97 protein-coding genes (2 of these 97 running past the window's edge) are annotated in these 115,343 nt (G+C 68.1%); 39 read left to right on the plus strand and 58 right to left on the minus strand.

The features are described 5' to 3' along the window. The 5 genes from cysT to RG19_RS00490 all read left to right on the plus strand — a co-directional run. Positions 1-876: the 3' portion of a sulfate ABC transporter permease subunit CysT gene (cysT, locus tag RG19_RS00470; protein ID WP_082672383.1), read on the plus strand. 12 nt of this gene lie to the left of the window's left edge; the window shows 876 of its 888 coding nt (coding positions 13-888); the start codon falls outside the window, past its left edge; the stop codon is at positions 874-876. Next, entirely contained in the window at positions 876-1,724 is an 849-nt protein-coding gene (gene cysW, locus RG19_RS00475) for a sulfate ABC transporter permease subunit CysW (protein ID WP_058833547.1), read from the plus strand. The genes cysT and cysW overlap by 1 nt, the downstream gene beginning before the upstream one ends. Further along, a complete protein-coding gene (locus tag RG19_RS00480) occupies positions 1,724-3,781 on the plus strand; it encodes a sensor histidine kinase (RefSeq protein ID WP_058833548.1) in 2,058 nt (685 codons plus the stop codon). Before cysW ends, RG19_RS00480 begins: the two co-directional genes overlap by 1 nt. 81 nt (positions 3,782-3,862) lie before the next feature. After that, positions 3,863-4,606 (plus strand): response regulator transcription factor, encoded by a 744-nt coding sequence (locus RG19_RS00485; protein ID WP_058833549.1) that lies wholly within the window; start codon positions 3,863-3,865, stop codon positions 4,604-4,606. 77 nt (positions 4,607-4,683) lie between these two features. Next, positions 4,684-5,655, plus strand: coding sequence for a transaldolase (locus RG19_RS00490; RefSeq protein WP_058833550.1), 972 nt, complete (start codon positions 4,684-4,686; stop codon positions 5,653-5,655). Between the two features lie 260 nt (positions 5,656-5,915). Here the strand turns inward: RG19_RS00490 and RG19_RS00495 are convergent, their stop codons facing one another. The 3 genes from RG19_RS00495 to RG19_RS00505 all read right to left on the minus strand — a co-directional run bounded on the left by RG19_RS00495 (position 5,916) and on the right by RG19_RS00505 (position 8,724). Beyond that, on the minus strand, positions 5,916-6,662 hold the full coding sequence (locus RG19_RS00495; RefSeq protein WP_082672384.1) for a methyltransferase domain-containing protein: 747 nt from the start codon (positions 6,660-6,662) through the stop codon (positions 5,916-5,918). Beyond that, entirely contained in the window at positions 6,659-7,375 is a 717-nt protein-coding gene (locus tag RG19_RS00500; RefSeq protein ID WP_058833551.1) for an SGNH/GDSL hydrolase family protein, read from the minus strand. The genes RG19_RS00495 and RG19_RS00500 overlap by 4 nt, the downstream gene beginning before the upstream one ends. Before the next feature lie 92 nt (positions 7,376-7,467). Further along, positions 7,468-8,724 carry an aminotransferase class I/II-fold pyridoxal phosphate-dependent enzyme gene (locus RG19_RS00505; RefSeq protein ID WP_058836321.1) on the minus strand — a complete coding sequence of 419 codons (1,257 nt, stop codon included), beginning with the start codon at positions 8,722-8,724 and terminating at the stop codon, positions 7,468-7,470. A gap of 288 nt (positions 8,725-9,012) precedes the next feature. On the opposite strand from RG19_RS00505, the gene rsgA reads away from it, so the two are divergent. Continuing rightward, positions 9,013-10,083: a ribosome small subunit-dependent GTPase A gene (rsgA, locus tag RG19_RS00510; RefSeq protein WP_058833552.1), complete on the plus strand. Its 1,071-nt coding sequence runs from the start codon at positions 9,013-9,015 to the stop codon at positions 10,081-10,083. Between the two features lie 41 nt (positions 10,084-10,124). Here the strand turns inward: rsgA and RG19_RS00515 are convergent, their stop codons facing one another. Both RG19_RS00515 and RG19_RS00520 read right to left on the minus strand, forming a co-directional pair. Then, a complete protein-coding gene (locus tag RG19_RS00515) occupies positions 10,125-11,441 on the minus strand; it encodes a CitMHS family transporter (RefSeq protein WP_058833553.1) in 1,317 nt (438 codons plus the stop codon). Between the two features lie 41 nt (positions 11,442-11,482). Further along, positions 11,483-12,649: an OprO/OprP family phosphate-selective porin gene (locus RG19_RS00520; protein WP_238376561.1), complete on the minus strand. Its 1,167-nt coding sequence runs from the start codon at positions 12,647-12,649 to the stop codon at positions 11,483-11,485. Positions 12,650-12,786: 137 nt separating this feature from the next. Here RG19_RS00520 and RG19_RS00525 point away from each other — a divergent pair, with 137 nt between their 5' ends. The 4 genes from RG19_RS00525 to RG19_RS00540 are packed head-to-tail and all read left to right on the plus strand — an operon-like array spanning position 12,787 to position 17,180. Continuing rightward, positions 12,787-13,488, plus strand: a complete 702-nt coding sequence (locus tag RG19_RS00525) for a response regulator transcription factor (RefSeq protein ID WP_058833554.1) — start codon at positions 12,787-12,789, stop codon at positions 13,486-13,488. After that, positions 13,481-14,857, plus strand: a complete 1,377-nt coding sequence (locus RG19_RS00530) for a sensor histidine kinase (RefSeq protein ID WP_058836323.1) — start codon at positions 13,481-13,483, stop codon at positions 14,855-14,857. The genes RG19_RS00525 and RG19_RS00530 overlap by 8 nt, the downstream gene beginning before the upstream one ends. After that, on the plus strand, positions 14,854-15,939 hold the full coding sequence (locus RG19_RS00535; RefSeq protein ID WP_058833555.1) for an ABC transporter substrate-binding protein: 1,086 nt from the start codon (positions 14,854-14,856) through the stop codon (positions 15,937-15,939). Before RG19_RS00530 ends, RG19_RS00535 begins: the two co-directional genes overlap by 4 nt. After that, on the plus strand, positions 15,936-17,180 hold the full coding sequence (locus RG19_RS00540) for a peptidase MATCAP family protein (protein ID WP_058833556.1): 1,245 nt from the start codon (positions 15,936-15,938) through the stop codon (positions 17,178-17,180). The genes RG19_RS00535 and RG19_RS00540 overlap by 4 nt, the downstream gene beginning before the upstream one ends. A 164-nt stretch (positions 17,181-17,344) precedes the next feature. Here RG19_RS00540 and RG19_RS00545 read toward each other — a convergent pair whose 3' ends face one another. Further along, positions 17,345-20,353, minus strand: coding sequence for a ligand-binding sensor domain-containing diguanylate cyclase (locus RG19_RS00545; RefSeq protein ID WP_162267035.1), 3,009 nt, complete (start codon positions 20,351-20,353; stop codon positions 17,345-17,347). Positions 20,354-20,612: 259 nt separating this feature from the next. On the opposite strand from RG19_RS00545, the gene RG19_RS00550 reads away from it, so the two are divergent. Further along, complete coding sequence (locus RG19_RS00550; protein WP_058833557.1) at positions 20,613-21,251, plus strand: response regulator; 639 nt, start codon at positions 20,613-20,615, stop codon at positions 21,249-21,251. Positions 21,252-21,281: 30 nt separating this feature from the next. Here RG19_RS00550 and RG19_RS00555 read toward each other — a convergent pair whose 3' ends face one another. The 3 genes from RG19_RS00555 to RG19_RS00565 form a co-directional block, all read right to left on the minus strand. Then, entirely contained in the window at positions 21,282-23,933 is a 2,652-nt protein-coding gene (locus RG19_RS00555) for a hybrid sensor histidine kinase/response regulator (RefSeq protein ID WP_058833558.1), read from the minus strand. 34 nt (positions 23,934-23,967) lie between these two features. Then, positions 23,968-26,106: a methyl-accepting chemotaxis protein gene (locus RG19_RS00560; RefSeq protein ID WP_058833559.1), complete on the minus strand. Its 2,139-nt coding sequence runs from the start codon at positions 26,104-26,106 to the stop codon at positions 23,968-23,970. A gap of 110 nt (positions 26,107-26,216) precedes the next feature. Further along, entirely contained in the window at positions 26,217-27,401 is a 1,185-nt protein-coding gene (locus RG19_RS00565; protein ID WP_058833560.1) for an OprO/OprP family phosphate-selective porin, read from the minus strand. A gap of 523 nt (positions 27,402-27,924) precedes the next feature. Here RG19_RS00565 and RG19_RS00570 point away from each other — a divergent pair. The 4 genes from RG19_RS00570 to RG19_RS18355 all read left to right on the plus strand — a co-directional run bounded on the left by RG19_RS00570 (position 27,925) and on the right by RG19_RS18355 (position 33,690). Beyond that, complete coding sequence (locus RG19_RS00570; protein WP_157515103.1) at positions 27,925-28,968, plus strand: alpha/beta hydrolase; 1,044 nt, start codon at positions 27,925-27,927, stop codon at positions 28,966-28,968. 34 nt (positions 28,969-29,002) lie between these two features. Next, positions 29,003-30,517 (plus strand): OprO/OprP family phosphate-selective porin, encoded by a 1,515-nt coding sequence (locus tag RG19_RS00575; RefSeq protein ID WP_058833561.1) that lies wholly within the window; start codon positions 29,003-29,005, stop codon positions 30,515-30,517. A gap of 118 nt (positions 30,518-30,635) precedes the next feature. Then, positions 30,636-32,924 (plus strand): NADP-dependent malic enzyme, encoded by a 2,289-nt coding sequence (locus tag RG19_RS00580; RefSeq protein WP_058833562.1) that lies wholly within the window; start codon positions 30,636-30,638, stop codon positions 32,922-32,924. Positions 32,925-33,561: 637 nt separating this feature from the next. Beyond that, a complete protein-coding gene (locus RG19_RS18355; RefSeq protein WP_274377889.1) occupies positions 33,562-33,690 on the plus strand; it encodes a hypothetical protein in 129 nt (42 codons plus the stop codon). 27 nt (positions 33,691-33,717) lie between these two features. Here the strand turns inward: RG19_RS18355 and RG19_RS00585 are convergent, their stop codons facing one another. From RG19_RS00585 to RG19_RS00600, 4 genes are all read right to left on the minus strand, one after another. After that, entirely contained in the window at positions 33,718-34,977 is a 1,260-nt protein-coding gene (locus RG19_RS00585) for a cation:proton antiporter (RefSeq protein ID WP_058833563.1), read from the minus strand. 196 nt (positions 34,978-35,173) lie between these two features. Beyond that, positions 35,174-35,551, minus strand: a complete 378-nt coding sequence (locus tag RG19_RS00590) for a response regulator (RefSeq protein ID WP_058833564.1) — start codon at positions 35,549-35,551, stop codon at positions 35,174-35,176. A gap of 4 nt (positions 35,552-35,555) precedes the next feature. Continuing rightward, positions 35,556-35,996, minus strand: a complete 441-nt coding sequence (locus tag RG19_RS00595; RefSeq protein ID WP_058833565.1) for a response regulator — start codon at positions 35,994-35,996, stop codon at positions 35,556-35,558. Further along, a complete protein-coding gene (locus tag RG19_RS00600; RefSeq protein ID WP_058833566.1) occupies positions 35,993-37,807 on the minus strand; it encodes a sensor histidine kinase in 1,815 nt (604 codons plus the stop codon). Before RG19_RS00600 ends, RG19_RS00595 begins: the two co-directional genes overlap by 4 nt. A gap of 387 nt (positions 37,808-38,194) precedes the next feature. Between RG19_RS00600 and aceE the strand changes: the two genes are divergently transcribed. Together aceE and RG19_RS17045 are read left to right on the plus strand one after the other, a co-directional pair. Beyond that, positions 38,195-40,885: a pyruvate dehydrogenase (acetyl-transferring), homodimeric type gene (aceE, locus tag RG19_RS00605; protein WP_058833567.1), complete on the plus strand. Its 2,691-nt coding sequence runs from the start codon at positions 38,195-38,197 to the stop codon at positions 40,883-40,885. Positions 40,886-41,089: 204 nt separating this feature from the next. Continuing rightward, positions 41,090-41,533, plus strand: coding sequence for a very short patch repair endonuclease (locus RG19_RS17045; protein WP_082672386.1), 444 nt, complete (start codon positions 41,090-41,092; stop codon positions 41,531-41,533). Positions 41,534-41,546: 13 nt separating this feature from the next. Here RG19_RS17045 and RG19_RS17050 read toward each other — a convergent pair whose 3' ends face one another. The 7 genes from RG19_RS17050 to RG19_RS00635 form a co-directional block, all read right to left on the minus strand. Then, on the minus strand, positions 41,547-43,067 hold the full coding sequence (locus RG19_RS17050; protein WP_157515104.1) for a DNA cytosine methyltransferase: 1,521 nt from the start codon (positions 43,065-43,067) through the stop codon (positions 41,547-41,549). A 309-nt stretch (positions 43,068-43,376) separates the two neighbouring features. Then, positions 43,377-44,492 (minus strand): response regulator, encoded by a 1,116-nt coding sequence (locus RG19_RS17455; protein ID WP_157515105.1) that lies wholly within the window; start codon positions 44,490-44,492, stop codon positions 43,377-43,379. 8 nt (positions 44,493-44,500) lie between these two features. Further along, positions 44,501-47,320, minus strand: a complete 2,820-nt coding sequence (locus tag RG19_RS17055; RefSeq protein WP_157515106.1) for a sensor histidine kinase — start codon at positions 47,318-47,320, stop codon at positions 44,501-44,503. A gap of 491 nt (positions 47,321-47,811) precedes the next feature. Next, on the minus strand, positions 47,812-48,306 hold the full coding sequence (locus RG19_RS00620; protein WP_058833570.1) for a hypothetical protein: 495 nt from the start codon (positions 48,304-48,306) through the stop codon (positions 47,812-47,814). 1 nt (position 48,307) lies between these two features. Beyond that, the gene (locus tag RG19_RS17060) at positions 48,308-49,312 is read right to left on the minus strand and encodes a PAAR domain-containing protein (protein WP_082672389.1); all 1,005 of its coding nucleotides are present in this window, start codon (positions 49,310-49,312) and stop codon (positions 48,308-48,310) included. A gap of 112 nt (positions 49,313-49,424) precedes the next feature. Then, entirely contained in the window at positions 49,425-49,661 is a 237-nt protein-coding gene (locus RG19_RS00630) for a helix-turn-helix domain-containing protein (protein ID WP_058833572.1), read from the minus strand. A 197-nt stretch (positions 49,662-49,858) separates the two neighbouring features. Then, on the minus strand, positions 49,859-50,188 hold the full coding sequence (locus RG19_RS00635; protein ID WP_082672390.1) for a helix-turn-helix domain-containing protein: 330 nt from the start codon (positions 50,186-50,188) through the stop codon (positions 49,859-49,861). 346 nt (positions 50,189-50,534) lie between these two features. Between RG19_RS00635 and RG19_RS00640 the strand changes: the two genes are divergently transcribed. Together RG19_RS00640 and RG19_RS00645 are read left to right on the plus strand one after the other, a co-directional pair. After that, a complete protein-coding gene (locus RG19_RS00640; RefSeq protein ID WP_238376562.1) occupies positions 50,535-52,928 on the plus strand; it encodes a TonB-dependent receptor plug domain-containing protein in 2,394 nt (797 codons plus the stop codon). Between the two features lie 84 nt (positions 52,929-53,012). Further along, positions 53,013-55,088 (plus strand): Atxe2 family lasso peptide isopeptidase, encoded by a 2,076-nt coding sequence (locus tag RG19_RS00645; RefSeq protein ID WP_157515107.1) that lies wholly within the window; start codon positions 53,013-53,015, stop codon positions 55,086-55,088. A 17-nt stretch (positions 55,089-55,105) separates the two neighbouring features. On the opposite strand, the gene RG19_RS00650 is transcribed toward RG19_RS00645, so the two are convergent. From RG19_RS00650 to RG19_RS17460, 3 genes are all read right to left on the minus strand, one after another. Further along, positions 55,106-56,860, minus strand: a complete 1,755-nt coding sequence (locus RG19_RS00650; protein ID WP_058833573.1) for an asparagine synthase-related protein — start codon at positions 56,858-56,860, stop codon at positions 55,106-55,108. Then, complete coding sequence (locus RG19_RS00655) at positions 56,860-57,516, minus strand: lasso peptide biosynthesis B2 protein (protein ID WP_058833574.1); 657 nt, start codon at positions 57,514-57,516, stop codon at positions 56,860-56,862. The genes RG19_RS00650 and RG19_RS00655 overlap by 1 nt, the downstream gene beginning before the upstream one ends. Before the next feature lie 67 nt (positions 57,517-57,583). Next, on the minus strand, positions 57,584-57,727 hold the full coding sequence (locus tag RG19_RS17460) for a hypothetical protein (protein ID WP_157515108.1): 144 nt from the start codon (positions 57,725-57,727) through the stop codon (positions 57,584-57,586). Between the two features lie 918 nt (positions 57,728-58,645). Here RG19_RS17460 and RG19_RS17465 point away from each other — a divergent pair. The 3 genes from RG19_RS17465 to RG19_RS17470 all read left to right on the plus strand — a co-directional run bounded on the left by RG19_RS17465 (position 58,646) and on the right by RG19_RS17470 (position 65,528). Beyond that, positions 58,646-59,113 carry a hypothetical protein gene (locus RG19_RS17465; protein ID WP_157515109.1) on the plus strand — a complete coding sequence of 156 codons (468 nt, stop codon included), beginning with the start codon at positions 58,646-58,648 and terminating at the stop codon, positions 59,111-59,113. A 4,889-nt stretch (positions 59,114-64,002) separates the two neighbouring features. Continuing rightward, positions 64,003-65,028: an RHS repeat-associated core domain-containing protein gene (locus RG19_RS17070; protein WP_157515111.1), complete on the plus strand. Its 1,026-nt coding sequence runs from the start codon at positions 64,003-64,005 to the stop codon at positions 65,026-65,028. 29 nt (positions 65,029-65,057) lie between these two features. After that, positions 65,058-65,528, plus strand: a complete 471-nt coding sequence (locus RG19_RS17470; protein ID WP_157515112.1) for a hypothetical protein — start codon at positions 65,058-65,060, stop codon at positions 65,526-65,528. Positions 65,529-65,832: 304 nt separating this feature from the next. Here RG19_RS17470 and RG19_RS00665 read toward each other — a convergent pair whose 3' ends face one another. After that, on the minus strand, positions 65,833-66,456 hold the full coding sequence (locus RG19_RS00665; protein ID WP_058833576.1) for a GntR family transcriptional regulator: 624 nt from the start codon (positions 66,454-66,456) through the stop codon (positions 65,833-65,835). Positions 66,457-66,731: 275 nt separating this feature from the next. Beyond that, positions 66,732-66,956: a transposase gene (locus tag RG19_RS17075; protein ID WP_082672391.1), complete on the minus strand. Its 225-nt coding sequence runs from the start codon at positions 66,954-66,956 to the stop codon at positions 66,732-66,734. 47 nt (positions 66,957-67,003) lie between these two features. On the opposite strand from RG19_RS17075, the gene RG19_RS00670 reads away from it, so the two are divergent. Both RG19_RS00670 and RG19_RS00675 read left to right on the plus strand, forming a co-directional pair. Continuing rightward, positions 67,004-67,282: a DUF1153 domain-containing protein gene (locus RG19_RS00670; protein ID WP_058833577.1), complete on the plus strand. Its 279-nt coding sequence runs from the start codon at positions 67,004-67,006 to the stop codon at positions 67,280-67,282. A gap of 35 nt (positions 67,283-67,317) precedes the next feature. Beyond that, on the plus strand, positions 67,318-68,136 hold the full coding sequence (locus RG19_RS00675) for an IS3 family transposase (RefSeq protein WP_157515113.1): 819 nt from the start codon (positions 67,318-67,320) through the stop codon (positions 68,134-68,136). A 297-nt stretch (positions 68,137-68,433) separates the two neighbouring features. On the opposite strand, the gene arsB is transcribed toward RG19_RS00675, so the two are convergent. From arsB to RG19_RS00690, 3 genes are read right to left on the minus strand one after another with little or no spacing between them, the layout of a single operon-like run. Beyond that, the gene (gene arsB, locus RG19_RS00680; RefSeq protein WP_058833579.1) at positions 68,434-69,492 is read right to left on the minus strand and encodes an ACR3 family arsenite efflux transporter; all 1,059 of its coding nucleotides are present in this window, start codon (positions 69,490-69,492) and stop codon (positions 68,434-68,436) included. Next, entirely contained in the window at positions 69,489-69,980 is a 492-nt protein-coding gene (locus RG19_RS00685; protein ID WP_058833580.1) for an arsenate reductase ArsC, read from the minus strand. The genes arsB and RG19_RS00685 overlap by 4 nt, the downstream gene beginning before the upstream one ends. A 55-nt stretch (positions 69,981-70,035) precedes the next feature. Beyond that, complete coding sequence (locus RG19_RS00690; RefSeq protein WP_058833581.1) at positions 70,036-70,359, minus strand: ArsR/SmtB family transcription factor; 324 nt, start codon at positions 70,357-70,359, stop codon at positions 70,036-70,038. A 40-nt stretch (positions 70,360-70,399) separates the two neighbouring features. On the opposite strand from RG19_RS00690, the gene arsH reads away from it, so the two are divergent. Continuing rightward, positions 70,400-71,104, plus strand: coding sequence for an arsenical resistance protein ArsH (arsH, locus tag RG19_RS00695; RefSeq protein ID WP_058833582.1), 705 nt, complete (start codon positions 70,400-70,402; stop codon positions 71,102-71,104). A 189-nt stretch (positions 71,105-71,293) separates the two neighbouring features. On the opposite strand, the gene RG19_RS00700 is transcribed toward arsH, so the two are convergent. The 6 genes from RG19_RS00700 to RG19_RS00725 form a co-directional block, all read right to left on the minus strand. After that, positions 71,294-72,193 carry an META domain-containing protein gene (locus RG19_RS00700; RefSeq protein ID WP_157515114.1) on the minus strand — a complete coding sequence of 300 codons (900 nt, stop codon included), beginning with the start codon at positions 72,191-72,193 and terminating at the stop codon, positions 71,294-71,296. A 66-nt stretch (positions 72,194-72,259) separates the two neighbouring features. Continuing rightward, positions 72,260-73,522 (minus strand): alpha/beta fold hydrolase, encoded by a 1,263-nt coding sequence (locus RG19_RS00705; protein WP_238376563.1) that lies wholly within the window; start codon positions 73,520-73,522, stop codon positions 72,260-72,262. A gap of 779 nt (positions 73,523-74,301) precedes the next feature. Then, positions 74,302-74,691 (minus strand): VOC family protein, encoded by a 390-nt coding sequence (locus RG19_RS00710; RefSeq protein ID WP_058833585.1) that lies wholly within the window; start codon positions 74,689-74,691, stop codon positions 74,302-74,304. Further along, entirely contained in the window at positions 74,688-75,725 is a 1,038-nt protein-coding gene (locus tag RG19_RS00715) for a saccharopine dehydrogenase NADP-binding domain-containing protein (RefSeq protein WP_202905298.1), read from the minus strand. The genes RG19_RS00710 and RG19_RS00715 overlap by 4 nt, the downstream gene beginning before the upstream one ends. Then, positions 75,722-76,123, minus strand: coding sequence for a VOC family protein (locus RG19_RS00720; RefSeq protein ID WP_058833586.1), 402 nt, complete (start codon positions 76,121-76,123; stop codon positions 75,722-75,724). The genes RG19_RS00715 and RG19_RS00720 overlap by 4 nt, the downstream gene beginning before the upstream one ends. Positions 76,124-76,133: 10 nt before the next feature. After that, positions 76,134-76,877: an SDR family NAD(P)-dependent oxidoreductase gene (locus RG19_RS00725; protein WP_058833587.1), complete on the minus strand. Its 744-nt coding sequence runs from the start codon at positions 76,875-76,877 to the stop codon at positions 76,134-76,136. Positions 76,878-77,013: 136 nt separating this feature from the next. On the opposite strand from RG19_RS00725, the gene RG19_RS00730 reads away from it, so the two are divergent. Continuing rightward, positions 77,014-77,919, plus strand: coding sequence for an AraC family transcriptional regulator (locus RG19_RS00730; protein WP_274377890.1), 906 nt, complete (start codon positions 77,014-77,016; stop codon positions 77,917-77,919). A gap of 85 nt (positions 77,920-78,004) precedes the next feature. Here RG19_RS00730 and RG19_RS00735 read toward each other — a convergent pair whose 3' ends face one another. Continuing rightward, on the minus strand, positions 78,005-78,259 hold the full coding sequence (locus RG19_RS00735) for a hypothetical protein (protein ID WP_157515115.1): 255 nt from the start codon (positions 78,257-78,259) through the stop codon (positions 78,005-78,007). Positions 78,260-78,449: 190 nt separating this feature from the next. On the opposite strand from RG19_RS00735, the gene RG19_RS00740 reads away from it, so the two are divergent. Further along, positions 78,450-79,544, plus strand: a complete 1,095-nt coding sequence (locus RG19_RS00740) for an LBF_2804 family protein (protein WP_058833589.1) — start codon at positions 78,450-78,452, stop codon at positions 79,542-79,544. Positions 79,545-79,582: 38 nt separating this feature from the next. Here RG19_RS00740 and RG19_RS00745 read toward each other — a convergent pair whose 3' ends face one another. From RG19_RS00745 to RG19_RS00780, 8 genes are read right to left on the minus strand one after another with little or no spacing between them, the layout of a single operon-like run. Beyond that, positions 79,583-80,137 (minus strand): hypothetical protein, encoded by a 555-nt coding sequence (locus tag RG19_RS00745; protein WP_157515116.1) that lies wholly within the window; start codon positions 80,135-80,137, stop codon positions 79,583-79,585. Then, on the minus strand, positions 80,134-81,627 hold the full coding sequence (locus tag RG19_RS00750) for an ATP-binding protein (protein ID WP_082672768.1): 1,494 nt from the start codon (positions 81,625-81,627) through the stop codon (positions 80,134-80,136). Before RG19_RS00750 ends, RG19_RS00745 begins: the two co-directional genes overlap by 4 nt. A 17-nt stretch (positions 81,628-81,644) precedes the next feature. Continuing rightward, complete coding sequence (locus RG19_RS00755) at positions 81,645-82,316, minus strand: response regulator transcription factor (protein ID WP_058833591.1); 672 nt, start codon at positions 82,314-82,316, stop codon at positions 81,645-81,647. A 21-nt stretch (positions 82,317-82,337) separates the two neighbouring features. Beyond that, positions 82,338-83,009: a hypothetical protein gene (locus RG19_RS18090; protein WP_058833592.1), complete on the minus strand. Its 672-nt coding sequence runs from the start codon at positions 83,007-83,009 to the stop codon at positions 82,338-82,340. Then, positions 82,990-83,823 carry an SDR family oxidoreductase gene (locus RG19_RS00765; protein ID WP_058833593.1) on the minus strand — a complete coding sequence of 278 codons (834 nt, stop codon included), beginning with the start codon at positions 83,821-83,823 and terminating at the stop codon, positions 82,990-82,992. Before RG19_RS00765 ends, RG19_RS18090 begins: the two co-directional genes overlap by 20 nt. Next, positions 83,823-84,503 carry an iron-containing redox enzyme family protein gene (locus RG19_RS00770; protein WP_058833594.1) on the minus strand — a complete coding sequence of 227 codons (681 nt, stop codon included), beginning with the start codon at positions 84,501-84,503 and terminating at the stop codon, positions 83,823-83,825. Before RG19_RS00770 ends, RG19_RS00765 begins: the two co-directional genes overlap by 1 nt. Continuing rightward, positions 84,500-85,984 carry an AMP-binding protein gene (locus tag RG19_RS00775; protein WP_058833595.1) on the minus strand — a complete coding sequence of 495 codons (1,485 nt, stop codon included), beginning with the start codon at positions 85,982-85,984 and terminating at the stop codon, positions 84,500-84,502. Before RG19_RS00775 ends, RG19_RS00770 begins: the two co-directional genes overlap by 4 nt. Next, a complete protein-coding gene (locus tag RG19_RS00780; RefSeq protein ID WP_058833596.1) occupies positions 85,981-86,622 on the minus strand; it encodes a thermostable hemolysin in 642 nt (213 codons plus the stop codon). Before RG19_RS00780 ends, RG19_RS00775 begins: the two co-directional genes overlap by 4 nt. Positions 86,623-86,813: 191 nt before the next feature. Between RG19_RS00780 and RG19_RS00785 the strand changes: the two genes are divergently transcribed. Then, entirely contained in the window at positions 86,814-87,515 is a 702-nt protein-coding gene (locus RG19_RS00785) for a DUF3592 domain-containing protein (protein ID WP_058833597.1), read from the plus strand. 17 nt (positions 87,516-87,532) lie between these two features. On the opposite strand, the gene RG19_RS00790 is transcribed toward RG19_RS00785, so the two are convergent. The 4 genes from RG19_RS00790 to RG19_RS00805 form a co-directional block, all read right to left on the minus strand. Continuing rightward, positions 87,533-88,864 (minus strand): DUF7256 domain-containing protein, encoded by a 1,332-nt coding sequence (locus tag RG19_RS00790; protein WP_058833598.1) that lies wholly within the window; start codon positions 88,862-88,864, stop codon positions 87,533-87,535. Between the two features lie 132 nt (positions 88,865-88,996). After that, positions 88,997-89,536: a pyridoxamine 5'-phosphate oxidase family protein gene (locus tag RG19_RS00795; protein ID WP_058833599.1), complete on the minus strand. Its 540-nt coding sequence runs from the start codon at positions 89,534-89,536 to the stop codon at positions 88,997-88,999. A gap of 92 nt (positions 89,537-89,628) precedes the next feature. Next, positions 89,629-89,964, minus strand: coding sequence for a hypothetical protein (locus RG19_RS00800; protein ID WP_058833600.1), 336 nt, complete (start codon positions 89,962-89,964; stop codon positions 89,629-89,631). A gap of 106 nt (positions 89,965-90,070) precedes the next feature. Beyond that, positions 90,071-90,652, minus strand: coding sequence for an Lrp/AsnC family transcriptional regulator (locus RG19_RS00805; RefSeq protein WP_202905300.1), 582 nt, complete (start codon positions 90,650-90,652; stop codon positions 90,071-90,073). Between RG19_RS00805 and RG19_RS00810 the strand changes: the two genes are divergently transcribed. The 3 genes from RG19_RS00810 to RG19_RS00820 all read left to right on the plus strand — a co-directional run bounded on the left by RG19_RS00810 (position 90,651) and on the right by RG19_RS00820 (position 94,750). Continuing rightward, positions 90,651-92,123, plus strand: a complete 1,473-nt coding sequence (locus tag RG19_RS00810; RefSeq protein WP_162267036.1) for a pyridoxal phosphate-dependent decarboxylase family protein — start codon at positions 90,651-90,653, stop codon at positions 92,121-92,123. The two genes, RG19_RS00805 and RG19_RS00810, sit on opposite strands and share 2 nt — an antisense overlap. Positions 92,124-92,280: 157 nt before the next feature. Next, complete coding sequence (locus tag RG19_RS00815) at positions 92,281-93,321, plus strand: SDR family oxidoreductase (RefSeq protein WP_058833603.1); 1,041 nt, start codon at positions 92,281-92,283, stop codon at positions 93,319-93,321. A 40-nt stretch (positions 93,322-93,361) separates the two neighbouring features. Then, positions 93,362-94,750: an NTP/NDP exchange transporter gene (locus RG19_RS00820; RefSeq protein ID WP_202905301.1), complete on the plus strand. Its 1,389-nt coding sequence runs from the start codon at positions 93,362-93,364 to the stop codon at positions 94,748-94,750. Here RG19_RS00820 and RG19_RS00825 read toward each other — a convergent pair. Together RG19_RS00825 and RG19_RS00830 are read right to left on the minus strand one after the other, a co-directional pair. Then, positions 94,740-95,933 (minus strand): S1 family peptidase, encoded by a 1,194-nt coding sequence (locus tag RG19_RS00825; protein ID WP_058833604.1) that lies wholly within the window; start codon positions 95,931-95,933, stop codon positions 94,740-94,742. The two genes, RG19_RS00820 and RG19_RS00825, sit on opposite strands and share 11 nt — an antisense overlap. Before the next feature lie 478 nt (positions 95,934-96,411). Continuing rightward, positions 96,412-97,290, minus strand: coding sequence for an AraC family transcriptional regulator (locus tag RG19_RS00830; RefSeq protein ID WP_202905302.1), 879 nt, complete (start codon positions 97,288-97,290; stop codon positions 96,412-96,414). Between the two features lie 246 nt (positions 97,291-97,536). Between RG19_RS00830 and RG19_RS17475 the strand changes: the two genes are divergently transcribed. Together RG19_RS17475 and RG19_RS00835 are read left to right on the plus strand one after the other, a co-directional pair. Then, positions 97,537-97,695: a hypothetical protein gene (locus tag RG19_RS17475; RefSeq protein ID WP_157515118.1), complete on the plus strand. Its 159-nt coding sequence runs from the start codon at positions 97,537-97,539 to the stop codon at positions 97,693-97,695. Further along, a complete protein-coding gene (locus tag RG19_RS00835) occupies positions 97,692-98,279 on the plus strand; it encodes a class I SAM-dependent methyltransferase (RefSeq protein ID WP_058833606.1) in 588 nt (195 codons plus the stop codon). Before RG19_RS17475 ends, RG19_RS00835 begins: the two co-directional genes overlap by 4 nt. 118 nt (positions 98,280-98,397) lie before the next feature. Here RG19_RS00835 and RG19_RS00840 read toward each other — a convergent pair whose 3' ends face one another. After that, positions 98,398-101,367: a TonB-dependent receptor domain-containing protein gene (locus tag RG19_RS00840; RefSeq protein ID WP_058833607.1), complete on the minus strand. Its 2,970-nt coding sequence runs from the start codon at positions 101,365-101,367 to the stop codon at positions 98,398-98,400. Between the two features lie 257 nt (positions 101,368-101,624). Next, entirely contained in the window at positions 101,625-102,629 is a 1,005-nt protein-coding gene (locus tag RG19_RS00845; RefSeq protein WP_082672395.1) for a lytic polysaccharide monooxygenase, read from the minus strand. A 342-nt stretch (positions 102,630-102,971) separates the two neighbouring features. Between RG19_RS00845 and RG19_RS00850 the strand changes: the two genes are divergently transcribed. Both RG19_RS00850 and RG19_RS00855 read left to right on the plus strand, forming a co-directional pair. Continuing rightward, complete coding sequence (locus tag RG19_RS00850; protein ID WP_162267037.1) at positions 102,972-103,805, plus strand: glycoside hydrolase family 16 protein; 834 nt, start codon at positions 102,972-102,974, stop codon at positions 103,803-103,805. Between the two features lie 181 nt (positions 103,806-103,986). Continuing rightward, complete coding sequence (locus tag RG19_RS00855; RefSeq protein ID WP_058833610.1) at positions 103,987-104,367, plus strand: DUF6968 family protein; 381 nt, start codon at positions 103,987-103,989, stop codon at positions 104,365-104,367. Between the two features lie 108 nt (positions 104,368-104,475). Here RG19_RS00855 and RG19_RS00860 read toward each other — a convergent pair whose 3' ends face one another. Together RG19_RS00860 and RG19_RS00865 are read right to left on the minus strand one after the other, a co-directional pair. Then, on the minus strand, positions 104,476-105,327 hold the full coding sequence (locus RG19_RS00860) for an alpha/beta fold hydrolase (protein ID WP_058833611.1): 852 nt from the start codon (positions 105,325-105,327) through the stop codon (positions 104,476-104,478). Between the two features lie 148 nt (positions 105,328-105,475). Beyond that, complete coding sequence (locus RG19_RS00865; protein ID WP_058833612.1) at positions 105,476-106,384, minus strand: AraC family transcriptional regulator; 909 nt, start codon at positions 106,382-106,384, stop codon at positions 105,476-105,478. Between the two features lie 99 nt (positions 106,385-106,483). Here RG19_RS00865 and RG19_RS00870 point away from each other — a divergent pair, with 99 nt between their 5' ends. Then, the gene (locus RG19_RS00870; RefSeq protein ID WP_058833613.1) at positions 106,484-107,254 is read left to right on the plus strand and encodes an SDR family oxidoreductase; all 771 of its coding nucleotides are present in this window, start codon (positions 106,484-106,486) and stop codon (positions 107,252-107,254) included. 79 nt (positions 107,255-107,333) lie between these two features. Here the strand turns inward: RG19_RS00870 and RG19_RS00875 are convergent, their stop codons facing one another. From RG19_RS00875 to RG19_RS00885, 3 genes are all read right to left on the minus strand, one after another. Next, positions 107,334-108,569 carry a glycoside hydrolase family 64 protein gene (locus RG19_RS00875; protein ID WP_058833614.1) on the minus strand — a complete coding sequence of 412 codons (1,236 nt, stop codon included), beginning with the start codon at positions 108,567-108,569 and terminating at the stop codon, positions 107,334-107,336. Positions 108,570-108,807: 238 nt separating this feature from the next. After that, the gene (locus tag RG19_RS00880) at positions 108,808-109,752 is read right to left on the minus strand and encodes a GAF domain-containing protein (RefSeq protein WP_157515119.1); all 945 of its coding nucleotides are present in this window, start codon (positions 109,750-109,752) and stop codon (positions 108,808-108,810) included. A gap of 71 nt (positions 109,753-109,823) precedes the next feature. Beyond that, complete coding sequence (locus tag RG19_RS00885; RefSeq protein WP_058833615.1) at positions 109,824-110,450, minus strand: TetR/AcrR family transcriptional regulator; 627 nt, start codon at positions 110,448-110,450, stop codon at positions 109,824-109,826. A gap of 117 nt (positions 110,451-110,567) precedes the next feature. Between RG19_RS00885 and RG19_RS00890 the strand changes: the two genes are divergently transcribed. After that, the gene (locus tag RG19_RS00890; protein WP_058833616.1) at positions 110,568-111,668 is read left to right on the plus strand and encodes an MBL fold metallo-hydrolase; all 1,101 of its coding nucleotides are present in this window, start codon (positions 110,568-110,570) and stop codon (positions 111,666-111,668) included. Positions 111,669-111,859: 191 nt separating this feature from the next. Continuing rightward, positions 111,860-112,957, plus strand: a complete 1,098-nt coding sequence (locus tag RG19_RS00895; protein ID WP_058833617.1) for a serine hydrolase domain-containing protein — start codon at positions 111,860-111,862, stop codon at positions 112,955-112,957. A 7-nt stretch (positions 112,958-112,964) separates the two neighbouring features. On the opposite strand, the gene RG19_RS00900 is transcribed toward RG19_RS00895, so the two are convergent. Further along, positions 112,965-113,807, minus strand: a complete 843-nt coding sequence (locus tag RG19_RS00900) for a class I SAM-dependent methyltransferase (protein WP_058833618.1) — start codon at positions 113,805-113,807, stop codon at positions 112,965-112,967. Between the two features lie 300 nt (positions 113,808-114,107). Here RG19_RS00900 and RG19_RS00905 point away from each other — a divergent pair, with 300 nt between their 5' ends. Then, positions 114,108-114,953, plus strand: coding sequence for an outer membrane protein (locus RG19_RS00905; protein WP_058833619.1), 846 nt, complete (start codon positions 114,108-114,110; stop codon positions 114,951-114,953). 255 nt (positions 114,954-115,208) lie between these two features. On the opposite strand, the gene RG19_RS00910 is transcribed toward RG19_RS00905, so the two are convergent. Further along, on the minus strand, positions 115,209-115,343 hold the 3' portion of the coding sequence (locus RG19_RS00910; protein ID WP_058833620.1) for a zinc-binding metallopeptidase family protein. Its footprint extends 930 nt past the window's final position; 135 of the gene's 1,065 nt are visible here — the last part of the coding sequence; its start codon lies beyond the right edge, outside the window; it ends in the stop codon at positions 115,209-115,211.

Here is a 115,343-nt window from a genome sequence, read left to right on the forward strand (position 1 = left end):
CCCGTCCACGTGACGCCACCGCCCGCCCGCGCCGTACCGGCGCGGGTGCGTGCACGTCCGGTGCATCCCGGCTTCCGGTTGACGCTGGGCATCACCCTGGCCTGGCTGGGGTTGATCGTATTGCTGCCCATCGCGGCCGCCTTCCTGAAGCTCACCGACCTGAGCCCGGCGCAGATCTGGAGCATCGCCACCAGCGACCGCGCCCTGGCGGCCTACCGGCTCAGCTTCGGCCTGTCGCTGGCGGCGGCGCTGATCAACCTGGTCTTCGGCGTGCTGACCGCGTGGGTGCTGGTGCGCTACCGCTTTCCGGGGCGGCGCATCCTCGATGCGATGGTCGATCTGCCGTTCGCACTGCCGACCGCAGTGGCCGGCATCGCGCTGGCGTCGCTGTACGCCAGCCACGGCTGGCTGGGCCGGCCGCTGGCGATGCTGGGCATCGACATCGCCTTCCAGCCCGCCGGCATCCTGGTCGCACTGGTGTTCGTGGGCCTGCCGTTCGTGGTGCGCACGGTGCAGCCGGCGCTGCAGGAGCTCGATGCATCGCTGGAGGAGGCCGCCGCCTCGCTCGGTGCCAGCCGCGCGCAGAGCCTGCTGTTCGTGGTCGCCCGGCAGGTGGCGCCGGCGGCGCTGACCGGGCTGGCGCTGGCGTTCTCGCGCGCGGTCGGCGAGTACGGTTCGGTGATCTTCATCGCCGGCAATATTCCCTACGTGTCGGAGATCGCGCCGTTGCTGATCGTGGTGCAGCTCGAGCAATACGACTACGCCGCCGCCGCGGTGCTGGCGGTGGCGATGTTGTTGATCTCGTTCGCGATGCTGCTGGTGATCAACCTGCTGCAGCGCTGGAGCCACAGCCGGCCCGGCGCGGGGGCGCCCTGATGGCCGCCGTCGACGTCTATCCGCCCGCGCAGCGCGATCCGCCGTGGCTGCGGCGGTTGCTGATCGGCGCGGTGCTGCTGTTCCTGGCGATCTTTCTCGGCCTGCCGCTGGCGGTGGTCTTCAGCCAGGCCTTCGCCGGCGGCTGGCAGACCTTCGTCGCCGCGCTGAGCGACCCCGACGCGCAGGCCGCGATCCGCCTGACGCTGCTGGTGGCGGCGATCGCGGTGCCGCTCAACGTGGCGTTCGGCCTGGCCGCTGCGTGGGCGCTCACCCGGTTCCGGTTCCGGGGCAAGAGCATCCTGGTGAGCCTGATCGACCTGCCGTTCTCGGTGTCGCCGGTGGTCGCCGGTCTGGTGCTGGTGCTGCTGTTCGGCAGCCAGGGCCTGTTCGCGCCGGTGTTGGGCGTGCTGGGCTGGCAGATCGTGTTCGCGGTGCCGGGCATCGTGCTGGCGACGCTGTTCGTCACCTTCCCGTTCGTCGCGCGCGAGCTGATCGCCTACATGCAGGAACAGTCCACCGATCCGGAGCTCGCGGCCTACACCTTGGGCGCCGGCGGCTGGCGCACGTTCTGGCACGTGACCCTGCCGGCGGTGCGTTGGAGCCTGCTGTACGGCATCCTGCTGTGCAATGCGCGCGCGATGGGCGAGTTCGGTGCGGTCTCGGTGGTGTCCGGCCACATCCGCGGCGTGACCAATACGGTGCCGCTGCACGTGGAGATCCTCTACAACGAATATCAGTTCACCGCCGCGTTCGCGGTCGCCTCGCTGCTGGCCGCGCTCGGCCTGGTGACGCTGCTGGCCAAGACCTGGATCGAGCACGCCGCACAGCGGCAGCGGAGCACGGGCTGATGGCCGGGCCGCGTCGCCTGTCGCGGTTGCTGGTGTTGAGCCATCTCGGGCTGGCGCTGACGCTGGTGGTGCTGCTGCTGGCGACCGGTGCCGAGATCCTGCGTGCCTCGCTGCAGGATCGCGCCAACGCCCAGGCCACGCGTGCGGCCACCGACGGCCTGTCGCGCCTGGATGCCCAGCGTCGCGACCTGTACAGCCTCGCCGGCCTGCTCGGTGAGCGGCCGACGCTGCACGGCTACCTGCGACGCGGCCAGGCGCGCGATGCGGCGGGCTTCGTGGAGACCTTCCGCGCGACCGCACGGGTCGATGCCATCGCGGTGTATCGCCGCGGCGAGCTGTTCGTCGCGGTGGGCCCGCAACCGCCCGACAGCACCCGCACCGGGATCCAGCAGGATGCCGACGGCGTCCTGTGGCTGGTGGCGTCGGTCGATGCCGCCGATGCGCCCATGGTCGCCCGGGTGCTGATCGCGCGCCGGATCGACGACCAGATGTTGCCGGCGGACCACGATGCGCGTCTGCACCTGCTCAGCGCCGCCGACATCGCGGCCCTGCCCGCCGCCACCGAAGCCGAAACGACGGTCCGCAACGCGTACCGGCATGCCTGGCTGAGCGGACGTGCCGAGACGCTCGGTCCGTTCGGCGGCGATGCGGTGGTGCGGATCGAGCCGGTGCGGCTGGAAGGCCGTGCCGACATCGATGCCCTCCTGGTGGCCGCGGTGCCGCGCGACCTGCTGCGCCAGGATGCGCTGCGCTGGCTGCTGGCGTTCGCGCTGGGCAGCCTGATCGTGGCCGTGGTCGCCGCCGGCATCGCCATCTGGCTGGCGCGACGGTTCGCGCGGCCGTTCGACCGCATCGCCGAAAGCGCCCGGCGCCTGGGCGTCGGCGACCTGGAAACGCCGGTGGAACTGCCGGACACCGAACTCGCCGAACCGCTCGCGCTCGCCCACAGCATGGAAAGCATGCGCCGCCAGCTGCGCGCGGCCGCCACCCAGGAGCGGCGCCAGCGCCGCGAACTCGATGCCGTGCTCGAAGGCGTGGGCGATGCGGTGGTGGCGGTGGATGCCGACGAGGTGATCCGTTACGCCAACCGCCAGTTCCTGGCGCTGCTGGGCACCCGCGAGGGCGAGGTGATCGGCCAGCGGTTCGATGCGGTGCTCAAGCCCGTGGACGAGGCCGATGCGCCTTCGCCGTTGCGCGCCGCGCGCAGCGGCGGGCTGGCGCAGGCGGCCGGTCGCTACCGCGTGCGCGGCGGGGCGCGGGATCTGGTGGTGCGTGCCGCGGCGCCGATCGGCGAGCGTCAGGTCGCGATCCTGCGCGAGGAAACCCCGGAGGAAGCCGCACGGGCGATGCGCGATGCGATCCTCGCCAACCTCTCGCACGAGTTCCAGACGCCGCTGTCGGCGCAGATCGCCGCCATCGAGCTGCTGCGAGATCATCTGCGCGACGGTGCCGATCCGGTGGCCGCGCAACTGGTCGCCGCGCAGTATCGGGGCGCATTGCGGTTGTCGCAGCTGGTCGACAACCTGCTCGACAGCCTGCGCCTGGAAGCCGGCGAGATGCGCCTGCGCGACGAGGAGGTGGACCTGGTCGCCGTGGTCGAGGACGCGCAGGCGCTCATGCGTCCGTTGCTGGAGCAGCGCGGGCAGCGGGTCAACGCGCGCCTGCCGCGCAGCGAACAGCGCCTGCGCGGCGACGGGCAGCGCCTGTCGCAGGTGGCGGTCAACCTGCTCGCCAACGCCAACAAGTTCGCACCCGACGACAGCACGATCTGGATCGAACTGATCTGGGGCGACGCGACGGTGTCGTTGTGGATCGAGGACGAGGGCCCGGGCCTGCCCGGACCGGAGGCGCACGCCGACCTGTTCGCGCCGTTCCGGCGTTCGCCCGATGCCGAGCCCGGCCAGCGCGGCAGCGGCCTGGGCCTGGCGATCGTGCGCGCGCTGGTGGAACGGCACGGGGGCGAGGTGGTGGTGGCTGCGCCGCGGCACCGCCGGGGCGCGCGGTTCGGCGTGGTCCTGCCGCTCGACGGCGGCGGCGATGCCGGACGTGGAGAATAGGCGGTCCCGGCGGGTGGATGCGACGATGTTCTCTGCCACGTCGCCGCCTTCGCGTCCCTTTTCCGCTGCCGAGCCATCGCCATGCGCATCCTGATCGTCGACGACGACGTCGAGCTCTCCGGCCTGCTGCGGTTCGCGCTGGCGAACGCGGGCTACGAGGCGATCGCCGCCTTCGACGGGCACCAGGCGCTGCGGATGATCGAGGCGCAGGCGCCGGACCTCGTGGTGCTCGACGTCAACCTGCCGGGCCTGGACGGCTTCGCGGTGCTGGAGACGTTGCGTCGCACCCGCGACCTGCCGGTGATGATGCTCACGGTGCGGGCCGACGAGGAGGACGAAGTGCGTGGCCTGGACCTCGGCGCCGACGATTACCTGCGCAAGCCGTTCAGTCCGCGCGCCTTGCTGGCCCGGGTGCGCGCGCTGCTGCGCCGCGGCGGCGAGGGCGAGGAACCGGTGCTGGCCGCAGGCCCGCTGCGCATCGACGCCGAGCGCAGCCAGGCCCAGGTGGGTGACGGCGCGCCGGTCCGCCTGTCGACGCTGGAGTTGCGCCTGCTCCGGCTGTTGCTGGGCCACCAGGGCCGGCCGGTGGATGCGCAACGGGTGATCGGCTTCGTCTGGTCCGACCGCGACGCCGCCGACCGCGACGCGCTCAAGCAGCTGGTGCACCGGCTGCGGCACAAGCTGGAGCAGATCGGTGGACAGGGGGCATGGATCGAGCACGTCCACAACGTCGGCTACGCGTTCGTACGCGATCCGGACGTCGGGGGCGCGGACGTGCCCGCTGTCGATACGCCCCCGGCCGCAGAGCGGCCGGACCGGTCCTGAGCGGGTTCCCCCCGCAGGTCGCGCCCGCTAATGTGGGAGGTTTCCGGTCCGCACCGGTGTCCCTGCCAGGAGCTCCTATGTCCGCCTCCCCCTCCTCCAAGCTCGCGCAGCTGCGCGACATGACCGTCGTGGTCGCCGATACCGGCGATGCCGAGGCGATCGCACGCCTGAAGCCGGTCGATTGCACCACCAACCCGACCCTGGTGCGCAAGGCGCTGGACCTGCCGGTCTACGCCGATCTGGTGGAGCGCGAGCTCGCCGCGGCGCGCGACGGCGCCGGCGATGTGGAGACGCGCGCCCGCGAGGTGGTGGACCGCCTGACCGTCGGTGTCGGCGCCAAGCTCAGCGGCCTGGTGCCGGGACGGGTGTCGACCGAGGTCGATGCCGACCTCTCCTACGACACCGAGGCCACCGTCGCCAAGGCCAGGCAGTTCATCGCCATGTACGCCGATGCCGGGATCGACCGTGCGCGCATCCTGATCAAGATCGCCGCGACCTGGGAAGGCATCCGCGCCGCGGAGCAGCTTCAGCGTGAGGGCATCGACTGCAATCTCACCCTGATCTTCAACCGCAGCCAGGCCATCGCCTGCGCGGAGGCGGGCGTGTTCCTGATTTCGCCCTTCGTCGGCCGGATTCTCGATTGGTACAAGGCCCACGGGCAGGCGCCGGCGACGATCGACGACGATCCGGGCGTGCGCTTCGTGCGCGACGTCTACGCCGAGTTCAAGCGTCGCGGCTCGGATACCGTGGTGATGGGCGCGTCCTTCCGGTCCGCCGCGCAGATCGAAGCGCTGGCCGGCTGCGACCGTCTGACCATTTCGCCGGACCTGCTCGAGGCGCTCGACGCCGCGCACGGCGACCTGCCGCGCCTGCTGGTGCCGGAGGCCGCCGACGGCCAGCCGCGCACCCCGGTGGACGCCGCGGGTTTCGCCGCCGACCTCAAGGCCGACGCGATGGCCGACGAGAAGCTGCGCGACGGCATCAAGGCGTTCGCCGCGGATCTGGACGCGTTGCGCGCGTCGGTAGCCGAGCGTCTGCGAGCGGGCTGAGGCAGAGCGCCCTCATCCGCCCCTTCGGGGCACCTTCTCCCGCAGGCGGGAGAAGGGAACCGGCCGCGGCATGCTTGAGCCCTCTCCCGCTTGCGGGAGAGGGGCAGGGGGGAGGGCGGTGGGGTGCGGCGGGACAGCCCCTCATCCGCCCCTTCGGGGCGCCTTCTCCCGCAAACGGGAGAAGGGAATCGGCGCGACCTGCTTGAACCCCTCTCCCGCTTGCGGGAGAGGGGCAGGGGTGAGGGCCGCTCGAGATCGGATCAGCGCGCGTCGGAGGTGGACCGGGCTGACCGCCGCGGCTCCGCCACCACCAGCCAGTTGTTGAACGGCGTGTTGCCGTACAGCGGCGCGAACGTGGCCTGCAGGCCGGCGTCTTCCAGGGTGGCCTGCAGCCCTTCGCGGGTCGGATAGCAGCGTGCGCGTTCCTGCATCCAGCCGATCAGGTTGGCGAGGCGATCGGTGACGCGGGTGGTGCGGCTGCGGCCGCTGGTGTCGGCCAGGCCGGTGCGGATCACCAGCCGCGCGTCGGGCGTGAGCATCCCGGCCACGGTGCGCAACAGTGCGGCCTGTGCATCGGCCTGCAGATACTGGAGGACGTCGAGGATCGCCACGCTGCCGCGATGGTCCGGCGTGGTGCGGGCCAGATCGACGACGTCGAAATCGACGCCGGACAGTCCGGACGCGGCGGCCACACGACGACCGCGGTGGATCTTGTCGGCGTCGATGTCGACGCCGCGCCATGGCAGCGTCTGTCCGTCCTGGCGCAACGCGTGCGCGAGCAGGCCCAGGCCGCATCCGAGATCGAGCACCGGTGCCGTCGTCCCGCGCAGTGCGGCCAGCACGCCCGGGTACAGCGGGTCGCTGCGCAGCTTGATCAGCGTGTAGAAGTAATCGTGGCGATTGCCCAGCACATGCCGCGGCGCGAATGCGCGCGCGATGCGGCGTGCGGCGTCGGGAGCGAGCGGGCGGCCGTGGGTGGCCGCGATGGCGGCGGCGAGATCGGTCATGGTGCGCCACCGGTGTCGGCATCGCCCGCGGACGGGCCCGAAGGCGACGCATCCCCCGATGCTCCCAGACAGTGCCTGGCGTCGGGCAGCGCCAGCGCGGCCCATTCGGCATACATCGCCGCCGACGGGTGCAAACCGTCGTCGACCAGCATGGCGGGCTCGGCGCCGTGTGCGCGGCTGACCGGGGTCACGTTCGTCCAGCTGCAGCCGAGGGCCTTGCAGCGCTCGCCGGCGATCGCATTGAACGCATCGATGTCGCGGGCGATGGCGGCGGTGTCGCGGCCGGAGGCCTGCCCGAACGGGGTGACGCCCCAGTCGGGAATCGACAGCACCAGCACCCGTCCGGGGTGGTCGCCGGCGAACCCGATCGCGCGCCGGAGCAGCGCCTCGAACTGTTCGCGGTACTCGTCCGCTTCGCGCCCGCGGTACTGGTTGTTGACGCCGATGAGCAGACTGACGAAGTCGTACGGGTCGGACAGGTCCGCCGTGTCGATGGCGGCATCGAGTTCGTCGGTGGTCCAGCCGGTGGTGGCGACGATGTCGGGATCGGCCAGCGCGATGCCTTCCGCACGCAGGGCGCGGGCGAGCTGCAGCGGCCAGCGGCCTTCGGGTGCCACGCCTTCGCCGATGGTGTAGCTGTCGCCAAGTGCGAGATAGCGCAGCGACGTGGCTGCGGCGGTGGTCGTCGTGTCGGGACCGGAGGGGACGGGCATCGGTCGGTGCAACTCCTGGCGGACGCCCGCGCCGGTCGGCCGGGCGCGGGATGGGGCGGGGAAAACGGAGGAGGGCGGACGCGGCGGGGGGCTCAGCCCCGCGCGCTGCGCACCAGCGGCACGACCTTGCCGTTGGCTTCGGCGCGCCGGGTGAGCGCGCGGTCGATGCGGCTGAAGACTTCGCGCAACTGGTCCGGCTCGGGCAGCAGGGTGACCCGGAAATGGTTGCGGTAGGGCACGTTGAAGCTGGAGCCCGGCACCACCAGCAGGTCCTCGGTCTCCAACAGTTCCAGCGCGAAGGCGTGGTCGTCGAAGCCTTCGGCCGCGGCCCCGGTCACGCCGGGGAAGGCGTACAACGCGCCCTGCGGAACCTGCAGGTGCAGGTGCTCGCTGTCGGCGCAGCTCTCGATCACCGCGCGCCGCGCCTCGTACAGGCGGCCGCCGGGACGGCACAGGGCGCCGATGGTGTCGATGCCCTGCAGCGCCGCCGGGATCGCGAACTGACCGGGCACGTTCGCGCACAGGCGCAGCGCACCGAGCAGATCCATGGCGTGGTGGAACTCGCCGCTGGCGACCGGGTCGCCCGACAGCACCGCCCAGCCCACGCGCCAGCCGCAGGCGCGATGCACCTTGGACAGGCCGCCGAACGAAATGCAGGGCAGGTCGCCGGCCAGCGGCGCCAGCGGCTCGAACGCGGCTTCGTCGTACAGCACGCCGTCGTAGATCTCGTCGACCATCAGCAGCAGGCGATGCTTCTCGGCGACGGCGACGATGCGCTCCAGCAGCGCGCGCGGGTATACCGCACCGGTCGGGTTGTTGGGGTTGATCAGCACGATGGCGCGCGTGCGCGGCGACACCAGCGCCTCGATCTCGTCCGGATCGGGCAGGAAGCCCTGCTCGGCATGGCCGCGGTAGAACACCGGGCGGCCGTCGTTGAGGATGGTCGCGGCCGACCACAGCGGATAGTCGGGCGACGGCACCAGCACCTCGTCGCCGGGATTGAGCAGGGCGCGCAGCGAGATGTCGATCAGTTCGCTCACGCCGTTGCCGACGAACACGCGCTCCGGCGTCACGCCGGGCGCGCCGCGGTCGCGATGGAAGGCGGCGATGGCGTCGCGCGCGGCGGGCAGTCCCTGCTGGTGGGTGTAGGGATCGGTGTCGTGGATGTGGTCGGCGATGGCGCGCTGGAGGTGCTCGGGCGCGCGGAAACCGAATGCGCCGGGATTGCCGATGTTGAGCTTGATCAGCGTGCGCCCCTGGGCCTCGAGCTCGCGGGCGCGTCGGGCCAGTTCGCCACGGATCTCGTAACGGACTTCGGACAGGCGTTCGCGGGTCTTGAGGCTGGGCATGGCGGCGGCGTCGGGGCAGGGAAGGGTGGCGAAAAGACCGGCAAAACAGCGGCCGGATGCGGATCGCCACAGCCTAGCGGAAATCGCATCCCACTGCCGCGGCGTCGGCGCGCGTCGCGCGTCGGCGCAGGCGTCGCGGGTGGGGTAGATGTCCGGCTGGCCGGCTGCACGGCCGGCCGGCTCCCGGCGGCCTCCGACGACGGCGCGCAACCGGCCCGCCGCGAGGATGCGCCGCCCCGACACCGGCAGCGCATAGAATTCCGCCATGCCCTCGTTCCTGCAGATCTCTTGAGCCCCCCCGCCGCCGGCCCGGCGTTCGATGCGTTGCGTGCCATCGGCTGGCCGTTCGCCGACGCCGAGGCCGTCGAGCCCGCCTGGCGCGATGCCTTCGACGCGCATCCGGGCACGTTCCCGGCGCGGGTGGTCGAACAGCACCGCACCGGATACCTGGTGGCCCGCGCGCCCGGCGACGCGATGGCGGTGGAATCCCCGCCGGAGTGGCAGTTGCCGCGTTTCGCGCCGGAGCAGCGTGCCGCGGTGGGCGACTGGGTGCTGGTCGGCGACGGACGCATCGTCGCGCTGCTGGCGCGGCGCACGGTGATCAAGCGTGGGGCGGCCGGCGAGCACTATCGGCAGCAATTGATCGCGGCCAATGTCGACCGGGTGCTGATCGTGTCCGGCCTCGACGGCGACTTCAATCCACGCCGGATCGAGCGCTACCTGCTGTTGGTGCGCGGCGGCGCCGAACCGCTGGTGGTGCTGACCAAGGCCGACCGTGCCGCCACCTCGGTGGCGGATGCGCAGGCCGCGCTCGCGGCGGTGGTCGGCGATGCGGTGCCGGTGGTCGCGGTGAATGCACGCGATCCCGAAAGCGTGGCGGCGCTGGCGCCCTGGCTGGGGCCGGGGACGACCGCGGTGCTGGTCGGCAGTTCGGGAGCCGGCAAATCCACGGTCACCAACACCTTGCTGGGTCACGAACGCATGCGCACCCGTGCGGTACGGGCCGGCGACGACCGTGGGCGCCACACCACCACCCACCGCGCGCTGATTCCCTTGCCGTCGGGCGCGTGCCTGATCGACACGCCCGGCATGCGCGAGCTCAAGCCCACCGGCGAGGAGCATCTGGGCGACAACTTCGCCGACGTCGAGGCGCTCGCCGCGCAATGCCGCTTCCGCGATTGCAGCCACGCCAACGAACCGGGCTGCGCGGTGCGCGCGGCGGTGCAGGCCGGCATACTGGAACCTGCGCGGTTCGCGAACTATCTGAAGCTGCGCGAGGAGCTGGCCGCCGCAGCGCGTCAGCTCGAGGCGCGCCGCCGTGCGCCGAACCCGCCGCCGGGCGGACGCCGCCGCCGCTGATCCGGCCCGCCGCGGTGTCGACCGGCGTCGTGGGCTCCGCCTCAGAACAGGCCGAGTGCCCAGCCGACCCCCAGCATCGCCAGCGAGAACGCCCACATCCACCAGAACGCGTAGCGGATGTGGCGCCCCATCTCGAGCCCGGCCAGGCCGAGGGCGAGCCACAGCGCCGGCGAGAACGGGCTGATGAATGTCCCGATGATGTTGCCGATCACCAGCGCATAGACGGTCGACGCCGGATCAACGCCCAATGGGGTGACGATCTCCAGCGCCACCGGCAGTAGACCGAAGTAGTACGCGTCGGTGCTCAGCAACAGTTCCATCGGCAGCCCGAGCACGCCGAGGATGATGTGCAGCATCGGCAGCATCGCATCGGGCAGCACCGTGGCCAGGCTCTGCGCGATCGCGCGCAGCATGCCGGAACCGTCGACGATGCCCAGGAACGCGCCGGCGGCCAGGATGATCGAGCCCATCTTCAGCGCCGAGGCCGCATGCGCCGAAATGCGCGCCATCTGCGCCTTGCCGTCGGGATAGTTGATCACCAGCGCCAGCGACAGCCCGATCATGAAGGCCAGGGCCGCCGGCAGCACGCCGGCCACCAGCACCGCCAGCACGGTGACGAACAGGATTGCATTGATCCAGATCCGTCCGGGTCGGCGCAGGGCACGTGCTTCGGCGTCGTCGTCGCCGAGGCCGGTGAAGGTATCGGCCATCGAGCCGGGCGCGGGCGTCCAGCCATGGCCGGTGGCGATCCGGCGGCGCTCGCGCAGCCCCAGTCCGGCGGCCAGGGCCACCAGCAACACCGCGCCGGCCGCCTGCACTGGAATCAGCGGGCGCCACAGATCGGTGACGTCGAGCCCGGTGACCGCCGCGGCGCGACCCAGCGGTCCGGCCCACGGCAGCATGTTGAAGATGCCCGCGCCCAGCGCCAGCAACAGGAGCATCAGGTACGGACTCATCTTCAGTTCGCGGTAGAGCGGCAGCAACGCCGGCACGGTGAGCAGGAAGGTGGTCGCGCCGGCGCCATCGAGCTGCGCGACCATGCCCAGCACCGCGGTCATCACCGTGACGGCCACCACGTTGCCGCGGGTGGCTGCGACCAGGCCATTGATGATCGGCCGGAACAGCCCGGTGTCCTGCAGTACGCCGAAGAACAGGATGGCGAAGATGAACATCGCCGCGATCGGCGTCACCCGGGCCAGGCCACTGCCGAAGAATTCCGTGATCTCGGCCGGGCCGAACCCGGCGACGAGCGCACCGGCCACCGGTACCAGCACCAGGGCGACCACGGGCGCGACGCGGCCGCCCAGCAGCAGGGCCACGAGGCAGACGATGGTGAGTAAACCGATCAGGGTCAGCATTCGAACGTCCTCGAAAGAGCGGGCGCGACGTGGCGCCGAGGTCAGAAGTCGTAGTGCAGCCGGGTCGCGACGCTGCGCGTGCGGTCCACGGTGGCATCCAGCGTCCGGTCGTGGGTGCGTGCGTGGATGAGGTTGAGCATCAACCGCAGGTTACGTCGCAGGTACCAGTTGGCGCCGACGGTCCAGACGTCGGCATCGGCGTCGCGCAGGACGGCACCGCGTTGTTCGGCGTTGAGCCGGTCGTAGCGCAGGGCGAACTCGACCGCGCCACCAGGCGGCGGCGCCGCGATCCGGCCGAAGCGGCCGCTGGCGGTGTCGTAGTGGCGCATGCCGCCGCGGGCGAACCACGACAGCATCGCGTAGCCGCCCGCGGTGTCCGCGCGCGAGGCGCCATCGTCGTAGCGCGCGCCGGCCCACTCGGCCTGCCACGACCACGCGCCGACGACACGGGCGAATTCCAGCGACCACTTGTCGACGTCGACGTCGCGTCCGCTGTCGAACGCGATCAGCGTCGGCCGGCTGGCGTCGGCGGTGTAGCCGGCGGTACGCGGGCGCAGGCGCAACGACGGCGCGCCATCGGCGCCGGGGTGGTCGTGGCGCTCGTGCGCCAGTGACAGCCCCCAGTGCATCACGTCGCCCGGCTCGCGCCGCGGTGCAGTCGTCAGGCGCGCCACAACGCCCTCGCCCTTGGTGTCGGTGTCGTTGATGGAGGCCAGCCGGAACACGCTGCCACCGGCGGTCCAGGCGTCGCCCCCGCGCAACCAGCCGATGCCCAGCCGGTAGGTCTGCGGCAAGGTGCTGCCGAGCATGCTGCGCTCCATGAAGCTGCCGACGTTCGAGCTGGTGCGGTCGTCGAGGCTGAAGTGCTGCTTGAACTGTCCGACCGTCAGCCTTCCGCCGGCGAGGTCGTGGGCGATATAGACGTCGCGGGCGAGGATGTCGTCGGGATCGGAGACATCGACTTCGGCCTTGTAGCGCAGACGCCCGGCGTCGCCGGAGACCGCCAGCCACGCACGGCGCACCTCCAGGCCGCCATTGTTGCGATCGCCACGGTGGTCGTCGTCGTAGGCGTAGGCGTCCAGGTGCAGGCGTCCGGACACGCTGGCGGTGAAGCCCGTCTCCTGCGCGTGGACGGTCGCCGGCAACGCCAGCGCAAGACATGACACCAGGGCACACGCATGGCGTGCGCACAGCGTTGTGAACGTCACCGGCTATCCCTCCCAGGGTTCGTCGGACGGGCCGCGTTATATGCTGTCCGGCGACGGTGGCCCGTCCGCGCCGGTGTAGCGACCGAGCCTAGGGGCGGAATCCTGTCGTTGACCTGTCGTCGCCCGGGCCGTCCGTCATGCGCATCCTGTTGATCGAAGACAATCCGGACCTCGCCGATGCCATCGTGCGGCGGATGCGGCGCAGCGGGCATGCGGTGGACTGGCAGGCCGACGGCGCACGTGCGGCCGAGGTGCTGGGGTACGAGCGATTCGACCTGGTGATCCTCGATATCGGCCTGCCGGGACTGGACGGTCGCCGGTTGCTCGCGCAGTTGCGCGCGCGAGGCAACGACGTGCCGGTGCTCATGCTCACCGCGCTCGACGGCATCGAAAACCGGATCGAGGCGCTGGATGCCGGCGCCGACGATTACCTGGCCAAGCCCTTCGACTTCCGCGAACTCGAGGCGCGCTGCCGGGTCCTGCTGCGCCGCTCCGGCGGCAAGGCCAGCGAGGTGGTGCGCATCGACGGGCTGGTGTTCGACAACGCCGCGCACGCGCTGGTGCTCGACGGCGTGCCGATCGAGCTGCCCAACCGCGAATACCGGTTGCTGGAAATCCTGATCGGCCGTCTCGACCAGGTGGTGGGCAAGGACGAGATCGGCGGACAGTTGTTCGGATTCGACGATGACGTCGGGCCGAACGCCATCGAACTCTACATCGCGCGCCTGCGCCGCAAGCTGGCGCAGGCGCCGGTGCGCATCGTCACCGTGCGCGGTGTCGGCTATCGGCTCGAAACCCGGCGGGGCGAGGATGCGGTGTCCGGGCGTGACGATGGTTGAGCCAGCGTCCCGTGTCTCCATCCGCCGCACGCTGCTGGTCTACCTGGGCCTGCTGGTGCTGGTCGGTGGCACGGTGGCGCTGCTGGTCGTGCGCAGTGCGGCGGAGCGTGCGGCCGACCGTGCCTACGACCATCTGCTCGTCGCCTCCGCGTTGTCGATTGCGGGCAGCGTGGCGCGCAGTGAGGGCGCCTGGCTGGTGGATCTGCCGTACGCCTCGCTCGATCTGCTGGCGATGGCCCCCGACGACCGGGTCGCCTACCGGGTGACCGACGGGCACGAGGCCACCATTACCGGCGCACCCGACCTGCCGCCACCGCCATCGCGTCCCGCGGGGCAGGTGCCGCTGCTGTTCGATGCGGTGCACGGCGACGAACCGATGCGCTTCGCCCTGGTCGGTGGCGGCGAGATGGCACCCGGATTCGACACCCGCTACTGGGTGCAGGTGGGCCAGACCCGCCTGGCCCGCGACCTGCTGGCCGCGGACCTGGTCTGGCGCTGGGCGGGGATGATCGTCGGTCTGCTGGTGGCCGCGCTCGCGCTGGCGTGGCTCGCTGTCGGGCGGGCGTTGCGGCCGCTGGTGCGCATCGAGCGCGACCTGGGCCGCCGGGCGCCGTCCGAGCTCGGCCCGCTGCCGTCGGGCGCGCCTCGGGAACTCGCGCGGACGGTCGCTGCCGTTGATGGGTTCATGGCGCGTCTGCAGGTCGCGCAGACCGCCAACCGGGACTTCATGGCCGATGTCGCACATCAGATGCGCACGCCGCTGGCGGCACTGCGCGCACAGGCCGAACTGGGCCTGGACGACGACGATCCCGCCCAGCGCGAGCGCAGCCTGCAGGTGGTCGTCCGCAATGCGGCGGCGATGAGCCGGCTGCTCGGCCAATTGCTCAGCGATGCCGGTGTCGAGCACCGGGCCCGCACGTCGGACGCGGTCACGGTCGAACTGGGCGCACTGGTGACCGGTGCGGTCGAGGATGTGCTGCCCGCGGCCCTGCCCCGGCCGGCCCTGGACATCGACATCGACGCGGCACCGGTGCGTGTGTCCGGCGATCCTGTGTTGCTGCGCGAGGCGGTGAAGAATCTGATCGACAACGCGGTCCGCCATGGCCGCCCGCCGATCCGCATCGCGATCGGCGCGACGGATGCCGAAGCCTGGATCGAGGTCGCCGATCGCGGCCCGGGCATCGTGCCGGAACGGTTCGACGCCGTGTTCGAGCGCTTCGCCCGCCAGGCCAGCGGCGGCGAGGGCGCCGGGCTGGGCCTGGCCATCGTGCGTCGCGTCGCCGAACGCCATCGGGGTACGGTCGTGCTGCGCAACCGGGCACGGGGTGGGCTGGCGGTGCGTCTGCGGATCCCGGCGGTGCTCGCATGACCTCCCCGATCCTCAAGTGCCTGCTGGTGCTGGCCGGAGCATGCCTGTGGCTCGGTAGCGCCGGCGCGGAGATCCGCGATCGCCGCGTCTTTCCGGCATCGACGCAGGCGCCCGCGACCGACGTGCTGCGCATCCACGGCACCAGCCATGCCGATGTCATGGCCGCGCCGGTCCGCGATTTCCAGCAGCGCCATCCGCAGGTCGAGGTGGTCTACACCGAACTCGACGGACAAGGTCTGTACACCCGCTTCCTGCGTGAGCGCGAAGGGGGCGGTCGCCCCGACCTGCTGATCAGCAGCAGCATGGACCTTCAAGTCGCACTGGCCAACGCCGGACATGCGCGGCCGTACCGATCGGCCGCCACCCGCGCGCTGCCGGCCTGGGCGCACTGGCGCCACGAGGTGATCGGCATCACCTACGAGCCCGTGGTGATGGTCCATCACCGCGAGGCGCTGCCGGCTCCCCCGCGCAGCCGCCAGCAATTGCTCGACATGTTGCGTGCGCCGGACGCGCCATTGCGCGGGCGTATCGGCACCTACGATGCCAGCCGCAGCACGCTGGGCTACCTGCTCGCCAGCCAGGATGTGGAGTTCGGCAGCACGGGGGCCGCGTTGCATGCGGCGCTGGGCGCGAACGACGTGCGCCTGGAGACGCGCAGCCTGGCGTTGCTCGACGCGGTGGAGCGCGGTGATCTGCTGCTGGCCTACAACGTGCTCGGTTCCTACGCCCAGGCGCGGATCGACGCAGGCGCGCCGCTGGGCCTGGTGATGCCCGAGGACACCACCCGCATCGTCGTGCGCACCGTGTTGATCCCGAAGACGGCCCGTCAGGCCGGCTGGGCGGGGGCGTTCATCGACCATCTGCTGTCGGCATCGGGCCAGCAGGCCCTGGCACGGGAGTCCCGTCTGTCGCCGATGGCATCCGCCGATGGGCAGCCGTTCGGTGTGTATCGCGGGGTCGAGCCCGGCACCGGCGTGCGGCCGATCCGCCTCGGCCCCGGCCTGCTCGTGTATCTGGATGCGCTCAAACGCCGCCAGTTCCTGGACGCGCTCGGCGGCGAGCGTGGGGCGCCGTCGCCATGACAGGAGCAGTCGGGACATCCGTTGTTGCCCATCACCGGGCGCTGGATCTGCGCATGATCGAGGCCGCACGCGGACTGCGCGTGCTGGCGCTCACCAGCTGGCCCGCCCACGTGCAGCGGACCTTCCTCGATGGGGCGCTGGCCGGCCACGTGCGTCTGCCGCAGGTCACCTATCCGCGGCACGATTTCGCCGAGGTGCGTCGGGAACTCGATGCGATCGCCGGTGCCACCGATGCCTCGCATCCGCTGGGCGCCTATCTGATCGATTCCGCGCGCGACTGGGACACCGCAGCACACCTGCTCGAGACCCTCGGCAGCGCCGAAGCCGGCGCGCACTCGCACGCGCTGTATGGCGGTCCGGACGATCCGCTGCCGGGGAGCGATGCGCTGACCGCACGCGATGCGGCGCGCCACTTCATCGGCATCGCCGACGAACTCGACGCGGGCCTGCTGGCGCCCGAAGAGCACGTGGAGATCTCGGCCACCGCGTTGCAGCTGTGGCTGCAGGGCGAACTGGATGCGTTCTTCGGCGGCCGCACCGTGCAGGTGGATCTCGATCCGGACCTGATCGCCAAGGCCGCTGCCGGCGCCTACCGGATCCGCCTGCGTGCCGGCGCGGCCTATACCGACTACGACCGTCACCAGCTCTTGCAGCACGAGGCGCTGGTGCACTCGCTCACCGCACTCAACGGCCGCGAGCAACCGGTGCTGGGCAGCCTGGCGATGTCGTCGCCGCGCATCACCGCGGTGCAGGAGGGCCTGGCCACGTTCGCCGAGCAGATCACCGGCAACATCGACATCGAGCGGCTCAAACGCATCGGCCTGCGCATCGAAGCGGTCGCACTGGCGCTGGACGGCGCGGACTTCGTCGAGGTCTATCGGTACTTCCTCGATGCCGGGCAGACCGCGGCGGAGAGCTTCGCGTCGGCGCAACGCGTGTTCCGGGGGGTGCCGGTTCACGGCGGCGCCGCGTTCACCAAGGACACCGTCTACCTGCGCGGCCTGATCGACGTGCACACCTTCTTCCGGCGTGCGTTGGCGTCCGGCCGCCTGCGTCTGTGCCGGCTGCTGTTCGCCGGCAAGATGACCCTCGACGACGTGCAGCGCTTCGAGCCGCTGTTCGACGACGGCACGCTGGTGCCGCCGCGCTGGTTGCCGCCCTGGGTCGCGCGCGCCAACGGGCTGGCCGGGATGCTCGCGTTCTCGCTGTTCGCCAACCGGATCCGGCTCGATCAAGGTTGATCGACGCAATACGGTAGGGGGGGCGCCCCCTGGATCGTTATGACGGGTGGCGCCTGCGGCGAGGGGCTGTTCACTCCCCCCGACCAGCCCTTGCCCAGGCGCCATCCTTCCGCTGCCCGGTCATCCGGGAACTGTCCTGTACGCGCCCGCGTCGGGACGCGGCATCAGCGCTCGAACGAGGGCGGCTCACGCGTGGAGTGCAGCACGCGCACCGCGTCGCCGAGCGAGAACGGATTCGCGCCCGCCAGCAGGGTCTGCAGCTGCTGCCGGTCCGCGGTGGTGCCGGGCACCACGCCGATCCAGGCATTCCGCCCCGCGGCCTTGGCCGCGTACAGGCAGCGATCGGCGATCGCGCTGCTCTGCTGCCAGTCGCCCAGCGCCGGCCAGGCCGGCGAGAGCGGCCACGGCGCGAAACCGATCGAGCAGGTCAGCGTCAGCACCGCGCCGTGCGACAGCGGCACCGGTGTGCCGGCGATCGCCGCGCGCATGCGCTCGGCCAGCGCGGCGGCGGCATCGCCACCGGGCAGGCGAGCGACCAGCATGAATTCCTCCCCGCCCCAGCGCACCAGCAGATCCCGTTCGTGGCAGAGCGCGCGCATGCGCCCGGCGAACTGCACCAGGACTTCGTCGCCGGCCTGGTGCCCGTGGCCGTCGTTGATGCGCTTGAACGCATCGATGTCGATCATGAAGAAGTAGAGCGGGGTGGACGTCGCGCTCGCCGGCGTCTGCGCGATCCAGTCCTGCAGCGCGCGACGGTTGGCGAGCTGGGTCAGCGGGTCGATGCGGGTGGCGGCGTCGAGCTGCGCGTTGCTGAGCTGCAACTGCTGGTTGGCGTGCTCCAGCTGGGCGGTGCGCTGGGCGACGGTGCGGTTGAGCAGTTCGACGTGCTCGCGCTCGCGCCGGATGGCCCGCCGCGATCGGGCCATCAGTCCGGCGACCAGCAGGACGGCCAGCAGTGCGTAGGCGGCGTACGCGAGCGGGTGCCGCCACGGCGGCGGCGGAATGTGGATGTCGAGCGTGCGCGATGCGCCGAAGCGTCCGTCGCGGCCGGCCGCCTGGACCTCGAGGCGATAGCGCCCGGCCGGCAGGTGGTTCATGGACAGCTCCGCACGCGCCTGCTGGGGCTCGATCCAGCTCTCGTGCAGCCCGTGGACGCGGTAGCGCAGCCGCGCCGCGGCGGGTGCGAGGAAATCGATCGCGGTCATGCCGATGGAGAACACGCTGTCCTCGCTGTCGAGCGTGATGTCGGTGGCGTAGACGATGTCCGTATCCGACGACCGCCGGGGCTGGGTGTCGTCGTAGCCGAGCAGTTGCATGTCGGTGAGCACCGGCCGCGCCGGCGGGCTGCGCAGCGGCAGCTGCGCGGGTGCGATCACGTCCAGGCCGAGCGTGCCGCCGAAGTAGAGCCGGCCGTCGCGGCCGGCGAAGGCCGCGCCGCTGTTGTACTCCTGGCTGCGCAGGCCATCGCGGCGACCGAGGGTCTGGATGGTGCCGCTGGCGGGGTCGTAGACGCTCAGCCCCAGATTGGTGCTCAGCCACAACCGGCCACCGCCGTCGGGCAGGATCCGGTAGATCACGTTGTTGCCCAGGCCGTCCCGGTCGGTGATGACGGTGGATGCGCCGGTCGCCCGGTCGATCCGGAACAGGCCGGCGGCGAAGCTGCCCACCCACAGGGCGTCGGCGTCGGCGTGCAGCGCCCAGAGCGATGCGTGCAGGCCGGCACCGGCCGGCTCCACCCGTGTCAGCGCGTCCTCGGTCAGCCGCCACAGGCCGCGTGCGTTGGTGGCGATCCACAGCGTGCCGTCGGGATCGCGGTGGAACGTGGTGACCATGTCGCCGTCCAGCGGCGCCAGGCGCGGATCGTCGACGATGCGGCCGTCCTCCAGCCGGACGGGGCCGCCGCGGGTGCCCACCCACAGGCCATCGTCGTCGGGCAGCAGCGCATCCACCCTCGGATCGGGCAAGACATCGATGCGTTCCACGCGATCGTCCTCGTGCAGGCGCCAGAGGCCGGACTGGGTGCCGATCCACCAGCCGCCCTGCCGTGCGGGGACGACGGTACGCACCGACATCCGCGCCAGCGCCGGGACGAACCGCCAGGCCTCGCGTTCGTCGCGCAGGCCCAGGCCGCTGTCGGTGCCGATGAACATGCGCGCGCCGTCGCGCCGGATCGCGCGGATGGACTGGCTCGCCCAGTCGCGCATGTCGCCCAGGTCGACGTCGTCGTGCAGGATCACCGAAGCCAGCGGGCGCACCCGGTACAGCCCGGACGTGTAGGTGCCGATCCACCACGCGCCGGTGCTGCTCTGGTGCAGCTGGGTGATCGCGCTGCCGGGAGGCCGGTCGAAGCGCAGCGCGCGTACGGTGTCGCGGCCGGCTTCGAGTAGGCTCACGCCGCCGTCGGTGAAGCCGATCAGCACATCGCCGTTGTCCAGACGTAGCAGTGCGCTCGGATCGGCGCCGGCACCGAAGGCGTCCGCCGGCCAGTGCTGCAGCACGTGGCCGGTCGGGTCCAGCCGGAACAGGCCGTTGCCGACGGTCATCAGCCAGAGGTCGTCGGCGCCCGCCTGCAGCCCGACGCAGCGGCCGTCGGGCGCCGGCGACGGCAGCCCCTGCAGCGCGTGCTCGTCGACCCGCCACAGGCCGCAGCGCGCATCCAGCGCGACCGGCCCCGACAGGGGGGGCGACCACGCGAGCCCGACGATTTCCGCGGTGGCGCCGAGCGTGCGGGCGCTGCCGATGTCGGCGGCGATACGGTCAACGCCGCGCTCGGTGCCGACCCAGGCGCCGTCCTCGCCAGGATCCAGCAGGATCTGCGTGACCCGAAGATGCGACAGGCCGTCGTCGACGCCGAGTTGCCGGCGTGTCCACGTCGGCAGGTGCACGACGTCCACCCCGGCGTCGTTGGTTCCCAGCCACAGCCGTTGCCGTTGCGCTTCGAACGCGAGGCTGTCGATGCTGCCGCTGGCCAGGCTCGGCCGGCGCGCCCGCGACAGGCCTTCGGCCCGATACGTGCGGAAGCCGTGGCCGTCGAAGCGGTTCAGCCCGTCCTGGGTGGCCACCCAGAGAAAGCCCTGGTCGTCGGCCTGCAGGGCGGTGACCGACAGCTGCGACAGGCCTTCATCGAGCCCGTAGCGCTCCAGGCTCAGCGACGCGGCGGGTGGGTCGGGCATCTGCGCCGCCAGCGGCGGTGCGAGGCAGAGCGCGAGCCATCCGCAGACGGCCCGGCGCCACCAGGGCCGGCGGAAACGAACGGGTGACGACGGAGGCGTCGCGATGGCGACGGCGGGGGGCGGCGACGGCGGATGACCCACAGGCGTGATCTTCTTCTCCAGTTCCCCCGCCCACAGTGTGCCCGCAGCCGTGCGCGGTGCCCAGCGCGCATTCATGAATGGGGCGCCCGTCCTTGGGCGCCCATGCCAGACTGTGCGCATGGACGCTCCCACCATCCTCGTCGTCGACGATCACCCGCTGTTCCGCGCGGCGGTGCTGCACGCCCTGCGCGAAGCCATGCCGGAGGTCCGCGTGGTGGAGGCGGCCAGCGTCTCCGCGCTGGCCGAGGCGATCGGCGCGCACGCCCAGCTCGATCTCGTCCTGCTCGATCTCGCCATGCCGGGTGCGCGCGGCCTGTCGTCGCTCGTGCACCTGCGCGGCGAACGCCCCGAGGTGCCGGTGGTGGTGATCTCCTCCAACGATCATCCGCGCACGGTGCGCCGGGTGCAGCAGTTCGGCGCGGTCGGCTTCATCCCGAAGTCGTCGCCGGCCGACACCATCGGCGAGGCGGTGCGCACCGTGCTCGACGGCGGCGACTGGTTCCCGCCGATGACCGTGGAGCGGTCCGAGGCCGATGCGCAGCTGGCGACGCGGCTGGCGCAACTCACCCCGCAGCAGTTCCGCGTGCTGATGAGCCTGGCCGACGGTCTGCTCAACAAGCAGATCGCCTACGAACTGGGTCTGGCCGAAAACACGGTCAAGGTGCACGTCACCGCGATCCTGAAGAAGCTCGGCTGCCACAGCCGCACCCAGGCGGCGGTGATGGTGAAGGCGCTGGAGCCCGAGGACGACGTCTAGCGGCAGCGGGCGTGCGGCCCGCCGGCCCCGTCAGGCGCCGCGCAGCAGCAACTGGGTCATCAGCGCGCGCAGCGCGGGCGGACGGACCGGTTTGGGCAGGAACTGCCAGCCTTCCTTCTGCGCGATGGCGCGCGCGCGCTCGCCGCTGTCGCCGGTGAGCAGCACGACCTGCGGCGTGTGTCGCCAGATCCGCACCAGCCGCGCGAACACCTCGGGCCCGGTGGTCGCGCCCATGTGCAGATCCAGCAGGATCAGTGCGGGGACCTCGTCGCCGTTCTCGCGTGCGGCGGCCAGGGCCGCGTCCGCACCCGCGGCCACCGGGACGCGGCAGCCCCAGCGTTCGAGCATCGTGCGTGCGGCGATGCAGCTGTGGGCATCGTCGTCGACGTACCAGACCACGTGGCCGCGCAGCGGCGAGGCCGCTTCCGTCGCGGGCGGAGCGGCGACCGGATCGGGCAATGCGGCCGGCGCATGCGCCGCGCGCGGCACGGTGACCGAGAACATGCTGCCGCGGCCGGGCTGGGAGTCCAGCCCGATCCGGTGTCCGAGCAGCCGTGCGATGCGTTCGACGATCGCCAGGCCCAGGCCGGCGCCACGGGTGTTGTCGCTGCCCTCGTCGAGGCGGCGGAACTCCTCGAAGATCTCGCGCTGGCGCGCATGCGGAATGCCGGGGCCGGTGTCCCGGACCTCGATCCGCACCTGGTCGCCCACGCGCCGGCAACCGAGCAGGATGCGCCCGCGCTTGGTGTAGCGCACCGCGTTGGAGATCAGGTTCTGCACCACCCGGCGCAACAGCGCGGCATCGCTGCGCACCGCCAGCCCGGTGCGCACGTAGGTCAGTTCCAGACCGCGGGCGCGGGCGAGGATGCCGAATTCTCGCGCCAACGCGTCCAGCAGCGGATCGAGCGCGAAGTCGCGCACGTCGGTCTGCTGGGATCCCGACTCAAGCCGCGAGATGTCCAGCAGGCTGTTGAGGATCGCGTCCTGCCCGGCCAGGGCGGCATCCACGTGGTCGGCCACCTCGCGCTGTTCCGGCGCCTGCAGGTGCGAGCGCAGCGTGGACAGGAACATGCGCGCGGCGTTGAGCGGCTGCAGCAGGTCGTGGACGGCCGCGGCGACGAAGCGGGTCTTGTAGCGGTTGGCTTCGACCGCCGCGCGCCGGGCCTGTTCCAGGTCCGCGGTGCGGCGGGCGACGCGCCGCTCCAGCGCGTCGGCCAGCGAGCGCAGTTCGCGTGCGGTGGCCTTGTAGCTGGTGATGTCGGCATAGCTGGTGACGAAGCCGCCGTCGGGCAACGGATTGCCGCGGATTTCCAGCACCAGGCCGTCGTCCTTCTCGCTCTCGCGCATGTGCGGCTTGCCGCTGCGCAGATGATCGAGACGGCGCTGGATGGCGTCTTCCACCGGCCCCGGGCCGAGCAGGCCGCGACGCGCGTTGTAACGGAAGACGTCCTCGATCGGGCGCCCGACCTGGACGAGGTCGGGCGGGAAGCGGAACAGTTCGATGTAGCGCGCGTTCCACGCAGTGATGCGCAGGTCGGCGTCGATGATGACCACGCCCTGCGGCAGGTGTTCGAGTTGCCGGCTCAGACCGACGTCGGCGCGCTGCGCGGCTTCCACCAGGCCGTCGCGGGCCGTGCGCAGTTCGCGTGCGTGCTGTTCGACGAGGGCCTCGAGCTCGGCGCGGCTGCGCAGCCGCAGCGCGCCCAGGCGCGCGCGCTGCTGGGCGAACAGCGACACGAAGACGAGGACCAGCCACGAGGCGCCTGCGATCGCGGCCCACTGGTTGGCCGCGGCGGCGACGGGTGCGGCATCGCGCAGCAGGTGCAGCGACCAGCCGGTGTCCGCCACCGAGGTCCGTTCCCACAGCCACTCGCCGGGCATCGACGGCGCATCGATGCGCGCCAGCAGCGGCGCGCCGTCGTCGACCGGCGGTGCCGGGCCCAGGTAGCGCTGCAGGTCGATGTCGCCGTACTGGCGGGTGGCGATGAGGTCGTCGCGGGCACCGGGGTCGAGCGGCGACAGCGTGCGCCAGCGCCAGTCCTCACGGCCGGCGAGGAAGACGATGCCGCGTGCGTCGCCCAGCAGCAGGACATCCTGCTCGCGCGCCCACTCGGCTTCGACGGCGGTCAGCTCGATCTTGATGACGATGACACCCAGGATCCTGCCCGCCTCGTCGCGCAGGGCTTCGGAAAGGAAATAGCCGGGGATGCCGGTGGTCACGCCGATGCCGTAGAAGCGGCCGTGGCCGTAGGCCAGGGCCTGCTGGACATAGGGACGGAAGGCGTAGTCCTCGCCGACGTTGCTGCCGGATTCGCGCCAGTTGCTGGCGGCGATGGCCGTGCCCCCGGTGTCGATCAGGGTCAGGGTGGAGGCGAGGGTGGTGAGGTTGGTCTCCTCGAGGCGCCGATTGAGGCGGTCGCGGGTGGCGGCGTCGATCGGCGCGGCCAGGCTGTCGCGCAGGTCGGGATCGAGTGCGAGCAGCTGCGGCAGGGCGCGGTAGCGCTCGATGCGCAGGTCCAGCGCCTGGGCATGCAGATGGAGTTGCTGGGCGGCCTGTTCGGCGTGGTCGGCGAGGGCGTGACGATGGCCCAGCCGGTGGCCGAGCGCGACCACCAGCGCCAGCCCGCCGATGGCGACGAGCAGGGTCAGGAGCAGGCGGTTGAGGTGTGGGCCGGGACGCATCGCGTGCAGTGTAGGGCCCCGTCCGACCGGTGGCTCAGGCGGTCGCCCCGGCCGTGGCGTTCGTGGGCGTGCCGTCCAGCCGGAACGCGTCCACCGCCCGGGTCAGCGCCCGCGCCTGGTCGGCCAGGCTGCGGGTGGCGGCGCCGGCTTCCTCGACCAGGGCCGCGTTCTGCTGGGTCGAGGTGTCGATCTGGGCGATCGCCTGATTGACCTGCTCGATGCCCTGGGTCTGTTCCTGCGAGGCCGCGCTGATCTCGGCGGTGATCCCGGTGACCTGGCGCACCGCCTCGACGATGCCGGCCATCGTCTCGCCGGCGGCGACGACCTGGTCGGCGCCCTGCCGCACCCGCTGGACCGAATCGTCGATCAGCGTCCGCACCTCGCCGGCCGCCGCGGCCGAGCGTTGTGCCAGTGCGCGCACTTCACCGGCGACCACCGCGAACCCGCGCCCCTGTTCGCCCGCGCGCGCGGCCTCGACCGCGGCGTTGAGCGCCAGCAGGTTGGTCTGGAAGGCGATGCCGTCGATCACGCCGATGATGTCGCCGATGCGCGACGAGGCGGCCTGGATCGCGCCCATCGTCGTCGCCACCTGTTCCATCGCGCGCCCGCCCTCGGCCGCGATGCCGCCGGTCTCGTGCGCGAGCCGGTTGGCCTGGCGCGCGTGCTCGGCGTTCTGGCGCACGGTCGAGGTCAGTTCCTCCATCGACGCCGCGGTCTCCTCCAGGTTGGCCGCCTGGCCCTCGGTGCGCCGCGACAGGTCGGTGTTGCCCGCGGCGATCTCGCCGGCGGCGGTGTCGATCGCGCGCGCTGCGTCCTGGATGCCGCGCACGATGCCGGCCAGCTGGGCGGCGGTGCGGTCGGTGGCGGTGGCCAGTGCCTCGAACGCGCCGCGGTACTGGCCGTCCGTGCGCTGCGACAGGTCGCCGTCGGCGATCGCGCCGACGATCCGGCCGACGTCCGACAGGCCGGTGTCGGCCTGCGCCATCAGGCGGTTGAGCGCGTCCACCATTTCGGCGAAGGCGAACCGGTAGCGGTCGCGATCGCCGCGCGCGGCGAAATCGCCCTGCGCGGCGGCCTCGGCCAGCTGTGCGATCTCGCGCTGGATCGCCGACAGGTTGGCCTTCACCGCATCCAGCGCCTCGTGCAGGCGGGCGCGCTGGCCCGGCAGGCGTCGCATGTCGGCGCGCAGGTCGCCGCGGCCGTAGGCGTCCATCACCGCCATCGCATCGGCGATCGCGTCGAGGTGCTCGAACACCACCGTGTTCACGCCGCGTGCCAGCGTCCCGTAATCGCCGGGGAAATCCTCCGGCATGCGGTGGCCGATGTCCTCGCCCTGCTGCAGCGCGATCATGGTCTGCATCTCGGTGTTGAACCGACGCAGCTGCTCCTGCATCTGCTGCATGCTGGCCATCAGGTGCCCGGTCTCGTCGTCCGCGTCGACCCGGATCGGGGTGTCGAACCGACCGCCGGCGATCGCCTCGGCGGTGCGGGTGGCGGTGCGCAGCGGCCCGACGATCGCGCGGCCGATCCACCAGGCCAGGCCGGCCACCGCGCCCAGCAGCAGCGCACCGAGCGCGACCATCCGCCAGGTGAACCCCATCGCGTCCTCGCGGATGTCGTCGGCGTACACGCCCATGCTCAGGATCCAGTCCCAGTCCGGATACGCACGCGCGTAGCTGATCTTGGGGAACTGCCCTTCCACGCCGGGACGCGGCGCCCGGTAGGTGGAGTAGCCGTCGCCGCGGCGCACCGCGTCCAGGATGTCGCGGTAGACGTACTCGCCGGCAGCGCTGGTGTAGTCGCGCATGTCGTCGCCGGGCGCACGGTTGGGATGCATCACGATGCGCAGCTGCGGATCGGCGATGAAGAAGTAGTCGGTACCGGCATTGGTCCGCACCGCCGCAAGCGCCTCGATCGCGCGCGCCTGCGCCTGCGGTCGGGTGAGCGTGCCGTCGCGCGCCTGCGCGGCGTAGTGCTCGATCAGGCTCATCCCGGCATCGACCTGGGTCCTGACGCTCAGCTTGCGCGCCTCGGTCAGCTCCTGGAACTGCAGGCGCGCGGCCGCGGTCGACAACAGCACGATGCCCAGCGCCATCGTGCCGCACAACACCGCCAGCTTGTGGGCCACGGACAGGTCGGCGAAACGTCGCCGTGCGGGCTGGAACAGGGACATGGCGGCCGCCGGGTCGAAAAAGTCCCGGCGTTATCGGCCGCGGCCCGGCGAACTTGAGGCGACGGCGGCCGCCATGCCCGGCCCGCGTCGCGGGGCCGGACGGGCGTCCCTCAGAAATGCACCTGCGCGCGCATCTGGATCATGCTGGGCGAGGTGGACTCCTCGCCGCGGGTCGCGTTGACGCGCACGTAGTTGGCCTGCAGCTTCACGTTGCGCGACAGGTACCAGTTGGCGCCGAAGGTCCAGTCGTGCTGGCGGCCGCCGGCGATGCCGCCGGAGTCGAGATCCAGCGTGCTGTAGCGGGCCAGCAGTTCGACCGCGCCGGTGGTGGGGCGGTTCGGGACCGGATTGGCGACGTTGCCCTGCGAATACGGGCGCGTCTCGCCGGTGACCAGCCAGCTCGCGGCGATGTAGCCGCCGTCGGCGGTGTAGTCGCCAAGGCCGTCGTCGCGCTCGACCTCGGCACGCAGCAGTTCGCCCTGCAGTGACACCGGACCGCGGATCCACAGGCCTTCCAGGCCGGTGCGCACGATGTTCGACACTGGCGTCAGTTCGCCCGAATCGACCAGGCGCAGATCGGTCAGGTTGGAACCCGGACGCGCGCGCAGGCGGCCGCCGGGGCGGATGTGCTCGCCGTCGTCGCCGGTCGTGCCCTCGGGGTTCTCGCGCGACGCGGTGACGCCCAGGTGCAGCACGTCGCCCTCGGCCTTGCGCGGGGTCCAGGCGCCGCGCAGGGCGACGGTCTGGCCGGGATTGCCGCCTTCCAGGTCCTGGCCGGCGTAGCCGCCGACCTGGAACAGCGCCTGGTCCTGCTCCAGCGTCCATTCCACGCCCGTGCGGCGGCCCTGGTAGATCGCCTGGATCGGCGCCGACAGCTCCAGGAAACTCACCGCGCGCGAGCTGGTCACGCCTTCGAAGCCGACCGGCACCTTCATGTAGCCGATCCGCAACCGGCCCAGGTCGCGGCCGAAGAAGTGCTCGCTTTCGAACCGCACGAAGGCGTCGAGCCAGCTGCCGGCCTCGAAGTCGTAGTAGACCATCGCGTCGTAGACGCCCCGCTTGCGCAGGGTGGCGCCGAATTCGCGGCGGCGCAGGCCGTCGGCGTCCTCGAGCCGGTCGTCGTCGTCGAAACGCACGAAGTCCCAGGCGACGTTGCCGGTGAGGGTGAACTCGGTACCGCCGTCGAACGTGAACTTGGGCGGCCAGGCCTGCGTCTCGGCGGCGTGGGCGGCAGGCACGGACAGGGGCAAGGCGACCGCGCATGCGAGCGCGGACAGCATCAGGATGGGGCGCATGGGACCTCGCGGGGGGAGGCGTCGGAGGGGAGGCGACGCCGACATGGGGGAGCCGAAGTCTACGCCCGGATCCGGCTTCCGTAACCGGTTTCATAGCTCGAAAGTGTTAGTCGCGATATCGCGAAATGTGTCCCGTAACACCAATGTGCTATCGGCGTCGGCCGGGCGACGGCGTACAACGAATCGCCGCTGACTGTCCGCGGGCCTCGTCTTCGCTCGCGACGCCGCGATCGACGGGCCCGGCAGAGGTGCAGACAGGGGCGGTGTCTCCGCCTGCGGGCAGCGGACATGGGAGGCGTCGGGCGGGCACTCCGGGTGCGGCGCGACGCGGTACGGATCGGCGAGGAGGCGCCGGTCCGAGGGGGCGGGGACGCGAAGATTCGTTTGCGGCCGGCCACACCGGATCGTCCAGGGTGCGGACGGCGCCGTCCGGCGTCCGGCTTCGGCCGGTGCCATCGGACGAACACACGACATTTCCGCTCGGGCGGGGGTCGGATCAAACCACCGTGCGGGAGGGCACGTCATGAGACTCATCAACGCGAAAACCTACGCCTGCCTGTGGCTGGCCCTGTTCGGCGCCTGCGTCATGGCGTCGCCGGCATCCGCGCAGACCGGCAGCGTGCAGACGCTGACGCTGTGGCCCGAGGGCCACCTGCCGCGGGTGGTACAGGGGCCGGAACAGGTCGGCAACGAGGGCAGTGCGATGGGCGCGGTCACCCGCGTCTCCGAGCCGCGCCTGGAGATCCATCGGCCCGCGCAGCCCAACGGCACCGCGGTGCTGATCCTGGGCGGCGGCGGCTACTTCCGCATCCAGGTGGGCACCGCGGCCCGGCCGATGGCGCAATGGCTGGCCTCGATCGGCGTGACCAGTGCGGTGCTGTACTACCGCATGCCCGTCGACGGCTGGCCGGCCACGGCGCCGTTCGCCGACGGCCAGCGGGCGATGCGCCTGCTGCGCGCGCATGCGTCCGAGCTGGGGATCGATCCGGAGAAGATCGGCGCCATGGGCTCGTCCGCAGGCGCCAATCTGGCCGGCATCCTGTCCACCCGCTTCGATCACGATTTCTATCCCGCGGTGGATGCTCACGACGCGTTGCCGTCGCGCCCGGACTTCCTGGCGATGCTGTACCCGGTGACCACGCTGCGTGCGCCGTACGACACCACCCGCACCCGCCGCGAGCTGGGCACCCAGTCCGACGCGGTCGAGGCGTACTCGGTGGAATCGCATGCCCGCGCCGAGATGCCGCCGGTCTTCCTGGCCCACGCCGCCGACGACCAGATCGCCGACGTCAGCCACAGCCTGCTGATGTTCCAGGCCGCGAAGGCGCAGAACGTGCCGGTCGAGATGCACATCTTCGACAAGGGCGGGCACAGCTGGGGGCTGGGACGTCCCGGCACCCAGGTCGCCCAGTGGCCGCGCCTGTTCACCACCTGGGCCCGTGCGCACGGCTTTATAGCCGCCGCACCGGTGAGCCTGCAGCCCCTGACCGGGCAGGAACTCACGCCGACCCAGGCCGCACCCGTCGACAACGACGACGATGCCGATTTCGAAGAAGACGGCGACTGAGCCGCCGCACACCGCATTCCGGGAGAGAGACACCATGAACCATTCCAACCTCCGCGCGCAGACCCGCGCGCTGGCCGCCGGCGCCCTGCTGGGCCTGGCGACGCTGCCGGCCATGGCCGCCGACACCGCCACCGAAACCGAGCTGCGCGAGCTGATCCGCCTGCAGGCCGAGCAGCTGCGCCAGCAGTCCGAGCAGCTGCAGGCGCTCAACCAGCGCCTGAGCGCGATCGAGGGCGGTGCGCAGGCCGTGGCCGCCAGTCCGGCGGCGCCCGCCACCACGCCGGGCGCGCCCGCGGCCGATCCGGTCCAGGCCCAGGTCGACGCGGCCGTCGCCGACACCCGCCAGGACGATCTCGCCATCCTGCAGGCGCAGGTCGCGCAACTGGCCGCCGGTGGCGGCAGCGGCGGCGGCAACACCAGCTGGCGCCGCGGCGGCCCCGAGTTCCGCAACAGCGACCGCAGCTTCACCTTCAACCCGCGCGGCCGCGTGCTGATGGACTTCTCGTCCACCCGCGGCTCCTCGTTCGACGACCGCAACATCACCGGCACCAACATGCGCCAGGTGCGCCTGGGCGCGCAGGGCAACATCGGCCAGCTGGGCTACAAGGTCGACGCCGAGTTCGCCAACAACGACGTCAGCATCTCCGACGCCTACCTGCGCTGGAACACCACCCTGGGCGCGATCCCGACCGAGTTCTACTTCGGCAACAAGCTCAAGGACCGCGCCATCGATTCCAGCACCACGCTCACCCGCACGCCGTTCATGGAGCGCAACGCGGTGGCGTCGGTCGGCATGCCGGCCAGCGGTTACTTCGGCCTCGGCGCGCAGATGAAGATGATCGGCCAGAACTGGCACACCACCTTCGGCATCACCGGCGACGACGTGGGCAACAGCGGCGACAACAGCGACTCGCTGACCTACTCGTTCCGCGGCCACGTCAACCCGATCAAGCGTCCGGCCGGCTTCCTGCACGTGGGCGGCTGGTACGTGCACGAGGAGTACGGCGCCGACACCAACCGCATCAACCGCACCCCGCGCATCGCCTCGCGCTTCAACGACAACGTGCGCGTGTCGGCCAGCGCCATCAACGAAGTGACCGGCGAGCGCGTCTGGGGCACCGAACTGGGCGGCACCTGGCGCAATTTCTGGGGTTTCTGGGAGCACTCCGAGACCACGCTCAAGTCCGACGACGTGGGCGACGTCAAGCAGAAGGCCACCTCGGCCTACGCCGGCTGGCTGCTCACCGGCGAGCGTCCCGGCTTCAGCGCCCGCTCCGGCGTGTGGGGCACCACCCGCGTGGCCCGTCCGGTCACCGACGGCGGCATCGGCGCCTGGGAACTGGCCGTACGCTACGACGACTACGACTTCACCGACGCCCGTCGCGGCGGCGAAGGCGATGCGTGGACCCTCGGCGTGAACTGGTACCTCAACAACTGGTCGCGGGTGATGCTCAACTACGTGCACTGGACCACCGACAACCAGGTCGGCGCCTACCAGGGCCGCGACACCGGCAACTCCATCAACCTGCGCACCCAGATCGTGTTCTGAGGTCGTGGCGGTGCCGGCCCACCGGCCGGCACCGCTCCGCACGCCACCGTCGGGGGCGGCGCGCGATGCGGGGTTAGAATCCCCTGTCCCCCACGCCCACGCCACTCGACGGAACCCGATGTCCAACGACGATTTCAAGCAGGCCGCCCTCGACTATCACCGCCTGGCACCGTCCGGCAAGATCAAGGTCTCGGCGACCAAGCCGATGCTCACCCAGCGCGATCTGGCCCTGGCCTATTCGCCGGGCGTGGCCTACGCCTGCGAGGAGATCGCCGCCGACGCCAACACCGCCAGCGACTACACCGCGCGCGGCAACCTAGTGGCCGTGATCAGCAACGGCACCGCGGTGCTGGGCCTGGGCGACATCGGTCCGCTGGCCAGCAAGCCGGTGATGGAAGGCAAGGGCGTGCTGTTCCAGAAGTTCGCCGGCATCGACGTGTTCGACATCGAGATCGACGAGAAGGACCCCGACAAGCTCGTCGACATCATCGCCAGCCTCGAGCCGACCTTCGGCGGCATCAACCTCGAGGACATCAAGGCGCCGGAGTGCTTCATCGTCGAGCGCAAGCTGCGCGAGCGGCTGAAGATCCCGGTGTTCCACGACGACCAGCACGGCACCGCGATCATCGTGGGCGCCGCCGTGCTCAACGCGATGGAGATCACCGGCAAGAAGATCGAAGAGGTCGTCCTGGCCACCACCGGCATGGGCGCGGCCGGCGTCTCCTGCGTGAACATGCTGGTGTCGCTGGGCCTGCGCCCGGAGAACATCCTCGCCTTCGACCGCGACGGCGTGATCCACACCGGCCGCACCGATCTCGGCCCGGAGAAGGCGCAGTACGCGCGCGACACCGACAAGCGCACCCTGGCGGAGATCGTCGCCGGTGCGGACATCTTCCTGGGCCTGTCGGCGCCGGGCATCCTGACCCCCGAGATGGTCGCCACGATGGCGCCCAACCCGGTGATCTTCGCGCTCGCCAACCCGACCCCGGAGATCATGCCGGAGGTCGCACGCGCCGCGCGGCCGGACGCGATCATCGGCACCGGGCGGTCGGACTACCCGAACCAGATCAACAACGTCCTCTGTTTCCCGTACCTGTTCCGCGGCGCGCTGGATGTCGGCGCGACCACCATCAACGAGGAGATGAAGGTCGCCTGCGTGCGCGCGATCGCCTCGCTGGCGCGGCGCGAGGCCTCGGATCTCGGCGCGGCCTACGGCGGCGAAACCCCGAGCTTCGGCCCGGACTACCTGATCCCGCGTCCGCTCGACCCGCGCCTGCACGTGGACCTGACCGTGGCGGTCGCCCAGGCGGCGATGGATTCCGGCGTCGCCACCCGGCCGATCGCCGACATGATCGCCTACCGCGAAAAGCTCAGTCAGTTCCTGCGCCGCACCGGCCTGGTGATGAAGCCGGTCTACGACCGCGCCCGCGACGACCGCCAGCGCGTGGTCTACGCCGAGGGCGAGGAAGAGCAGGTGCTGCGCGCGGTGCAGATCGTCGTCGACGAAGGCCTGGCCACGCCGATCCTGATCGGCCGCCCCGAGGTCATCGACCTGCGCATCCGCAAGCTGGGCCTGCGCCTGCAGGCCGGACGCGATTTCGAACTCACCAACATCAACGACGACCCGCGCTTCAACGAGTACTGGCAGCAGTACCACGCGCTCACCGAGCGCCGCGGCGTCACGCCGGATTCGGCCAAGAACCTGCTGCGCTCGCGCCCGGCGCTGATCGCCGCGCTCATGGTCCAGCGCGGCGAGGCGGATGCGATGCTGTGCGGCATCGTCGGCCGTTTCCACAAGAAGCTCGGCTACATCCGCAGCGTGTTCCCGCTCGATCCCGGGGTGCAGAGCACCTCGGCGATGACCGGCGTGGTCAACGACCGCGGCCTGTGGTTCTTCCTCGACACCCACGTGCAGTACGACCCCACGCCCGAGCAGCTGGCCGAGAGCACGCTGCAGGCGTCCTACCGGCTGAAGCTGTTCGGCATCGAGCCGAAGGTCGCGCTGCTGTCGCATTCCAACTTCGGCAGCCACGACGACGCCAGCGCGCGCAAGATGCGCCGCGTGCGCGAGATCCTGGCCCAGCGCGCACCCAAGCTCGAAGTGGACGGCGAGATGATGGGCGACACCGCGTGGGACGAAGTGCTGCGCAAGCGCATCTTCCCCAACACCACACTGAGCGGCCGGCCGAACCTGTTCGTGTTGCCCAACCTGGACGCGGCCAACATCACCTACAACATGATCCGGGTGATGACCGACGGCGCCGCGCTCGGCCCGATCCTGATGGGCATGAGCGCACCTGCCCACGTGATGACCCCCACCGCGACCCCGCGCCGCGTGGTCAACATGACCGCGATCGCCGCGGTGGACGCGCAGATCCGCAAGGCGCAGCGCGTCGAGCAGGACTGAGGCGGGGCGCCGAACGGCGCTCTCGTCCGCGAAAAAGCCCCTCATCCGCCCCTGCGGGGCACCTTCTCCCGCAGGCGGGAGAAGGGAACCGGCTGCGACCTGCTCGAACCCCTCTCCCGCAGGCGGGAGAGGGGAACCGGTCGCGACCTGCTCGAACCCCTCTCCCGCGTGCGGGAGAGGGGCAGGGGTGAGGGCGGTGGGGGTGCGGCAGAACGGCCCCTCATCCGCCCCTGCGGGGCACCTTCTCCCGCAGGCGGGAGAAGGGAATCTGCCATGGCATGTCTGGGGCACCGTCTTCCGCAGGGGAGAAGGGAACCGGCTGCGACCCGCTCGAATCCCTCTCCCGCGTGCGGGAGAGGGGCAGGGGTGAGGGCGGTGGGGGTGCGGCAGAACAGCCCCTCATCCGCCCCTGCGGGGCACCTTCTCCCGCAGGCGGGAGAAGGGAATCTGCCATGGCATGTCTGGGGCACCGTCTTCCGCAGGGGAGAAGGGAACCGGCTGCGACCCGCTCGAATCCCTCTCCCGCGTGCGGGAGAGGGGCAGGGGTGAGGGCGCGGGTGCCGCGGCGTGTTGGGCTGCCGTCCAGTCGGCGTTCCCGAAGCAGGGGTATGCTGGAGCCACGCCAAGGAGCCGTGCCGTGATCCTGCACTGGATGCTCAGCAACAGCCCGATCTTCCTGTTCCTGCTCTCGGCAGCCGTGCTGGTCGCCTACGGGATTACCCGCGGTGTGCAATTGCTGGTGCGTGGCGGGCGCGATCCGCGCTGATCGCGCGGCGCCTGCCGGAGCCGCCCGTTAGAGCGTTCCGGTAGCCGCCGTTCCCGGCACCGCGTGCCGCCGCATGATCCAGTTGAACAGCGGCGTCGCCATCAACGTGGTCACGATCGCCATCAGCACCAGGATCGAGAACAGTCCCTGGTGGATCACCCCGGCCTGCAGGCCGATGTTGATCAGGATCAGCTCCATCAACCCGCGCGCGTTCATCAGCGCGCCGATCGCCTGCGCATCGCGCGGGCTCTCGCCGGCCGCGCGTGCCGCGGCCCAGCAGGCCAGGCCCTTGCCCGCGAACGAGGCCAGCAGGATCGCCACCGCGGCGAGCATGATCGCCGGCTGCAGCACCACGCCCAGTTGCGTGTTGAGGCCGGAGTAGGTGAAGAACATCGGCAGGAAGAACACCACCACGAACGGCTGCAGCATCGTGCGCAGCTTTTCGGTCAGCGCGCCGCGCGGCATGCACGCGCCGAGCAGGAAACCGCCGAACACCGCGTGGATGCCCACCGCGTCCATCGTCCACGCGCTCAGGCAGAACAGCGCCAGCACCACCGCCAGCATCGTCGACGACAGCGGCTGGTCCGGGCGCACGTGATCGGCGAGGCGACGCAGCAGGCGCCGGCCGATGGTGAGCATGAAGATCGCATAGGCCGCCCCGCCGCCGATCGCCAGCCAGGCGCCGCCCCAACTGCCGCCGAAGCTCGCCAGCACGATCGCCAGGAAGCACCACGCCGCGGCGTCGTCGATCGCACCGGCGGTCAGGGCCAGCGTGCCCATCGGGCTGCCGGCCAGGCCGCGCTCGTGGATGATCCGCGCCAGCATGGGAAATGCGGTGATCGCGATCGCCGCGCCCAGGAACAGCGCCGCCTCCTTGTACTGGATGGTCTCGGCGAACAGCCCGGGCACGCCCATCAGCCACGGCGTGAGCAACATCGCCAGCGCGAACGGCACCGCGATGCCGGCCACCGACACCATCACCGCCCCGCGCATGCGTGCGCGGAAGTGCTCGCTGCTGAACTCGGTGCCGACCAGGAACATGTAGAAGCCCACGCCGAACTGCGCGAACACGTACAGCGTGCCCAGCGTCTCGCGCGGAAACAGGGCGGCCTGCAGGTCGGGCAGCAGCCAGCCCAGCAGCGAGGGCCCCAGGGCGACGCCGGCGATCATCTCGCCCACCACCTGCGGCTGGCCCATGCGACGGGCCAGCATGCCGACCAGCCGGCAGACCAGCAGGATCACCGCGGCCTGGAGGAAGAAGTAGACGGACAGTTGCGCGGTGGGCATGGGCGGATCGGCGGTCTCGGAAGCCGCCGATCATACGGGCAAGTCGTGGTCCCGGCGGCCGTCACCGTCGGAGGCGGCCGGACGGGCGCATCCCGCGCCGGAGGCTTCGAAGGGGCTGCCTGGGGCGCTGTGGGGCAAGCCGGCAGGAGAAGCAGCGCTGCGGGCGACGGCGATGCCCGCAGCATCTCGCGCGCGATCAGGCGATGCCCAGCAGCTCCCGCACCAGGGGTACCAGCGGCCGCAGGTCGTCCTTGAGCAGCAGTCCTTCCGCCGGCCTGGGCGGCGCCTCCGGCGGCGCCAGCGAGCCGGTGAGGTAGACGAACGGCAGCGCCGGGTCGTGCGCGCGCACGATCGCCAGCGCTTCCTCGCCGGAAAACCCCGGCAGGTTGAGGTCGGAGATCACCAGCTGCGGCGCGAACGCCGGCAGCGCCTCCTCCAGCGCCGGGCCGGTGCTCACCCAGCGGCAGGCGAACGGCAGTCCCGATTCGCGCAGCGCGATCTCGGTGAGTTCGGCATCGTCGCGCGAATCGTCGACGATCAGGATCCGCCAATCTGCCTCGGGGTCTGCCGGCATCGGGTTACTCCTTCTCCGGGCCTTCGTTGAGCACCGCCCAGAACTTGCCGAGCGTGCGCACCGCTTCGAAGAACTGGTCCACGTCCACCGGCTTGACCACGTAGGCGTTCACGCCCAGGTCCCAGCTGCGGGCCAGGTCGCTCTCCTCGCGCGAGGACGACAGGATCACCACCGGCATGCGCTTGAGCGCGCCTTCCTCGCGCAGCTGCTTCAGCACTTCCAGGCCATCCATGCGCGGCATCTTGATGTCGAGCAGCAGCACCGCCGGATCGCCGTCGGTGCGGTCGGCGTACTTGCCGCGGCGGAACAGGTAGTCCAGGGCTTCCACGCCGTCCTCGACGTGGACGATCGGGTTGACCAGGTGGGCGTCGCGGAGCGCGTCGATCGCCATCTCCGCATCGTGCGGGCTGTCCTCGGCGAGGAGGATGGTGCGGATATCGGTCATTGCTTGGTCTCGGTGGGTGACGCGGTCTCGCCCGTGGCGGGCAGGGGGAAGTGGAAGGTGGCGCCCTGGCCGGGCTCGGACTCGGCCCAGATGCGGCCGCCGTGGCGGGTCAGCACGCGGCGCACGCTGGCCAGGCCGATGCCGGTGCCGGGAAACTCGCTGGCCGCATGCAGGCGCTGGAACACGCCGAACAGCTTGCCGGCGTACTTCATGTCGAAGCCGGCGCCGTTGTCGCTCACGCAGAAGCGGTGGGTGCCGTCGGCCAGTTGCTCGTAGCCCACCCGGATCCTCGCCGGCTCGCTGCGGGTGCTGTACTTGACCGCGTTGCCCAACAGGTTCAGCCACACCTGGCGCAGCATGTTCTCGTCGGCGATCACCACCGGCAGGGTGTCGACATCCCATTCGATGGTGTGCTCGGGATTGTCCGTGTGCGCGTTGGCGTCGAGCAGCGAGCGGGTGTCGTTGACCATCGATTGCACGTCGATCATCTGCAGCCGCAGCGCGCTGCGGCCCAGGCGCGAGTACACCAGCAGGTCGTCGATCAGCGCCGACATCCGCCGTGCCGAGCCGGAGATCACGTCCAGGTAGTGGCGGCCCTTGTCGTCGGCGGCATCGCCCAGGTGGCGGCCCAGCTTGTCGGCGAAGCCGGCGATGTGCCGCAGCGGCGCGCGCAGGTCGTGCGAGACCGAATAGCTGAAGGCCTCCAGCTCGCGGTTCACGTCGGAGATCTGCTCCACCTTGCCTTCCAGCTGGCGGTTGAGGTCGCGGATCTGGCGCTCGTGGATCTTCTGCGCGCTGATGTCGCTGGCGGTCAGCAGCACCGCCATCTCCTCGCTGTCGGGCAGCGGCATGCGCCGGGCCGACAGCAGCATCACCCGCTCCACGTCGTCGACGGTGTGCTGGGTGACCTCGAAATCCCACAGCTCGCGGCCGCGGGTGAGCACGTCGGTCAGCCGGCGCAGGGTCTGCGGCTCGTTCCAGGCGCCGTTGCCGAAGGTGGCCAGCGGCTGGCCGCGGTTCTCGGTGTCCGTGTCCAGGCCGTACAGCTCGGCGAAGGCGGCGTTGTACATGACCACGCAGTTGTTGCGGTCGAGCAGGGCGATCGGCTCGCGCACGGTGTCGAGCACCGCCGAGGCGCGCACGCTGGCGCTCATCGCGTCGCGCTCGGCGCGCAGCCGGTGCGCGCCCTGGCGCACGGCGGTCCACGTCAGCAGCCCCAGCAGGCCCAGCTGCGCCAGCATCGCCACCCAGCTGATCACCGCCGCCCGCCACGTGGCGGCCTCGGCGGCGGCCTGACGCTCTTCGAGCAACCGGTGCTCCTCGTCCATGATCGCGTTGACCAGCGGCCGGATCGGGAAACGCGTCAGCAGCGTCGCCACGTCCTGCGTGCTCGGCCGCGTGTCCATGGCCAGCAGCCGGTCCACTTCGCCCAGACGCAGTCGCAGCACGCTGCGGAACTCGCCCAGCAGGCCCTGCTGGATGGGGTTGTCGCGGGTCAGTGCTTCCAGTCGGGCCAGCTGCGGGGCGATCTGCTCGCGGCTGGTGTTGATGTGATCAATCAGCGCCTGCGTGTCCACCCCGTAGGCATGGCCAAGCGCGCCGGATTCCACATTGCGCACGTCGGCGGTCAGCGACTGCATGGTCGCCTCCACCTCGAACGAGTGATTGACCCAGCGCCAGGCCTCCTCGCTCGCGGTCGACGCCGCGCGCATCAGCAGGAACGGGGCGACCACGATCAGCACGATCGCCACCGCCAGCGCGGGCAATCTCAGCTTCGACCAGTAGCCGTCGTCGGGCAGGGTGTGCGGCATTGTGGGCAGTGCGGGTCCGGGGCAAACGGAAACGCGGCCCGCGATCCGTGGCCCGGTCCCCTGTCGATGAGCGCCTCGCGCCCAAACCGTCCATGCCGGGAGCGCCTCCGCCGAAGCGGACAGGCCAGCGTGATGATCGTTAAGCCGTGTGAAGATGATGTAAAAGCCCTGTTCACGTCCACGGCCCGACCGGGCTGGTGCGGCGTGCGCGCGCCGTGGCCGCCGCGCGCAACATACTGTCGCGAATGGAAAAACCCGCGCCGCCCCGCCATCCGGCGGCCGCCGCCGCGGCCGGTCTGACCACCGGTGCGCCTGCTAGAATCGGGGGTTACGAATCCCGATGAACCCAACGCGGCCGCGCGGCCGCGCGAGCGGAGCCCCCACGCAATGAACTGGTTGAACGATCTGCTGGAAAACGACCCCGATCCCACCGAGACCCGCGAGTGGGTGGAGTCGCTGAAGGCGGTCATCGACGCCGACGGCCCCGAGCGCGCCCACGGCCTGCTGGAGAACATGGTCGAGCTGACCCGCCGCGCGGGCGCCCACCTGCCGTTCGCCCCGACCACCGAATACGTCAACACCATTCCCACGCATCTCGAACCGAAGATGCCGGGCAATGCCGACCTGGAATGGCGCATCCGCTCCATCATCCGCTGGAACGCCATGGCCATGGTGGTGCGGGCCAACCGCAAGCCCGGCGACCTGGGCGGCCACATCGCCAGCTTCGCGTCGAGCGCCACGCTGTACGACGTCGGCTTCAACCACTTCTTCCGCGCGCCCTCGGCCGACCACCCGGGCGACGTCATCGCCACGCAGGGCCACAGCTCGCCGGGCATCTACGCCCGCTCGTTCCTGGAAGGCCGCTTCACCGAGGACCAGCTGGACCACTTCCGCATGGAAGTCGACGGCCGCGGCATCTCGTCCTACCCGCATCCCTGGCTGATGCCCGACTACTGGCAGGTGCCCACGGTCTCGATGGGCCTGGGCCCGATCGCCGCCATCTACCAGGCGCGCCACTGGAAGTACCTGGAAGCGCGCGGCCTGATGCCCAAGTCCGACCGCAAGGTCTGGTGCTTCATGGGCGACGGCGAGACCGACGAGCCCGAGAGCCTGGGCGCGATCTCGGTGGCCGGCCGCGAGGGCCTGGACAACCTGGTCTTCGTCATCAACTGCAACCTGCAGCGCCTGGACGGCCCGGTGCGCGGCAACGGCAAGATCATCCAGGAACTGGAAGGCGCCTTCCGCGGCGCCGGCTGGAACGTGGTCAAGACCATCTGGGGCAGCTACTGGGATCCGCTTCTTGCCAAGGACAAGGACGGCATGCTCAAGAAGCTGATGATGGAGACCGTCGACGGCGAGTACCAGAACTGCAAGGCCTTCGGCGGCGCCTACACGCGCGAGCATTTCTTCGGCAAGTACGACGAGACCAGGAACCTGGTCGCCAACATGAGCGACGAGGACATCTGGCGCCTCAACCGCGGCGGCCACGATCCGCACAAGGTCTTCGCCGCCTACCAGAACGCCGTCGACACCAAGGGCCAGCCCACGGTGATCCTGGCCAAGACGGTGAAGGGCTACGGCCTGGGCAGCGCCGGCGAGGCGCTCAACCCCACCCACAACACCAAGAAGCTCGACGACGACGCGGTGCGCACCTTCCGCGACCGCTTCAAGATCCCCGTCTCCGACGACCAGCTCAAGGACGGCAAGGTCCCGTTCTACCACCCGGGCAAGGACTCGGAGGAAGTGCAGTACATGCTCGAGCGCCGCGAAAAGCTCGGCGGCTTCCTGCCGCAGCGTCGCCGCAAGAGCACCGAGACCCTCAAGGCGCCCGAGATCAAGGTGTTCGAGCGTCTGATGCAGGACACCGGCGAGCGCGAGATCAGCACCACCATGGCGTTCGTGCAGTCGCTGTCGATCATCCTGCGCGACAAGGGCATGGGCAAACGCGTGGTGCCCATCGTCGCCGACGAGGCGCGCACCTTCGGCATGGAAGGCCTGTTCCGGCAGCTGGGCATCTACGCCCCGCAGGGCCAGAAGTACAAGCCGGTCGACCGCGACCAGCTCATGTACTACCGCGAGGACGCCGCCGGCCAGGTGCTGGAAGAAGGCATCACCGAGGCCGGCGCCTTCGCCAGCTGGATGGCCGCGGCCACCAGCTACAGCACCAACGACGTGCCGATGCTGCCGTTCTACATCTACTACTCCATGTTCGGCTTCCAGCGCATCGGCGACTCCGCCTGGCAGGCCGCCGACATGCGCGCGCGCGGCTTCCTGCTCGGCGCCACCGCCGGCCGCACCACCCTCAATGGTGAGGGCCTGCAGCACGAGGACGGCCACAGCCACCTGCTGGCCGGCGCCATCCCCAACTGCCGCGCCTACGACCCCACCTTCGCCGGCGAGGTCGCGGTGATCCTGCAGGAAGGCATGCGCCGCATGCTCGACGAGCAGCAGGACGAGTTCTTCTACCTCACCCTGATGAACGAGAACTACAGCCACCCGGCCCTGCCCGAGGGCGCGGCCGAGGGCGTCATCAAGGGCATGTACCTGCTCAAGGACGCCGGCAAGCCGAAGAAGGGCGAGCTGCGCGTGCAGCTGCTGGGCAGCGGCACCATCCTGCGCGAGGCCATCGCCGCCGCCGAGCTGCTGGACAAGGACTTCGGCGTGACCGCCGACATCTGGTCCTGCCCCAGCTTCAACGAACTGCGCCGCGACGGCCACGACGTGGAGCGCTGGAACCGCTTCAACCCGGAAGCCAAGAAGCCCCGCAAGGCCTACGTGACCGAACTGCTGGAAGGCCGCCAGGGCCCGGTGATCGCCGCCACGGATTACGTGCGCGCCTTCGCCGAGCAGATCCGCGCATTCGTGCCGGCCACCTACACAGTGCTCGGCACCGACGGCTTCGGCCGCTCGGACACCCGCGCCAACCTGCGCCGCCACTTCGAGGTGGACCGCCACTACATCGCCCAGGCGGCGATCGAGGCGCTGGCGAAGGACGGGAAGATGACGGGGAAGGACGTTGCCAGGGCGATCAAGCTGTACAAGATCGATCCGGAGAAGGTGAATCCGGTTGGGGTTTGATCGCTGGTAAAGCTGGCATTGGAAAAGGCGGCCTTGCGGCCGCCTTTTCCATAGGTGCGGACTGATCTGTTCGGGCGAACTTGACCTTTACACCTTCGATTCAATCGCTTCGATATTGTAGTGGCCAGTTCGTATCCACGCCGGGTAACACATTGACCTTCATCCGTAAGTCTGTCGCCGACTCGTACTGGCTTTGGTGGGGGCATGGCTGAAAAGATCAGCCCAGAGACCCGTTCGCGCATGATGGCGGGCATTCGCGGAAAGAATACGAAGCCCGAGTTGACCCTTCGTCGTTGGCTGCACGCAGAAGGTTTTCGGTTTCGGTTGTTCCGGCGCGATCTGCCTGGCAGTCCCGACATTGTCTTGCCGCGTTGGAACTTGGTCATATTCGCGCACGGATGTTTCTGGCACGGTCATCAGGGCTGCTCCTACTTTCGGCTACCGAAAACGCGACCCGATTTCTGGGAAAACAAGATAGAGCGCAACTCGGAGCGCGACCGGGAAGCAATTGCGAAGCTGCAAGCTGCCGGCTGGCGCGTGGCAGTGATCTGGGAGTGCGCACTGCGCAAGGAGCCGGAGGTGACGCTTCGTCGTCTGTCCTCATTCGTCCGGTCCCCGCAAAGGAAGCTGGAATTAGGACTTGGCTAGCGCTCGCCGCCGTTCACGAAAGTGCCTTATGAACGACGCTTGCGATCTGATAGCCAAGCCACGGAGGCACAGCGTTGCCGACCTGTCTCCGCTGGCTGCCAAGCGGCCCCTCGAAAATGTAATTGTCGGGGAAGGTCTGGAGGCGAGCTGCCTCCCGCACGGTCAGGCTCCGCAGCTGGAGTGCGTCCGGATGGATGTAGTAATGCCCGTCCTTGGCTATGTGGCTGGTCACTGTTGATGACGGTGCGTCGTTGCGCTGCACCTTGAAACGATCTACGAAGCGATTGTTCTCGAACCAGCTGCGATGCATGGGGTGCAACTCGCTCGGAAATTCGTCGCAACCTCGTGGTGAGCGGCCATTTTCTGTGGTGAACGCAGCTGCAAATCCGTAGCGCATCAGGTCGCTGGCCATGTGCGCACGTGCTTGGTGGTTGATTACGCCATTGAGGCGTGGGTCCCTAATGAAATTATCGAGGTGCGCGGGCATCCTGCAATTCGTCTTGCCGTCCAGCCAGCGCGCGCCAGGACCAATGTCATCACCCTCTAGCGCCTCGTCAGCGAGCTGACTCAAACGCTCGGCCGTAGGCTTGTGGAGCGAGCGGGAGTAGTTTGCACAGTTGCGCAGCAGTTTGTGCGAGAACTTTGGCCAAGAAGTAAAAGACGTATCGGTCAGATTGCTTCTCAAGCGCGGCAAGCCGCTGGTCATGTCGGCAACCGTGTAACGCTCCTGCTGCGGCTGAAGTGCCGAAATTGGACGAGCAGCACCTTCAAGGACGCCGATGAGGATGACGCGGTGACGCGCCTGCGGCAGTCCAAGTGCTTCGGCATGAACAACGAAGTCACGAGGCTGCCAGTTGTTGCCGTCGTGAAGCGATTGAACAAGAGGCTCTATGTGATAGCGGGGGCCACGGGGACCGCCTGGCCGCTGCAAGCCTTCAAACATTTCGCTGAAGATGCTCTGGCCTGCCAACTTGGAGGAAAGCATGCCCTTTACATTTTCCAGCACGAACACGGCAGGGCGGAATTTGGCGAGGATAGTCAGGTAGTGCTGGTAGAGGTAGTGCCGCTCATCGTCTTCTGGCACATAGCCTGTCTTCCCGCGGTTGCGCGCACGCCCAATAAGGGAAAAGGCCTGACACGGCGGGCCACCTACGAGCACCCATGGCGTGCCCCGCCGCTTAGCCTCGGCCGAAACAGTTCGAATGCGTCCGCGCAGAATTTTGTCGTGCTCCGGATCGCCCAACCGTAACTGCATGACCTCATGGCAAGCAGCATCCCATTGCGCTTGGGTTGCATGGGTCCACGGCTGGGGCGTTTGTCCAGCTGCGTAGTGATAGTAGCTCTCGGGCACCTCCGCAGGCCGAAATTGGCGGAAGAATGCACGAGTTCGCAATGTCTGCGCTGCTTGGGCATCCATCTCTGCGGACGCCATCAGCTCGAAAGCGCTAGACGAGCGCTCTTGTCCGAAGGCAGCGAAGCCCTCACCGAGGCCGCCGGCACCCGCGAAAATGTCTACCACGGGAATTGCGGGCACGGATCAGATCCAGTATCGGAGCGCTTGGGCGGGGAAGATCGCAGGCGAGTGAGGCTATGTCAAAATTTTCTGCGCGGTCCTACGGACCGCGGTAGCACATAGCTTACGGAAGCCATTTTACGGCAAGGGGGGGCGGCTTGGCTGACACCAAGGTGGGAGCTCGTCCCGCGAAAGATCTCTTCCGCGGCCGCACTTCCCTTGGCTTGCTCCGGGGCGAACACGATGTGCTCTCGGTGAACTTCCCATCTCTATGGTGGCAGACGACCTGTCTCCAGACGGGGTGTCGCTGAACCCCGCTGGTCTTGGTCCTTACGAACTACTGGGCGGAGCAGCGTCCTCCAGTCGACACAGGCTAATGAGCAGCTCAGCGTTGAGATCTGGTTGGCCTATGCGTCCAATGTAGGCGGCATGCCGTTGGACGAGATTGGCGACGAACTGTGGAGCTACTGTTGCTACTCGATCAGGCAACAAATCGGCGACTTTTCTTGCGTCGATGGCTCGGAGCTCACGAAAGTCCACTAACCACGGGCCCTTCTCATCGAGCGGAGGCATGAAGTGTGTTGCGATGCCGTGTCCCTGAGTCGCATGCATTCTCACATCGCGCTCAGCTCTTTCTTTGGCTTTGTTCGCGCCACCTAAACCTGCTCTCCACTCAGTCCAAGCTGCGCAGGGGGCACAGACTGCGAACAGGACCATACTTGGAGGCTTATTGGCCAAGTTGCACCGAGGGGTCAACGCAATAAGTGTTTCGCCCTCGTGCTCCAAGATATCCCCAGTCTCCAGTCGATCTTCATACAGTGATGGAACGATATAAAACTCATCTGGATGGTGGCTCGCGGGCGCCTGCGAGAGTGCCTCTACAACATGCGCTAATGTCTGGCGGCTAATGATGCCCGCGATGATTTCGCGATCTCCAACATTTGCCCACCGCTGTTGCCAACGAGGCCAGATCGAGCGGTTAAAAAGTCGTGATGTCTCTTGAGCCACTTGGCGGCGCATCCGATCCATCGCGTCCATCAAACCCGCCTGCTTTTCGAACTCATGAAGAATGTGCACGGTGGCACCGCCCTCCTTGCGGGCTACTTTAATGCTGGACGCCTTGACTTCATCGCTGACTTCGCCTTCATAAGCGCTATACACATAAGCCGGAATGCCAAGATCACGCAATACACCATGGAGTACTTCATTTCCTATGGGCTCGCCGCTACCCGGCTCATCAGGACTGCTAGGTAAACGCAGGTCAATCACCGCACAGTCGATACGTTGCCGAGAGAGTGCATGCAAGGCGTCGCTCTTATTTGTGGAAAATTGCGCGCTGAACTCGAATTCTTTGTCCGCACGCCGATTGAAATCGCGAATGTCTCGCTTCCACCCGTCTACGGTGCTCTCGTCATCTTCGACGATCAAGATATGGCAGATTTCCATGTGGCCCCTTATCGGTCTGCTCTGGCAATTATCAATTGAAACTTTGCACCCTTGTCAGCAGGCACAAGTGTCAGGTCTCCGTTGCTACGGAACATTGCCTCGCGGGCAATGCTAAGACCAAGCCCAGTCCCATTGGTGCGCGTAGAGAACCCCACATCAAACAATTGATCTTCGAATTCCGGCGAGACTCCAGGGCCGTTGTCCTCGAATACGAACGCGAGTTTACCTGTAACGCTCGGCGCTGGGCTCAGTACTATACGTGGAGCTGCCACTTGGCGATGGCCAAGCCAATGCAGTGAATTGTCGACCAAGTTGGTTAGTGCTGTAGTTAGATCCGCCTCGTATCCGTGGGCGATGCAAGCCTCTACTTCGGGGTCGACCTCAAAGATGAGACCCATGGTGTCCATGCGGGAGCGAAAAAATAGTTTGATATTGCTGACTACGCGGCTAATTGGGAAGTCTTGGGGTTTTCCCCTGTTTGCACCAGACAGTGGGCTGAGTGCGTTGAACAGTGTGCGAAGGCTAGCGGCATTTGCGTTAAGTCCATTGTAAATCTTTGGGAGATCATCACGATCTTCCTGCGACTCTTTACTGTCGTCGAAAAGCGTAGGTAGCTGCCGCCGCAGCCGGGCGCTCTCGTTTTCGATGAAAGTAAGTGGCGTATTACCTTGGTGCATGACTTCGCCAACGATAAGACCAAGTGTCACTTGGGCTTCGAGCTTCGCCTGACGTTCCTCTAGCTCTTTGACATGATCCGATAGCCGATCAGTTTCTCGCGCAATCACCTTTTCAGCTTCTTGACGCTCTGGCGAGGGCATTTTCGACAGCAGAGCGTCTGCCCATGCGTGCTGGGCGGTATCAATCACCTCACGAATATTTGCCTGCGGTCTACGATCAATGCCCGCCGAAATTCTGAACTTTCGGCGTCTCGGCTCGATCTCCTCCGATAGCAGCGTCAGCAACAGGCTCTGCAGGCGTCTAAAACTTCCGTTCTCTTCCAAGCCCTCTCGGCTACTACGCTCGACTAAACTGGAGCTCTCCTCATCATCGACGATGACGGTGCCAGCTACTTGGTTTCGGCCGATTTTCAGAGTGGGGTTCTGGACCCTCTTCGCATCGAGCGTGAGCCAGTCATTCTCCGCATCGCCATAGGGCCTGACGCGAAAGCCAGCACGATAAATGGCAATGCCGGCGATTTTGTCCAAGAGCTTCCTGGCTTCCCGGATACCGAGATGCCCGAATCCTGCCTTCTGGGCCGTGCTTCGAATAGTCTCAGCCTCTCGATCAAAGATGCTTAGGCGAACGACCACAATCCCACATGGTTCTTGTCCTTCGCCTAAAGGTACCCGTAGTGAGATCGGTATCGGGTCTCCGCCAGCGCGCTGTATGGTCATCGTTCCTTCGAAAATGCCGCTTTCGTCGAAGATGCCGTCAACCACGTAGTCGCTCGCATCGAGAACAGGAAACGGCCGTACCTTCCATGGGTCAATCCTCACGCCATCGATCAGGTCTGGCTGGACGCCTAAAATGGTGAACCCATCGAAACCACAGTTCTGGACTGTGCAATTCGAGAGATCGAGGTGGATCTCAAACTGGCCATCTTCCGCGTTCACAGGGCTTACAAGGCGGCGCAGCTCGTCATGAAGCTTGTTGATGGATGCTTCGGTCCACTCATCACGAAGATGTGTGATGTAAAGCCGTGTGCCGGGGGGCTCATCTGTTAGCTCGTTACGATAGGCAAAAGATACCGTATCAAGATACTTCGCTTCCTCGAACTGCTCCCAATCCAGATCGCTGATGGTTGTTCGCTCGAACTCCCGCTGGTTGGCTCCTTCGCTGTTGCTAGCAACGGAGATCAGTCGGAGATGTGAGCCAAGGCGAGCCGCTGCAAATCGGCCAATCCCCTTCGAGCCGAGCAATTTCCTTCCGCCCGGGCTTGTTGATCGAGTGCGCTTGTCGCTTGTCGCAGGTTCCATCCACTTATCGCGGATGTCCGAAAAGGCCATCCCGTGTCCATCGTCCGAAAAGACAATTTCGCCAGCCCCTGCTTTCAGCGGCGGAATAAGCGTGATTCGCACGGAGCGCGCATCGGCGTCGTAGCTATTCTTGACGAGCTCGATGACTGCTGCTTCGGGGCCGCTGATCAGTCGGTCGCCGATGGTCCGGATGATCCGGGCTCGTGGCCTGAAGGTCAGGCGCGGGCTTGGCCACCCATCCGGTCTTCCATTAGGCCACAGGGCGCCCAGATCCGCAGGCACTACTGGAGATTTATCGGACCAAGAGTTATGCCTTGCAAGCTCATGAGCACGAGTCAGTTCTGCGAAGATTGAGTGTTCAGTAGCTGACTCGGCTTTGACGCTCCAGTCGACTGCCTCTCGCATGGTCTGAGCCCCCGCCTCTGACACGATGTCAGGAAAGGCGCACCGTAGAGCGATCAGTGTTAGTGCTATGGCTGACCAACCCCGACGAAAGGACGGTTCGCTATGCTCGTCGAGTGATAGATCGGTATGTGTTTTGCTCGCAGCCTGAGCGTATCCGCCAAGAGCCATTGCGAGAGCTTGGATGTCGTAATTATCGAAATATTCACCGTCGATCTCGAAGGCATCGCTTACGTCTCCATCTCCGCCTCGCAGAGCTGCTTGCTCGGCAAGGGCAACCGCATTTCTAACCGCTATGCGCGACCCTGCGGGCTCATGCACATCATTCACATATGCATCGGCAAAGCGTTTCGCAATCCGCGATGTAATGGCTACGCTGGCCCATCTCGGAAGAGGTCTGTCGAGCAGCTGGTGAAAATTCGACAAATTATCGTTAGAGCTATCTGTCACGGAAAACCTCTTTGGCTAGGATACGGGGCGGGCACCGAATTCGCTGAAGGGTTAATCGAGCGGCATGACAGACAGGATAATCGCACATAAGATTCTTCACCCAAATGCCCTCGCCATGGGCGACGGCGGAGTTTTATCTCCATTTTTGCGCCATTCGCTACATTTTAAAGGCGACAGGGTGGTCTGTCAGGGTAGCCCCAAGCTTCGATTGACCAGCTCCGGCCCAGACCCGGACTGGCGAGGTTGGATAATACTGCTTAGTTGGTGGTGAGAACTCCCATAGGGCAGGTGGAGGTCGCCATCGGCTAGGTGATACGGATGACATCTCGCGAGCGGCGCGTCTAGCGGCTAGCACTTCTACTCTGCGGCCGGCGGGAGCGCGTCCTGTTTCATGCGGTAGGCGAGCGCTGTGTCGGCGCACGTGGCGGTTGGGGCCGTCTCCCAGTCTAAGAACGGGTCTAGGCTCAATTATCCGTTTCGCGAGAGCAGCCTTAAAATTCTCGGCGCCCATCAGGAGCGGGAATCTGTGGCGCCGACACCCCAGGCTCTTCATACCAACGCAGGCTCCGGATTTCGATGGTCCGATCTGAAGGCGTGTAGATCCCACGGAGTTCCACGAGGTATCCCACCAGAGCGTCGATGTACGCTTGATCATCTTGCCCGGGTTGCAATGCCCCAACTCTGATTCGCAATTGGTTCGTGGTGCCATCCCGGTCGCTGCTGGCGTACAGCCCATTGGGATCCCGTGACAGGTAGCCCCGCGTCAGGATGGCCGAGGTGCTGACGATCCCTTCAACCTCGTCGAGCCGATAGCGACAGACATCCTCCTCGAAACCACCGCTGAGGTTGCACAGCCGATCTCCGCTGACCGGGTGCATGGTTTGAAGGGGGGCCGTGGGCGGCGGCGTCGTGTGCTCACCAGTAGCGTCCGTCTGAGCCGTGCAGGCGACGAGCGCGAGTGTCAGGAGGAGTAAGATGCGGCGCATGTCAGTAGGTCCGATAGGCTTCGCGAAGGGGCACGGCTCGCATCTCTGAGCGCTGAAGACGAGCATAGTCCTCGTAGTTGAACCCGTGGAGCCCGTCAGCGTCGGCGATATAGGCGTTGATCCCCAAGTCGTAGGCTGATACCAGGTCGCCCACCGAATCCCAGCCGGTGTTTTCTCCGCCGATCAGGCTGACTTGGCCATCGGGGCCTACGTGCTTGTCTAGCGCTCCGCCGGCGGAGATCGCCCGATCGCCCCCAATGCCGCCACCCGCGTAAGGATGGGTGTGGATGTAGGCCGTTCGCTGGCCCTGTACGTACTGCCCGTGCTCGATGAGTCCGCTGACGTTGTCATAGGCTCCATTCGAGTAGGTCGGACCGAAATGGAACTTGCCATCTGGGGTCTTGGTGATGATTGAGCCGATCTCGACTTGATGTTCGTCTGCCACGGGCAGGACGTGTTCACGCCAAGCGCGAGCGGCGTCGACTTCGGAGTCGTAAGGGCGAAAGGCTCCCGCTTCGCGGAGCGCTTGGTCGGCGTCTTGCGTAGCCGAGCGCGCTTTCTCGGCGTCGCCGCCCTGCGCTTCTCGGCGACCATCGAAGGACACTGATGCATGGCTGTGGGCGTGGGCATTGGATGGTCTCCTCGGGGCCGCGGCGACTGAGGGGATGGCGGCTGCCACAGCGGAGGAGTTTCTGGAGGACTGCGAGGGGACGGAAGCCGATCCAGAGCTCATGAAGGCCGTACGTTGTCCAGCAGAGAGCAGGGCACATCCGCAGGCGCATTTGTCGTGTTCCCGCGCAACGGGCTTGCCATCGATGAGCATCGTGGCATCTCCCGAGGCAATGGACGTCGCGCCGTGACGACCGCACTGCACTGGGTCACCCAGCCGTGCCACCGGTTTGCCCATTACGTCGGTCGTGGGCGCACCCGCGACGACGGTGCCTCCGCTGGTAGTCGTGTCGCCGACGACGATCCATAGCCGGTCTGCCATGTCGATGCCCTCCATCCGTGGGGAGCTCGACTATACGCTTGTCCGACGCAACGCTTCAGACGATGCGCTTATTCAACGCTACGATCACTCGAGCAGCCGGTGTGCTCCGACTACCATCTTCGCGCGCTCAAGGCCTTAATAGGTCCGTGACATCCACATCCAGCGCATGCGCCAGCCGCTCCAGGCCGTCGATGGAGATGTTGGTGACGCAGCGTTCGAGTTGCGACACGTAGGTGCGATGGAACTCGGCCACTTCGGCCAACCCTTCCTGGCTCAGGCCCTGGGCTTTGCGCAGGCGCCGGATGTTCGCGGCGATGCGCGCACGCGCGTTCGGGGCGGAGGTGGACGAGGGCTTGGACGGCATGCACCCAGCCTGATCGTCTACTGGCATGCCTTCTACAGATTAAGAATCTACTGTTTATAGATCTACATTCGAGAGCGGACGGAGATGTCGAACGGTGCCCGATATCGCGAATGCAGGTGCGAGATGCGGAGTGCCGGGGCCAGGCAGGCGACCGGATGGTCGAGGGCGTGCGAGGAGGAGCCGGGTGAGGTCTCACCCTAGGCGTTGGCCGCCTTCTTGCGCGCTTTTTTCTGCGTCTTCTTGCCGCTCTTTTTGACCGGCGCCTTCAGCACGATCTCGGTATCCGCCGGTGGCTGCAGGATCAGGTCGACCAGTTCGATCTCCAGGATCACGGCGAGATCTTCGAGCCGGTCGATGGAGATGTTGGTCTTGCAGCGCTCGAGCTGGGACACGTAGGTGCGGTGGAACGAGGCCTGCTCGCCCAGTGCCTCCTGGCTCAGCCCCTTCGCCTTGCGCAGGCGCCGCACGTTCGCCGCGATGTGCGAGCGGGTCTTGCGAACCGGTGGTGGCGAGGGCTCGGGTGACATGGCCCCAAGCCTGCGCCTCTACTGTGTTGCAATCTACAGATTATAAGTCTACTGTTTATTACTCTCGTTTCGCTTGGTCCAGGGCGCAGCCGGCACGTGTGCCAGGCGACCCATCGGCCCGCAGGCCGAACAGCCCGAGCAGGCGACGACGGCGCCACAGATCGGCCGGGGAGGCCGAACCACCCATGGAGGTTTTTGCATGTCGAGCAGCACGCTGTTGGTCGTGGCCGGTCCGTGCGCGGACGGTAACGGAGCCAGGGCTTCGATCGTCGCGCATGAGTGCGCAAGGCCGATCGAGCCGTCCATCGTGCCGTCCAGGCATCGAGCGCCGACGGGGAGTGCACTCGTGCGGCAGCGTGGGCGCGCCGAGGCCCGCAGGCTCGCGCGCCATGCATTGGCCGTCGCGGTGATGTCGTGGTTGCCGCTCGGCGGCGCGATGGCCCGGGCCGTGGACAGCGCAAGCGAGCCCGATCCGCCGGTGGAAACCCGCGAGGACGCATCGACCGCCGTCCAACTGGGCACGGTGCAGGTCACCGGCACCCGCATCCGCGGCGGCACCACGCCTTCGCCGGTGATCACCATCGGTTCGGAAGCCATCCGCGCCGAAGGCTTCACCGACCTGGGCGAGGTGATCCGCAGCCTGCCGCAGAACTTCTCCGGCGGGCAGAACCCGGGGGTCGCCGCCGGCGCCACGACAGGTGCGGGTGGGCTGGCCAACCAGAACGTCACCGGCGGCTCGGCGTTGAATCTGCGCGGCCTCGGGCCGGATGCCACGCTCACGCTGCTCAACGGCCGGCGCATGGCCTACGGGGGGTTCTCGCAGGCGGTGGATATCGAGGCGATCCCGGTCGAGGCCGTCGCGCGTATCGACGTGGTGCCTGACGGGGCGTCGGCCATCTACGGGTCGGATGCGGTGGGTGGCGTCGCCAACGTGATCCTGAAGCGGGACTACGAGGGTCTCGCCGTGGGCATGCGCTACGGCGGGGCGACGCAAGGCGGGCTGGGCACCCGGGAGTACACCGCCACCGCGGGCACCACGTGGGCGCGCGGTGGGCTGATCGCCACGTACAAGGACGTCGATGGCGATGCCGTTCCAGCGCGCCAGCGTCACTACACCGCCCACATGGTGGCGCCGACCACGCTCTATCCCGAGGTCGCATCGCAAAGCGCACTGGTGAGCGCCCACCAGACGATCGGCGCATCGGCCGAGCTGCGGCTGGATGCGCTCCGCACGCGCCGGCAGCAGGCCTATTCCACCGGAAACACGGGCACCCAGCCCTGGTACAACCGGTTCCGTCCGGAGACCACCACGTCCCTCGTGTCGCCGGGGCTGGATGTCTTCCTGCCCGGCGATTGGACGCTCTCGGCCGGCGCCAGTCGGGGGCGCAGCGAGCACCTGCGCAACCAGGCCCGCGTGGTGCGTGAGACCGGTGCCGCGACGACGGTCATCCAGGGCTGCTTCTGCAACGAGGCGTCGTCCTACGAGGTGGGGGCCGAGGGGCCGCTGTTCGCGTTGGCCGGCGGCGACGCGCGGCTGGCCGTGGGCGCCGGCGGCCGGAGGAACGAGTACCGCGAGGACAACCACCTCACCGGCGCGACGGCCGTGCGCGGCGACGAACGTGTCCGCTTCGCGTATGCGGAGCTCAACCTGCCCCTGGTGGGCCCGGCCACCGGCCGGCCGGGGCTGCGTCGGCTGGATTTCAACATGGCGGTGCGCGGGGAGGATTACGACACTTTCGGCAGCGTCACCACGCCCAAACTGGGCTGGGTCTACGGCCCGAGCGCGGATATCACGCTTAAAGGCTCCTGGGGCCGCTCGTTCAAGGCGCCCACGCTGTTCCAGCGCTACATGCGCACGGATGCGGTGCTGGATCCGGCGTCCTTCTATGGGGGCGCCGGCCTCGGCCCGGACGCCGTGGTGCTGGCCCGCTTCGGGGGCGCCCCGGATCTCGACGCGGAGCGGGCGACCACCTGGGCGGCATCGCTCGTGGTTCACCCGGCCGCGTGGCCCGGCCTGGAGGCGGAGCTGACGTGGTTCGACATCGACTACACCGATCGCGTCGTGGAACCGATCACCGATTACGGCCGTGCGCTGCTCACGCCGCACTACGCGCAGTTCATCGAGCTTGCGCCGTCCGCCGAACGGCAGGCCGGGCTCATCGCGGTGGGCGGCACGCTCTACAACTTCACCAATCAACCGTATGACCCGGAACGCGTGGTGGCGCTGATCAACGGGCAGTACGTCAACGCCGCACGCCAGCGCGTGCGCGGGCTGGATCTCTCGGCGGCGTACCGCTTCGATGCAGGAGCGGGCGCCTGGACACTGCGCGGCTCGGCCAGCTGGCTGGACAGCACCCAGCAGAACAGCCCCGACCAGGCGCCGTACGACATCGCCGGCACGCTGTTCAATCCGGCCCGTCTGAGCGGCCGGGTGGGCACCGTGTGGCAGCGCGGTGGCGTGTCCGGGTCGGTGTTCGCCAATTACACCGGCGGCGTCGACGACAGGCTGCGCGGCGAGCGCACCGCCTCCTTCACTACCTTCGATACGGCCTGGCGGTACGCCGCGGGTCAACCCGCCGGGGTGCTGTCGGGAGCGGAGGTCGCCCTGTCGGTGCAGAACCTGCTCGATCGCGATCCGCCGCGTTACACGGCGGCGTCGATCGATCGCCCTCCGTACGACTCCACCAACTATTCGGCGGTCGGGCGCTTCGTGAGCGTATCCGTGTCGAAGCACTGGTAGCTCACCCGCCCCGCAACCGGGCTGCGTCTGGGAAGGCCGCTGCGCGCAGCGGCCGCGAGCGAACGAAATCGAACGAGGTGATGTGTGTACATCGAAGTCGTGTGGCCCCGCCTGGCGGTGGCGGTTCTGGCGAGCCTTGCGCTGTTGGCCGGGGCGGTGACCAGGGCCGAGGCGGCCACCGTCAGGCAGTTGGTCGAGGTGGTCGATGTCTCCGGCGTGTCGGTGTCGCCGGATGGGCGTCTGGTCGCGTTCCGCACCGAGCAGGCGGTCATCGAGCGCAATACCTACGATGCGGTCTGGTACGTGCAGCCGGTGGACGGTACGGCGCCGCCGCGCCGCCTGGCCGATGGCGGCGAGCCCCTGCGGCAAGGTGGCGTGTCGCTGCCGGAGATGGCCGTGTGGTCGCCCGACGGGCGTTGGATCTTCTATCGCGCCTTGCTCGACGGTCGGATCGATGTCTGGCGTGCCGCCGTCGATGGCTCCCGCGCAGAGCCGGTCACGCGGGATGCGGCCAATGTCCGGGCGTTCTCGCTCAACCAGGACGGCACGGTGGTGCGCTACAGCGTGGGCGCTCCGCGCGAGGCCGTGGTGGACGCCGAATGGAAGGAATACGACCGGGGTATCCATATCGATCGCGCGGTGCCGCTCGGCGATGGTTTGTTCCGCTCCGGGTATCACGAAGGGCGTCTGGCCAGCCAGCGACTGGTCGACCGTGGCGGATTGGACTACCGGCCGCTGCTGTCCGATGCGCCCGACCGCTGGAAGACGGTGGATCTGGCAACGAGGCGGGTCGCGGCTTCGGTTTCCGGCGGCGCGGCCGGCGCCACGGCGGCCTCCGAGCATGCCGCGGGCCTCGCGGGTGTCTCGAAGCTGTCGGAGGCACCCGATACGGGGCGCGTGGCCGTTCTGCTGCACTCGGACCATGCGGCCCGCTCCACGCGCGGCATGGAACTGGCGATGCTGCCCGCTGCCGGGACCGCGGGACCGGTGCGATGTGATGCGCCCGCCTGCCGCGACGCATCGATCACCGACATCCTGTGGCGACCGGGCAGCGACGAGGTGGTGTTCACGGTGGCCGATCCCGAGCACGGGGGCGGGCAGGCGATCCATCGCTGGAACGTGGCGACCGGTCGGGTGCTGCCCGTCGTCGCCGCGCGCGGTGATCTCGGCGGCGGCGGGCGGTGGGTGCCGGGGCCATGCGGGGTGGCCTCCGAGGCGTTGGTGTGCGTGGCCGCCGAGGCGGATCGGCCGCCACGGCTGGAGCGGATCGATCTGGACACCGGCGCGCGAACCGTCCTGTTCGAACCGAACGCCGCCCTCGACCGCGACATGGCCGAGGGAACTGCCGTGCAGGCGCTGCGCTGGACGGATGCACGCGGCGTCGCGTTCACCGGGCAGTTCTTTCCCGCCTCCGGGACGGGGGAGGGGCCTGCGCCGTTGTTCGTCGTCTACTACCGGTGCTCGGGCTTCCTGCGCGGAGGCGTCGGCGATGAGTGGCCGCTGGCCACGCTGGCACGGCAGGGCATCGCGGCGCTCTGCATCAACGCGGCTCCGAGTCGGACGGATGCCGTCGCACGGTATGAAGATGCGCGCCATGCGGTGGAGAGCGGCGTCGATCTCCTGAGTGCGCGGGGCGACATCGACCGCGAACGCGTCGGCATGGGTGGGCTGAGCCTGGGCGCGGGCGTGACGATGTGGACGGCGATGACCTCGGGCGTGCTGAAGGCGGCATCGGTCAGCAGCCCGGTGGCAGCCCCGGGCTGGCGCCTGGGCTTCAGCCTCTGGGAAGACGTGCACTTCTCCAGACTGGACCGCTTCTGGCAGCTGGGCGCCCCAGACGAAACGCCGGAACGGTGGCGGCAGCTGTCGCCGTCGTTCAACCTGGACCGATTCGAGGCGCCTCTCCTGATGCAGCTGTCGGAGCAGGAGTTCAGGTACGCCGTGGAGTATCTGGCGCCGCTGATCCGGGCACGGCGGGCAGATGCCTATGTGTTCGCCCACGAGCCGCACCAGAAGTTCCAGCCCCGTCACAAGCTGGCCGTGTACGAGCGCAACCTGGACTGGTTCAGGTACTGGCTTCAGGGCATCGAGGACGTGGATCCCGACAAGGCGGCGCAGTACGCGCATTGGCGCTCGATGCGGCCCGGCCACCACGAATGATTTCCAATGCGCCGTGCCTATGGCGAAGTAAGGCGTTGGCGGAGCCAGTTCTCGGTCGCGCAGAGCTGGAGAATTCTTATGATCGGGTCACGGGTGACCGTTCCGTGTGCGATCCCGCGCAGTGCCTGGGCATCGACGAATCCCCTGGCATGCAGTTCGCCGTCGAGCAGGAACTCGAGCATGCGCGCCTTCTTCCTGCGGAGCAGGGCGCCGAGGTACGCGGTGAACGAACCCTTGCTCCTCCGAGCCAGGATCGCCGGCGGCAGCACGTCCGCGAACGCGTTGCGGGCGAGCGCGCGATTCTGCCCGCCGGTGAACCACATCCAGCTGGGTGCACGCAGGCAGGCTTCGATCACCGGCTGGGACAACAACGGCATCCGGAGCCGGCGGCCGAGGCCACGCGTGGTGCCGTCGCGATAGAACTGTGTGGTGGTGAGCCCGAAGACGCGCTGTCGATCTCCGGACAGCGCGTCGGTGGGGGCGTCCAGCCACGGATGACGCCCGGGCTCGGGGAACGGGGCGCGAGCCGACAGCAATGTTCGATCCACGTCGTGGAGCGGACCAGGCGGCGCGAGTAACTGCCGCCATGCAAGGCGTCCGGCTTGCCAGTACGTGCACTGATGGAACTGCGATATGTCCTGGATCGCCCGCAGGCCGGTACGGAGGCCCGCGGCACGGAATGCGTCGGCCGCCGGCGCCGCGTTGGTTAGATAGCAGAACACCGTATCGCCGCCGGCGCCGGTGTAGTGGCTCTCGGCGCCCGCCCGTTCGGCACAGCGCTGCATGGTCTGATCGATCACATACTGGAGGGGGCCGATGATCGGCGTCAGGAGTTGTGCCGGCAGGGGAAACTCGAACAGCGCGTCCTCGTACTGGAGTTCGGTGGCGTGTGGTTCGACGCCCAGCAAGTGGGCGACGAGCGATGCGTACTCGCGTTCGTCGGCGCCCGGCACGGACGTCGTCAGCGTGCTGCAGGTGACTCTGGCCCGGGTGTTCCTGAGGCAGGTGCCGATGATGGAGGAGTCCAGGCCGCCGGACAGTTCGAGCAGGAGCGCCCCGTCTCTGTCGGCCCATGCAGCGACGACACCTTTGATCGCCGAACGAATGGCGTCCGTGGCCTCGTGCATATCCCGATACCGTGCAGCGGGGCCGACGAAGTGCCAAGGACTCCAGTCCTGTCGAAGATCCGTGCTTCGGGCGCGGACGTGCATCGTCTCGCCCGGCAGCAGCTCCGCCACCCCGTGCAGCGCGGTCCGGCTCGTCTTCAGGCTGGGATACGTCAGGCGATGCGCGATGGCATCGAAGTCCACGTGTTGCTCGTGCAGGCCGAGTCGCCCCGCGAGCCCGATGTCGGATGTGACGAATCCGCGACCATCGCGAACCGCGTGGACACATTGGAGATCGCATGCGGGGGAGGGGCTTCGGGTCACGCCGACCGCGATCGAATCGTCGTCGCCTGGCAGCACCAGGACGTAATCGCCCCAGCAGTGTTCGATGATGTGGCGACGCAAGGCGGCGGCGCCGGCGGGGATGTTCGACAACATGTCTCCGTCGAACACCGGGTGCCCGTCGCGCCTGTACAGGTCGCCGATGAGCAGGCCGCCGCCTGGAAACCGAAGCGTGGGTGTCTGCCTGCTGGTGAACACGCGCGCGGCACCGATGGAGGCCTTGAGCGGCATGTCGATCGCATCCAGAACGAACTCGTGGCTCATCGGGTCCGGCGGGGTCGACCGTGTGGCGCCGTCGATCAGCACGATGTAGGCGGCGCTCATCAGACCACCCGTATCACCGAGAACGCACGCGTATTGCCCAACGCATCGTTGAGAATCAGGTCCTGCGCCTGGACCCAGCAATGCGCCGTGAAGGGGGCGTGGGTGACGCCGATGACCATGTGTGCGAACAGATCTCTGCGTGCGAGGAACGTCAGGAGCGAGATCGAGTCGAGCAGGCAGCACGTCTCGATCGGCACGAACTTCCGTGCTGCCAGGAACTGGCGTGTCGCGGCGATCAATTCGCCCTCGGCGGCGACCGCCGCTGATCGCGTGCGTTGCGCCAGGGGCGCGAGGAGCGCTTTGAGACGCCGCGCCTTCAGCCAGCGGTGGGTGCGATACACGACGGCGCACACGTCCAGGACGAGACGCGGCCCAACCCGTGAAGGCGCTGAGGGAAGTTCCAGAGCGCTGCGCATCGCCGTCGCCACTTGGTGACGCTCCCACTGTGCAGGTGCCGATGCACGATGCAGCACGCCCTGCTCGACCAGGTGTGCGAGATCGGCCTTGCTCACTTCGGCACCTTCCAGGTGTGCCTCGAATGCGGCCTCAAGCCTGCTCGAGAGCCTGAAGTACCTGTCGTGCCCGACATCCAGAAAGACCACATGACCATCGATGCGGCAGAACGACAGATCATTGCGTGCTTCGTAGAGGTTCACGGCAGCGGCTCCGCGTGGGTCGGTACAGGGAGGGGCGCACGTGGCGGTGCGCCCCTTGCCGGGTCGGTCACTCGGTGATGCCGACACCGACGATGCGGCCGAACTCCTCGTCTCCTTCCGGCAGCATCCCCCTGGTCTCGACGCTGGCCACGCCGAGCTCGACGACGTCGCCGTCCTGCACTTCGTTGCGGATGTTCTCGTTCGCGTTCATGTCAGTCTCCTTGCGTGATGTCATGGACGTCCCATGACGAGGTCAGCGTAGGAGGCCGGTTTTCCGATCTTCAAATGATCTTCCGGCGATCATCGGAAGATCGCCACGTTTTGTGATCGGGGTTGCGTGTCGAATGCGGTTGTAGCACCTCACCGCGAGCGAAGTTCGCCTTACGAGGGCCATATCAGGGAGAAGCGCTTCGCATCGCTGGGCGCGGCGAAGTGTCCGTTGGGGGCGGGTAGGAGTCTGCTCCTCGCATTCTCGATTGCGGTGCTGTGCGGTTGTACCTCTCGACGAGGCAGCCCATCCCGAGCGGATGAGGCGGCTGCCCCGGAACAGGCGACCAAGAATATCGATGTCTCCGCTGCGGTTAGCGCCCACTTTGGCGATGCACGAGGTGGTTATCCGCTCCGGATGCGCCCCTCGGCGAACAGCTGATGCTTGCGATGAGCGTTCCGGATAACGCGGATGGGACAGCAGAGAGAGCTTGGGTCGCGTATGCGGGGCTGACGCTGAGGACCGGCTGCCGGCAACATAACTGTCAGGAGAAAGGCGCCTTGGTGACCGATGCCGCCGAGGCGACGATCAGGGCGGCGCTCATCAGCTTCCTGTGCGACGAATGCGGCTGCAAGCAGACGCCGACACTGACGATCTTCGTCGCCGGTAGCTAGAGCGAGAACCTGTGGCGCAAAGCCGCTCGTGAATTGGCGTGGCCTATGGATGGGGAATGTATTTCAATCTGGTTGATGTGGCTCGACCGGTCAGGGCTAGGTGCCTCTGTTTTAAACCTTCGCGAGGAAGTCGGATTGTCCCTTTGTAGGAAAAGCCCTACATCAGAATCCGAGATTTCCTATGCCAAATTAACTTTTCGTTTAATAACATGAAAAATTACGGGGGCTAGAGCAGGCGCGGTGGTAAGTGAGTAAATTAGGAGCGGCAAAAACGACGCTGTGTACAGTGGCTGCGGCGCTGGCGTTAACCGTCACTTCGCACGGCGTGTTCGCACAGTCGGTTCGATATGATCAGAAGTACGTTGAACGATTGGAGCGCGCTCAGAATATCCAGCCACTGACGGGCGAGGTGTTCGGTGAGGCGATTGGCCTGAGCAATGGCGACACAAGCTTCACGTATATCGACATCGACATCGAGGGAAATAATTCCCTTCCCGTTCAGTTAATTAGAAGGATTCAGGTCGAAGACCGAAGCCGAACGCAAAATAGTAGCCTTGGTGGCTTCGGGGCCGGCGGTGACATCGTGATACCCCATATGCGAGGCGTTTTTACTAACGCAGGATGGCAGGTGTCCGGGGGTAATCCGAATGCGCGTTGTACGCAGCCCGGGGCGCCGCCAGGACTGGGTAATGGAATAGCTGCCGCCGATTATTAGGGCGGAAACATACTAAGCGTGCCTGGATATGGAGAGCAGACCCTGTTGTTCGATGTCTCCAGTGCGGTTCCGGGCACAGGTTACTATCAGGTTACGAAAGACCTGTGGAAGATTACCTGCGTTTCGTCCACTAGGAACGGGTATCCCGGCGAAGCTTTTATTGCTACGTCACCGGAAGGAGTGTCTTATCGGCTCGACCACGTGATCACAAAGCCATACCCTAGGCTCATCAAGCGCGTGGGGAACTACTCGGCTTCCGTGGCGGTGGACCGATCAATCGTCTATTTTCTCGTAAGTCGAATCGAAGATCGCCACGGAAACTACGTCGCGTATCAGTATTCGGGAGACAGGCTTGCATCGATCACATCGAGCGATGGTCGTGCGATAACAGTATCTGGATACTCAGGTGGCCGCTATACGCAGATTCAGTCGAGCGTTGGCCTGTGGAATTATCAGTACCTCACCAATGGAGCTCGGGTTATTCGTCCAGACGGTAGTCGGTGGGTTTACGAGACAACCGGTGCCCTGCACATCGAACCAACGGCGGATCTTCCAGTATATATGGGGCAGCCGCTCTGTCCGGCTCCACCTCTTTCCAGTGGAGAATTCGGTATTGCCATCACCCACCCTTCGGGTGCGCGAGGAGAGTTCAACTTCGGGATTCAGCGTCACTTCCGGCACAATATCCCCAAGCTTTGCAATAGCTTTCTGGATATGGCCGGCCCGAGTACATCGTATCAGTTCCTGACGATACCCAATTTCAACGATTCATTCACGATTCGTAATAGGGTCGTCACCGGCCCGGGCTTGAGCCCTATGCGATGGGACTATCAATTCGGAATAGGTGGATCTGGATTGGCGTTCGAGGAGAACTGTCCGGGTAGTAGTTCCCTTGCGTGTCCTAAATTCACAGAGACACGGGTCGTTGGTCCTGGTGGTACCTACGACAGGTACCAGTTTGGTGCGTGGTTTCAATACAACGATGGCTTGCTGCTACGTCACGACAGCGGGTCGATCAATGGATCGGGGAGTGTCGCGATCCTCAAGTCAGTGGAAAATGATTATGTCTTGCCGGGAGACGGTGACTTCAGTGGTTTCCCTCTCCGGATCGGTCGGCCCGGTAGTTCGCGGCTCGACAATGTCGCTATCGGCTACATTATCCCTCTCAGGGAGTCGATAACTCATGTTTCAGGTGTTTCGTTTCGGAATCGTCTGGTGGCGCTTGATGGCCTGGCACGCCCGACCCAAATGCGCAGGGGGCGTTCGGACCAGCCCGCTTCGGAACAGGCCGTGTCGATGAGTTACTACGACAACGTACCTCGTTGGGTGTTGGGCAGCATTGCGAACGAGTCCATGAATGGTCGTGCCGTCTCCCGGACAACGTTCAATTCTAGCGGTATGCCGGAGTCGATCTACTCGTTTGGCCGGCTGGCGCAGACACTTCGATGGAACCCGGACGGCACAGTCCAATCCGTTACGGATGGCAACAACAACACGACGCGGTTCTCGGACTGGAGGCGTGGAATTCCTCAGCTGATACAGTTTCCGGCAACGCCTGAAGCGTCCTCGGGCGCAATGTTGCGGTCGGTCGTCAACAATGAAGGGCGGATCGCTTCCGTTACCGATGAGTCAGGCCATACGACCTCATATTCTTACGACCCTATGGGGCGTGTCAGCCGCATCAAATGGCCGACAGGTGACACAACGGTATGGAATGATACGGTCCATACGTTCGAACAGGTGACGAACGCCGAGTTCGGCCTGGGAGGTCAACACTGGCGGCGTACGACGAGCCGAGGTAACGCCCGTACCGTATCGTATTTTGATGCACTGTGGAGGCCGGTTCTCACTCACGAGTTCGACGCTGGGGATATCGCGGGGACGCAGAGGTTCCGGCGCTACTCGTACGATCATGGTGGACGCACGACCTTCGCTGCTTATCCCTCCGACAGGAGCAATGCATCAACTGGAATCTGGATCGAGTACGATGCGATTGGCAGGGCAACGTCGACGACACAGGATAGTGAACTGGGACCCCTGACGACCGTAACGGAATACTTGCCTGGCTTCCTCGAGCGTGTCACCACGCCGAAGGGGTTGCGCACTACCACGCGATTCTTGGGTTGGCACCAGCCGACGACCGATTACCCTACGAGAATCGATCATCCGGGCGGTGTCGTCACGGAAGTGGAGCGAGATATATTTGGAAAGCCTACCCGGATCTCGCGTCGTGACGCGTCTGCAACGACTTCACTCGTGCGGAATTATGTCTACGATAATTTTCAGCAATTGTGCAAGAGCGTGGAGCCGGAGACAGGCGCGACCATTGTCGCTTATGACAGTGCGGGAAACGTATCTTGGACAAGATCGGGATCGCCCCTGACCTCCACGGCAGGCTGCAACACCGCAGACGTCCCTGTTGCCGAGCGCACCCGACGGGTCTACGACGCCCGACATCGTATTCAATCACTACTGTTTCCAGACGGTTTGGGTAATACCAAGTACGACTATACGCCCACCGGCCACGTCGCACAGATGGTCGTTGCCAATGGCGGTTCCGGAGTGGCGACGACGGTTTATACCCGTAATAAGTTGGGAATGGTTACCGGGGAGGCGATGGGCGTTGGTGACGTAGCTTGGGGGCTGGGTTATGGATTCGATGGAAACGGTCACTTGGCGACGCAGGTTTATCCAGTTTCGAACAGAGTGGTTGATTACGCGCCAAATGCGCTGGGCCAGGCAACAAGGGCCGGTACGTTTGCATACGGGGCGAGCTACTTCCCTGACGGTAGGCTAAAACGATTTACCTATGGCAATGGGATCGTACGGACGGTAAATCTGAATTCTCGATTTTTTCCGGAACGCATTCGTGATGCCTTCGGCAGTTCAGTGGCTTACGATGACAGCTTCGACTATGACGGTCATGGCAACGTCGTGGGGATCAGTGATGGCCTTCCCTCGCGCCGTGGTGACCGGACAATGAACTATGACGAGGCCGATCGCCTGACACGTGTGAATTCCTCCGCCTTTGGGGCGGCGACGTATGGGTACGACGCCTTGGATAATCTTCGTTCTGTCAGCGTAAGCGGCGGGCCGCGTGTACGGCAACACAGCTACCGGTACGACGCAGCGAATCGGCTTAGTGAAGTCAGGAGTGCCGGGGGAGCGACGTTGTCGTCGCTCACCTACGACTCCCGGGGAAATATTGGCAACAGGGATGGCCGATCCTATGTCTTCGATGCGGGCAACCGCCTCCGGGAAGTCAGGGGGGTGGAGTCCTATCGCTACGATGGGCATGGCCGGCGGGTCCAGTCACTGCGCAACGGTTTGAGCATCTACTCGATGTACGGGCATGACGGAGTCCTGCGATACCAGCGTGATGAGCACGGTGCAGTTACCCGAGAGCATGTCTACCTTTCGGGGGCGCAGGTCGCTCAGATCGAGCAGATTATCCAACTGGCGTCCCCAAGCCTGACATTGCCTCAGTTCAGTGACGTAAATCGATATACGGTCAGATGGAGTGCCGTCGCGGGAGCCTCTCGTTACGAGCTGGAGGAGCGGGCTGGAAGCAGTGCGTGGGCTCGGATCCACAACGCACCGCAGACGTCTGCAGCCGTCTCGGGGCGCGCTGCGGGATTGCTCTCCTATCGCGTGCGAGCTTGCAGTGCATCAGCGACGTGCGGTGCGTGGAGTCAAGTCGCCACCATTGCCGTGATGCTGCCGCCACAAGCATCTCCGCTACCGACCGCGCCAGCTACGGCCTTGGGAGGAAGTTACACCGTCAGCTGGAACCAGGTGCTTTCCGCGAACCGGTACGAGCTTGAGGAGAGAATTGGAAGCGGAGCATGGACACCTGTGCAGAATTCGGCGGTGCTCGCCAGAGCGTTCAGCGGAAGGGGGGCTGGCACGTATGGATATAGGATTCGTGCCTGCAACGGTGCCGGATGCTCCCAGTGGTCGGGAGTTGCCAACGTCACGGTAGTCGTCGTGCCGGCTTCGGCTCCCACCATCTCAGGTCCGACAAGCAACCACACCGGGTCTTATGCGATCACTTGGACGTCGATCCAAACTGCCACGAGGTACGAGTTGCAACGGAGTGCGGATGGCACTCGCTGGGACGCGGCTCAGAATACGTCCGCTACCAGCTGGTCTGCGTCCAATCAGGCCGCTGGAGCCTGGCGCCACAGAGTGCGTGCCTGCAATGCCGCGGGGTGTACCGGATTCTCGGGAACGCACACCGTCACCGTCGTACGCGCTCCAGTGGGACAGCCTGCTCTCACTGCGCCGGCCTCAATCAACACGTCTTCGGCGACTATCAGCTGGTCTGCGGTTGCGGCAGCTTCGAGCTATGAGGTGCGGCGGCGGTTCAACCAGGGGGGGTGGCAAGCGCTTTCGACGACCCCCAACCGGAGTCTGTCTCTGTCAGGACTCGTGACAGGGAGCTATGAGCATCAGGTTCGCGCATGCAATGTCGCGGGCTGCTCTGCTTACTCCGAGTCGAGGACAACGAATGTCACGCTTCCGCCGAGTTCCGCCCCTGTTGTATCAGCGCCGTCAGCCTCCGCGACCGAATTCACAGTGAGCTGGACAGCCGTCGCTGCAGCAACGCACTATCGACTTGAACATCGTTTGGACGGAGGTAACTGGACAGCAGGAGGGCAAATAAACGGGCTTAGCCTAAGAATGTTCCCGCCGACGGGCATCTATTCCTATCGGGTTCATGCGTGTAATGCCGTAGGTTGTGGGCCCTACTCGAATATTGTGACAGTCAACGTCCTCCGTCTTCCTCCTCCACCGGTCTGTCCAGGACCGGGTGGGTGCCCGGTCCCGCATTCCGCTAACGAGCCGCAGTTGGAGATCGAATCAAGCGCGAAATTCGGAGGCACGCCATGAAGGCTTCGATGAGTTATCACATGATGCTCACCTTGACCGCGTCGCTCCGTATTCGCGAGGTGACCGCTCCGTTTCTTTTGCTCTTGCTGACTTTTTGCGCTGTCCTGCTTCTATCCATCACGGAGGCCCGTGCGCAGACCACTATTAGGTATGTGCACACTGATGCGCTAGGCAGCGTGGTGGCGGTGACGGACGCGAACCGGAACGTGATCGAGCGGCGGGAGTATGAACCGTACGGTGCGCAGCTCACGCCGGCGGTGCAGGATGGACCGGGCTATACGGGCCATGTGCAAGATGCTGCGACGGGGCTCGTATACATGCAGCAGCGCTATTACGATTCGGTGCTCGGAGTGTTTCTGAGCGTGGACCCGGTATCGGCCTATGATGATTCCGTAGCGCATTTTAATCGGTATCGGTACGCGACTGGAAATCCCTATCTATTCAATGATCCTGATGGGCGTCAATCTCAATCTGTAATGGATCGGAGGTATGTGTATTCCGGATTTAGCTCAGCACAGGTGGCGGGCGTAGAAGCGCAGCACAATCAAATTGGGGCGCAAGCAGCCTCCGGAATGGTCGAAGGAGGAATTTTGGCGGCCGGAGGTATTGGTGGCGCTTCAGCCGCTCGTGCAGCTGTGGGGCTTCTCTCGAATGGAACAAAAGGTCGGATCGGAGAAGCAGTTGCACAAATAGGAATTGCAGTAAGAGGGGAGCGAGTTATCGCTTCCCAAGTGCCGGCTGGTAGGGTTGCAGCATTAGGTCAGGTCACGGGTCGTGGGGCGAGGGCCGTGCCCGATTTCGTTGTGCGGGGTCGGGATGGATCCGTAAAGGTGGTAGAGGCGAAATTCAACACGGCGGGGCTGACAGGGGCGCAGAGAGATTTAAGTTCACAGTTGGGATCTGCGTTCACGGTCTCCAGAACAACAATGGGTGATGTCGCAAAATCTGGTGCGGTTTTTGGTGCCGTCACTGGAGGTGCTGGTAGTGCTGCTGTAGGCCAATTGCGGAAGAAAGATGAATAGTGAGGTCGATAATGTCTAAGGCAAGCCAAATGAGGTCGTTTGAAAGATGGAGTGCGTTAGGGGGAGGGATGGAGCAATCTTTAATTAGATCCGCTATCGTGTTGACATCAATTCCTCTTGAAAACGGGTTCAGATTAGAGAGAAAGGCATTTGATTCTATTGACCCGCCTGCATATGCGTTGAACTTGGAGCGTCATCTGCCTTCTGGAAAAACAGACTTTATCTACATTGGGTTTGATAAATACTACCGAAAGAGATTTCAAATTCTGTTTGGCACAAAGGAAACGAATCCGCCGCATGAATGGGTCAGGGCGGGCGCATTGGTTTGGAAAAGTATGGGTGAGTTGCAAAGGTATAAGTGGTGGGGTGCCAAGTGGTGGCAGATCAATAAAGTCGATGCATTTGAATATAATGTGAAGAAGGCGTTGGATAAAATCCCGCAAGTGCTTGAATACTTAGATAGCGGGATTGCTGGCCCGCATGTGCTTGAAGAGAGATAATTATTTTTAGAGAGCATGGTAAATCTGCTCCCATGCGTGGAAGATCTCATGATCTAGTATCACGTGGTGCTGTGGTTGAAATATTATTCGACTAGCGAACCTATTTGCTTGCGACAATTTGCATTGTCGCTTCTGGAGTAGGTTTTTGGGATAAAATATCGACGTGTTGTTTCTTGTCGAGTCGATGCCTGCAAGGAAAGTCACTCTGACAAGGAGAGCGATCCCTAGTCACGTTGATCGCCCTGGCGCCGAAAAGGGGTTCGTGTTTATTTGGTGTAACGGGCGGTCGCGCTGTCACGAAGTCTCAGCCGAGCCGTTCGGCCTGCTCCTTCAGCGTCGCCACGATGCAGGGCACCAACGCCGTGCGTCGCTCGTGGTAATCCCGCAGGGCGCGCTTCAACCGAGGCAGGTCGCGCTGTTGCCAATGCCGGTTGAGACGGACCAGCTCGCCGAAGGTATCGTCGATCAGATGGTGCTTGGCCCGGCGGATCGGGGCGAGCCAGTCGTTGCAGCGTTTGAGTTCGTCGTGCAGCGAGGCGTGGCCGGTCGCGCGGGCAATGGCGTCGAACACTTGCCATGTCTGCTTGATCACGTCGTCGTGGCCGATTTCGATCTGCCGGGTCTCCAGGCGGAAGGGCGCCGGGCCGATGTCGCAGGCCATGTCGAGCAGGCGCCGCATCCAGTCGTAGCGGTCGCGCAGTGCGATCTCGGTGGGCAGCGGGAGATACATGCCGCCGCGCACGTGGTGGTCCAGCAGGCCCTTGCCGACGAGCCGGTACAGCGCGAGCCGGGCCGGCATGTCGCTGGTGGCGAGTTCGTCGGCCAGCGTGGCGGGGTCGATCCGCTGGCCGGGGAGGAAGCGACCGGACTGTATCGCCCGGCGCACCAGCCGGTACACCCGTTGGCTCTTGGAGTGGGAAGCGGTCATGGCGGATGTCCGGGTCCGAGAGCGCCGACTCGCCACGGTGCGCGAAGTGGCGCTTCGATGTTGGGAGAGGGATCAGGGCTTCATCGTCTTCGCGCCCTCGGGCCGAGCGTGTCGGGTCATGCCGCTACGGGGTGTAGGAATTTTCCGACAGGTCGCCGATCGCGACGGGCGTCACCATCGCGGGACCGCCGCCGCTTTCGGTTTATGAGCGGTTTGCTCGGTATAGGCGCTTGGATCAGGCGTAGCAAACTAAAATCTACTAGCGAGTTCAGCTATTAAAGCGTCGTTTCATAACGCCGACGTTCGGGGGCCAAGCGGGAGGGTCGCTTCGGACTCCAGCGCAACTGCGACATCTCCATACTGCTGTGCTTGTCTTTCCACGCGTAATACGTCGGCTCGCTGATCCCGTGCTTGCGGTAGGTCTCGGCAACCTTGGCTCCCGCCTCGGTCTCCCGGAGGATCCGGACGATTTGTCTTCGGTGAAACGTGACTTTTGTAATGACCCAGTGATTTCCTGCTCAGGTGTAACCTTTTCGAGGAGACACCGATGAGCGCGGTAATGGAAGAAGAGATCAAGCGTTGGACAGCACGCCGAAAGTCGGCGCTGGTGCTGGAGATCATCCAGGGCAAGACCACTGTGTCGGAGGCGGGTCGCCAGTTCGACTTGCCGCCATCAGAGATCGAGAGTTGGGTCGATGACGGCAAGCGCGGGATGGAGAACGCGCTGCGCGCCAAGCCGGAGGACGTGCGCGAGCAGTACGAGCGGCAGCTCAAGGATCTGCAGGAGGCGTATGGCGAGGCGATGCTGGAGCTGCGTGCCCGATAGAAATTGGCGTCCCTGCTGGGCAAGGACGAGACCTGATGGTCACGATCCAGCAGGGACTGCGCAGTGACGGCGTGGCGGTCTCGATGTCGCAGTTGTGCCGCTGGTTCGGCGTGCCGCGTCGGACGGTCTACTACCGGCCAGTGAAGGCGGCACCGGTGGTGCGGCCGGAGCTGGCCGACCCGATCAAGCAGTTGATCGAGGCCGAGCCGGCATTCGGCTATCGCACGGTCGCCGGCTTGCTGGGCATGAACAAGAACACGGTGCAGCGGATCTTCCAGTTGATGGGCTGGCAGGTGCGCAAGCGCGCTGTGGGCATGCGTCCCCGCATCCAGGCACTGCTCTCGGTGGCGTCGGCGCCGAACCAGCGTTGGGCGACCGATCTGTGCCGGATCTGGGGCGGCCGCGACGGCTGGCTCACCTTGGCGCTGGTGATCGACTGCCACACCCGACAACTGCTGGGCTGGCACTTGTCGCGAACCGGCCGTGCGACGACGGCCGCAGCGGCTCTGGAGCAGGCGTTGATCACGCGCTTCGGCACGCTCGGCCGCGTTCGCGAACCGTTCCTGCTGCGCTCGGATAACGGATTGGTCTTTACCAGCCGCCACTACACGCGCCTGGTGCGCAGCTATGGCCTGCGGCAGGAGTTCATCACGCCGCACTGTCCACAGCAGAACGGCATGGTGGAACGCGTCATCCGCACACTGAAGGAGCAATGCGCCCACCGCCATCGCTTCGAAAGCCAACAGCATGCAATGCGCGTGATCAGCGACTGGATCCAGTTCTATAACCACCGGCGGCCGCACCAGGCGCTGGGCATGAAAACACCCGCCGAGGCATACGCTTTAGCGGCCTGACCTGTGCAGGAAGTGCTGGGTCATTACAGTTCCTGGCGCTCGACTTGCCGTTCGGCGAGGTCGAGCAACGCGCGATCGCGCGCGCGGGGACGCTGCCCTACGAGACCGTGTTGCCGCGATGAGTCGCTGCGAACGCCGCCGCATGCCGGGGGCGCGTGCCTGTGGCCGGGACTGGCGAAGTGACGACACGCGCCTCCGTGGGTGCGTCGCCAGGCTCAGCTTCCGGGCGATGAGCGGCCCGGGTCGTGTGCAGGATGCGGACAATCGGTGGCGGGATATGGCGGCAGCAGGAGCCGCCTATCGTGCCGTAGCCGCGTCCGGCCAGCGTCGGCCCCATCGCAGGGCGACGTGCACCAGCAGGATCAGCACCGGCACTTCCACGAGCGGGCCGATGACGGCGGCGAATGCCACCGGCGAGGCGAGCCCGAATGCGGCGATCGCCACTGCGATGGCCAGTTCGAAGTTGTTGCCCGCGGCGGTGAAGGCGATGGCCGTGGTGCGCGGATAGTCCTTCGCGATCAGCCGGCCCATCCAGAAGCTGATGGCGAACTGGATCACGAAGTACAGGGTCAGCGGGATCGCGATGCGGACCGCGTCCATCGGCAGGCGTACCACGTCGCCGCCCTTGAGCGCGAACATCGCCACGATGGTGAACAGCAGGGCGGCGAGCGTGATCGGACTGACGGCTGGCAGGAAGGTGTCCGCATACCAGGCCTCGCCCTTGCGCCGCGTCAACCACCGCCGGGTGAGCAGGCCGCCGAGAAACGGGATGCCCAGGTAGATCAGCACGGCTTCGGCGATCGTCCACGTCTCGATGTCGACGACGCTGGCCGACAGCCCGAACAGCGGCGGCAGCCAGCTCAGGAAGAACCAGGCGTAGGCGCTGAAGAACACGATCTGGAACACCGAGTTGAATGCCACCAGCCCCGCGACGTACTGGTCGTCGCCGCGCGCCAGCTGGTTCCAGACCAGGACCATGGCGATGCACCGTGCCAGGCCGATCAGGATCAGGCCGGTCATGTATTCCGGCTGGTCGCGCAGGAACACCGCTGCCAGCGCGAACATCAGGCACGGTCCGATGAGCCAGTTCTGCACCAGCGACAGGGCCAGCACACGCCTGTCGCGGAACACGTTGGGCAGCTCCGCGTAGCGGACCTTCGCCAGCGGTGGGTACATCATCAGGATCAGGCCGATCGCGATGGGGATGTTGGTGCTGCCCCAGGACATGGCGTCGAGGGCGTCCGGCAGGCCCTTGAACAGCGTACCCAGTGCTACGCCCGCCGCCATCGCGGCGAAGATCCACACGGTCAGGTAGCGATCGAGGAACGACAACCGTCGGGGCGCGGCGGTGTTCACTCGACCGCCGCGATCGGTTCGAGCAGCGCCTTGAGCGCCGTCCGGTCGTGCCAGGTGTCGTCGCGGATCTCCAGGAAGACACGCAGGCGCTCTTTGATGATCGCGTGGGCCTGTGCGAACGCCGCGCGCTTGTCGGCGTCGCTGCCGGACACCGCGGCGGGATCGAACAGCCCCCAGTGCACGCGCACGAAATCGCCGTGGATGACCGGGCAGGCCTCCGCGGCGGCGCTGTCGCAGACCGTCACCACGAGATCCATGGCCGCCGCCTGCTCCGGGGCGAATTCGTCCCAGGACTTGCTGCGCAATCCGTCGGTGGGAAAGCCCTCGTGTTCCAACTGGGCGATGGCGGACGGATGGACCGTGCCCGCGGGCCGGCTGCCGGCACTGAAGCTTTCATAGCGGCCGACGCCCCACGCGCGCAGCGTGGATTCGGCCAGGATGCTGCGCGCGGAATTGCCCGTGCACAAGAACAGGACGCGTCTGGTCATGGGTAGGTCCATGGTCGGGTGTGTGGGATGTCTTCGCGGCGGGCGGGTCTGCCGGTCACGGGGGGCAGGCGGTGGGGGTCGCGCAACGGGTGGCGTCGTCGGCGCAGCAGTTCTCGGTCAGGTAGCCGACCAATGCGTTCATCGCGTCGAAATCGGCGCGGTAGCGGATCGTCCGGCCGTTCTGCTCGGCGGTGATCAGGCCGGCTGCGCCCAGCGCCTTCAGGTGGAAGGACAGTGTGGCGCCTGGGAGCGACAGGGCTTGTGCGAGGTCTCCCGCCAACCGGCCGCCCCGGCCGGCCTGGACCAGGAGGCGGAAGACGGACAGGCGGGTCCCGTGGCCGAGGGCCGCGAGCGCGTGCGTTGCGTTTTCATGTTCCATGTTTCTAGAATAGTCGAATCATTGTGACGGTCTCAAGTCCATGCCCTCCGATCTGCCCAACGTGGTCGCCGACGCGTTCGACCGCATCCGCCCGGCCTCTCTGGAGGTGCCGGCCAGCATGCACCGGCCGCGGATCCTGATCCTCTACGGTTCGCTGCGACCCGGGTCGTACAGCCGCCAGCTCGCGCTCGAGGCGCAACGGTTGCTGGAGGCCTTCGGCGCCGAGGCCCGTCTGTTCGATCCGCACGACCTGCCGATGCTCGACGCCGTGCCGGTCACGCATCCTCGGGTGCAGGCGCTGCGTGCGCTGTCGATGTGGTCCGAAGGCCAGGTCTGGGTGAGTCCCGAGCGTCACGGCGCGCCGACCGCCGTGTTCAAGAACCAGGTCGACTGGTTGCCGCTGGAAAGCGGGGGCATGCGGCCCACCCAGGGGCGGACGTTGGCAGTGATGCAGGTCTGCGGCGGCTCGCAGTCGTTCAATGTGGTCAACGCGCTGCGCATCCTGGGTCGCTGGATGCGGATGGTGACGATCCCCAACCAGTCCTCGGTGCCGAAGGTGTGGCAGGAGTTCGACGACGAGGGCCGGATGAAGCCCTCGGCCTACTACGATCGCGTCGTCGATGTGATGGAGGAACTGGTGCGCTTCACCTGGTTGGTGCGCGACCGCCGCGACCTGCTGACCCGACGCTACAGCGAGCGCGTGGGCGATGCGGCCGCCACCGCGCTCGCGGCGGCGGCGCGATGATCCCACCCGCGGTACGCGTGCTCCGTCGGGCAGCCCGAAGGCAAGAAACGGGGTCAGGTTTACTTTTCGCCAGTCACGGTGCCTCTGTGCCGTGGACAACGTTACTGGTGGGCATCTCCCCAATGCCGTCAAGCTAGACAGTATCGCGCCGCAGCGGGGCGTCACGGGACTGCCCGTTTCGTGAGCGATTCAGTCGCGCCGGCTCAGGAACAGCCCGAATTCTTCGGTCGACAGCAGCAGTCCGTCTTTTCCGCTGAACTCGGCCATGGGTGATGCGGAGAGTACGGCGATGGCATCGTCGGCGCTCGGCAGCCCCGGGGCAGGCGACCGCAGGTGCAGGGCAGGGCAGCGCGCGTCGAGGTCGCTCGGCACATCGCCTGTCGCGATGAAGCGCCCGCTGTCGTCGATCCGATAGGTGAGGCGAAGATCGCGGCATGCGGTGTGCCGGAGCGTGCCGTCGGCGAACACCAGATGTCCTGGCAGTTCGGACAGGCCGGTGCCTCCGCCCGACACGCTGATGTCCTGGAGTCGCCACGTGCCCGTCAACGCCCCTTGCGTGGGCGTGAAGTCGTGTCGCCGGACCTCGGGTCGCTCCAGGACGAGGGTCTGGCCGCCGGCCTCGAGCAGGAGACGATGCGGGCCGAGGCCCTCGATGCTCGGGTTCTGCTCGAAGAACGCGAAGTAGCGGGCCTCGCGCGCGTTGCCCTCCGGTCCGCATCCCATCAGCGTCTGCATGTGGTCCGCATCGGCCGAGGCCTGGAACCTGCCGGCCTGCAGCGTGCCCGGCCGACTGGTGTAGTTGCACTCCATGCGCAAGCGCACGCCCTCGGCGTCGAAGTCGGCGTATGCGGCGCGCGTCGCGCCGATCAATCGTGTTTCGGGCGCGTAGCCCTCGAACGACACGACATCCCATGCACCGAGCACGCGTGCCGGGTCGTCGATCGCGATCGGCTGCTCCCCCCGGGGAGGTGGCTCGGTTTCGGGCGGCGGATGTTCCGGCCCGCCGCATGCGCTCAGCGCAGTCAGTGCGACGGCGCAGGCCATGGCGGTTCGCGTGGTGGCGATCGGGGCGTCGGGCAGGTGAGGCATCTGGGTGTCTCCACATGGAGGGGGCGCCGGCGACGGGCGTCGGCTACGTCCGTCGCGGGGGGGGCGTCAGGCCGATGACGACGCGGCCTGCGGCTCGATGCAGCGCTCCGGCACATCTTCGCCCTCAAGGAATGCCGTCGTCGCCTCGACGAAGCAAGCCGGTGCCACGAAAGCCAGAAGATGGGCCCCCCGCTCGACCGTCGTCATCTGGACCGGTCCTGCCTGCGACAGCGTGGCCACATGGGCACGTGCGCCTGCATACGGGGTGTTCGGATCGAGCGTGCCGTGGATCACGAGGGTGCGAGGCAACTGGTCGGGTGTCTTTCCGAACAACGGGTCGCGCGGGTACAGGGGCATCGGTGGGTCGACGAGAAAGCCGGGAATCGCACTGGTGAACAGCGCATCGCGTGCCTCGGCGTCGACCGTTGCGCGGTCGAGGTCGCGGCGGCCGTTGTTTTCGGACGACGAGATCAACATGACCAGCGGCAACGAAGGCGATGCGACCGGGTCGGCGGTCAGTTGCGCGTGGATGGTGCGCAGTTCCTCGAGTGCGGCCAGCAGGGGCTCGGCATCGTCTTGAGCCAAGGCGCCCACGATCTCGGGGAGGCGGTCGCGCAGCGTCGGAAAGTTGAGCAACGTCCCCAGCGTGAGGCGCAGATCGCCAGCGGGGACATGCGCGCGCCACGCGGCCTGGGGATCGCTCTTGGCGAGAACGGACGCGTAGGTCGCGGTGGCGTCCGATCCCAGCGCATCCCGACCGACGGCATCCACCAGCGCGGTGCGGTGGCTCAGGTCCCACTGTTCGGCCGATTCCGGCGGCACCAGGCCATCGAGCACCAGGCCATCGAGCGGTTGCGGTGCGACTTGCAACATCCGCAGTGCCAGCTGGGTACCGTATGACACGGCATAGAGATGCACCTCGCCGGCGCGGCGGTGCCGGGCAACGAGTGCCGACAGATCCTGCGCGGCCTGAGTGATGGTGAACGCCGCAGTGCGCGCGGGATCTGCATAGAGGGTGCCGATGCACGGTCCCCATTCGGTCTCCGCGAGCGTGACGCCATCGGCGCTGTCGAGAGACTCCTGCCCGGGGCAGAGGCGGGTGGAGCGCCCGGTGCCGCGATGGTCGGGTAGCACCAGATCATGATCGGGGAAAGCGGCGCGGAAGGTCGCGAGCATGGGATGCAGCGAGACGCCTGGCTCGCCGGGCCCGCCCGCGACCAGCCACACCTCGCCACGCCGGCGCGCGGCGTCGGGTGCTGGAACGCGACGGACGAACACATCGATGCCGGCACCGTCCGGCGCTTCGTGGCGCAGCGGAAGTGCGGCCATGAGACATTCGCTGCCGTCGAGCAGGAGTGCCGGCGAGGCGTCCGGGCAGGGCGTGGGAGCGTCCGCCGCAGATGCGAGTTGCACCCAGAGACCGGCAGACAAGAGAAGGGCGGCAGCGGACAGGCGCATTGGGCGGTTCCATGTACAAAAAAGAACGAACTCGGGTTCGGCTCATCCGGCAGGTGTGCGCGGGTGATGGCCGTCACCGTGGCCGGTCCAGCGATTTTGGTCGTGCCGCCGGATTGGCGACAAGTCTCGACGCTTCGATCTATGCGCGCGTACTACAGGCGGCCCTCCCTCCATGACCATCGCTTCCACCGTTTCCAGAGATCCCACGTAGGGTCAGACCGCTGCGACCCCGCCATCGGCGAAGCGTTCGTGGCCCGCGACGAAGTTGCTTTCGCTCGGAGAGACGGGGTCCGAAAAACGGGGTCAGGTTCACTTTCCGTCAGCCTCGTCCTCGCCTTCGGTCGATGTGAGCGCCTGTTCCATCGGCAGCCGCGTCGCGCATGCCATGGCCGGAATGACTGACGGCCAACAGGTATTCGAGCGCCTTCGCTTGGAACGCGAGCAACGCTTCCGTGGTGTAGCCATGGCGCGTGTGGGTCTTGGCCGCAAACCCGTATGGCTCAGTGGGTGCAGGGACATGGCGTCCAGGCCGAGTTTTCGATGGTTGGGCCGAGGGTGCGCCGCGCCCGGCTCGGCACGGTGGCGGACGACGACGGTGCGCCCGGCAGGACGCCCGACGCCGACAGGGCGCCCGGCATGCCCGCGTCGGACTAGCGCTGGCAGACCACCTCCACGTTGACGCCATCCGGATCGAGCACGTAGGCGGCGTAGTAGTCCGCGTGGTAGTGCGGCCGGATGCCCGGCGGCCCGTTGTCGCGCCCGCCCGCCGCCAGCGCCGCGCGGTGGAAGGCATCCACCTGCGCGCGGCGGGTGGCGGCGAAGGCCAGGTGTGCGGGCGCGACGGGGGGCGCGCCGTCGTGGAACCAGAGGCTCGGGTAGCCGTCCCGGCCGAAGCCATGGCGGGTGCCGCCGGTCCTGCTCCGGTCCGGGCCCACGGTGATCACGCAGGCGATGTCCAGCGGGGCCAGGGCGGCCTGGTAGAACGCGTGCGAGCGCGTCGCGTCGTGCACGGCGAACTCGATGTGGTCGATGACGGTCATGGTGGGCTCCTGCCGCAAGCGGTGGCGGTCGGGCCGCCGGGTGATTCGGGCACGTGGGACGGGTGCACGGTGATCCGGGTGCCGGCGATGCCTTGTGCGAAGGCCGGCCCGAACAGGCCCGTCGGTGTCTGGAAACCCGGCCGGGCGTTGCCCGCCAGGATCCGGCGTGCGGCGTCCGCGGTGGCCAGCGGGGTGAAGGTGTAGCCGTTCGCCGTGGCCAGCGTGCCGGATGCCGATGCCCCGTCGTGATCGGTGACCACCGCCGCGGCATGGTACGGGTGGGCTCGCCGCTCGGCGTCGGTCGGGCCCGGTGGCAGGGTATCCAGGCCTTCGCTGGCGAAGGCGTTGCCGACCACATGCACGTAGGTCTCGATGTCCGGTACGGCGTGGTCGTGCCACAGGGTGATGACGTCGGGAAGCGTCATCGGAACGCCATCGGCCTGCAGCGCGCCGAAGTCGAACCGGCGGGGTGCGGCGTCGTGCCGTGCCTGCAGCACGCCATGCCTGCGCACGAGGTCGTGCGGACTGAGGTTCTCCGCGGCGCTGATCGCCGAGCCGCGCGACATGGGGCCGGCCACCTGCAACGCCACGGCGATGCGGGCGGGATGCCGCACCTGCTCGCACACCCGGGCCACCAGGCTGCCCAGCAAGGCTGTGCTGCCCCCGCCGCCGGGCATCAGCATCACCCCCGCGCGCCGGGCGGCCGTGTCGAGCGACTCGGCCAGGCGGTAGCTGTCCAGTTCGGCCGAGATGTCCAGGTAGTGCGTGCCGGCGTCGATCGCCGCGGCGATCAGGTGCGGCGCGGTCCTGTGGAAGGGGCCCGCGCAATTGACCAGCAGATCGATCTCCGCGAGTGCGCGGCGGGCCTGCCGGGCATCGTCGGCGGCGAACACGCGTGCGTCGAGGCCGTGTGTGTCGGCAAGCGCGCGGAGGGGAGCATCGCGCCGTCCGGCCAGGATGGGCCGCAGGCCGAGCGCGCTGCACGCGTCGACGATCATGCGGCCGGTGTAGCCGGAGGCCCCGTAGATCATCATGCGCCGTGCTGCCAGGGCTTGTGGACGAACTCGAGACTGTAGCCGTCCGGATCCCGCACCTGGGCGGCGTAATAGCGCGGGTCGTAGTGGGGTTGCGTGCCGGGCGGGTGGATCGAGGTGGCGCCGGCGTGCATGGCGGCCCGATAGGCGGCGTCCACCTTTGCGTTCGAATCGGCGGCGAAGCCCACGTGCGCCGACGTGCCCCCCGTCGGACCTTGCCTGAGCCAGAAGCGCATCCGGCCACCGGCACCGAAGCCGGTGAGGTCGGGGTGACCAGCGGGGCCCTGCCGCCCGTCGTAGTCGAGCCGGTCGACGATGCCCAGCGGTGCCAGCGCGGTGGTGTAGAACGCGATCGAGACGGGCAGGTCGGTCACGGTCAGGAAGATGTGGTCGAGCATGTGGGAACCCTCAGATGGTGTAGCCGCCGGCGACTTCGACCGACTGCGCGTTGATCCAGGCGCCGTCGTCGGACAGCAGCATCGCGATGACGCGCGCGACATCGTCGGGCTCGCCCACGCGCCCGAGTGCGGTCTGCGACGCCAGCTGTGCGGCGAACGCCTCGTCGAGGCCGCCGCCCAGCCCGGTGCGGACAGGCCCGGGGGACACGGCATTGACGCGGATGCCGCGCGCACCGAACTCCTTGGCCATGTAGCGCGTGAGCACCTCCAGCCCGCCCTTGAACGCGGCATAGGGGGCGACACCGGCCGTGGCCACGCGGGTGGTGGCGCTGGTCAGGTTGACGATCGATGCGCCGTGACCGAGCAGCGGAAGGAGGCTCTGGGTGAGAAAGAACGGCCCCTTCAGGTGGACGCCCAGCAGGTCGTCGAACTGCGACTCGGTCACGCGCTCGATCGGATTGAACAGCCCGTGGCCGGCGTTGTTGACCAGGCCGGCCAGCATGGTGGTCTGCCAGGTCCGTTCGAGCGTCTGCGCGACGGCATCGCGGAAGTCATCGAAACCGGCGACGTGTCCGACATCCAGCGGCAGCGCGCAGGCGCGTCCTCCGGCCGCTTCGATGCGATCGACCACGGCGGCGGCCGCGGCGGGCTGGGTGTGGTAAGTCACGATGACATCGAGGCCGCGCCTGGCGCATTCGATGGCCGTCGCGGCACCGATGCCGCGGCTGCCGCCGGTGATCACGATGACGCTCATTGGCTGCTCCCTGTGCGTGTGGGGAGCATCACGGTAGGGCGCGGCCTGCGCCGCCGCCTGCCGGATCGGGGCGGAAACCTGCCCGATCCTGCCGCGCGGCTTGCCTGGCATGCGCGGCTGGAGTCTCATCGTCGGTATGCGATCCCAGCTCGACGAACTCCGCCGATTGGCCGCGTCGGCCCGGAACCAGCCGACCGACACCGGCATTCCGCGTGTGGCGATGGTGCAGGGGAAGATTCCCGAGCACGCGCTGTCGGCCGTCTACGAGCCGATGATCAATCTGATCCTGCGTGGCGGAAAGACCATGACCGTGGGCGGCCGCACGCTTCATTACGATCCGGCCACCTACTTCGTCATGACCGTGGAGCTTCCCGCCGTGGGGGCCGTGCACCCGGATGCGGCGGGTGCGCCGTATCTCGCCGTGGCGCTGTCGCTGGATGCCGACGTGCTCGGCCGCCTGCTCGAGGACGTACCCGATGCCGGCCCGGCCCGTGGCGACGCCCTGTCGTCCGGAACGTCGTTTTCCGTTGCCCAGGTGACGCCGGCGCTGATGGACGCCTGGGTTCGCATGCTCGGCCTGATGGCGCGTCCACAGGACATCCCCGCACTCGCGCCGGCCTATGAGCGCGAGATCCTGTATCGCGTGCTGCAAGGCCCGCACGGGCCGATGTTGCGTGCAATCGCCACGCCGGGCTCGACGCTCGGTCGCGTGCGCGGCGCCATCCAGTGGATCCGCGCGCACTATGCCGAGCCCCTCAGGATCGCGGACCTGGCCGAACGCGCGGCGATGAGCGAATCGGCCTTCCATCGCCACTTCAAGGCGGCCACCGCACTGAGTCCGTTGCAGTATCAGAAGCAGGTCCGCCTGTTGCGGGCGCGCCAGCTGCTGACGGCGCACGCGGCCAGCGTCACCGCCGCGGCGGCGGATGTGGGCTATGAAAGCGCCACGCAGTTCAGCCGCGAGTACGCCCGGGCGTTCGGGCTGCCGCCGTCCCGGGATGCCGCGCGCATCCTGCGCGCGTTCCGGGTTGGCGGGGGCTGATCGCGTCCACGGCCGCCGCAATCGCGGCATCGAGAGGGGTGTCGCGACCGGTTCCGGGCCTCACCGGCACCTGATCGACAGGCGATCAGCGGTCGTTGGTCAGTGTGCCTTCCGGCAGGACGCAATCGTCCGGCAGGTCGTGCCCCTGCGCGGCCTTGTGCAGCGCCGCGTTGAGCCAGTCCTGGTCCGCGTCCGACATCTCCTGGCGCAACGCCAGTGCGGTCGAGCTGAAGATCGAGATCTTGCGAAGCCGGCTCTCCTCCGAGCCGTCGATCGATGCAAGGGCGGCCTCGAGGTCGTTGAGCGCAGCGGTGGCGCTTTCTCGGTCGCGGGGTGTCATGGCAGGTCCGTTGGCGGCGCGGGGATGGCGCGGCCACATCTTCCATGGCGCCCCGGTGACGATGGAGTATTGGTTCGGGTGCGTCGTCCGCCGTCGCGCCCGTGCGCCACGGGCCCTGGTCCGGTCGTCGCGCACCCGGTCTTGCCGGAGCGGCCGCTAGACTGGTTCGCCCTGATCGCGCTGGAGCGTTGTGGACACCGAAGCGGACGTGGAGCGCCTGAACGTGGTGGAGCGCGCCGGCCTGGCGTTCCTGCGCCGCGGCTGCCAGCGGAAGGACAGCGAGATCCGGCGGTGGCGGGACGCGGACCGCGCGCGAATCCGTGGCCTGCAGGTCTGGGCCGTCGCCTGGTGTGCGCTCGCGGGTGCGGCCTCCGCGGCCCTGATCGGCGCAGCGGACCTGTGGTTGCGCAACGTGCTGGGTACCGGGGCCGAGCCGTCCTTGTTCTCCCCGGCCCGTGATGCGGCTTACTGGGCATGGTACGGCGGCATCGCACTGCTGCTGAGCCTGCTGGAACTCCTGGCGATGTACTGGGTGCTGTTGCGCAGTGTCGGAGGCATCGCCGGTGTGGCGGGTCTGTCGATCTCCCGGAACGATGCCGAAGATGTGCTGGTGACGGGGCTGTCGCGTGCGGCGCTCGATATTCCCAACCCCCGGCGCGCGCTGCACGGGATCGATCCGTACGTGCGGGCCTCGCGGCTCAAGATGCTGGCGTACACCGCGCTGTACCGCATCAAGGTCGGCGCGACCAGCTTCATCGTGCGCATCCTCGCCCGCCGTGTGCTGGCGCGCAGCGGCTTGCGCGTGTTGCTGCCCTTCGCGGCAGTCCCCGTGTTCGCGGGCTGGAATGGGTTGATCGCGTGGTGGGTGATTCGCGAAGCGCGCGTGCGGGCCGCGGGTCCGTTGGCCGTCCGCGACGCGGTCGCGGCGATCGAGCAGGCGCAGCTGGACGACGACGGCACGCGCCTGGCGCTGGATGCCGTGGCGGAGCTCGTCGTGGCGGCGGAGGATGCGCATCCCAACTACGACCTGTTGCTCGCGCACCTGTGCGAGACGCTCGGGATCGAGGCGCGCATCCTCGACTGGACGGCGGTACGCACGCGACTCGGCCATGCCGAGGGGCCCACGCAGCGCGCGGTGCTGGCGCTGATGACCACGACCGTCGCGCTGCGCGGGCGCAGCTGCCGCCGGCAGCGGCGGGTGCTCGAGGACGCGCATGGCGTGTGCGATCTGCATCTCGGCGATGCGCTGCGCACGGCGCAGCGTCGGGTCATCGAAGGACGTTGACCGTCGGCGGTGTTCTGCGTTGCCGACGGGTGTCCTCACTACTGCAGCATGGCGGCCAGTGTCGCGTCGTAACGGGCATCGATCCGCTGGTGCGGGTCGTTCGCGTACAGATCTCCGCGGTGCTTCAGGTAGTAGCCTCGATTGAGGCTCGTGGCGTCGTCGTGCGGCACGCCACCAGTGCCCTCGGTCTGGAGCTCGTAGGGCCCGCGGGCGAAGGTGACCAGGAACGTGCTGCCCACGTAGTCGCTCAGGTGTGAGCGCTCGAGGCAGCGGCGCACGTTGCAGAAGTCGCCTTGCGTCGCGAAAGGAGGCGAGGCGAACCGCGTGCGCACCTCCTGCCCGGGCCGGCAGTCGCCTGCGTTGCATTGCACGACGGTCCAGACCAGCGTGCCGTTCATCCCGTCGGTGCCGGTCTCGAAGTGCAGCGCCTGCAGCCGCGCATCGGCGATCGCGTCGGCCGTGTGCGCGTACTGGCCGAGCGTCTGCGCTGTCGATCCGGCGTGGGAAGGCGACGGCGAAGGCACACCGTGGCTGCAGGCGGCGAGTGCGAACAGCCAGGTCGTCGGCCACAGAGGCATGGGCGTGCGTGTCATTCGCGTAGCCTTGGCGATCGGGGCTTCGACATGGTGTCTCCAGGTCCGCGTGACGTCCCATCGTATCTGCCGGGCGCGCGTGCGTCCGTGGGCGGCGACTCCGGGCGGGTGATGGCCGCGGTCCCGACCGGCAGGTGCACGGTTGCGCGCAGGCCGCCGAGCACCGGTGCGGCATCCAGCGCGATGCTGCCGCAATGTCGCTCCAGGACCTGATGCACGATGGACAGTCCCAGCCCGCTGCCGACGGCGCCGGTGCCCAGTTCCCGGTGGAAGCGCTCGAAGACCCGCGCGCGTGCCTCGGCGGGAATGCCCGGACCGCTGTCTTCCACCACCAGCAACGCATGCGTGTCGTCGCGGCTCACCTGTATCCGGACGTTGCCGCCGACCGGGGCGTACCGGCAGGCGTTGTCGATGAGGTTGCCGACCAGGGCGTCGAGCGCGGGTTCGTCGCCGGCGATCACGCAAGGGCCGCCCTCGAGTTCGATCTCGAGGCGCCGCGTCGTATCGAGCGCGTGGCGTTCGTCGAGGTGGGTCCGTGCCAGGGCGTGCAGGTCGACAGGCCGCGGCGGGTCGGCGTGGACACCGGGCTCGACGCGACTGAGTTGCAGCAACTGTTCGACGAGCCGTTCGACGCGCGCGACCGCGATGTCGAGCTGGCCCTGGGACGCAGCCCGGTCCACGGGATCGTCGGCGCCCCGCAGGTTGTCGACGTGGACCTTCAGCGCGGCGATCGGGGTCCGCAACTCGTGCGCGGCATCCGCGATGAAGCGTCGCTCGCGCTGGAGTGCGGCGTCCAGACGCGCGAGAAGGCGGTCGATCGCACCGATCACGCCCTGCACTTCGCGCGGCACGCCCCCGGGTTGCAGGGGGGCCAGCCGGTCCGCCGCCCGCGCCTCCACCTCGGCGGTCACGCGCTGCAGGCCGCGCAGGCTCCAGCCCACCAGGCCCCATACCAGCAGCGCCATCGCCGGGACCGCCAACAGCAGCGGCAGCAGCGTCCCCTCGGCGATGTCGGCGGCCAGTTCGGCGCGGATGTCGGACAGTTCCGCGGACTGGTACCAGCGCCCCGTGGGCGCACGCAGGGTGAATGTGCGCCAGTGCGCGCCATCGATGACCTGGTTCGAGAACCCGGGCGCCAACGGCGCGAGCGGCGAGGCAGGGCCGCTGTCGGAACGCAGCACGAGCGTGCCGGAGGCGTCGCGCACCTGGAACGCGAGTTTCGTCTCGTAGGCGTGCCCGGTAGGAAAGGCGAGCGCATCGCCGACGCCGTGCGCCGCGCCTTGCCAGACCGGAACCACGATCGGTGCGCTGCGGCCTCCGGGCGTGCCGAGGTCGCCGAGCGGCGCATCCACCAGGCTGACGAGCACCCGCGCCGAGTGTGCGAGCTTGGCGTCGAACATCTCGCCGGCCTCCTGCAGGCCGGCGCGATAACTGAAGGCGCCGGCGACGAGCATGACCAGCGACATGGTGCCGATGAGCCCGACCAGCAGCAGGCGCAGGATCGAGGTCATGCGTCGACTGCGGGCTCGTCGAGCGCATAGCCCACGCCGCGGACGGTGCGGATCAGGCCCGGGTGCAGGCGCTTGCGCAGGTGGTGCACGTGTACGTCGATCGCATTGCTGGCCACGTCCTCGTCCCAGCCGTAAAGCCGCTGCTGCGCGGTCTCGCGCGAGACGATGCGGCCGGGGTGCTCCATCAGCAGCCGCAGCAGGGCGACCTCGCGTCGTGGCAGGTCGACGACCCGACCGTGCCAGGTGACGGTGAGCGAGGCGGGATCCAGTGCCAGCCCGGCGTGCGTGAACATCGGGCTGGCATGGCCGCTGCTGCGTCGCAGAAGCGCACGCACCCGCGCGAGCAGCTCGCCGGTGTCGAAGGGTTTGCCGACGTAGTCGTCGGCGCCGAGATCGAGGCCGAGCATGCGGTCGGCGGCGCGCTCCCGCGCGCTGAGTACCAGGATCGGCATCGTCGCGCCGGCACGTCGGGCCTCGCGGATGACTTCAAGACCGTCCTTGCGCGGCAGGCCCAGGTCGAGCACGACCAGGTCGATGCCGCCGTCGCGAATGGCCACCAGGGCACTGGCACCATCCTGCAACCAATCCACGGCGTACGCCGCGCGGCGCAAGGCGGTACGCAGGCCCTCGCCCAGTGACGGATCGTCCTCGACAAGGAGTACGCGCATCGGCGCAGTCTGTGGCGTGCGTCAGCGGCTGGCAAGACGTGCACGCACGTCGGCGAGCTTCTGCGTGGCGTCCTCGCGGCGGCCGCGATCGGCGGTCTCGCGGCCGCTGCGCGCGGGTGCGGCGATCGCCCTCTCGAAGGCGGCCGCCGCGCCGGCCAGGTCGCCCTGGCCGCGGAGGAATTCACCATAGAAATAGTTTGCGTCGATGTCGGCGGGCGCCAGTTCGAGCGCACGTTGCAGATGCGTGCGCGCCTTGGCGTCGTCGCCGAACCCGATCGGCCAGCCGGGCACCTGGTCGTACAGTGCGCCCAGGCTGACGTGGGCGGCCCCGTCGAGCGCAGTGGGATCGAGGGCCAGCGCGGATTCGAAATCGCGTCGGGCCTGCCGCGCCAGCGACAGCGCGCCGAGCCCGCCGCGTTCGCCCGCCAGGCTCGAGCGGACGATACCGTCCCAGATCAGGGCATCAGGGTCTTGCGGACGCTCGGCCACGACCTGGGCGGCCTGGCGCGCGAGGGCGTCGAACGCCGAGGCCCGCTGCGCCTTCGGCGTGACGTAGATGATCTGCGCCCACTGGTCGCGCACCGCGGTCACCGGGGCGGCGGGCGTGGCGTCGTCGGCGAGCGCCAGGCCTGGTGCGACGAGTACGACGGCGAGCAGGGCGGCCGCGAGGCGGTCAGGACGGGTGATGTGCATGGCGTGGCTCCTGGGATGAGGGCCCGGCGCCGGCATGGCGTCGGACGAGGGGAAGCTGGCGGGCGAGGCTGCGGTCGACCAGGGAAGGCAGCAGCGCGTTGAGCCGCGCGACGATCGCCTCCGGCCAGCCGAGCTGTCGTCGTGGGGTGCCGCGTTCGATCGCGTCGACGAGGCGACGCGCGACCGACGCGGGATCGTCCACACGGGTGCCGAGCGCGACGTTGAGCGCATCGACACGGGTGGAGTTGAACGCGGTGCGGGTCGCGCGCGGCGCCAGGTACTGGAACCGCACGGGACCATCGGCATGCTCGCGGGCCAGGGCCTCGACCAGGCCGCGCAGGCCGAACTTGCTCGCGCTGTAGGCGGCGAACCCGGGAAAGGCGAGGCTGCCGAAGGTGGAGCCGACGGCGACGACGGCGGCCGCGGGATGCGCCGCCAGCATCGGCAGGGCGGCACGGATCAACTGCGCCGGCGCGGCGAGGTTGGTGCGGATGACCGCGTCGATCAGGTCGTCGTGCTGGTCCTGCATCAGGCCGAACGCGGCACGGGCGTGGGCAATGACCAGCACACTGGGGGTCGGTCGCATTGCTTGCGCATGCAGCAGCAACGCACGACGATCCGCCGTGGCGTCCACGTCAGCGGCGAATGGCGTCACCGCGCCCGGCGGATGACGGCGGGCGAGCTCCGACAGGCGCCCGGCATCGCGTGCCACCGCCAGCACGCGGGCGCCACGTGTCAGCAATGCCGCGACCAGGGCGTCGCCGATACCCCCGGTCGCGCCGGTGACCAGCACGGTCCTGCCGTGGAGATCCATCACGCGGCCTCCGCGTGGCGCAGCGCGCGCCCCGGTGCGGGCAGTGCGCGGAAGAGATCGGCATAAAGGCGATAGAAGCGGCGCGCGGCGTATACGACCGCCGCCTGATCGTCGGGGTCGTCGAGCCGGTTCATGAGGCCTTCGAAAACACCGACATGCTCGATATCGAGATCGCCGTGCGACAGCAGATAACTGAACGCCTCGCGCGGCAGGCCGAGCGCCGACTCGATGCTGGTGGCGGCCCGCGTCGCCAGTGCGACGCTGGTGCCCTCGAGCACCAGCACCATGCCGAAGAATCCCACCGGGTTGCCGCGGGCGATGGTGTCGTAGGCATAGCTGACCATGAGCTCGGTCGCCAGCGACGGTGTCGACGTTTCGGCCGCTGCCCGGTCCGCACCGCAGGCGGCGATGTCGTCGAGCACCCAGAGCTGGTGCCCCATCTCCTCCTCGATGTACTCACCGATGGCGGTGCGCAGCCACTCCAGGCGCGCGGGCAGGCGTGCGCCGCAGGCCATCAGCAGCGGCACAGTGTGCCGCACGTGGTGATAGGCCTCGGTCAGGAAGGCGACGTAGGTGTCGCGCGGGATGGCGCCGGCCAGGGCGTGCTGGATGATCGGCAACTGGACGAGTTCGGCCCGGGCGTCGGCGGTCTCCGACAGCAGGCGGTCGTGGAAGGTCATGCGGGCAGCTCCTGTGTGAAGAACGGGCTCGGGTCCGGTGCGTCGTAGGCGGCGGCGATCGCATCGGCGTAGGCGTGGGCCACCGCGTCGCGGCGGGGGCGTGCGTTGTCGGTCAGCAGACCATTGGCGGCGGAGAACGGTCGGGTCGCATGCACGATGCTCGCGACCTGCGCGTAGTCGGGCAGGCCTTGATTGACCGCCGCCAGTGCGTGGCGCACGGCGGCCGCATCGGCACCGGGATCGCGCAGCCAGGCCACGGCCACGTTGAACGGCCGGCCCTCGCCCACCACCACGGCCTGCGCGAACAGCGGGTGCTGGGTCAGCTCGCTTTCCACCCATTCGGGCGAGACGTTGCGGCCGTACGCGGTCACGAACATGTGCTTGCGCCGTCCGGTCACATGGACGAAGCCGTCGACATCGACATGGCCGAGGTCGCCGGTGGCGATGGCGCCCGGCGGTGGAGCGGCCTCGCCGAGGTAAGACAGACAACGCACGCCCTCGACGAGCAGTTCCCCGTCCCGCACGGTGACCCGCGCATGCGGCAATGGGCGTCCCACGCTGCCCGGCCGCGCCGACCCAGGGCGGTTGAGCGTCACCACGGACACGCATTCGCTCAGGCCGTAGCCTTCGAACACTGGCAACCCGAGTGCCGCCGCACGCGCGAGAAGCCCCTTGCCGACACGACCGCCGCCCACCGCGACGAAGCGGAGCGAGGCCGGCAAGGCCTGTCCCTGCTCGGCTGCGGTCACCAGGGCCAGCAGCATCTGCGGGAACACGATCATGCTGTGGGGTGCGTAGCGTCGAAGGCAGGCGAGCAGCCGCGCGACATCCAGGCCTGCCGCACCGCTGTAGCCGATCCGGCCCAGCGTCGGCACCGCGATGTCGGCCCCGGCGCGCAACGCGGCATAGAGGCCGGCGACGTTCTCGAGCAGGGTCGACAGCGGCATCAGGCACAGGTGCCGTTGCGGGGCGAGCACGGCCGACGCCTCGACGAGCGCGCCGGCCACCGTCGCCAGCGCCGGCGCGTCGATGCAGACCCCTTTCGGCTTGCCGGTCGTGCCGGAGGTGTAGGTGATGCACGCGGTGCCTGCCGGCATGACGCGCGCTCCGCCCGGCAGTGGCAGGACGTGCAGGCCGTCGAGCAGTGGCCGTGCGTCCGGATATACGCTGGCGTCGCGTGCGGACAGCACCAGCACGTCCGCACCGCTGCTCGCCTGGACGTGAGCAGCCTGCATCGCGCTGAAGAACGTCGGGACCGGCACGTGTACCAGGCCACGCGCGCGCAGCGCGAGGTCGAGCGCGAGCCAGTCCGGGCCGTTGTCGAGCCGGCTGGCCACCACCCGGGCGTCGTGTGCGGCCAGGGCATCGGCGATCGCCATCGCCCGCGCGCGCAGTGCGGTGGCGGACATCGCGCCGTCGTCGCCGAGCACCCGCATCGGTGCACCGTCCAGGCCGTCGAGCAGATCGGCGAAGATGTTCATGCGTGCGCCTCCAGCGCGCCAGTGGCACAGGTCGCGGAGATGCCATGGCGCGCGGCGAGAAACGCGTGGCCGGCGGCCAGGTCGCCGAACAGGACCTGTGGCTGCACGTCGTAGTAGCGGCCCCAGTCGGTCGCCCCGTCTGCCAGCCGCGCGCGCTCGGCGGCGGCGAGGACGACCGTGCGCAGGTGCAGGCGGTCGAAGGCGTTGCGCAACTGGCGCGTCGCGGTGAAGAGCACCCAGCGCAGGCGCGCCTGATGCAGTGCCGGCGCGAGCTGCACGATCAAGGCGCGTGCATCGCCTCCGCGCAGCGCCGCGAGGTTTCCGACCTCGACCAGTTCGGAGCGCGCCACCCCGGCTGCCGTGCGTGCCGCGATCATGGTCTGCGCGCTGCCGTCGAGGTATTGCTCGACGAACAGCGGCCCCTCGGCACCGAAGCGCAACCCGACCGCGGCCCGCAGCCGGCCGTCGGTGTCGCGGAAGGCCAGCAGGTGCGGCAGGAAATCGTGAAGCCGGGCGTCGTAGCGTGCGCGGTAGACGTGGGCGATGAAGGCTTCGACCTCGGCGCGCGCCGGGTGGCCCGGTTCGATCCGTTCGCAGCCTGCCCAGGGGGGCGCGGGGTGGTGTCGTGGGGTGTCCATGGCGCGGCATGCTGGTGCCGTGCGATTACCCGTCGATTAGCCCGATGTTAGGAGATCGTTCGTTTGTCCGGGCGGGGGCGGCGGGTGGGGACTCGGCGCCGCGCGGACGCGGGCTTCCAGTCGCTCAGGCGGCACTGTCATCAGGAGGTGGCAGGTATGCTGTGCCCCGCTGTGGGTTTCCCGGAGCAGACATGAATGTCGTAAAGGTCGTGGGATGGCTGTTCGCCGTGGTCGGCACGGTGTTCCTGGCCGCTGGCATCTACATGGGTATCTCCACCCGCGCGTTCCTGGCCGAGGCGGTGCAGACGCAGGGCACGGTGATCGACATCGAGCGTCGCCGCGGCGACGAGGGAGGGGTGACGTTCGCGCCGGTGGTGGGGTTCACCGCTGCCGACGGCACGCCGGTCGAGTTCGTTTCCAGCACCTCCAGCAGCCGACAGCACCCCATGCGCGGCGACCGGGTACCTGTGCTGTATCGGGCCGACGCGCCGACGTCGGCGCGGCTGACCGGTTTCCTCGCGCTCTGGGGCGGGGCCACCATCTTCACCGGGCTGGGCGCGGTCCTCGCGTCGACCGGTTGGGGAATGCTCGGCTGGCAGTGGCATCGTCGACGCCAGGCGGCGCGGCTGCGGGCGCACGGCGTCCGCGTCGAGACCGACTTCGTCGAGGTCGAGCGCAATCTCGGCGTGTCGAGGAACGGACGGCACCCCTACCGTCTGGTCAGCCAGTGGCAGGATCCGGCGACCGCGAAGCTGCATGTGTTCCGCAGCGAGAACCTGTGGTTCGATCCCACCGACCATGTGCCGCGTGGCCGGATCCCGGTGCTGATCGACCGTGCGGATCCGCGCCGGCACCTGATGGACGTGTCGTTCCTGCCGATGGTGGCGAACTGAGCGCGATGCGCTGAGGCTCAGCCACAAGCCCAGTCGATGCGCATCTGTTCGAGGTCCAGTTGCGCGTTGCCGCCGCCGAAGTTGAAGCCGGCGAAGTCCTCGCCGAACTCGACGTAGCGCGCACTGAAAGGCGGGTAGCCCTGGATCGGCGCCATGGTGCCGCCGATGTGGTGCGGCGCGTCCAGAAAGCGTTCCAGCGCCGCTGCCTGCGGGTCCCTGCTGAACATCGGTACGTAGCCGCTGTCCACGTTTTGGTGGTCCCACTCGCGGGCGGGGCGGCCGACGTTCGGGTCGTCCTCGCGCAGGTGGATCGCCAGCGGCCGGGCGAGGCCGTCGCGGTGGCTGGCTACGGCATCGCGGGTCTCGCGGATGCTGGCGGTGCCGGCCAACCAGTCGGGTTGCGGCGTGTCGCGCAGCCAGGGATGCCCGGCGAGGTCCGGCGGCGACGCGAGCGCGCCTTCGAATTCGCCGGCGCTCAGCCAGAGCAGCACGTAGTGGCTGCCGAGTGCATCGGTCATGTCGTGACGGTGCGGATGGCGCGCGCGCAGATGGCGACGCAGCGGGTCGTCGTCGTCCAGACCGACATCGGCATCCGGATCTGCGCGCAGGGCCGCCCACTGGGATGGGGGGCGCAGGTCTTCGCGGAACTGTTCGTCGACGAACAGGGCGATCGCCACGCGGTCGGCGCCCTGGGTGCGGTACTGCGCCGGGACGTGCAGGGTGAACGCATGGCGCAGCGGCCACGCGTGGTGATCGCTCAGCGGCCAGTGCTCGGGGGCGATGGCGGGTGGGCGGCCGTAGGTCCAGCCGTGCTGCCAGTGTGCATCGCGGCCCGCCGGCGGCTGCTCGCGTGCAGGTTGTACCTCGAGATCGTAGGCCGCTGTCAGGCCAGGATCTCGCTCGCGCCAGGCGCGCACCGGCCAGACCGCACCTGGACGTGCGAGCTCGAGCGCGATCACGCGGCCCTCGCGCAGGCGCAGTTCCAGCGTGTCGCCGTCGGATGTCTCGACGACGAGTACCTCCAGGCCGCGTTTACGGAACGTATCGGCGGCGTCGCCCTGCTGGTCGCGCAGGCCGGGATAGGCGGCCAACGCCTGCTCCCGCGCCATCCCGGGCCATGTGCCGGCGAGCGTCAGCGCGTCCGGGAATCCCTGGTAGACCGTGAGGCTGCCGATGCGGCCCTGCGCGTCGAGGCGCGCACCGCACACCGACGGCGTGCTGGCCGTGCCCCAGCTCATGTAGCCCTCGTCCTCGTCCGCGGGTGGCCGCCAGGCGGCAGCGGCGGCCGCCTGCAGCGCGTCGGCGGGCATGCCCGGGCGAAGCCGAGCGAAGCCGGGCGAACGCAGCATGATCGATGGACAATGGTGCATTCCTTGGCGGACGGGTCCCGTCGGACCGGAGGGTTTGTATCGCGGCACGCCGTGGGGGCCGTGACACCGTGATCCGTCCACACTAAGCCGCGGGGGTGCTGGCCGCCACCGTCAGGGCGCCACGTTGCCTTCGATGGAGTCGTCGAGCGTCTTGCCGATGGCCGCGCCGATCACCATCTTGGTCGCGGCGACGAAGCCGCCATGCTTGTTGTCCCAGTAGTAGCCCGCGACCGGCGTCACCTTGATCACGGTGATGCGCGGGTCGTCCTCGCCCTCGGTGAACCAGGTTTTCATGATCGGGTTCCACAGCGCGTCGATCTTCGCGCGGTCGCGGCTGATCGTGGCCCGACCGTCGAGCACCAGGAAGCCGGCATGCTTGGCCGACTGCATGTACAGGCGTACCGCCGGGTCGGCTTCGATTTCCGCGTTCTTGTAGCTGTCGGCCGCGCTGAGAAACCAGAGGGCGCCGGTGTCGTCGGCCTGCTCGATCGACATCGGCCGGTTGCCGCCGGTGTCGCTGTCGGGCAGCGGGGTGGTGCAGAAGAAACACGATCCGGCGTCGTCGGACATGTCGCGGATGCGCGCCACGGCCTCGGCGCCGGCGACGTCCTCGCGGTTGTGTTCGGGCTGGTTGCGGTTGATGGAATCCATGGCTCGGCTCCGGTGCTGCGGGGGGGGAGCGGCCACCCTGCGCCGGCTGTCGTGATCCCGATGTCTGCGCGGCATGCGTCCGGGTGCGTCCGTCACCCGTCCCGGGATGCGCCTGCCTTCCGCGCGGCATACCACGCTGCGTAGGGCGAGTTCTTCACCAGCGTGCGGGTGTAGTCCGGTGCGCCGTCCGACCACCAGGGCGGACCGCGTTCGCCCAATGCGCGCTTGGCCGCATCCACGGCCGCGCGCGCGCTTTGCAGCGCGGCGCTGTCGTCGTCGGCCTTGGCGGTCTTCACCGCGCGTCGTGCCTCCATCAAGGCATCCACGTGCTGCTGGCGCCGTGCGTCGGACAGGCTGGGATCGCTCGCGCGCCACAGTCGCCCGCGTACGATCAGGTAGCGGCCATCGGGCGTGGTCTGGACAGGCATGGAGGCTCCGGGCGGATCCGTGCGTGGCATCGTCGCCCGCCGCATGTGCAGGGGCGGGCAATCCGCGCCGGTTGCACGCGGGGCGTGGGCCGAGACGCCCGAGGGATCAACCGGGGCGTTCGGGGCTCGGGCCGCGTTCGAGCAGGGTCGACATGGCGATCTGGGTGCGGGTGCCTTCGACGCCTTCGATGTCGTGGATCTTCGCCAGAAGCGCTTCCAGCGCCTGGGTGTCGCGCGTGCGCACCTTGAGCAGGAGGCCGCTATCGCCGGTGACCGTGTGGATTTCCTCGATGTCCTGGAGCGACGACAGCCGGGCCACCTGACGCGTGCGCTGGATCGTGCTGGTGATCACCTGGACGAAGCACAGCAAGGGGCGCCCGAGCCTGGCGCCGTCGAGCTGCGCCGCGGTGCGCACGATCACGCGAGCGCGCTTGAGGCGTTTGACGCGCTCGTGCACGGCCGGCGGCGACAGATGCAGGGCTCGACCCAGGGTGGCGTAGCTCTGCGTGCTGTCGTCGGCCAGCAGCCCTAACAGCGTTCTGTCGACCGCATCCAGGCGGACGTCGGCCGCGACCTCCTGCTGAAGCGCATTCGTTTTTCTGCTCGACATGGCGAAAACCCCTTTACGGTCGGAACGGTGTTCCGCAGATTGGTCAGAAATACGAACATTATTCAAGAGAATTGCCATGAACCCATATCGTGACGATGACCCCGCACGACCGCTCCCACCGGGCGGCGCGAGCCGGCTGATGGGCGGGACATCTCCGCGGGCGTTCGCTGCGGCCGTCCGACGCATCGCGGATTGTCGGCAACAGTCGCCGACGCCGCGCGCGGTGCAGGTGATCGATGCCGAAGGCGCCGCGGCCTTGCGCGGCATGGGCGTCCCGGCCGAAGGCCGCCCGCTGGACGAGGTCGTCGACCAGTTGCTGCACGACATCGCGCCGTGGCGGGCCGCGATGGACCATCCCCGCTTCTTCGGCTTCATCCCGAGTCCCGCATCGCCGCTGTCGGCGCTGGGCGACCTCGCGACCGCGATGCACAACGTGCACGCAGGCAGCTGGCTGCAGAGTTCCGGGCCCAGTGCGGTCGAAGCCGGCCTCATCGACTGGCTCGCCTCGCAGGTGGGGTTTCCGTCGTCGGCGGGCGGGTTGTTCGTGTCGGGTGGCTCGATCGCCAACCTGACGGCGTTGACGGTGGCGCGCGACCGGACCGTCGCTCCGGAACACCGACGCTCGGCGGTCGCCTATGTCTCGGAGCAGACGCATTCCTCCGTCGCCAAGGGGCTGGGCATCATCGGCTTGCTGCCCGACCAGGTGCGCCGCGTCGCCGTCGACGCGGCGTTCCGCATGGACGCCGCGGTGTTGGCCAGGACCATCGAGGCCGACCTCGCCGCCGGCCTCCGGCCGTTCGCGGTCGTCGCCAGTGCGGGCACCACCAACACCGGCAGCATCGATCCGCTCCGCGCCATCCGGGCCGTGTGCGACCGCCATGGCCTGTGGATGCACGTCGACGGCGCCTACGGCGCATCGGTCGCGCTGTCGCCGGACCATCGCGGACGGCTGGATGGCATCGGCGAGGCCGACAGCCTCAGCTGGGACGCCCACAAGTGGCTGTTCCAGACCTACGGCTGCGGCATGGTGCTGGTGCGCGAGCGCACGCACCTGGCGCAGACGTTCCATACGCGTCCGGAGTATCTGCTCGACGCGGAAGTCGACGAGGAACAGATCAATTACTGGGATTTCGGTGTCGAGCTGACGCGTCCGGCCCGTGCAATGAAGCTCTGGTTGACGTTGCAGGTGCTGGGATCGGACGGGATGGGCGAGGCGATCGCACACGGCTGCCGGCTGGCGGCGTGGGCCGAGGACGAATTGCGTACGCTCGAAGGATGGGAGATCGTGTCACCGGCGCAACTGGCGATCGTGAACTTCCGCAGGACCCACCCCGGCCTGTCGGCGGAGGGCAACGACGCGCTCAATCGGGCGATCTCGAGGCGGGCGCTCGAGGAAGGCCATGCCGCCGTGCTGACCACCCGGCTGGGCGGGCAGACGGTGCTGCGCATCTGCGCCATCCATCCCGACGCGAGCGAGCGCGACATGCGCGCGACCGTCCGCGCGCTCGAAGCCCATGCGATCGCCGAGATCGCGGCCGGCGTTTCCTGAACCGCGTCCCCTGGTGACAGGATCGGGCAAGTTCTCTGGAAGTTCCGGCATGGGCATGTCCCGGCGCCGCTTCCATCCTCGTGTTCAAGCCGTCCGGCCGCCTGCGACCCGCGTCCGGACGTCCCCCCGTCTCCCCCAACGAGGATGCAAACCCGTCATGACGACGACACCAAGCGACCATTCCGCCCCCGATCGCGCCCCGCGCCACACCCGGTTCGCCCGGGGCCTCGCCCTCAGCGGCGCCCTGCTGGCCGGCAGCGCGTTCGCGCAGACCGCGCCCAAGGCCAACTGGAACCTCTCTGACATGCCGTCGCAGGAAGGCCGCGTTTTCGTGGTGACCGGCGGCACCAGCGGCATGGGCTACGAAGACGCCAAGGCGCTGGCCGGCGCCGGCGCGCAGGTGGTGATCGCCGCGCGCAATCCGCGGCGCGGCGAGGAGACCATCGCCCGCATCCGTGAGGAACACCCCGGTGCGCAGGTGCGCTTCGAGGCCGTGGACCTGTCGGACCTGGCATCGGTCCGCGCGCTCGGCGAGCGCCTCAACGCGACGCTGCCGCGGATCGACGGCCTGATCAACAACGCGGCGATCATGGCGCCGCCCGAGCGCAGCGTGTCGGCCGACGGATACGAGATGCAGCTGGCCACCAACTACATCGGGCACTTCGCCCTGACGGCGCACGTGCTGCCGCTGCTGCAGGCCAGCGACGCGCCGCGCGTGGTCACGCTGTCGAGCATCGCCGCGCAGCGCGGTGCGATCAACTTCGACGATCTGCAGTTCGAGCAGTCCTACGATCCGATGGTGGTCTATGGGCAATCCAAGGTGGCGTGCCTGATGTTCGCGCGCGAGCTGCAGCGTCGCAGCGACGCGGGCGGCTGGGGTATCACGAGTCTGGCAGCGCATCCGGGCGTCGCCGTGACCGAGCTGGTCGAACGCGGCCCCGGGCTCGACAGCGAACAGGGCCGGCAGTGGTCGGCCAACCGCGAGCATTTCCACACCGCCGCCGAAGGTGCGTTGCCGACGCTGTACGCCGCCACCGCGCCCGAAGCGCAGGGGGGTGTCTACTACGGGCCGTCGGGCGAGCAGGAGCTGCGCGGTCCGGTCGGCCTCGCCAACGTGCCCGCCGCCGCGCGCGACGAGGCCGCGGCGGCGCGTCTGTGGGCGGTGACCGAAACCCTCGCGGGCGTGCGCTATCCCTGATCGCAGGCGTTGCAGTGTCGCCGGCGTGTCGATGGCGCGGTTGGCGCACTGCATCGGGGCCGGGCGCGGGGAACTGCGTCCGGCCCTGATCGCGTTCGTGTCGTTCTGCTGCCTGTTCACCGGCTACTTCATGTTGCGGCCGGTACGCGAGTCGATGGGTATCGCGGGCGGTGTCGAACATCTGCAGTGGCTGTTCACCGCCAATCTGGTCGGCACGCTGGCGGTGGTGCCGGCGTACGCCTGGGTCGCGGCCCGGCTGCCGCGCACGCAGCTCGCCGGTGGGGTGTACGGCTTCTTCTGCGTGAACCTGTTGCTGTTCGCCGGGCTCTTCCAGATGGCCGGCGAGGACGTTCGTGTGGCGCGGGCGTTCTATGTCTGGCTGTCGATCTACAACCTGATGGTCGTCTCGGTCACCTGGAGTCTGATGACCGATGTGTTCGATGCACGGCAGGCGCGACGGCTGTTCGGCTTTCTCGCGGCCGGTGCCAGTGTCGGCGGCCTCCTCGGGCCGGCGGCCAGCGTGGTGCTGGCGGGCGCGCTCGGTGAAGCGGGGCTCGTGCTGCTGGCCGCGGCGCTTCTCGGCGTCGCGCTGGCATGCAATACGACGCTGTTGCGGTGGCGCGCGAAGGTGCGCGGCACCGAGCTTTCCGGTGCCGGTCGCGATGATGATGCGCGCGCGCCGATCGGCGGCAATCCGCTGGCCGGCTTCGCGGAGGTCCTGACCTCGCGCTACCTGCTGGCGGTGGCGGGCTTCGTCCTGTTGCTCGCGGCGACGACGACGCTGCTGTACATCGAGCAGATGCGGCTGGTGGCCGAATGGTTTCCGGACCGCACCGCGCAGATCCGCGTATTCGGCCTGTTCGATGTGGCCGTCCAGGTCGGTGCGTTGTTGTTGCAGCTGTTCGTGACCGGGCGTGCGATCGGGACGCTGGGGCTGGGGGCGTGGCTGGCGATCGTGCCGGTGGTGGTGTGCGTGGGCTTCGTGGCGCTCGCGCTGTCACCCGGGTTCGCGATGCTGGCGGTGTTGCTGGTGATCAGGCGCATCGGCGAGTACGCCTTCGTCCGGCCGGGCCGCGAGTTGCTGTTCGCGCCGCTGGGCACGCGCACGCGCTACCGGGCCAAGACCGTCATCGATACCGCGGTCTATCGCGCCGGCGATGCGGCGAGCGCATGGTGCCGGAGCATCGTGGACGTGCTCGGCCAGGGCACTGCGCTGGTGGCGGTGATCGGTGCCGTCTGCGCGCTGGTATGGGCGGCTCTCGGGTGGTCGGTGGGCCGGCACGCCGATCGCCTGAGTCTGCCGGCGCGGCGGGAGGCGGGCGATCGGCACGGACCCCGGCCTTCGCGGTTCTCCAATACGCGACACCCCGGCAAGCCGGGGTGTCGGGGTGTCGGGGTGGTGCGGTCCGTCGTGACGGTCAGTTGGTGACCAGGTTGACGCCGTAGGAGCTGAGCATCGGGGTGAGGCGTTGATACCAGGTGCGGCGCTGGCTCTGGGCAATGCCGCAGTTGGTGCCGTCGTTGCCGAGCGCGCCGCCGGAGGTGACGCCCTGGCCATGACCCGCCGAGGAGATCCACGAGCCGCCCGAGTCGCCCTGGCCGGCGCAGGCGTTGGATTCGCGCAGGCCCTGCACGTTGCCGTCGCCGTAGTTCACGCTGACGTTGGTCCGGGTGATCGTGCCGCAGCGCCAGCCGGTCCGGAATCCCGAGCGACAGACGGCAGCGCCGACGGACGCCTCTGCGCTGCCGACGACTGGCGTGGTGGAACTGCCGCTGTACTGCCACACGCGGCCGAACAGGGTGTCCTGCTGGCGCACGGTGGCCCACGCGGCATCGGAGCCGGGATAGTTGCTCGCCTGGAAGGTGCCCACCGGGGTGCCGTTGATGCTGACGGTATTACCGGTGCGGCCGCAGTGACCGGCGGTGACGAATCCCTTGGTCGAACCGCGCGTGACCGGGAAGCCGATCGAGCAGCTGTTGTAGCGGATGCCGCCGTAGATGTTGATCAGGGTGGTCGGCACCTGTTCGGACACCTCGAAGTGCAGCATGCCGGTATCGACATCGCTGTTGACCAGGAAGTCCATCACCGAGGCCTTGCGCTCGGCGCCGGGCGACAGGGTGACCACGACGCGGTTGTTGGGCAGATCGATGCCCCAGGACTGCACGCCGTCGAGGCGGCGCATGACCCGCGAGGTGGCGGACAGGTCCAGCGCGCCGATGGCCTGTTCGAGGTCGTACAGGCTGTAGGTGACCTGGCGGGTGTGCGCACCCTCGATCGGCGCCAGACGTTGCGCGCCCTGCAGGTCCGTGGATGCCGCGGCCACGACCACCTGCGGATTGCCGGCGGCGTCGTACTCGATCCAGGTGCCCGCGAAGCTGTCGCCGTACAGCGCCTGCGCGGCGGCTTCCAGGTCCGGCACCTGCTGTTCGGTCTCGACGGCCTTCAGGTACTGGACGTCGGTCATGCCCAGGTCGCGTTCCAGTGCGGCCACCATGTCCGGATCCAGATGCGGACGGTCCGGACCGGCGGCGAACGCGCTCCCGCCCGCGGCGACCGCCGAGATCAGGGCCAGGGCCAGGGTGCGACGTGCCGTTGTATGCAGTGATTGCATCGTGCTTCCTCCGTGTAGCGATCGAGTGGGCCGCGGCAGGGGCGGGTCGTGCGACACGCAGGAACAGGTGCAGTCTGCAAGGCGTCGGCACCGCATGGCCCGACGATCCGGTCTTCCGACTCACGGCGATACCGGGTCGAAACGGCATCGACGGCCGGTCGCTGGGGCCGGCGTCGGGTCGAACGATCGGTATCGCGAATCCTTCCGCAGGAAGACACGACCACGAGCACTGCAACTGCCATCCAACGCGCCGGCGGCCGGTCCGGCCCTGCCTGATGCGGCGCGCCGCAACCGGCGGCACGAAGACGTGCGGCTGGTCGGCGGCGCACCTCGAACGTAGGGCGCTCCGATCGGGCGGGTCAAGTGCGCACGTGCAGTGAAAATGCCAACTGCGGCGCGTTATGACGGCACGTGGAGTGCAGCGAAGGCGTCGAATATTCCGAACTGTGCGCGTGGTCAATATGTCGTCGTGCGCGCGTCAGGCCATCGTGGCCCGCAGTTCCATCGCGCTACGCTTGGGCGAGGCGCCGAACATCCTCGAATACTCGCGGCTGAATTGCGACGCGCTCTCGTAGCCGACCTGATACGCCGCATCCGCCACGCCTGCGGCTTCGGCCACCATCAGCCGACGTGCCTCGAGCAGGCGCAACTGCTTCTGGAACTGCAGCGGCGTCATCGACGTCATCGCCTTGAAGTGCTGATGGAACGACGACGGACTCATGCGCGCCACGTCGGCCAGCTGTTCGACCCGCACCCGCTGGGTGTAGTTGGCGCGAAGCAGGCTGATGGCCTTGACGATGCGATCGTTGTGGGTGTCCGGCTGTACCTGCCTGCGAAGCTCGCCGCCGTGCGGGCCGCTCAGCAGCCAGTAGTAGATCTCGCGCATGATCGAGGGGTGCAGCACCGGGGCCGCCTGCGGCTGATCGGCCAGCCGGAACAAGCGCAGCAGGCATTCGGCCAGCGGCGCGTCCACCGATTCGACGAACAGGGCGGGGCCCGCGTCGGCCGGAGCCACCGGAGGCGCATCCATCTGTTCGATCACCTCGTGCATGACTGCGGGATCCAGATCGATGGTGATGCCGACGAAGGATTCGTCGGGGCTCGCCTCGACGATCTGTCCGCAGGCCGGCATGTCCATGCTCACGATCAGGCACTGCATCGGACCGTAGGCGAGCATGTCGCCGCCGAAGACGATCTGTTTCGCGCCCCGGAGCACGATACACAACGACGGCTTGTAGACCCGATGGTTGGCCATGACCCGGCGGAAGCAGTGCAGGACATGCACACCGCCCATCGGCATCGAGAAGTAACCCTCCTGGCCGTCGTGGTTGTCGAGGTAGACGGTGGCGGCGCTCAAGAGAGCGGACGCCAGCGGGGATGACGCCAGCGGCGCTCCGGCCACGGCTGCGGGCGCGGGTGTGGATGGGGCGAACGACGATGCCGCGGGCGCCCGTGTCGCAGCGCTTGCAGGATTAGGCAAATTTGTTGGGGGAATGGGCATTTTGGGGTTCCGGCGTGTTCGGTAGTTTGCAAGTCGGAATGAACGACCAGACCCGCCGGAGATTCGTTTTTACATAATCAGCAAGCCGGACGGCAAGTGCCGATGGAGATCCCGTTTCTCGCGCGTTCGCGCACCGGATGCCCGCCGCGCGCGGCGCGTTTTCGCGTGCGCGTTACCCACGCCGAGGATGCCGCCGCGAAGGATCGCGTCGCGCGTCCGGCCCGCCATCCCGATGACCACGAACCGGAGAGTTTCCGATGAAAAGCGCGTGCGCGGCCGGCCATGCCGGCTTCTTCCAGGCCTGGTTGCGGCATCCGCTGCGCGTGGCGGCGATCGCACCCTCCGGGCAGGCGCTCGCGCGATTGATCTGCGCCGGCATCTCGGCCGACACCGGGCCGGTGATCGAACTCGGTCCCGGGACGGGTGTGTTCACCCGCGCCCTGATCGCGCGTGGCGTGCGCCAGGAGGATCTCGCGCTGGTCGAGTTCGAGGGCCGGTTCGCCGCCATGCTCGCGCTGCGCTATCCCGCCGCCCGTGTGCTGTGCCTGGATGCCGCCCGCGTGCACGGCGCTGCGCTGTTCGACGGCCGGTCGGCCGGTGCGGTGGTCAGCGGCCTGCCGTTGCTGTCGATGCCGCCGCGCAAGGTGGCGTCGATCCTGATCTCCGCGTTCCGCAAGTTGCGCGCGGACGGCCAGTTCCATCAATTCACCTACGGCCCCGGTTGTCCGGTGCCCAGGCGTGTGCTGGACCGCCTCGGTCTGGAAGCCACGTTCGCCGGCGGGACCCTCGCCAACCTGCCGCCTGCGGCGGTCTACCGGATCCGGCGACGGGCCCACACGGTGTAGAAGCGATCGTCCATGGTTCGGCATGCGCAGCCTGCCGTACGAGATCGGTCGAAGAAAAGAGCCCGACGAATCGGGCTCCCGACAAGCAACACGGAGAGAAGTGTTCTTGTCGTGACCGTCAGAAGCGGTAGGTCGCGCCCAGATAGACGAAGCGGCCGATCGAGTCGTAGTTCGCCGAACCGACGCCGGAGCCGAAGTAGTTCAGCGGCGGATCCTTGTCGAACAGGTTGTTGGCGCCGATGTACACGTTGATGCCCGAGTCGGGATACGTGTAGCCGATCTGGGCGTTGTGCGTGACATGTGCGCCGTTGCGGATCGGGCTGGACTGGCCCGGGTTCGTGGCGTAACTGTCCGGGTCCACACGCAAGGTGTCGTGGACGTAGTTCATCCGCCAGTTGGCGTTCCAATCACCGCGCGCGTAGGACGTCTCGAGGTTGGCCCGGTAGCGGGGGTTGGATGTGGACTTCAGGAAACTCTCGGAATCGTCGGGGAAATCCTGGAACTCCCATTCGCGTGACTGCAGCAGACGGGTACCGACCGCGCGCACGATGGTGGTGCCGCCGAGCAGGTTGAAGCGGTAGTCGACTTCGAAGTCGACGCCGACGCGACGCGACTTGGCGAGGTTTTCGTCGAGCGCGACCCATGAGGTGATGCTGTGCCCCGGGAACGCCCGGCCATCGATGGTGATGCCGCCGGCCGGCGCGCGCACGAACGTGTCGCAGAACGGATTGTCGATGCCGCCGGGTGAGTCCACGCAGCGCGTGGCGTTGGTTTCCGCGTCGACGGAGCCGATGGCGTCGTGCAGGGTGATCCGCCAGTAGTCCACCGACACGCCGAGTCCTTCGATGAACGCCGGCTGCCAGACGAGGCCGAAGGACACGGAGTCTGCGGTTTCCGCCATGAGGTCCGGGTTGCCGCCGCTCAGCCCGGGCCGGTTGGCGGTCACCGTATCGATCCAGCCGGCGGGAACGCCGAGCGCGGCGCAGTTGGCGCGGCGCAAGGCCGGATTGCGCGCATTTTCGGGCCTGTTGCCATTGGTCGGCAGCTCGTTGCACGGATCGTCGATGAAGGCGAAATTCTCCGACTGCGGGCCGAAGAGTTCACTGATGCTGGGTGCGCGGATCGATTGCGCAGCGGTGCCGCGGACACGCAGTGACGGAATGACCTGCCAGTCGAGGCCGACGTTCCAGGTCTTCGTCGATCCGATGGTGCTGTAGTCGGAGTAGCGGCCTGCCAGGTCGAGCGCCAGACGCTCGACGCCGGGCAGCCCCGCCAGCAGTGGAATCGAGGTTTCCACGAAGGCCTCGCGCACGTCGTACTGTCCACCCGAGTCCGGGATCGCGTTGAGGAAGGTCAGCCCGAGTGCGCTCAGCGGATCGGCGATCTCGTTGCTCTCTTCCTTGCGGTACTCCAGGCCGCCGGCGAAGCCAACGTCACCGGCCGGCAGCGAGAACAATGCGCTGTTGCCCACCGAGGCACTGTAGACGGTCTGCTTGATCTTCGACGTATTGAGCGTGTCGATGTTGTACCAGGCGGCTGCTTCGGGGTTGATGGCGCCGTTTCCGAGGATCGAGAACGGCACGCAACCGGAGCGCGCGTAGCTGTTGTAGGACTCGCCCGTGTTCGGATTGATGGCCGCCGGGTCGACATCCACACGGCAGCGCACGCGGCCATCGACATCGATCACGGAGTCGAGCCCTGCATAGAACCGGTCGTTGATGCGGTTGTTGAGGTTCAGGCGGTCGATCGATGTCTCGCCGTAGTTGAATGATGTCTCGTAGGTCCAGTTGTCGCCGAGAAACCCCTCCAGGCCGACCACGAACCGGCTGGTCTTGCGGTCGACGAGTTCGCCGCGAAGGCCGCCGTCGGCGTGAATCCGGTTGATCGTGAGCGCCGAGAGGTCGTTGGCGTCCATCAGTGCACCCAGTGCAGGTGAGATGTACGCGCTGTCCCGGCGCAGCAGGACCGGAATGTCGAACGAAGGCGTGGTGAAGAAGTTGGATTCGGTCTTGGTGTACTTGCCTTCGAAGAACAGGCGATGGTTGTCGGACAGGTCGAAGTTGACGATCGTGTTGACGCTGGTGCGATCGAAGGCGGGTTCGAGGTCCTCCACCGCGTTCAGATCGGTGAAGTCGCAATCGACGCAGGAACTGTTGGAGACCACGACGCCGTCGTAGCGGTTGCGTCGGAAGCTTCCATCCGGCTCGAGGATGTAGCGATTGCCCCAGCTCGATGGATTCCTGAAATCGAACGTGTCGACGTCGAACGTGCCTCCGTACGAGAAGGAATGGTTGCCGCCTGGGCCGCTGACGACGTTCTGCGGATTGCTCTGACTGGGAGGCTGGGAACGATCGAAGTTGGGGTTGGGCACCGAGACGAGGTGCCGGCGACCAATCCGGCGATCGCCGCGTCCGAAGCGGCTCTGCTCGCTGCGCTCGAACGCGATCGCTGCGTTGCCTCGGCCATCGGCGAAGTCGTTGCCGCCTGAGATGCTGACGAACTTGCGGTCATGACTGCCCTCGGAAGCGGCACCGCGCTGGGCGCGCAGCTCGATGCCATCGAAGGATTTCTTCATGATGAAATTGACCACGCCGGCCACGGCGTCGGCGCCGTAGACGGCCGATGCGCCACCGGTGATCACTTCGACACGCTCGATCCATTCGACGGGAATCGTGTTCACATCGACCGCCGTTGAGCCGGCGCTCGCGCCGACGTGGCGGCGGCCGTTCACCAGAACCAGTGTTCGCGCAGTTCCCATGCCGCGTAGGTCGAGTAGGCCGAGCCCCGCAGTGCCGATGAAGCGTGTGGAGTTGCCGGTCGTAAAGGTCGGCGTGAGTTGCGACAGTTTGGTCATCACTTCGCCGATGTTGACCGCGCCCGTCGCGCGAATTTCCTCGGCTGACACGGCCGTGACCGGCGATGGCGCGACGAAGCCCTCGCGTGCGATCCGGGTGCCGGTCACGCTGACGCGATCGATCTCGACGGCATCGGGCTGCGTGGCGTCTTGGGCCAGGAGCGTGCCGGTCGCGGCCAGGAGTGCGATGGCCAGGGGCGTACGGGCCAGGCCGAAGGTGGCTCTGTTGCGCATGTGAATCTCCGAAGATGGCGAAATGACGGGAGAATCGAGTCGTCCGCATCGCCGCACATGCTGCGCCTGCATCCCCTGGCTCCCGGCGGATACAACGTTCGAGGCGGGGAGCACCCTACCGTCGGTCCGGCAGCAGGGCGTTCGCGCTGCTCGACAGGCAAAAAGAGAGCCCGCCGGAGCGGGCTCTGATGGGTCCCGCCGGGTCGAAGGCGCTCCGGCGGGAGGTGGAATGTGGAACGTCCACTCCGGGACCGCAATCAGTGCACGTGCTCGTCCGCATACGGCGTATCGGATTCAGGAAGCTCCACGTCGACCGCGAACGAACGCCGTCCGGTGACCCAGACCTGCTGGCCGATGCCCGCGCGCTTGACCTGGACCTCGTCGGTGTCCGCGATCCGCTCACCGACCCGCGCGAAGCGGGCGCGCGCATTGACCTCCTCGCCCACGCGTCGCGGCCAGTCGATCACCGAAGTCTCGCCCTCGGCCAGCACCGTGCGGATCGACTCGGCATCGCTGCCGTCGGCATTGAACACGCGCAGCGTGACCGCGGTGCCGACCGGATAGTCGTTGACCACGTTCAGGCGGCCGGCCTCGGCCCAAGTCGATCCCGCGGCGAGCACCGAGGGCCTGAACTGGACATCCATGCAGGAATAGAACGCCTCGGTGGAATCGGAGCGCTGCCAGGTGTTGTAGATCACGTGGCGCCCGCTGCGCGCGGGCAGCGTGCAGCTGATGTGGTAGTTGTTGCCGGCCGAGAGCGGAGTCGAGCCGGCGCGGCAGAATTCCTGCATGTCGTTCCAGCGCAACGGGGTGCTGGGGTTCCAGCCCTCGGGCGTGACGTAGAACACCCAGTCGCGCGTCGCGTGCGGCGCGGTGGCGTGGAAGGTGAAGGTGTAGTGGCTGCCGGCGGGCACGTCGCTGGTCTGCCAGTCGCTGCGGATCACGTCGAGACCGCGGAAGGTGGGGTTTCCGCCGCTGCACAGTTCCCCGTCGGGGACCACGGCGCGGTGGTTACCGTTGGCGTTGGCCTGGTTGATGCCGTTCCAGTCGTAGAACAGCTGCGAGCCCGCGACGGCCCAGGCGGCGCGGCAGGCGGGATCGGCCGGGTTCTCCCGGTTGCCGAGGTAGCACTTGTAGATGCGGCTTTCCGGGACGGTGAAGCTTCCATGTGCGCTGGCCTGCGGGGACGGCAGGGCGAGGGCGAGGGCGGTGGTGGCGTAGAGCGCGGCGGCATGCAAAGACAGAGCGGATGAGCGGTTCATGGCAACTCCCTGCGGATGAGTGGACGTCCGATGGAACGCGAGACCAGTGCGTCGGCTGTCGAGGCCGGACGCGCCATGCGTCCGGATGCGAACGGCGCTTCGCCACGCCGTTCGGATCGATCCTAGGTCGCGTGTCCGGCCGAATCTGTGCGGCGTATCCCGCTGTTTCCGCCCATGCCAGAAAATGCGACCGCGCGCTCGTCCAATCCGGTATCAGGCCTCGGAAACGGATCCGCACGCGCGATTTCCGTTGACGTCGCCGCGCCGCCTTCGGTAATCCTGCGGATGCGCACGCAGCGCGACACCGGGAGCGCAGGGATGTCTGTACGGTCGATGGTCTGGATGACATGGCTGCTCGTGATCGCGAGCGTGCATGCAGGTGCGGCGAGCGCGCAGACGCGCATCTTCCGCGATGATTTCAACGGCGCGGCCGGCTCGACGCCGTCGCAGTGGTGGGTGGAAGACCATTACCAGGGCCGCGGGAAGTTCGGTCAGGCGGGCTGGGTCAACGGCTCGGGCGCGATGGACGTGTCGGTCGGGCGTTACAACGCCAGCGCTCCCGGCGTCCTGGCGCAGACCTCGATGCGCACGCAGCGGCTGTTTCAGCCGTCGCCCGGCCGCGTGCTGGACTTCAGGATCCGCGCGCGGATCTGGGGCCAGGACCAGCGCGGCATCGTCACCGCGTTCTTCCTCTACAGCCAGGGGCAGCGCAACGGCGCGTTCCGGTCCGACGAGGCGGACATCGAGTGGTTGACCAACGCCGCGGCCAACCGCACCGACGACAGCATGCTGATCTCCACGTGGCACAACTGGAATCGCGACGACCCTCACTACGACATCGACCAGCATCCGCAGTTCGGCACGCAGATCTCGCGCCTGGAACCGCTCGGCTTCGATATCGGCGGCTGGCAGACCTACACGATCCGTTGGGGGCAGGGCGTGTTGGAGTTCTTCGTCGATCAGCCGAACGGTCAGTGGCGTTACATCGGCGGCTATTACGGCGGCCAGGTGCCCACCCAGCCGATGCATCTGTTCGTCAACGCGTGGGCGCCCGACAGCAGTTGGTCGCAGGCGTTCGATGCGAGCCTGCAGCCCACCAGCAATCCCGCGCAGCAGGCCTGGCACGGCATGAGCGTCGACTGGATCGAAGTGCTGGACCGGCCGTCGCCGAACTGAGGCGAGCCGGCCGCACCGTCCATGCGGCGAGGTGCGCCGGTGAATGGTCTGCGCGGCGCACGCGGACACGCGGGAAGCGGCGGGGTTCGGCGGCGGGGCGGATCCGGCGGCGCGTGTCGTGTCGTGCGATGGGATGCGGCATCATGCGCTCCCTGTGCTTTCACCCCGGGGTGATCGACCGATGCAGCACGATGATCCGACGCAGCCGTTCGTGCAGCGTGTGTTCGAACTCGACGGGCGCGCGCTGGCCGTGCGCTTCTTCGCGCCGCGGCGAGAGCCCACCGGCGAGTACTGCTGCGCCTGGACGATCGCCTGGCCGGACGGCGCGGCCGAGGACCGCACGTTCGGCGAGGATGCCGTCCAGGCCCTGATGCTTGCCATGCAGGCCGCGCACATGGACCTGACCGGCAGTGCGGTCTACCAGGCGGGGCGGCTCACGCTCTGGGGGCAGCACGACCTCGATCTCCCGCCAGGCTGGGGTGCGGGGCCGCTGTACGCCGCGCTCGCATCGCCTGCCGATCCCTCGGAGGATTCCCCACCGTCTCCCCCGGCGGACCGCTGACCGCCGGACGCGCGGTCAGCATCGCGGTTCACCTGGGCGCCATACCACCTGTTGGCGCCTGATCGTTCCCGACCCCGATCCCGATTCCGTCGCGCATCCGCAGCGGCACTACCGAACGCCCGGGGTCGGCGGTGTCTCCCACGATGACGCGTCCATCGTGTCCACTTCTGCGAGCAGGTCGCACACGCGCTCGATCACGACGTCGGGCTGGTCCCGGTGCGGCAGGTGCCCGCAGTCCCTGAGGAGCTCGAACCGGCCGCGTCCGCCGACACCGCCGGCGATGCGCTCGGCATGCGCCGGCGAGCCGTACTCGTCGCGGTCGCCATGCAGGGCCAGGGTGGGCGCGCGGACACGAGGCAGATCGGCGTCGAGCGTCCAGCCCGCCAGCGCCGGCGACAGCCAGGCGTCGTACCAGGCATCGAGCACCCAGTCGACCTTGCCGCCGTGGTACTTCGTCAGGCGTTCGCGGTGTCGCGGCTGCGCGAACTTCGCCTGCGCCGCGGCGACACCGGCACGCGTGCGGTCCTCGACGAACGCCTGGGCCGAGAGGGTGACCAGCCCGCGGCAGGCATCCGGCGCGCGCGCCGCGCACGCCGCGGCCATGCTGCCGCCGGTGCTGTGCCCCAGGGCGACGAACGTATCGAGGCCGAACGCCTCGCGTACGGCGCGGAAGCCGGCGTCCGCCTCGTCCTCGATGAAGGTGGGGGCGAGCCGGTCCGGATGCGGGTCGGAGGCCCCGTAACCGAGCCGGTCGTAGGCGACCACGTCGCGGCCGCTGGCCTGCGCCAGACGCTGCGGGAAATCCCGCCACAGGGCGACACAGCCCAGCGATTCGTGGAGCAGCACGATGGGCGCGCGTCCGTCGCCGGCCGCATCGGGGCCGACCTGCCAGCGGCGTGCGAACAGGCGACCGCCGTCGTGCTCGACGAAGTGGTCGGTGGTGGCGACGACGGCGTGCATGGCGGTTCCGGCGATGAGAGGGGCGCAGGATAGCCGGTGCTGTCTCACGCGCGTCCTGCGCGCACGGTTGCCGCGGTGGATGTCGCGGTCGCCGCGCGTCGACCGCGCGCATGATGCGGGCGGGCGTCGCGACCGTGTGCGTGTCGCGCTAGGCCGCCGCCGCGGCGCGCGCGTACCGGCCCGGCGGCAGGCCGACATGCCGGTTGAACGCCACGCTGAAGGTGCTCGCCGAACTGTAGCCCACGCGTTCGGCGACCTCGGCGATGTTGCCCTCGCGCTGGCGCAGCAGACGTTTGCCGATGGCCATGCGCCACGCCAGCAGATAGTCCATCGGGGTGGCCCCCAGGGCGCGCTGGAAGCGCTCGAAGAACGTCGAGCGCGACAGCGCGGCCTCGTCGGCCAGTTGCGCCACCGTCCAGGGATGGCCGGGCCGCGCGTGCAGGCCGCGCAGGGCCTGGGCGAGGCGCGGATCGGCCAGTGCGCGCGCCAGTCCGGGTGCGGTGTGCGTGCCGGCGGTGGTGGTGCGCAACGCTTCGATCATCAGCACTTCGAGCAGGCGCGCCAGCACGACCTCCCGCGCCGGCCGCTGCGCGCGCGACTCCTCGATCGCCAACTGCACCAGCGCGGACAGGCGCGGGTCGTTGCGCACCAGCACGACCTGGGGCAGGAGCGGCGTCAGCAGGTGAGCGTCGGAGGCGTCGAACTCGCACGCGCCGACCAGGTAGCGGGTGTCGGGAGGCAGGTCCTGGCGGCCCATGTGGAGCCGATCCTCGACGATTCGCGGCACGGTGACGGTGGTGTCGGGCGTCCCCGCAGTGGGCAGGCTGGAGATGGTGAAGCCGGGCCACGCCGGGCAGAGAACGAAATCGCCGGCTTGCAGGTCCATCGGCGGCAGGCCGTCGATGGCGAGCCGGCAGCTGCCCTCCAGCACCACGGCGTAGAACGGCGCGCCCGCGTCGTCGCGCCGCAGCCGCCAGGCACCGGCCGCGGTGACGCTCTTGGTGCGCGAGGCACGGGGCTGCAGCAGGCCGACCACTTCGGCCATGGGATCGATCATGTCCGGACTCCTGCCAACGGATATCGGACTCAGGAGTGTATTCGGTCCGACCCTTGCCCCCTAACGTAGGCGATCCCCCTCGCACTGCAGGAGTTCCCCATGCCCACCGTCCTGATCACCGGCTGCTCGTCCGGCTTCGGCCTGGAGACGGCGAAGCTGTTCCTCGACCGCGGCTGGCAGGTCGTGGCCACCATGCGTACGCCGTCTCCCGATCTGCTGCCGGCGTCCGAGCGCCTGCAGCTCCTGGCGCTCGATGTCACCGATGCCGACAGCATCCGCGAGGCCGTCGCCGCGGCAGGGCCGATCGATGTGCTGGTGAACAATGCCGGCGTCGGTCTGCTGTATCCGCTGGAAGCCCACACGATGGACGTGGTCCGCGATGTCTTCGAGACCAACGCGCTGGGCACCATCGCGATGACGCGCGCGGTGCTGCCGCAGTTCCGTCTCCGGGGTGCCGGCACGATCGTCAACGTCACCTCGGCGGTGACCCTGGCGCCGATGCCGCTGCTGGCGGTGTACTCGGGCAGCAAGGCGGCAGTGAACGCCTTCACCGAGTCGCTGGCGCTGGAGCTGGCACCGCTGGGCATCCGCACCCGCCTGGTGGTACCGGGCGCGTCGCCGGCGACCCGGTTCGGCGAGCGCGCGCGTGCGCACATGGGCGACATGCCCGACGCCTACCGCCCGACCCTGCAGGACGTCGTGCGGGCGTTCCAGAGCCGGGGAGACGACGTCACCCGGCCGCGCGACGTGGCCGAGGCCGTCTGGCAGGCGGCCACCGATCCCGATGCGCCGGCGCGCCTGCCCGCGGGTGCGGACGCGGTGGCGCTGGCGCTGGCTGTCCAGCCTGCGGCGAGCGGCGTCGCAACGTGATGCGCGACGTCGGCATGTCGGGATGTCGCGTGCCACCGCAAGCGCCCGCGGCCGATGACCGACCGCGGGCGTGCGTGCATCACCAGCCGATGGTGAAGGTCACCCGTGTCGGCGATTGCGTGTGCAGCGACGGGCTGTGGTCGCCCACGTCGTCGTAGGAGAACCCGTATGCCAGGTTGCGATGGGCGATGTCGTCGCCGTGCCAGAACTGCGCGTAGCGGTTGGCCAGTTGCCCGCTGGGATAGTGGAATGCGGCGTCGTACCACTGCGCCGGTTGCTCGATCACGTGCCGGTTCAGGGCCGCGGCCACCTGCGCCTGGATCTGCAGCTGGGTGTCGATGTCCTGCGGCGCGGCGTTGGCGGCATCGTTGAGCAGGCCCTCGCCCAGCATCACCATCTGCGTGTTCGGCTTGCCGTTGATGAAGAACGTGCCGTTCTGGTTGCCGCCGGTGAAGCGCAACGTGTCGCCCTGCACGCGTCCGGTGAAGGTGCCGAGGTTGGGCAGGGTGAAGACCAGATCCTCGTGGCGATAACGTTCCCAGACGTGATCGATGTAGGGCTGCAGGTAATCCGCGTGCTGGCGCCCGTAACCGAAGCCGCCGTGCGCGGGCGCCACGATCCGGTGCGGTGCGTACGGCATCTGCGCCAGATGCGCGAATTCCGCGGGCACGCGCTGCACGAAGCGCTCGAAGACCTGGTCGCGGGTGAGCGTGTCGACCCGTTCGCCCACGGTTTCGTCGTAGCCGCCCAGGCCCTGCACGCGCAGTTGCAGCGGGAAGCCGAACTGGTCGACGCGCGAGGTGTTGACGAAGATGCCGCGGTCGGGACGGTCGATCGGGATGATTGCCATCTCGCCGAAGTCGAAGACGACATCGAGGTTGGCGTCGGTGGGGTTCTGGATGTCGGCACCGGCGTAACCGAGATTGCCATCGGCGTCGATCAGCACCTTGATGTACATCGGGCTGCCCACCGAGAGCATGATGCGCGCCGAATCGAGCGGGGCGATGCTGACCTCGGGCACGTCCGACAGACGATGGAAATAGTTGGTGTAGGTCTCGCCGTTCTTGACCAGCGCGCCGTTGTCGTCCACCGACATCGGGATCTGCTGGCCCTGCGCATCGACCCAGACGAAATGACCGTCCGACCAGCGCCGGCCGACGATGGCCCAGTGGATGTCCTGATCGGTCCAGGCACCGCGCGTCTGGTTGACGACCTCGAACACGGTTTGCTCGTTCCATTCCTGGGCCTTGATGTCGGCCGACGGCGCGAGCGCCATGGACATCAGCAAGGCCAACGAGGCGAACATGCGTTTCATCGCGACTTCCCTCCCTGCGCGTCATGCGCATTGTTGTGAGAAACGCGCCGAATTCCCCATGCGTCCGGCACGGTGACCCGCGGGTGGCGGGCGCGACGGACCGTAGCACCGGCCCGAAGGCCCATGTGTGACAGCGTTGTCATTCTCCCGGTCGAGCGTCGACAGGCGTCCGGGACGCGACCTGCGTCGCACGCGCACCGGTGCACCCGCCACAGGCGGGCGACCGCTGCGGGCGTGTTCAGGGTGTGGAGAGGCTCTCGGTTCTGCGCTGCAGCAGATCCGCGTCGGCGCGCATGAAGACGGCGCCCGGTGTTTCCGCCGTGTCGGCGTCGGCCACGCCGATCAGGAACAGGAGCCCGTGTGTGTCGCCCTGTGCGTCGAGGAGTGCGCGCAGCCGATCCAGGGTCCGTGCCGCTTCGGGGCCGTGCAGCATCGCGACGTATTCGGCGCTTCCGCTGGTGCGGTTGATCGCATCCCGGCCGCCGTCGGGCAGCGCCCCCTCCAGGGCCTCGTCCAGGCGCTGCAGGAGCTTCTCGGTCGTGCGTTCCCCGAGGCGCTCGGTGGCGCCGGCCAGATCCTGCAGCTCCATCAGGGCCAGCAGGTAACGGTCCGGGGCCTGCCCTTCCGGCGTCGCGGGCGCGGGCACCGTCGTCGCGACGAAGGTCTCGTGTTCCAGCGCGCGCTCGCGCGCGCGTGCCTCGAGCAGGGTCATCGTCAGCCGCGCCAGCGATTGCAGGGCCGTGCGCTGGCGTTCGTCCAGCGTGCGCGGCTGGTCGTCGACCACGCAGACGGTGCCGATGGCCGCGCCCTCGGGCGTGGTCAGTGGCATTCCGGCGTAGAAGCGCGCGCTGCCGATGTCGCCGCTGACATAGGGATTGGACGCGAACCGCGGATCCTGCGCGAGATCCTCGATCTCCATCAATTGCCCGGGGGCGCGAATGGCGTGGTCGCACACCGCGACGCTCCGGCTGGTCTGAGTGTCGTCGAACCCGGTGCGGGCCTTGAACCACTGGCGGTCGCGATCGATCAGGGTGATCAGCGCCGTGGGCGTGCCGCACAACTGCGAGGCCAACTGCACGATGTCGTCGTAGGCGGCTTCGGGCAGGGTGTCGAGAATGTGGTAGCGGTCGAGTGCGTGCTGGCGTGCGGCCTCGTCGAACGAGGGCATGGGGGTGCCGGTCATGCGCATCTCCATGGAGAGGGGGAGGGCAGTGTGCCTCGAACGCCTGATCGGTGCAGGCCGGGCCGCTCGCCTCAGCCGTATCGGGCGAGGAACATGTCCACAGCCTCGTCGGCCACCACGTTCTGACGCGCCTTGCCCAGCGGCGGCTGGCCGAGCGTGAGTTGCGGCCAGAAGGCGACGCCCTTGATCAGCGATTCGAGCTGGGTCGCGGCGAAGGCCGGATCGGCGATGTCGAGCCGGCCGTCGTCGGCGGCGGCCCGGATCCAGGTGACCAGTCCGGCTTCGCGGGTGCCCAGGCGCGCCATCATGTCGCGGGCCAGATCGGGTGAGTGCATGCATGCGGCGAGCGCGACGCGGGCGAGATCGATGAAGTCCGCTTCATGGATCATCCGCAGCTTCGCCCGGACCACGTCGAGCAACTGCGCGCGCAGCGGCGCATCGGGACGATACGGGCGGTCCGCCTGGGCATGTGCGCGTTCGAGCATCGTCTCCAGGATCTGCGCGAACAACGCGTCCTTGCCGGGGAAGTGGTTGTAGACGGTGCGCTTGGACACGCCCGCGCTGGCGGCGATGCGGTCCATGCTGGTGGCCTCGTAACCGGTGGCGCGGAACTCGGCGATGGCGGCGTCGAGGATCGCCGCACGCTTGCGGTCGGTCAGCCGGGAGGGCGCAGGGGTGGGGTCGGGTGCGCGTGTCATCGCGAAATTCTACACCGAGGGGTTTACTTTCCGGTCCGGATAAATAAACTGCACGGTATAGTTTAGTCGAGCTGCCCGATGCCTGCCGCTGCCGCCCTCTCCCGTCGCACTCGCTGGATGCGGCGCGCCCTTGTCGCCACCGTCTTCGTCCTGGGAGTCCTTGTCGTGACCGCCTGCACCCTCTCGCCACTGCGCGTGGCACCCGAACGTTACGCCGCCTCACCCCAGGCCGCCGATGGCCGCTTCCGCAACGTCGAGCCGCGCCCGGCCGTGGGGTTCGTGGCCGGCGTGCGCCTGTTCTGGGATTTCCTGTTCAACAAGCCCGCAGGCACCGTGCCCACCGATGCCCCCCGGATCCTGTCGCTCACCCGCGCCGACCTGGACGCCGCACCGGATCGCAGCCTGTTCCGGATCGGCCACTCCACATTGCTGATGAAGCTGCGCGGCGGCTACTGGATCACCGATCCGGTGTTCGCCGAACGCGCATCCCCGGTGCAATGGGCGGGCCCGAAGCGCTTCCACGCGCCGCCGATCGCGCTCGACGATCTGCCGCCGCTGCGCGGGGTGTTGCTCTCGCACGATCACTACGACCATCTCGACCGGGCGACGGTACGCGCGCTGGCCGAACGCGCCGAGGTCTTCCTGACGCCGCTGGGCGTGGGCGATCGTCTGGTGGCGTGGGGCGTGCCGGAGGAGCGCGTGCGGCAGTTCGACTGGTGGCAGGGCACCGAGGTGGACGGGCTGCGGTTCGTCGCCACGCCTGCCCAGCATTTCTCCGGCCGCGGGCTGTTCGACGGCGACCGCACGCTGTGGGCCTCGTGGGTGATCCTGGATCCTCCCGCCGGTGCCGACGACCCGGGGTTGCGCCTGTTCTTCAGCGGCGACACCGGCTACTTCGACGGCTTCGCCGAAATCGGGCGTCGGTTCGGCCCGTTCGACATGACCATGCTGGAGACCGGTGCGTACGACCGGCGCTGGGCATTCGTGCACATGCAGCCGGAGGAAACCGTCCGTGCGCACCAGGACCTGGGCGGCCGCTGGTTGCTGCCGATCCACAACGGCACGTTCGACCTCGCCATGCACGATTGGGAAGAGCCGTTCGAACGGGTCAGCGCGCTCGCCGGCGACCGCGGCGTCGCCCTGTCCACGCCGCGGATGGGCGAACGCGTCGATCTGGGTGCGCCGGGACCGACGACGCCGTGGTGGCGCGATCCGTGACGCCCGCGTCCTGGCCTCCCTCCTGGACGGCACCGCTCTCCGCCGGTCGTCACCCGATATGCGCGACCGACGCGTGACGGAAGGGCCTGGCCGTCGACCCGGCACAGAGGCGGTCCATGACCGAAGGCCCGTGCAACACGCCGCCGGCTCGCGCATGGTGTCGGACCTCGGGTTCGGGTGGGAGTGCGTCGATGCGAAGTGCGTGGTGGCCGCTGGCCTTGCTGTTGTCATCCGCGCAGGCGGTGTCCGCGGACCGCTGCACGCGTGAGGCCTTCGCGGCGCATGCCGCGGACACACCGACCCTGGCGCCGTTGGTGATCAGCCTGCGTGCGGCGGGCACGGCCCCCGAGACCCGGGTGCTGCCCGGCGGGCAGGGCGACGACGGCCTGTCGGGCGACGAGGGATTCCGCACCGCGAGCATCACCAAGACCTATGTCGCAGCCACGGTGCTGCGGCTGTCGGAAGCCGGCGATCTGGATCTGGACGCGCCGCTGTCGGACTGGTTGCGCGACGACTGGCGGACGCTGCTCGCCGACGACGGCTACGACGTGGCGCGCATCACCGTGCGGCACCTGCTCAGCCACACGGCCGGCTTCGCCGATCACGCGCAGACGCCGGAATTCCTGGACGACATCCGCACCCATCGCGGCGCGGGCTGGTCGCGCGAGCGGGTGGTGGGCCGGCTGGTCGCGTGGACCGATCCGGTGGCCGCACCCGGCGAGCGCTATGCGTACTCCGATACGGGCTACGTGCTGCTCGGGGCGCTGATCGAACAGGTCACCGGGCGGCCGCTCGCCGAGGCGGTGCGCACACAGCTCGATTTCGAGGGGCTCGGCCTGACGCGGACGTGGTGGGAAGGCGAGGAATCCCCCGCGGGACGCGCACGCGTGCGCCAGGTCTACGAGGGCATCGATACCCACGATTGGGATCCGAGCATGGACCGATTCGGCGGTGGCGGTCTGGTCGCGAGTGCGCGGGACATGGCGGTGTTCTTCGCCGCGCTGTTCGAAGGGCGCGTGTTCGAACGGGCCGAAACATTGGCGCTGATGCGCTCGGCGCAGGGCCTGCCGACAGACAGCCCGTATCGCCTAGGCCTGCTGGACTATCGGGACAACGGTGTGCCGGCGGAGGGGCACTCCGGCTTCTGGGGCACGCTGGCACTGCATGCGCCCGCGAGCGGACGCACGATCGCGGGTGGGGTGGTCGACCGTACGGACATGCCGCGTCTGAGAACGCTGGTGCATGCGCTGGCGCGCTGCGATTCGCCCGCTGGAGCCGGGGCGGATTGAGCCGGCGTCAGCGCCGGGTCGCGAAGACGCCGTCGAGGGCGGGTTCCGCCGCAAAGCCCGCGCGCCGGAGTCGCTGCGCGACTTCGCGCGGCACGTCGCGTCCGCTGGTGAGCCGGTTCGGCGCGCCGGTGTAGTGGAACAGGCGCCCACCCCGGCGCAGGACGCGCGCCAACTGGTCGTAGAACCGTTGCGCGTACAGCTCGCCGGCGATACCGAAACGCGGCGGGTCGTGCAGGATCGCGTCCACCGACGCCTCGTCGAGGGCGGCGATCGCCTGCGAGACGTCCGCATGGGCGAGCTGCAGGCGCCCGCCGTGCTCGGGGGCGTCGGGATCGGGCGACCAGGGATTGAGGGTGCGCAGCCACAGCACGTCGGCATTCTTCTCGAACGACATGATGCGCGTCGCGCCGGCCTCCAGGCAGCAGGCCGCGAAGTATCCCAGGCCGCCACAGGTATCGAGCACGACGCGGCCCCGCGGGGCGACCAGCGCGACCTTGCGGCGCGCATCCTCGAACGGCGAGATCCGCGCCGTCGGCAACATCTTGATGCCGTCGATCTCGAAGGTGGGTGCGCCCCAGTCGGTCGGCACCAGCTTGATCAACCCGCCCGAGAAGCGTGATACCGCGACCCAGTCGTCGCCGTCATCGGTGTAGATCGTGCGGTCCTTGAGCTTGTCGGGGTAGGGGTAGGGCCGATCGCTCCAGGTCCAGGTGTCGGCGCCGAGCGTCGCCACGCCTTCGCTGCGTCCGAGATCCAGCGAGCCGCGCCAGTGCGTCTGCCCGGCGCGGCGTGCCGCCAGCAGCGTTTCGCCGGTGGTGCGGATCAGCAAGGGACCGGAGCGGTGGGGCACGGGGCAACGTTCGATCGGGGCGGGGCATCCTAACCGACACGGCACCGCGCTGCGGCAGAACGTCGCGTCGCCATCCCCCGCCACGGCGCCCGCGGGATGATCACGCGTCGGTCACGCCCGTAAATCCGCCTTGAACCCGCGGACGTTTTTCCTGTCGCGACGGCGTGAACATTTGATTGCGCTTCAGCGGGCACCGCCTCTACTGGCCCCCGGCACGGCAGCGCGTTCGTCGCCGTCGCCACGCAGGCATGCCCTTTCGACGGACGTGCCCAAGAAGAAATCAACGAGGAGAGTTCCCATATGAAGAAGCTTCTGCTTCCCGCCGCCATTGCCGCGATCGCTTTCGCCCCGACCGCCTTCGCACAGCAGACGATGCCGCAGCAACAGCCGGCCCCGCCTGCGCCTGTCGCCCAGTCGCAGACGCAGTCGATGCAGTCCACGCAGGCACCGCAGACCCAGTACAGCCAGCCGACGGCCACCACCACTGCCAGCAGCAGCCTGCGCAGCAGCGGCGACACCTATCGCCCGGACCTGCAGCGCGGTGAGGGCAATTGGTTCGTAGGCGGCAACGTCGGTCGCACCGACGGCGGCACGACCGGCCGCTTCGGCACCGGCGACTTCAACCTGTTCGAGAGCCGCGACGGTCGTCGGACCGGTTACGGCCTGGTCGGCGGTTACCGCTGGAAGGTCGCACCCGCCTGGGGCATCGGCGTCGAGGCCGGCTACACCGATCTCGGCAACATCCGCGTGCGCAACGCCTTCAACGACGACTCCGTGAACGAGCGTCAGGACACGAATGCATTGCGCGGCTGGTTGGCCGGTGCCAACGCACGCGTCAACGTCACCCCCGAGTGGTACATCGGTGCGCGCGGCGGCTTCTTCCGCGCCTCGGACAACGAGTTCGACTACTACAACTCCGTAGGCGAGGATCTCGGCCTCGAGAGCGGTGGCACCAGTGGCCGCAACAGCTGGTATGCCGGCGTCGGCACCGGTTGGAACGCCACCGAGAACTTCAGCGTCGGTGTGCACTACGACTACTTCCGCGCCAAGGCGGGCGATGTGCGCGATCCGGCGACGGGCGTCACCTTCGACGGTCCGAAGCGTTCCACCGCGTTGCTCAGCCTGACCGCCGAGTACGCGTTCTGAGCTGAGTCCGGGTAATACCGGGACAAGCGCGAGACAAGCGGGCCGCGACCGGGCACCCTACCGGTCGCGGCCCGTCTGCTATCCGCCTTCGCAGGTCGCCCGGAAAATCGCGCGGGGATTGCAGCGTCGATGCCGACGAACCAGCGAGCGACCGCGCCATGGCGCGGGCCAGGTCTCCCGAAGGGGAGCGCTTTTCCCGACACGGCTGACGCCGCGTGGACCTCTGAAGATGCGTGATGCGTGGGTCCGAATGTGTCAGCCCGCCGACGCGCCCGCCTGGCGGATCAGGCCGTGGATGTAGGCCATCTTGTCGACCACCGGGGGTGGGATCAGGAAGGGATACAGGTCGGGCTGTCCCATCGCGCGGTTGAGGCTGTTGACGGCGTAGGT

Origin of the sequence: Luteimonas abyssi (assembly GCF_001482195.1) — a bacterium.
Taxonomy (GTDB): Bacteria; Pseudomonadota; Gammaproteobacteria; order Xanthomonadales; family Xanthomonadaceae; genus Luteimonas; species Luteimonas abyssi.

Excerpts from the sequence above, each read along its gene's own strand:
- cysW (WP_058833547.1), top strand. The coding sequence starts at position 876 with ATGGCCGCCGTCGACGTCTATCCGCCCGCGCAGCGCGATCCGCCGTGG.
- RG19_RS00480 (WP_058833548.1), top strand. The coding sequence starts at position 1,724 with ATGGCCGGGCCGCGTCGCCTGTCGCGGTTGCTGGTGTTGAGCCATCTC.
- RG19_RS00485 (WP_058833549.1), top strand. The coding sequence starts at position 3,863 with ATGCGCATCCTGATCGTCGACGACGACGTCGAGCTCTCCGGCCTGCTG.
- RG19_RS00490 (WP_058833550.1), top strand. The coding sequence starts at position 4,684 with ATGTCCGCCTCCCCCTCCTCCAAGCTCGCGCAGCTGCGCGACATGACC.
- RG19_RS00495 (WP_082672384.1), bottom strand. The coding sequence starts at position 6,662 with ATGACCGATCTCGCCGCCGCCATCGCGGCCACCCACGGCCGCCCGCTC.
- RG19_RS00500 (WP_058833551.1), bottom strand. The coding sequence starts at position 7,375 with ATGCCCGTCCCCTCCGGTCCCGACACGACGACCACCGCCGCAGCCACG.
- RG19_RS00505 (WP_058836321.1), bottom strand. The coding sequence starts at position 8,724 with ATGCCCAGCCTCAAGACCCGCGAACGCCTGTCCGAAGTCCGTTACGAG.
- RG19_RS00515 (WP_058833553.1), bottom strand. The coding sequence starts at position 11,441 with ATGCTGACCCTGATCGGTTTACTCACCATCGTCTGCCTCGTGGCCCTG.
- RG19_RS00525 (WP_058833554.1), top strand. The coding sequence starts at position 12,787 with ATGCGCATCCTGTTGATCGAAGACAATCCGGACCTCGCCGATGCCATC.
- RG19_RS00530 (WP_058836323.1), top strand. The coding sequence starts at position 13,481 with ATGGTTGAGCCAGCGTCCCGTGTCTCCATCCGCCGCACGCTGCTGGTC.
- RG19_RS00535 (WP_058833555.1), top strand. The coding sequence starts at position 14,854 with ATGACCTCCCCGATCCTCAAGTGCCTGCTGGTGCTGGCCGGAGCATGC.
- RG19_RS00540 (WP_058833556.1), top strand. The coding sequence starts at position 15,936 with ATGACAGGAGCAGTCGGGACATCCGTTGTTGCCCATCACCGGGCGCTG.
- RG19_RS00545 (WP_162267035.1), bottom strand. The coding sequence starts at position 20,353 with ATGCCCGACCCACCCGCCGCGTCGCTGAGCCTGGAGCGCTACGGGCTC.
- RG19_RS00550 (WP_058833557.1), top strand. The coding sequence starts at position 20,613 with ATGGACGCTCCCACCATCCTCGTCGTCGACGATCACCCGCTGTTCCGC.
- RG19_RS00555 (WP_058833558.1), bottom strand. The coding sequence starts at position 23,933 with ATGCGTCCCGGCCCACACCTCAACCGCCTGCTCCTGACCCTGCTCGTC.
- RG19_RS00560 (WP_058833559.1), bottom strand. The coding sequence starts at position 26,106 with ATGTCCCTGTTCCAGCCCGCACGGCGACGTTTCGCCGACCTGTCCGTG.
- RG19_RS00565 (WP_058833560.1), bottom strand. The coding sequence starts at position 27,401 with ATGCGCCCCATCCTGATGCTGTCCGCGCTCGCATGCGCGGTCGCCTTG.
- RG19_RS00570 (WP_157515103.1), top strand. The coding sequence starts at position 27,925 with ATGAGACTCATCAACGCGAAAACCTACGCCTGCCTGTGGCTGGCCCTG.
- RG19_RS00575 (WP_058833561.1), top strand. The coding sequence starts at position 29,003 with ATGAACCATTCCAACCTCCGCGCGCAGACCCGCGCGCTGGCCGCCGGC.
- RG19_RS00580 (WP_058833562.1), top strand. The coding sequence starts at position 30,636 with ATGTCCAACGACGATTTCAAGCAGGCCGCCCTCGACTATCACCGCCTG.
- RG19_RS00585 (WP_058833563.1), bottom strand. The coding sequence starts at position 34,977 with ATGCCCACCGCGCAACTGTCCGTCTACTTCTTCCTCCAGGCCGCGGTG.
- RG19_RS00590 (WP_058833564.1), bottom strand. The coding sequence starts at position 35,551 with ATGCCGGCAGACCCCGAGGCAGATTGGCGGATCCTGATCGTCGACGAT.
- RG19_RS00595 (WP_058833565.1), bottom strand. The coding sequence starts at position 35,996 with ATGACCGATATCCGCACCATCCTCCTCGCCGAGGACAGCCCGCACGAT.
- RG19_RS00600 (WP_058833566.1), bottom strand. The coding sequence starts at position 37,807 with ATGCCGCACACCCTGCCCGACGACGGCTACTGGTCGAAGCTGAGATTG.
- aceE (WP_058833567.1), top strand. The coding sequence starts at position 38,195 with ATGAACTGGTTGAACGATCTGCTGGAAAACGACCCCGATCCCACCGAG.
- RG19_RS17045 (WP_082672386.1), top strand. The coding sequence starts at position 41,090 with ATGGCTGAAAAGATCAGCCCAGAGACCCGTTCGCGCATGATGGCGGGC.
- RG19_RS17455 (WP_157515105.1), bottom strand. The coding sequence starts at position 44,492 with ATGGAAATCTGCCATATCTTGATCGTCGAAGATGACGAGAGCACCGTA.
- RG19_RS00620 (WP_058833570.1), bottom strand. The coding sequence starts at position 48,306 with ATGCGCCGCATCTTACTCCTCCTGACACTCGCGCTCGTCGCCTGCACG.
- RG19_RS17060 (WP_082672389.1), bottom strand. The coding sequence starts at position 49,312 with ATGGAGGGCATCGACATGGCAGACCGGCTATGGATCGTCGTCGGCGAC.
- RG19_RS00630 (WP_058833572.1), bottom strand. The coding sequence starts at position 49,661 with ATGCCGTCCAAGCCCTCGTCCACCTCCGCCCCGAACGCGCGTGCGCGC.
- RG19_RS00635 (WP_082672390.1), bottom strand. The coding sequence starts at position 50,188 with ATGTCACCCGAGCCCTCGCCACCACCGGTTCGCAAGACCCGCTCGCAC.
- RG19_RS00650 (WP_058833573.1), bottom strand. The coding sequence starts at position 56,860 with ATGAGCGCCGCCTACATCGTGCTGATCGACGGCGCCACACGGTCGACC.
- RG19_RS17460 (WP_157515108.1), bottom strand. The coding sequence starts at position 57,727 with ATGAACGCGAACGAGAACATCCGCAACGAAGTGCAGGACGGCGACGTC.
- RG19_RS17070 (WP_157515111.1), top strand. The coding sequence starts at position 64,003 with ATGAAGGCTTCGATGAGTTATCACATGATGCTCACCTTGACCGCGTCG.
- RG19_RS17470 (WP_157515112.1), top strand. The coding sequence starts at position 65,058 with ATGAGGTCGTTTGAAAGATGGAGTGCGTTAGGGGGAGGGATGGAGCAA.
- RG19_RS00665 (WP_058833576.1), bottom strand. The coding sequence starts at position 66,456 with ATGACCGCTTCCCACTCCAAGAGCCAACGGGTGTACCGGCTGGTGCGC.
- RG19_RS00670 (WP_058833577.1), top strand. The coding sequence starts at position 67,004 with ATGAGCGCGGTAATGGAAGAAGAGATCAAGCGTTGGACAGCACGCCGA.
- RG19_RS00675 (WP_157515113.1), top strand. The coding sequence starts at position 67,318 with ATGGTCACGATCCAGCAGGGACTGCGCAGTGACGGCGTGGCGGTCTCG.
- RG19_RS00685 (WP_058833580.1), bottom strand. The coding sequence starts at position 69,980 with ATGACCAGACGCGTCCTGTTCTTGTGCACGGGCAATTCCGCGCGCAGC.
- RG19_RS00690 (WP_058833581.1), bottom strand. The coding sequence starts at position 70,359 with ATGGAACATGAAAACGCAACGCACGCGCTCGCGGCCCTCGGCCACGGG.
- arsH (WP_058833582.1), top strand. The coding sequence starts at position 70,400 with ATGCCCTCCGATCTGCCCAACGTGGTCGCCGACGCGTTCGACCGCATC.
- RG19_RS00700 (WP_157515114.1), bottom strand. The coding sequence starts at position 72,193 with ATGCCTCACCTGCCCGACGCCCCGATCGCCACCACGCGAACCGCCATG.
- RG19_RS00705 (WP_238376563.1), bottom strand. The coding sequence starts at position 73,522 with ATGGCCGCACTTCCGCTGCGCCACGAAGCGCCGGACGGTGCCGGCATC.
- RG19_RS00710 (WP_058833585.1), bottom strand. The coding sequence starts at position 74,691 with ATGACCGTCATCGACCACATCGAGTTCGCCGTGCACGACGCGACGCGC.
- RG19_RS00715 (WP_202905298.1), bottom strand. The coding sequence starts at position 75,725 with ATGATGATCTACGGGGCCTCCGGCTACACCGGCCGCATGATCGTCGAC.
- RG19_RS00720 (WP_058833586.1), bottom strand. The coding sequence starts at position 76,123 with ATGCTCGACCACATCTTCCTGACCGTGACCGACCTGCCCGTCTCGATC.
- RG19_RS00725 (WP_058833587.1), bottom strand. The coding sequence starts at position 76,877 with ATGAGCGTCATCGTGATCACCGGCGGCAGCCGCGGCATCGGTGCCGCG.
- RG19_RS00730 (WP_274377890.1), top strand. The coding sequence starts at position 77,014 with ATGCGATCCCAGCTCGACGAACTCCGCCGATTGGCCGCGTCGGCCCGG.
- RG19_RS00735 (WP_157515115.1), bottom strand. The coding sequence starts at position 78,259 with ATGACACCCCGCGACCGAGAAAGCGCCACCGCTGCGCTCAACGACCTC.
- RG19_RS00745 (WP_157515116.1), bottom strand. The coding sequence starts at position 80,137 with ATGACACGCACGCCCATGCCTCTGTGGCCGACGACCTGGCTGTTCGCA.
- RG19_RS00755 (WP_058833591.1), bottom strand. The coding sequence starts at position 82,316 with ATGCGCGTACTCCTTGTCGAGGACGATCCGTCACTGGGCGAGGGCCTG.
- RG19_RS18090 (WP_058833592.1), bottom strand. The coding sequence starts at position 83,009 with ATGCACATCACCCGTCCTGACCGCCTCGCGGCCGCCCTGCTCGCCGTC.
- RG19_RS00765 (WP_058833593.1), bottom strand. The coding sequence starts at position 83,823 with ATGGATCTCCACGGCAGGACCGTGCTGGTCACCGGCGCGACCGGGGGT.
- RG19_RS00770 (WP_058833594.1), bottom strand. The coding sequence starts at position 84,503 with ATGACCTTCCACGACCGCCTGCTGTCGGAGACCGCCGACGCCCGGGCC.
- RG19_RS00775 (WP_058833595.1), bottom strand. The coding sequence starts at position 85,984 with ATGAACATCTTCGCCGATCTGCTCGACGGCCTGGACGGTGCACCGATG.
- RG19_RS00780 (WP_058833596.1), bottom strand. The coding sequence starts at position 86,622 with ATGGACACCCCACGACACCACCCCGCGCCCCCCTGGGCAGGCTGCGAA.
- RG19_RS00785 (WP_058833597.1), top strand. The coding sequence starts at position 86,814 with ATGAATGTCGTAAAGGTCGTGGGATGGCTGTTCGCCGTGGTCGGCACG.
- RG19_RS00790 (WP_058833598.1), bottom strand. The coding sequence starts at position 88,864 with ATGCTGCGTTCGCCCGGCTTCGCTCGGCTTCGCCCGGGCATGCCCGCC.
- RG19_RS00795 (WP_058833599.1), bottom strand. The coding sequence starts at position 89,536 with ATGGATTCCATCAACCGCAACCAGCCCGAACACAACCGCGAGGACGTC.
- RG19_RS00800 (WP_058833600.1), bottom strand. The coding sequence starts at position 89,964 with ATGCCTGTCCAGACCACGCCCGATGGCCGCTACCTGATCGTACGCGGG.
- RG19_RS00810 (WP_162267036.1), top strand. The coding sequence starts at position 90,651 with ATGAACCCATATCGTGACGATGACCCCGCACGACCGCTCCCACCGGGC.
- RG19_RS00805 (WP_202905300.1), bottom strand. The coding sequence starts at position 90,652 with ATGGCAATTCTCTTGAATAATGTTCGTATTTCTGACCAATCTGCGGAA.
- RG19_RS00815 (WP_058833603.1), top strand. The coding sequence starts at position 92,281 with ATGACGACGACACCAAGCGACCATTCCGCCCCCGATCGCGCCCCGCGC.
- RG19_RS00825 (WP_058833604.1), bottom strand. The coding sequence starts at position 95,933 with ATGCAATCACTGCATACAACGGCACGTCGCACCCTGGCCCTGGCCCTG.
- RG19_RS17475 (WP_157515118.1), top strand. The coding sequence starts at position 97,537 with ATGGAGATCCCGTTTCTCGCGCGTTCGCGCACCGGATGCCCGCCGCGC.
- RG19_RS00835 (WP_058833606.1), top strand. The coding sequence starts at position 97,692 with ATGAAAAGCGCGTGCGCGGCCGGCCATGCCGGCTTCTTCCAGGCCTGG.
- RG19_RS00840 (WP_058833607.1), bottom strand. The coding sequence starts at position 101,367 with ATGCGCAACAGAGCCACCTTCGGCCTGGCCCGTACGCCCCTGGCCATC.
- RG19_RS00845 (WP_082672395.1), bottom strand. The coding sequence starts at position 102,629 with ATGAACCGCTCATCCGCTCTGTCTTTGCATGCCGCCGCGCTCTACGCC.
- RG19_RS00850 (WP_162267037.1), top strand. The coding sequence starts at position 102,972 with ATGACATGGCTGCTCGTGATCGCGAGCGTGCATGCAGGTGCGGCGAGC.
- RG19_RS00855 (WP_058833610.1), top strand. The coding sequence starts at position 103,987 with ATGCAGCACGATGATCCGACGCAGCCGTTCGTGCAGCGTGTGTTCGAA.
- RG19_RS00860 (WP_058833611.1), bottom strand. The coding sequence starts at position 105,327 with ATGCACGCCGTCGTCGCCACCACCGACCACTTCGTCGAGCACGACGGC.
- RG19_RS00865 (WP_058833612.1), bottom strand. The coding sequence starts at position 106,384 with ATGATCGATCCCATGGCCGAAGTGGTCGGCCTGCTGCAGCCCCGTGCC.
- RG19_RS00870 (WP_058833613.1), top strand. The coding sequence starts at position 106,484 with ATGCCCACCGTCCTGATCACCGGCTGCTCGTCCGGCTTCGGCCTGGAG.
- RG19_RS00875 (WP_058833614.1), bottom strand. The coding sequence starts at position 108,569 with ATGAAACGCATGTTCGCCTCGTTGGCCTTGCTGATGTCCATGGCGCTC.
- RG19_RS00880 (WP_157515119.1), bottom strand. The coding sequence starts at position 109,752 with ATGACCGGCACCCCCATGCCCTCGTTCGACGAGGCCGCACGCCAGCAC.
- RG19_RS00885 (WP_058833615.1), bottom strand. The coding sequence starts at position 110,450 with ATGACACGCGCACCCGACCCCACCCCTGCGCCCTCCCGGCTGACCGAC.
- RG19_RS00890 (WP_058833616.1), top strand. The coding sequence starts at position 110,568 with ATGCGGCGCGCCCTTGTCGCCACCGTCTTCGTCCTGGGAGTCCTTGTC.
- RG19_RS00895 (WP_058833617.1), top strand. The coding sequence starts at position 111,860 with ATGCGAAGTGCGTGGTGGCCGCTGGCCTTGCTGTTGTCATCCGCGCAG.
- RG19_RS00905 (WP_058833619.1), top strand. The coding sequence starts at position 114,108 with ATGAAGAAGCTTCTGCTTCCCGCCGCCATTGCCGCGATCGCTTTCGCC.